Source organism: Microbacterium sp. CFBP 13617 (genome assembly GCF_014839445.1).
Taxonomy (GTDB): Bacteria; Actinomycetota; Actinomycetes; order Actinomycetales; family Microbacteriaceae; genus Microbacterium.
Map to the genome: position 1 here is coordinate 394770 of NZ_JACYNW010000004.1, position 112974 is coordinate 507743.

Annotated in this window: 106 protein-coding genes and 2 tRNA genes (2 of these 108 running past the window's edge); 65 read left to right on the forward strand and 43 right to left on the reverse strand. The window is 71.2% G+C overall.

Translation table 11 applies throughout. The features are described 5' to 3' along the window. From IFU40_RS13770 to IFU40_RS13785, 4 genes are all read left to right on the forward strand, one after another. A protein-coding gene (locus IFU40_RS13770) for a DNA polymerase Y family protein (protein WP_191915638.1) crosses the window boundary here: on the forward strand, nt 1-1166 show its 3' portion. It extends 379 nt beyond the left edge of the window; the window shows 1166 of its 1545 coding nt (coding positions 380-1545); the start codon falls outside the window, past its left edge; its stop codon occupies nt 1164-1166. A 135-nt stretch (nt 1167-1301) separates the two neighbouring features. Next, a complete protein-coding gene (locus IFU40_RS13775) occupies nt 1302-4715 on the forward strand; it encodes an error-prone DNA polymerase (protein ID WP_191926687.1) in 3414 nt (1137 codons plus the stop codon). Between the two features lie 66 nt (nt 4716-4781). Then, complete coding sequence (locus tag IFU40_RS16895) at nt 4782-5909, forward strand: DUF2510 domain-containing protein (RefSeq protein WP_249404229.1); 1128 nt, start codon at nt 4782-4784, stop codon at nt 5907-5909. Nucleotides 5910-6247: 338 nt separating this feature from the next. Beyond that, nucleotides 6248-6913, forward strand: a complete 666-nt coding sequence (locus IFU40_RS13785; RefSeq protein WP_191926688.1) for a peroxiredoxin-like family protein — start codon at nt 6248-6250, stop codon at nt 6911-6913. A gap of 63 nt (nt 6914-6976) precedes the next feature. Here the strand turns inward: IFU40_RS13785 and coaBC are convergent, their stop codons facing one another. Then, entirely contained in the window at nt 6977-8191 is a 1215-nt protein-coding gene (coaBC, locus tag IFU40_RS13790; RefSeq protein ID WP_191926689.1) for a bifunctional phosphopantothenoylcysteine decarboxylase/phosphopantothenate--cysteine ligase CoaBC, read from the reverse strand. 101 nt (nt 8192-8292) lie between these two features. Here coaBC and IFU40_RS13795 point away from each other — a divergent pair, with 101 nt between their 5' ends. The 15 genes from IFU40_RS13795 to IFU40_RS13865 all read left to right on the forward strand — a co-directional run bounded on the left by IFU40_RS13795 (nt 8293) and on the right by IFU40_RS13865 (nt 21937). Beyond that, nucleotides 8293-9057 carry an NRDE family protein gene (locus tag IFU40_RS13795; protein WP_191926690.1) on the forward strand — a complete coding sequence of 255 codons (765 nt, stop codon included), beginning with the start codon at nt 8293-8295 and terminating at the stop codon, nt 9055-9057. Between the two features lie 14 nt (nt 9058-9071). Beyond that, nucleotides 9072-9147, forward strand: a tRNA-Arg gene (locus tag IFU40_RS13800). A gap of 444 nt (nt 9148-9591) precedes the next feature. Beyond that, on the forward strand, nt 9592-10782 hold the full coding sequence (locus IFU40_RS13805; RefSeq protein ID WP_191926691.1) for a thiolase family protein: 1191 nt from the start codon (nt 9592-9594) through the stop codon (nt 10780-10782). Then, a complete protein-coding gene (locus tag IFU40_RS13810) occupies nt 10775-11584 on the forward strand; it encodes an enoyl-CoA hydratase/isomerase family protein (protein ID WP_249404230.1) in 810 nt (269 codons plus the stop codon). Before IFU40_RS13805 ends, IFU40_RS13810 begins: the two co-directional genes overlap by 8 nt. Continuing rightward, the gene (locus IFU40_RS13815) at nt 11581-12447 is read left to right on the forward strand and encodes a 3-hydroxyacyl-CoA dehydrogenase family protein (RefSeq protein WP_191926692.1); all 867 of its coding nucleotides are present in this window, start codon (nt 11581-11583) and stop codon (nt 12445-12447) included. The genes IFU40_RS13810 and IFU40_RS13815 overlap by 4 nt, the downstream gene beginning before the upstream one ends. Beyond that, nucleotides 12444-14510 (forward strand): phenylacetic acid degradation bifunctional protein PaaZ, encoded by a 2067-nt coding sequence (gene paaZ, locus IFU40_RS13820; protein WP_191926693.1) that lies wholly within the window; start codon nt 12444-12446, stop codon nt 14508-14510. Before IFU40_RS13815 ends, paaZ begins: the two co-directional genes overlap by 4 nt. Then, the gene (paaI, locus tag IFU40_RS13825; protein WP_342343535.1) at nt 14507-14977 is read left to right on the forward strand and encodes a hydroxyphenylacetyl-CoA thioesterase PaaI; all 471 of its coding nucleotides are present in this window, start codon (nt 14507-14509) and stop codon (nt 14975-14977) included. Before paaZ ends, paaI begins: the two co-directional genes overlap by 4 nt. Beyond that, nucleotides 14974-16284, forward strand: a complete 1311-nt coding sequence (locus IFU40_RS13830) for an AMP-binding protein (RefSeq protein WP_191926694.1) — start codon at nt 14974-14976, stop codon at nt 16282-16284. The genes paaI and IFU40_RS13830 overlap by 4 nt, the downstream gene beginning before the upstream one ends. A gap of 166 nt (nt 16285-16450) precedes the next feature. After that, nucleotides 16451-17410 carry a 1,2-phenylacetyl-CoA epoxidase subunit PaaA gene (gene paaA / locus IFU40_RS13835; protein WP_191926695.1) on the forward strand — a complete coding sequence of 320 codons (960 nt, stop codon included), beginning with the start codon at nt 16451-16453 and terminating at the stop codon, nt 17408-17410. Further along, nucleotides 17410-17715 carry a 1,2-phenylacetyl-CoA epoxidase subunit PaaB gene (gene paaB / locus IFU40_RS13840; RefSeq protein WP_055838158.1) on the forward strand — a complete coding sequence of 102 codons (306 nt, stop codon included), beginning with the start codon at nt 17410-17412 and terminating at the stop codon, nt 17713-17715. The genes paaA and paaB overlap by 1 nt, the downstream gene beginning before the upstream one ends. Nucleotides 17716-17807: 92 nt before the next feature. Next, nucleotides 17808-18650 carry a 1,2-phenylacetyl-CoA epoxidase subunit PaaC gene (paaC, locus tag IFU40_RS13845; protein WP_191926696.1) on the forward strand — a complete coding sequence of 281 codons (843 nt, stop codon included), beginning with the start codon at nt 17808-17810 and terminating at the stop codon, nt 18648-18650. After that, nucleotides 18644-19123: a 1,2-phenylacetyl-CoA epoxidase subunit PaaD gene (paaD, locus tag IFU40_RS13850; protein ID WP_055838153.1), complete on the forward strand. Its 480-nt coding sequence runs from the start codon at nt 18644-18646 to the stop codon at nt 19121-19123. Before paaC ends, paaD begins: the two co-directional genes overlap by 7 nt. Further along, nucleotides 19123-20268, forward strand: coding sequence for a 1,2-phenylacetyl-CoA epoxidase subunit PaaE (gene paaE, locus IFU40_RS13855; protein WP_191926697.1), 1146 nt, complete (start codon nt 19123-19125; stop codon nt 20266-20268). Before paaD ends, paaE begins: the two co-directional genes overlap by 1 nt. Before the next feature lie 10 nt (nt 20269-20278). Next, nucleotides 20279-21049 carry an enoyl-CoA hydratase-related protein gene (locus tag IFU40_RS13860; protein WP_191926698.1) on the forward strand — a complete coding sequence of 257 codons (771 nt, stop codon included), beginning with the start codon at nt 20279-20281 and terminating at the stop codon, nt 21047-21049. Nucleotides 21050-21193: 144 nt separating this feature from the next. After that, nucleotides 21194-21937, forward strand: a complete 744-nt coding sequence (locus IFU40_RS13865) for a hypothetical protein (RefSeq protein ID WP_191926699.1) — start codon at nt 21194-21196, stop codon at nt 21935-21937. Between the two features lie 71 nt (nt 21938-22008). Here IFU40_RS13865 and IFU40_RS13870 read toward each other — a convergent pair whose 3' ends face one another. Both IFU40_RS13870 and IFU40_RS13875 read right to left on the reverse strand, forming a co-directional pair. Beyond that, nucleotides 22009-22293: a Fe-S cluster assembly protein HesB gene (locus tag IFU40_RS13870; protein ID WP_191926700.1), complete on the reverse strand. Its 285-nt coding sequence runs from the start codon at nt 22291-22293 to the stop codon at nt 22009-22011. 111 nt (nt 22294-22404) lie between these two features. Next, on the reverse strand, nt 22405-23256 hold the full coding sequence (locus IFU40_RS13875; RefSeq protein WP_055838134.1) for a helix-turn-helix transcriptional regulator: 852 nt from the start codon (nt 23254-23256) through the stop codon (nt 22405-22407). A gap of 139 nt (nt 23257-23395) precedes the next feature. On the opposite strand from IFU40_RS13875, the gene IFU40_RS13880 reads away from it, so the two are divergent. Beyond that, on the forward strand, nt 23396-23749 hold the full coding sequence (locus tag IFU40_RS13880) for a DUF485 domain-containing protein (RefSeq protein ID WP_191926701.1): 354 nt from the start codon (nt 23396-23398) through the stop codon (nt 23747-23749). Continuing rightward, entirely contained in the window at nt 23746-25362 is a 1617-nt protein-coding gene (locus IFU40_RS13885; RefSeq protein WP_055838129.1) for a solute symporter family protein, read from the forward strand. The genes IFU40_RS13880 and IFU40_RS13885 overlap by 4 nt, the downstream gene beginning before the upstream one ends. Nucleotides 25363-25415: 53 nt before the next feature. Here the strand turns inward: IFU40_RS13885 and IFU40_RS13890 are convergent, their stop codons facing one another. Next, the gene (locus IFU40_RS13890) at nt 25416-25949 is read right to left on the reverse strand and encodes a methylated-DNA--[protein]-cysteine S-methyltransferase (protein WP_191926702.1); all 534 of its coding nucleotides are present in this window, start codon (nt 25947-25949) and stop codon (nt 25416-25418) included. A gap of 199 nt (nt 25950-26148) precedes the next feature. Here IFU40_RS13890 and IFU40_RS13895 point away from each other — a divergent pair, with 199 nt between their 5' ends. Both IFU40_RS13895 and IFU40_RS13900 read left to right on the forward strand, forming a co-directional pair. Beyond that, a complete protein-coding gene (locus IFU40_RS13895; protein WP_191926703.1) occupies nt 26149-29856 on the forward strand; it encodes an AAA family ATPase in 3708 nt (1235 codons plus the stop codon). A 7-nt stretch (nt 29857-29863) separates the two neighbouring features. Continuing rightward, nucleotides 29864-30184, forward strand: a complete 321-nt coding sequence (locus tag IFU40_RS13900; protein ID WP_070409572.1) for a hypothetical protein — start codon at nt 29864-29866, stop codon at nt 30182-30184. A gap of 90 nt (nt 30185-30274) precedes the next feature. Here the strand turns inward: IFU40_RS13900 and mscL are convergent, their stop codons facing one another. Genes mscL through IFU40_RS13915 form a run of 3 tightly spaced genes read right to left on the reverse strand, consistent with a single transcriptional unit; the run spans nt 30275 to nt 31678 of the window. Continuing rightward, nucleotides 30275-30697 (reverse strand): large conductance mechanosensitive channel protein MscL, encoded by a 423-nt coding sequence (mscL, locus tag IFU40_RS13905; protein ID WP_191926704.1) that lies wholly within the window; start codon nt 30695-30697, stop codon nt 30275-30277. A gap of 34 nt (nt 30698-30731) precedes the next feature. Further along, a complete protein-coding gene (locus IFU40_RS13910; RefSeq protein WP_191926705.1) occupies nt 30732-31061 on the reverse strand; it encodes an FmdB family zinc ribbon protein in 330 nt (109 codons plus the stop codon). A gap of 20 nt (nt 31062-31081) precedes the next feature. Continuing rightward, entirely contained in the window at nt 31082-31678 is a 597-nt protein-coding gene (locus tag IFU40_RS13915) for a 5-formyltetrahydrofolate cyclo-ligase (RefSeq protein ID WP_191926706.1), read from the reverse strand. 62 nt (nt 31679-31740) lie between these two features. Between IFU40_RS13915 and galU the strand changes: the two genes are divergently transcribed. The 4 genes from galU (at nt 31741) to IFU40_RS13935 (ending at nt 34635) form a co-directional block, all read left to right on the forward strand. After that, nucleotides 31741-32631, forward strand: coding sequence for a UTP--glucose-1-phosphate uridylyltransferase GalU (galU, locus tag IFU40_RS13920; protein ID WP_055939342.1), 891 nt, complete (start codon nt 31741-31743; stop codon nt 32629-32631). A gap of 14 nt (nt 32632-32645) precedes the next feature. Further along, entirely contained in the window at nt 32646-33269 is a 624-nt protein-coding gene (locus IFU40_RS13925; protein ID WP_055838111.1) for a GNAT family N-acetyltransferase, read from the forward strand. Between the two features lie 100 nt (nt 33270-33369). Beyond that, on the forward strand, nt 33370-34425 hold the full coding sequence (locus IFU40_RS13930; RefSeq protein WP_191926707.1) for a large exoprotein: 1056 nt from the start codon (nt 33370-33372) through the stop codon (nt 34423-34425). Between the two features lie 137 nt (nt 34426-34562). After that, nucleotides 34563-34635 (forward strand) — tRNA-Ala (locus IFU40_RS13935). A 123-nt stretch (nt 34636-34758) separates the two neighbouring features. On the opposite strand, the gene IFU40_RS13940 is transcribed toward IFU40_RS13935, so the two are convergent. The 9 genes from IFU40_RS13940 to IFU40_RS13980 form a co-directional block, all read right to left on the reverse strand. Further along, the gene (locus tag IFU40_RS13940) at nt 34759-35184 is read right to left on the reverse strand and encodes a nuclear transport factor 2 family protein (protein WP_191926708.1); all 426 of its coding nucleotides are present in this window, start codon (nt 35182-35184) and stop codon (nt 34759-34761) included. Beyond that, nucleotides 35175-35981 (reverse strand): MBL fold metallo-hydrolase, encoded by an 807-nt coding sequence (locus IFU40_RS13945; RefSeq protein ID WP_191926709.1) that lies wholly within the window; start codon nt 35979-35981, stop codon nt 35175-35177. Before IFU40_RS13945 ends, IFU40_RS13940 begins: the two co-directional genes overlap by 10 nt. A gap of 127 nt (nt 35982-36108) precedes the next feature. Then, entirely contained in the window at nt 36109-36603 is a 495-nt protein-coding gene (locus tag IFU40_RS13950) for a MarR family transcriptional regulator (protein WP_198424687.1), read from the reverse strand. Between the two features lie 94 nt (nt 36604-36697). Continuing rightward, nucleotides 36698-38251, reverse strand: a complete 1554-nt coding sequence (locus IFU40_RS13955; protein ID WP_191926710.1) for a hypothetical protein — start codon at nt 38249-38251, stop codon at nt 36698-36700. A 14-nt stretch (nt 38252-38265) separates the two neighbouring features. Next, on the reverse strand, nt 38266-39009 hold the full coding sequence (locus IFU40_RS13960) for an ABC transporter ATP-binding protein (RefSeq protein ID WP_249404268.1): 744 nt from the start codon (nt 39007-39009) through the stop codon (nt 38266-38268). 143 nt (nt 39010-39152) lie between these two features. Next, the gene (locus IFU40_RS13965) at nt 39153-40445 is read right to left on the reverse strand and encodes an ABC transporter permease (RefSeq protein ID WP_191926711.1); all 1293 of its coding nucleotides are present in this window, start codon (nt 40443-40445) and stop codon (nt 39153-39155) included. Beyond that, nucleotides 40445-41365: an ABC transporter ATP-binding protein gene (locus IFU40_RS13970; protein ID WP_191926712.1), complete on the reverse strand. Its 921-nt coding sequence runs from the start codon at nt 41363-41365 to the stop codon at nt 40445-40447. Before IFU40_RS13970 ends, IFU40_RS13965 begins: the two co-directional genes overlap by 1 nt. Continuing rightward, the gene (locus IFU40_RS13975; RefSeq protein WP_191926713.1) at nt 41362-42411 is read right to left on the reverse strand and encodes an efflux RND transporter periplasmic adaptor subunit; all 1050 of its coding nucleotides are present in this window, start codon (nt 42409-42411) and stop codon (nt 41362-41364) included. Before IFU40_RS13975 ends, IFU40_RS13970 begins: the two co-directional genes overlap by 4 nt. Nucleotides 42412-42573: 162 nt before the next feature. Next, nucleotides 42574-44073, reverse strand: a complete 1500-nt coding sequence (locus IFU40_RS13980) for an amino acid permease (RefSeq protein WP_191926714.1) — start codon at nt 44071-44073, stop codon at nt 42574-42576. A 3-nt stretch (nt 44074-44076) separates the two neighbouring features. On the opposite strand from IFU40_RS13980, the gene IFU40_RS13985 reads away from it, so the two are divergent. From IFU40_RS13985 to IFU40_RS13995, 3 genes are all read left to right on the forward strand, one after another. Next, nucleotides 44077-44589, forward strand: a complete 513-nt coding sequence (locus IFU40_RS13985; protein WP_327037595.1) for a histone-like nucleoid-structuring protein Lsr2 — start codon at nt 44077-44079, stop codon at nt 44587-44589. A gap of 1 nt (nt 44590) precedes the next feature. Continuing rightward, nucleotides 44591-45355: an acetolactate decarboxylase gene (locus tag IFU40_RS13990; RefSeq protein ID WP_055838085.1), complete on the forward strand. Its 765-nt coding sequence runs from the start codon at nt 44591-44593 to the stop codon at nt 45353-45355. Nucleotides 45356-45430: 75 nt separating this feature from the next. Next, a complete protein-coding gene (locus IFU40_RS13995; RefSeq protein ID WP_055838082.1) occupies nt 45431-45769 on the forward strand; it encodes a histone-like nucleoid-structuring protein Lsr2 in 339 nt (112 codons plus the stop codon). A gap of 57 nt (nt 45770-45826) precedes the next feature. Here IFU40_RS13995 and IFU40_RS14000 read toward each other — a convergent pair whose 3' ends face one another. After that, the gene (locus IFU40_RS14000; protein WP_191926715.1) at nt 45827-46900 is read right to left on the reverse strand and encodes a Glu/Leu/Phe/Val dehydrogenase family protein; all 1074 of its coding nucleotides are present in this window, start codon (nt 46898-46900) and stop codon (nt 45827-45829) included. Between the two features lie 223 nt (nt 46901-47123). Between IFU40_RS14000 and IFU40_RS14005 the strand changes: the two genes are divergently transcribed. Next, on the forward strand, nt 47124-47600 hold the full coding sequence (locus IFU40_RS14005; RefSeq protein WP_070409592.1) for a YbaK/EbsC family protein: 477 nt from the start codon (nt 47124-47126) through the stop codon (nt 47598-47600). A gap of 71 nt (nt 47601-47671) precedes the next feature. Here IFU40_RS14005 and IFU40_RS14010 read toward each other — a convergent pair whose 3' ends face one another. From IFU40_RS14010 to IFU40_RS14025, 4 genes are read right to left on the reverse strand one after another with little or no spacing between them, the layout of a single operon-like run. Next, complete coding sequence (locus IFU40_RS14010) at nt 47672-49636, reverse strand: glycogen debranching N-terminal domain-containing protein (RefSeq protein ID WP_191926716.1); 1965 nt, start codon at nt 49634-49636, stop codon at nt 47672-47674. Further along, complete coding sequence (locus IFU40_RS14015; protein WP_055838073.1) at nt 49633-50547, reverse strand: carbohydrate ABC transporter permease; 915 nt, start codon at nt 50545-50547, stop codon at nt 49633-49635. Before IFU40_RS14015 ends, IFU40_RS14010 begins: the two co-directional genes overlap by 4 nt. Continuing rightward, nucleotides 50544-51656, reverse strand: coding sequence for a carbohydrate ABC transporter permease (locus tag IFU40_RS14020; RefSeq protein ID WP_191926717.1), 1113 nt, complete (start codon nt 51654-51656; stop codon nt 50544-50546). The genes IFU40_RS14015 and IFU40_RS14020 overlap by 4 nt, the downstream gene beginning before the upstream one ends. Nucleotides 51657-51682: 26 nt before the next feature. Next, entirely contained in the window at nt 51683-52933 is a 1251-nt protein-coding gene (locus tag IFU40_RS14025; protein ID WP_055938000.1) for a sugar ABC transporter substrate-binding protein, read from the reverse strand. Between the two features lie 187 nt (nt 52934-53120). Here IFU40_RS14025 and IFU40_RS14030 point away from each other — a divergent pair, with 187 nt between their 5' ends. Next, nucleotides 53121-54131: a LacI family DNA-binding transcriptional regulator gene (locus IFU40_RS14030; RefSeq protein WP_191926718.1), complete on the forward strand. Its 1011-nt coding sequence runs from the start codon at nt 53121-53123 to the stop codon at nt 54129-54131. 576 nt (nt 54132-54707) lie between these two features. Here the strand turns inward: IFU40_RS14030 and IFU40_RS14035 are convergent. Then, nucleotides 54708-55481: an IclR family transcriptional regulator gene (locus IFU40_RS14035; protein WP_191926719.1), complete on the reverse strand. Its 774-nt coding sequence runs from the start codon at nt 55479-55481 to the stop codon at nt 54708-54710. A gap of 60 nt (nt 55482-55541) precedes the next feature. On the opposite strand from IFU40_RS14035, the gene hutH reads away from it, so the two are divergent. Continuing rightward, the gene (gene hutH, locus IFU40_RS14040) at nt 55542-57086 is read left to right on the forward strand and encodes a histidine ammonia-lyase (protein WP_191926720.1); all 1545 of its coding nucleotides are present in this window, start codon (nt 55542-55544) and stop codon (nt 57084-57086) included. 66 nt (nt 57087-57152) lie between these two features. Here the strand turns inward: hutH and IFU40_RS14045 are convergent, their stop codons facing one another. From IFU40_RS14045 to IFU40_RS14065, 5 genes are all read right to left on the reverse strand, one after another. Next, entirely contained in the window at nt 57153-57617 is a 465-nt protein-coding gene (locus IFU40_RS14045) for a SixA phosphatase family protein (RefSeq protein WP_191926721.1), read from the reverse strand. 190 nt (nt 57618-57807) lie between these two features. Continuing rightward, nucleotides 57808-58158 carry a gamma-glutamylcyclotransferase gene (locus IFU40_RS14050; protein ID WP_191926722.1) on the reverse strand — a complete coding sequence of 117 codons (351 nt, stop codon included), beginning with the start codon at nt 58156-58158 and terminating at the stop codon, nt 57808-57810. 211 nt (nt 58159-58369) lie between these two features. Beyond that, entirely contained in the window at nt 58370-59644 is a 1275-nt protein-coding gene (locus IFU40_RS14055) for a DUF445 domain-containing protein (protein WP_055937988.1), read from the reverse strand. Then, nucleotides 59644-60804, reverse strand: coding sequence for an acyl-CoA dehydrogenase family protein (locus IFU40_RS14060; protein ID WP_191926723.1), 1161 nt, complete (start codon nt 60802-60804; stop codon nt 59644-59646). The genes IFU40_RS14055 and IFU40_RS14060 overlap by 1 nt, the downstream gene beginning before the upstream one ends. 105 nt (nt 60805-60909) lie before the next feature. Beyond that, on the reverse strand, nt 60910-61662 hold the full coding sequence (locus tag IFU40_RS14065) for an alpha/beta fold hydrolase (protein ID WP_070410041.1): 753 nt from the start codon (nt 61660-61662) through the stop codon (nt 60910-60912). Nucleotides 61663-61789: 127 nt separating this feature from the next. On the opposite strand from IFU40_RS14065, the gene IFU40_RS14070 reads away from it, so the two are divergent. After that, nucleotides 61790-62194 carry a hypothetical protein gene (locus tag IFU40_RS14070; RefSeq protein WP_055838046.1) on the forward strand — a complete coding sequence of 135 codons (405 nt, stop codon included), beginning with the start codon at nt 61790-61792 and terminating at the stop codon, nt 62192-62194. 374 nt (nt 62195-62568) lie between these two features. Here IFU40_RS14070 and IFU40_RS14075 read toward each other — a convergent pair whose 3' ends face one another. Further along, nucleotides 62569-63774, reverse strand: coding sequence for an MFS transporter (locus IFU40_RS14075; RefSeq protein ID WP_055838043.1), 1206 nt, complete (start codon nt 63772-63774; stop codon nt 62569-62571). Between the two features lie 410 nt (nt 63775-64184). Here IFU40_RS14075 and nrdH point away from each other — a divergent pair, with 410 nt between their 5' ends. From nrdH to IFU40_RS14100, 5 genes are all read left to right on the forward strand, one after another. Continuing rightward, nucleotides 64185-64418: a glutaredoxin-like protein NrdH gene (gene nrdH / locus IFU40_RS14080; RefSeq protein WP_055838040.1), complete on the forward strand. Its 234-nt coding sequence runs from the start codon at nt 64185-64187 to the stop codon at nt 64416-64418. A gap of 28 nt (nt 64419-64446) precedes the next feature. Then, complete coding sequence (nrdI, locus tag IFU40_RS14085) at nt 64447-64887, forward strand: class Ib ribonucleoside-diphosphate reductase assembly flavoprotein NrdI (RefSeq protein WP_055838034.1); 441 nt, start codon at nt 64447-64449, stop codon at nt 64885-64887. Beyond that, the gene (nrdE, locus tag IFU40_RS14090; RefSeq protein ID WP_055838031.1) at nt 64869-67037 is read left to right on the forward strand and encodes a class 1b ribonucleoside-diphosphate reductase subunit alpha; all 2169 of its coding nucleotides are present in this window, start codon (nt 64869-64871) and stop codon (nt 67035-67037) included. Before nrdI ends, nrdE begins: the two co-directional genes overlap by 19 nt. 38 nt (nt 67038-67075) lie before the next feature. Beyond that, nucleotides 67076-68050, forward strand: a complete 975-nt coding sequence (gene nrdF / locus IFU40_RS14095) for a class 1b ribonucleoside-diphosphate reductase subunit beta (protein ID WP_055838028.1) — start codon at nt 67076-67078, stop codon at nt 68048-68050. Nucleotides 68051-68166: 116 nt separating this feature from the next. Then, complete coding sequence (locus tag IFU40_RS14100; protein WP_191926724.1) at nt 68167-68331, forward strand: hypothetical protein; 165 nt, start codon at nt 68167-68169, stop codon at nt 68329-68331. Between the two features lie 16 nt (nt 68332-68347). On the opposite strand, the gene IFU40_RS14105 is transcribed toward IFU40_RS14100, so the two are convergent. The 4 genes from IFU40_RS14105 to IFU40_RS14120 are packed head-to-tail and all read right to left on the reverse strand — an operon-like array spanning nt 68348 to nt 71703. Further along, a complete protein-coding gene (locus tag IFU40_RS14105) occupies nt 68348-69274 on the reverse strand; it encodes a nucleoside hydrolase (RefSeq protein ID WP_191926725.1) in 927 nt (308 codons plus the stop codon). Continuing rightward, the gene (locus IFU40_RS14110; RefSeq protein WP_342343536.1) at nt 69271-70116 is read right to left on the reverse strand and encodes a ribokinase; all 846 of its coding nucleotides are present in this window, start codon (nt 70114-70116) and stop codon (nt 69271-69273) included. The genes IFU40_RS14105 and IFU40_RS14110 overlap by 4 nt, the downstream gene beginning before the upstream one ends. A 55-nt stretch (nt 70117-70171) precedes the next feature. Continuing rightward, a complete protein-coding gene (locus tag IFU40_RS14115; RefSeq protein ID WP_191926727.1) occupies nt 70172-70669 on the reverse strand; it encodes a hypothetical protein in 498 nt (165 codons plus the stop codon). Between the two features lie 8 nt (nt 70670-70677). After that, a complete protein-coding gene (locus IFU40_RS14120) occupies nt 70678-71703 on the reverse strand; it encodes an FUSC family protein (RefSeq protein ID WP_055839840.1) in 1026 nt (341 codons plus the stop codon). A 298-nt stretch (nt 71704-72001) separates the two neighbouring features. On the opposite strand from IFU40_RS14120, the gene IFU40_RS14125 reads away from it, so the two are divergent. Beyond that, nucleotides 72002-72466: a DUF3817 domain-containing protein gene (locus tag IFU40_RS14125; RefSeq protein WP_055839837.1), complete on the forward strand. Its 465-nt coding sequence runs from the start codon at nt 72002-72004 to the stop codon at nt 72464-72466. Between the two features lie 70 nt (nt 72467-72536). On the opposite strand, the gene IFU40_RS14130 is transcribed toward IFU40_RS14125, so the two are convergent. From IFU40_RS14130 to IFU40_RS14150, 5 genes are read right to left on the reverse strand one after another with little or no spacing between them, the layout of a single operon-like run. Continuing rightward, complete coding sequence (locus tag IFU40_RS14130; RefSeq protein WP_191926728.1) at nt 72537-73091, reverse strand: hypothetical protein; 555 nt, start codon at nt 73089-73091, stop codon at nt 72537-72539. A 52-nt stretch (nt 73092-73143) separates the two neighbouring features. Further along, on the reverse strand, nt 73144-74247 hold the full coding sequence (locus IFU40_RS14135; RefSeq protein WP_191926729.1) for a methyltransferase: 1104 nt from the start codon (nt 74245-74247) through the stop codon (nt 73144-73146). Between the two features lie 28 nt (nt 74248-74275). Beyond that, nucleotides 74276-75940 (reverse strand): alpha-keto acid decarboxylase family protein, encoded by a 1665-nt coding sequence (locus tag IFU40_RS14140; RefSeq protein ID WP_191926730.1) that lies wholly within the window; start codon nt 75938-75940, stop codon nt 74276-74278. 42 nt (nt 75941-75982) lie between these two features. Continuing rightward, on the reverse strand, nt 75983-76132 hold the full coding sequence (locus tag IFU40_RS14145; RefSeq protein WP_013585971.1) for a hypothetical protein: 150 nt from the start codon (nt 76130-76132) through the stop codon (nt 75983-75985). A gap of 24 nt (nt 76133-76156) precedes the next feature. Then, nucleotides 76157-76942, reverse strand: a complete 786-nt coding sequence (locus tag IFU40_RS14150) for an EI24 domain-containing protein (RefSeq protein ID WP_191926731.1) — start codon at nt 76940-76942, stop codon at nt 76157-76159. A 143-nt stretch (nt 76943-77085) separates the two neighbouring features. On the opposite strand from IFU40_RS14150, the gene IFU40_RS14155 reads away from it, so the two are divergent. The 10 genes from IFU40_RS14155 (at nt 77086) to IFU40_RS14200 (ending at nt 88343) form a co-directional block, all read left to right on the forward strand. Further along, nucleotides 77086-77922 carry a hypothetical protein gene (locus tag IFU40_RS14155; protein ID WP_191926732.1) on the forward strand — a complete coding sequence of 279 codons (837 nt, stop codon included), beginning with the start codon at nt 77086-77088 and terminating at the stop codon, nt 77920-77922. A 94-nt stretch (nt 77923-78016) separates the two neighbouring features. Next, nucleotides 78017-80542, forward strand: coding sequence for an ATP-dependent Clp protease ATP-binding subunit (locus tag IFU40_RS14160; RefSeq protein WP_191926733.1), 2526 nt, complete (start codon nt 78017-78019; stop codon nt 80540-80542). A gap of 165 nt (nt 80543-80707) precedes the next feature. After that, nucleotides 80708-81589 (forward strand): LLM class flavin-dependent oxidoreductase, encoded by an 882-nt coding sequence (locus IFU40_RS14165; protein ID WP_191926734.1) that lies wholly within the window; start codon nt 80708-80710, stop codon nt 81587-81589. After that, a complete protein-coding gene (locus tag IFU40_RS14170) occupies nt 81586-82362 on the forward strand; it encodes an LLM class flavin-dependent oxidoreductase (RefSeq protein WP_191926735.1) in 777 nt (258 codons plus the stop codon). The genes IFU40_RS14165 and IFU40_RS14170 overlap by 4 nt, the downstream gene beginning before the upstream one ends. A gap of 183 nt (nt 82363-82545) precedes the next feature. Then, nucleotides 82546-83307 (forward strand): DUF1684 domain-containing protein, encoded by a 762-nt coding sequence (locus tag IFU40_RS14175; protein WP_249404232.1) that lies wholly within the window; start codon nt 82546-82548, stop codon nt 83305-83307. Nucleotides 83308-83409: 102 nt separating this feature from the next. Continuing rightward, entirely contained in the window at nt 83410-84942 is a 1533-nt protein-coding gene (locus IFU40_RS14180; RefSeq protein ID WP_191926737.1) for an ABC transporter substrate-binding protein, read from the forward strand. Nucleotides 84943-84974: 32 nt separating this feature from the next. After that, nucleotides 84975-85922 carry an ABC transporter permease gene (locus tag IFU40_RS14185; protein ID WP_249404233.1) on the forward strand — a complete coding sequence of 316 codons (948 nt, stop codon included), beginning with the start codon at nt 84975-84977 and terminating at the stop codon, nt 85920-85922. Continuing rightward, on the forward strand, nt 85919-86782 hold the full coding sequence (locus IFU40_RS14190) for an ABC transporter permease (protein ID WP_055937913.1): 864 nt from the start codon (nt 85919-85921) through the stop codon (nt 86780-86782). The genes IFU40_RS14185 and IFU40_RS14190 overlap by 4 nt, the downstream gene beginning before the upstream one ends. Next, entirely contained in the window at nt 86779-87591 is an 813-nt protein-coding gene (locus IFU40_RS14195; protein WP_191926738.1) for an ATP-binding cassette domain-containing protein, read from the forward strand. The genes IFU40_RS14190 and IFU40_RS14195 overlap by 4 nt, the downstream gene beginning before the upstream one ends. Further along, nucleotides 87588-88343, forward strand: coding sequence for an ABC transporter ATP-binding protein (locus tag IFU40_RS14200; protein WP_191926739.1), 756 nt, complete (start codon nt 87588-87590; stop codon nt 88341-88343). The genes IFU40_RS14195 and IFU40_RS14200 overlap by 4 nt, the downstream gene beginning before the upstream one ends. A 75-nt stretch (nt 88344-88418) precedes the next feature. On the opposite strand, the gene IFU40_RS14205 is transcribed toward IFU40_RS14200, so the two are convergent. Then, nucleotides 88419-89012, reverse strand: a complete 594-nt coding sequence (locus IFU40_RS14205; RefSeq protein WP_082509473.1) for a TetR/AcrR family transcriptional regulator — start codon at nt 89010-89012, stop codon at nt 88419-88421. 22 nt (nt 89013-89034) lie between these two features. Between IFU40_RS14205 and IFU40_RS14210 the strand changes: the two genes are divergently transcribed. The 3 genes from IFU40_RS14210 to IFU40_RS14220 are packed head-to-tail and all read left to right on the forward strand — an operon-like array spanning nt 89035 to nt 91315. Further along, complete coding sequence (locus tag IFU40_RS14210) at nt 89035-90249, forward strand: DUF418 domain-containing protein (RefSeq protein ID WP_342343537.1); 1215 nt, start codon at nt 89035-89037, stop codon at nt 90247-90249. Further along, nucleotides 90246-90854, forward strand: a complete 609-nt coding sequence (locus IFU40_RS14215) for a DUF1349 domain-containing protein (protein WP_191926741.1) — start codon at nt 90246-90248, stop codon at nt 90852-90854. Before IFU40_RS14210 ends, IFU40_RS14215 begins: the two co-directional genes overlap by 4 nt. Nucleotides 90855-90907: 53 nt before the next feature. After that, on the forward strand, nt 90908-91315 hold the full coding sequence (locus IFU40_RS14220) for a DoxX family protein (protein ID WP_191926742.1): 408 nt from the start codon (nt 90908-90910) through the stop codon (nt 91313-91315). 123 nt (nt 91316-91438) lie between these two features. Here the strand turns inward: IFU40_RS14220 and IFU40_RS17260 are convergent, their stop codons facing one another. Then, the gene (locus tag IFU40_RS17260; protein WP_191926743.1) at nt 91439-93088 is read right to left on the reverse strand and encodes a RecQ family ATP-dependent DNA helicase; all 1650 of its coding nucleotides are present in this window, start codon (nt 93086-93088) and stop codon (nt 91439-91441) included. Nucleotides 93089-93342: 254 nt separating this feature from the next. Here IFU40_RS17260 and IFU40_RS14230 point away from each other — a divergent pair, with 254 nt between their 5' ends. Further along, the gene (locus IFU40_RS14230; RefSeq protein ID WP_191926744.1) at nt 93343-94932 is read left to right on the forward strand and encodes an ATP-dependent DNA ligase; all 1590 of its coding nucleotides are present in this window, start codon (nt 93343-93345) and stop codon (nt 94930-94932) included. 111 nt (nt 94933-95043) lie between these two features. Then, nucleotides 95044-95670, forward strand: coding sequence for a hypothetical protein (locus tag IFU40_RS14235; RefSeq protein WP_070409618.1), 627 nt, complete (start codon nt 95044-95046; stop codon nt 95668-95670). A 144-nt stretch (nt 95671-95814) separates the two neighbouring features. Here IFU40_RS14235 and IFU40_RS14240 read toward each other — a convergent pair whose 3' ends face one another. Continuing rightward, a complete protein-coding gene (locus tag IFU40_RS14240; protein ID WP_055839786.1) occupies nt 95815-96681 on the reverse strand; it encodes an NYN domain-containing protein in 867 nt (288 codons plus the stop codon). Between the two features lie 104 nt (nt 96682-96785). After that, nucleotides 96786-97769 carry a Gfo/Idh/MocA family protein gene (locus IFU40_RS14245; protein WP_055839783.1) on the reverse strand — a complete coding sequence of 328 codons (984 nt, stop codon included), beginning with the start codon at nt 97767-97769 and terminating at the stop codon, nt 96786-96788. Between the two features lie 80 nt (nt 97770-97849). Here IFU40_RS14245 and IFU40_RS14250 point away from each other — a divergent pair, with 80 nt between their 5' ends. The 9 genes from IFU40_RS14250 (at nt 97850) to IFU40_RS14290 (ending at nt 108874) form a co-directional block, all read left to right on the forward strand. Then, nucleotides 97850-99172, forward strand: a complete 1323-nt coding sequence (locus IFU40_RS14250; RefSeq protein ID WP_191926745.1) for a M20/M25/M40 family metallo-hydrolase — start codon at nt 97850-97852, stop codon at nt 99170-99172. Between the two features lie 106 nt (nt 99173-99278). Continuing rightward, a complete protein-coding gene (locus IFU40_RS14255) occupies nt 99279-100304 on the forward strand; it encodes a LacI family DNA-binding transcriptional regulator (protein WP_070409621.1) in 1026 nt (341 codons plus the stop codon). A 317-nt stretch (nt 100305-100621) separates the two neighbouring features. Next, nucleotides 100622-101725 carry a multiple monosaccharide ABC transporter substrate-binding protein gene (chvE, locus tag IFU40_RS14260; protein WP_055839925.1) on the forward strand — a complete coding sequence of 368 codons (1104 nt, stop codon included), beginning with the start codon at nt 100622-100624 and terminating at the stop codon, nt 101723-101725. 160 nt (nt 101726-101885) lie between these two features. Further along, nucleotides 101886-103412 (forward strand): multiple monosaccharide ABC transporter ATP-binding protein, encoded by a 1527-nt coding sequence (gene mmsA, locus IFU40_RS14265; RefSeq protein ID WP_055839923.1) that lies wholly within the window; start codon nt 101886-101888, stop codon nt 103410-103412. A 76-nt stretch (nt 103413-103488) separates the two neighbouring features. Continuing rightward, nucleotides 103489-104664, forward strand: coding sequence for a multiple monosaccharide ABC transporter permease (mmsB, locus tag IFU40_RS14270; RefSeq protein ID WP_055839920.1), 1176 nt, complete (start codon nt 103489-103491; stop codon nt 104662-104664). A 74-nt stretch (nt 104665-104738) separates the two neighbouring features. Next, on the forward strand, nt 104739-105971 hold the full coding sequence (locus IFU40_RS14275; protein WP_191926746.1) for a substrate-binding domain-containing protein: 1233 nt from the start codon (nt 104739-104741) through the stop codon (nt 105969-105971). Between the two features lie 64 nt (nt 105972-106035). Next, on the forward strand, nt 106036-107391 hold the full coding sequence (locus IFU40_RS14280; RefSeq protein ID WP_055839772.1) for a sensor histidine kinase: 1356 nt from the start codon (nt 106036-106038) through the stop codon (nt 107389-107391). Further along, the gene (locus IFU40_RS14285; RefSeq protein WP_055839770.1) at nt 107379-108044 is read left to right on the forward strand and encodes a response regulator transcription factor; all 666 of its coding nucleotides are present in this window, start codon (nt 107379-107381) and stop codon (nt 108042-108044) included. The genes IFU40_RS14280 and IFU40_RS14285 overlap by 13 nt, the downstream gene beginning before the upstream one ends. Beyond that, complete coding sequence (locus tag IFU40_RS14290) at nt 108041-108874, forward strand: DUF2807 domain-containing protein (protein WP_191926747.1); 834 nt, start codon at nt 108041-108043, stop codon at nt 108872-108874. Before IFU40_RS14285 ends, IFU40_RS14290 begins: the two co-directional genes overlap by 4 nt. A gap of 61 nt (nt 108875-108935) precedes the next feature. Here the strand turns inward: IFU40_RS14290 and IFU40_RS14295 are convergent, their stop codons facing one another. Next, on the reverse strand, nt 108936-109790 hold the full coding sequence (locus IFU40_RS14295; protein ID WP_191926748.1) for a DMT family transporter: 855 nt from the start codon (nt 109788-109790) through the stop codon (nt 108936-108938). Between the two features lie 39 nt (nt 109791-109829). On the opposite strand from IFU40_RS14295, the gene IFU40_RS14300 reads away from it, so the two are divergent. After that, a complete protein-coding gene (locus tag IFU40_RS14300) occupies nt 109830-110321 on the forward strand; it encodes a MarR family winged helix-turn-helix transcriptional regulator (protein WP_191926749.1) in 492 nt (163 codons plus the stop codon). Nucleotides 110322-110366: 45 nt separating this feature from the next. On the opposite strand, the gene IFU40_RS14305 is transcribed toward IFU40_RS14300, so the two are convergent. After that, nucleotides 110367-112974: the 3' portion of a DUF3418 domain-containing protein gene (locus tag IFU40_RS14305; protein ID WP_191926750.1), read on the reverse strand. It continues 1601 nt past the right edge of the window; only the last 2608 of its 4209 coding nucleotides appear in the window; its start codon lies beyond the right edge, outside the window — the gene reads right to left on this strand; it ends in the stop codon at nt 110367-110369.

The following is a 112974-nucleotide window of genomic DNA, read 5'->3' on the forward strand; positions in this document are numbered from 1 at the left end:
TGATCCGCCTCCTCCACGACGACGGCTTCGGCGAGGTACGGGCGAGCGTCGCCGACGGTGTCTTCACCGCCGAGCACGCCGCCCGCTCGGCCACCGTCGAAGAGCCCGTGCGCATCGTGGCGCCCGGTGACGCCGCGGCGTTCCTCTCTCCGCTGTCGATCGCCACCCTCGACGACGAGGAGTTCGGCAGTCTGCTCTCTCGGTTGGGCGTGCACACCCTCGGTGATCTGGCCACTCTCGCGGCCGAACGGGTGCGGGAACGCTTCGGAGAACGGGGGGTGCGCCTGCATGCGCTGGCGGGAGGACTCGACTCGCAACCCGTGCAGCCGCGTACCCCTCCACCCGAGCTGCACCGCGACGTCGCCTTCGAGCCGCCCCTCGAACTCGCCGACCAGATTGCCTTCGGCATGCGCGTGGCGGCCGAGGAGTTCATCGCCCGGTTGGGGGCCCACGACCTGGTGTGCACCGAGCTGCGTGTCGTGCTGACGGGTGAGCGGGCCGAGCGCAGCGAACGCGTGTGGCTGCATCCCGGATCGTTCGACGCCGCCGCGGTGGTCGATCGGGTGCGCTGGCAGCTCGCCGAAGACGCCCAGGGCATCTTCGGCAGCGGCGTGGCGGGCGTGCACATCGAGCCCGAGGCCGTCGACGCCGCTGCCCACCACGCCAAGGGGCTGTTCGGTGCGGGGCCCGACGAACGCGTCCACCATGCCCTCTCGCGCGTGCAGGCCATGCTCGGCCACCGCGAAGTGGTCACTCCCGTGATCGGCGGGGGACGCTGGCTGGCCGAACGGCAAGTGCTCGTGCCCTGGGGAGACCGAGCCGTGACGGCGAAGGAACGCGCGCGCCCCTGGCCCGGCAGCCTGCCCGATCCGCTGCCGGCCACCGTCTACCCCGAACCACGGCCGGTCGGGGTCACCGACATCGCGGGAGCCCCGGTGACAGTGGGGGAGCGCGACGCGCTCAGCGCCCCACCGGCGGTGCTCGAGACGGCGGGACAACGGCGACGCATCAGCGAATGGGCGGGGCCCTGGCCGATCAGCGAACGCGGATGGGATCCCCTGCGACGGCGCAGGGCGCATCGGTTCCAAGTGATCGACGCCGAGGGGGGCGCCTGGTTGCTGGTGGTCGAAGAAGGGGAGTGGCGGGCGGAGGGACGCTATGACTGAGGTTCGGCTCCACCTTTCTCGACGAACAGCGGGCCGCGGCGGCAGCAGCACCGGTGATGCCCCCTCGGGCGGTGCGGGCCTCGCGCCCGACGTCGGCTCGCCATCGATGAACAGAACCCGGGCGGAGGTGCGCCGATGGGCTGGAACAATCCGCCGGTGAAATGGTCGGAACTCGAGCGCGTGCTCAGCGACGCCCGCCGCCCGACCGGTGCCCCGCCGAACGGTGACGGGGGCGACAGCCCCGCCTGGTCGCACAAACGCGGCGCCTACGTGCCGCCGACGATCGCGCGCCCGGCCGACACCGTGCCGTACGCCGAGTTGCACGCGCACTCGTCGTACTCGTTCCTCGACGGAGCCTCGTCGCCCGAAGAACTCGTCGAAGAAGCCGAACGTCTTGGCCTGCACGCCCTCGCCCTCACCGACCACGACGGGTTCTACGGCATCGTGCGCTTCGCCGAGGCCGCCGAGGCGCGCACGGTGAACACCGTCTTCGGCGCAGAACTGTCGCTGGGTCTCGCCGGGCCGCAGAACGGCGAGGCCGACCCGGGCGGATCGCATCTGCTCGTGCTCGCACGCCGCGAAGAGGGCTATCACCGCCTCGCCGCCGCGATCACCCACGCGCAGCTCAGCGGTGCCGAGAAGGGGCGTCCCGTCTACGACCTCGCCGACCTGGCCGAACGCGCGGGCGGGCCCGGCGATCCGCACTGGGCGGTGCTCACCGGATGCCGCAAGGGCACGGTGCGCCAAGCTCTGGCGTTCGAAGGGCCCACGGGGGCCGCGCGCGAACTCGACACCCTCGTCGACCTGTTCGGCCCCGAGGCCGTGTACGTCGAGCTGATGGATCACGGCAGTCCTCTCGACTCCAGACGCAACGACGTGCTGGCGGCGCTCGCCGCCGAGCGGGGGCTGCCGATCCTCGCGACGAACAACGTGCACTACGCCGCCCCGCAGAAAGAGCTCCTCGCCGCCGCCGTGGCCGCCGTGCGCGCCAATCGTGGTCTCGACGAACTCGACGGGTGGCTTCCCGCGCACGCCGGCGCGCACCTGCGCTCGGGGGTCGAGATGGCGGCGCGGTTCGCCCGATATCCCGGAGCGGTGGCGCGCACCGTGACGCTCGCCGACGAGGTCGCCTTCCCGTTGCGCCGCGCCAAGCCCGCGCTTCCGCGACAAGACGTCCCCGAGGGGCATACCCCCATGTCCTGGCTGCGGCATCTGGTGTGGGAGGCCGTCCCGCGCAAGTACCCCCGGCTCTCCGACGAGGATCGCAACCGCATCGAGCGCGAACTCGGTGTGATCGAGATGAAGGACTTCCCGGGGTACTTCCTCATCGTCTACGGCATCGTCGCCGAGGCCCGGCGGCGCGGCATCCTGTGCCAGGGGCGCGGGTCGGCGGCGAACAGCGCGGTGTGCTTCCTGCTCGACATCACCGCGGTCGACTCGATCTTCTACAAGCTGCCCTTTGAGCGTTTCCTGTCGAGCCTGCGCGACGAAGAGCCCGACATCGACGTCGACTTCGACTCCGATCGCCGCGAAGAGATCATCCAGTGGGTCTACAAGGAGTACGGGCGCGAGCGTGCGGCGCAGGTGGCGAATGTCATCCAGTACCGCCCCAAGAACGCCGTCCGTGACATGGCTCGGGCGCTCGGACACTCGCCGGGCCAGCAAGACGCCTGGTCGAAGCAGGTCGAACGGTGGGGAGCGACCCTCGAAACCGGTGCGGATCACGACATCCCCGACCAGGTCATCGAGTTCGCGTCGGAGCTGCTGAAAGCGCCACGCCACCTCGGCATCCACTCCGGAGGCATGGTGCTCACCGATCGACCGGTGGGTGAGGTCGTGCCGATCGAGCATGCGCGCATGGAGAACCGCACGGTCATCCAGTGGGACAAAGACGACGCCGCGTGGATGGGGCTGGTCAAGTTCGACCTGCTGGGACTCGGCATGCTCGCGGCGCTGCAGTACTGCTTCGACCTGATCCGCGATGCCACGGGCGAGGCGTGGGAGCTCTCCACGCTCCCGAAAGAAGAGAAGGCCGTCTACGACATGCTGTGCCGCGCCGACTCGATCGGGGTGTTCCAGGTGGAATCCCGCGCGCAGATGGGATTGCTGCCGCGTCTGCAGCCACGGAAGTTCTACGACCTGGTCGTGCAGATCGCTCTCATCCGCCCGGGACCCATCCAGGGCGGTGCCGTGCATCCGTTCGTTCGACGCAAGCTCGGCCAGGAGCCCATCACCTACGTGCATCCCAAGCTCGAGCCGGTGCTGGAGCGGACGATGGGGGTGCCGGTGTTCCAGGAGCAGCTCATGCAGATGGCCGTCGCCATCGGCAACTGCTCTGCCGAAGACGCCGACCTGCTGCGCCGGGCCATGGGGTCCAAGCGGGGGCTCGAGCGTATCGACTCCCTGCGCGAGAAGCTGTACGAGGGCATGGCGCAGAACGGTCTGGTCGGTCAGGTCGCCGACGATCTGTACGCGAAGATCCAGGCGTTCGCGAACTTCGGTTTCGCCGAATCGCATTCGCTGTCGTTCGCGCTGCTGGTGTACGCGAGCTCGTGGATCAAACTGCATTACCCGGCTGCGTTCCTCGCCGGCCTGCTGCGGGCCCAGCCCATGGGGTTCTACTCACCCGCCACCCTCACCGCCGATGCCCGCCGGCACGGGGTGACCGTACGGCGGCCCGACCTGCTGCGCTCGAGCGTCGAAGCGGGTCTCGAGCCGGTCGACGAGACGGGCGCCCGCGCCCCGACGGGTCTCGACGCCTGCACGCACGCGGAGCAGTCCCCCACGGGGGACTTCGATGCGTCGGAGCCCGACGAGACCCTCGCCCATCGCCGAGACGGCGGGTTTGTCGTGCGCCTGGGGCTCGCCGGAGTGACCGGGATCGGCAAGAAGGTCGCCGAGCGCATCGTCGCGGAACGAGAGAGGGGCGGCCCCTATCGAGATCAACGCGACCTCGTGCGGCGCACGGGACTTGTCACGGCGCAACTCGAGGCGCTCGCCACGGCGGGGGCCTTCGAGAGCCTGGGCCATACCCGACGCGAGGCGATCTGGCTGGCCGGGTCGGCGGCGCTCGATCGCGCCGAGTTCCTTCCCGACTCGCTCGTGGCCGTGCAGCCGCCGCTGTTCACCGACCCGTCGAGTTACGAGGTGCTCGCGGCCGATCTCTGGGCGACCGGGCTCTCGGCCGACGACCACCCGCTCACTCACTTCCGCTCGGCGCTCGACGCGCGCGGGGTGCTCACCTCGCGGGAGCTCCGCACCTTCGAAACCGATCGTCGCATCGAGGTGGCGGGGCTCGTCACCCATCGGCAGCGCCCGGCCACGGCATCCGGCATCACCTTCCTCAACCTCGAAGACGAGCACGGACTGATGAACATCATCTGCTCGGTGGGGGTGTGGAACAGATACCGGCGGGTCGCGCGGGAATCACCCGCCCTCATCGTGCGGGGCATGCTCGAACGATCCGTCGAGGGAGTGACCAATGTGGTCGCCGACGGCTTCACCGATCTGCAGGTCGGCGTCGCGCACGCGTCCCGGGACTTCCGGTGATGTCGGGCGCCCTCACTAGACTCGGGGCAATCTCGCCCGGTTCCGCACCACGACAGGGGAAACGACATGACCGACACACCCACTCCGCCCGAAGGCTGGTATCCCGACCCCGCAGGCGGCGACGGCCTGCGCCGGTGGGACGGCACCGCCTGGACCGATGAGGTGCGCCCCGTGCACGGCGACGGGGTTCCGCAGGTGGCCGCGCAGGACTCGGGTTCCGCGTCCGAGTCGGCTCCGGTGTCCGACGACGCCGACACCGCCGCCCCCGAGTCGACTCCGGCGCCCGCCGCCGCCGCGGAGGAGCCTGCCCTCTCCGATGAGGCGTCGAACGACCCCGCCGCGCCTGCATCGACGAGCGACCATGCCGCCACGGCCGCGCAGACCGACGCCCCGTCGGCGTCCCCGGCCGGAGCCTCCGCACCGGCAGCGCACAGCGAGATTCCCGCTCCTCCGGCACCCAGCGCGATCCCGGCGCCTCCGGCACCCAGCGCGAGCCCCGCGCCTCCGGCACCCAGTGCAATCCCGGCGCCTCCGGCACCCAGTGCGCCGTTCGCGTCCGCACCGCCCGCCGCGTACCCCGTCACTCCGCCCTCGGCCGCTCCCGCGTACTCGTCGGCGCCGGCGTACCCCGGAACGCCCGCCCCCGCCGGGTACGGCGGTTATCCCGCCGCGCCGTCGGTCGGCGCCCAGCCCGTGCTGCGTCGCGACATCCCCACGAACACCGTCTGGGTGTGGTTGGTCGTCTTCCTGCCGCTGGTGGGCGTGCTGTCGCTGTTCCTCTTCGACTGGTCGTCGTACATCCAAGAGTCCTTCTACGCCGGCCTGTACGGCGAACCCGGTGCGATGGGCACCGATGCCATCGTCTCGACGGTCGCCACTCTGGCGAGCGTCGTCCTGGGCGCCCTCGTCGTCTTGTTCTCGTTCCTCGACTGGCGCCAACTCCGAGCCCGTGGCGTCGAGAAGCCGTTCCACTGGGCGTGGAGCTTCCTGGTGCTCGTCATCGGCAGCGGCCTGGTCTACGTCATCGGCCGTGGCGTGGTGCTGCGGCGACGCACGGGCAGCGGGCTCGCCCCCGTCTGGGCGTCGATCGTCGTGACGATCGTCTCGATCGTCATCGCCGCAATCTGGTTCGTGATCATCCTGACGCAGGTTTTCACCCTCATCGAAGAGGCCCAGTACAACCTCGGTTATTGAGTGACGAGGTGGGGGCCCCGAGCGGCCCCCACCTGAGAACCGCCTCGTGCCCTGGAGGGCCCCCTGTCTGGGAGGCCCCGTTTCTGGAGGGCCCCCTGTCTGGGAGGCCCCGTGTCTGAGAGGCCCCTGTCTGGGAAGCCACGTCGGAGAGGGGCCGTCGGAGAAGGCCCGTGTTCGAGAAGTCCTGTGGCCGAGAGGGGGCGCGGGGATGAGGCGCACCCTTCGTGACGCCTCGTGACGTCGCGTCTCGTTGGATGACGAGAACAGCCCTGACCCCTGCGGGCGGACCTAGGTTTCTGGAGCCGGCGCGTGACGCCGATTCCGCCGGGAGGCGACGCATGTCCACACCGTCCATCGCGCAGCAGATCGACGACTTCACCGCCGGGTTCGAGGCGCAGATCGGAGACCGACTGTCGGCGGTCTTCTCCGACGAGCAGGCCGCCCTTCGCAGCGCCGGCGTCCCGGCGGGAGCGCTCGACGTGGGTGACGACGCCCCGGATGCCGAGCTCGTCACCGCGGAGGGGGCGGCGACGACGTTCTCCGAGGCCCGGGCCGGAGCTGCGTCGGTCGTCGTGTTCTACCGCGGTGCGTGGTGCCCGTACTGCAACATCACTCTGCGCACCTACCAGGAGCAACTACTGCCCGCGCTGCAGGAACGCGGAGTCCAGCTCATCGCGATCTCGCCGCAGACGCCCGACGGATCGGCCCAGAGTACGACGAACGGGTCGTTGGAGTTCACCGTGCTCTCGGACCCCGCGAACACGCTCGCCGAACGCTTCGGCATCGCCACCGAGCCGAGCGTCGACGCGCGCGCGGCGCACACGGAACTCGGCTTCGACGTCGCCGACAGCAATGCCGACGAGACCGCTCGCGTCCCGTTCCCCTCGGTGTACCTGATCGACGCCGCCGGTGTGGTGCGCTTCGCCGATGTCCACGTCGATTACACGACGCGTACGGAGCCGGGCAGGATCATCGACGCGGTCGACGGCGCTCGCAGCGAATGACCCGGGGAGGACGGGCGGCGGGCCGCTCGTCCTCCTGCACCCGTGCGACACGGTCCACCGGCGTCAGGCCTCGAGCGTCGACGCCCGCGTCGCGACGATCGCATCGAGCAGGGCGTGTGCGGTGTCGTCCTTCGAACCGGATGCCGTGGCCACGACCCCACCGTCGCGACCGACGATCGTGAGGGCATTGTCGGCGGTCTCGAACCCTCGCGACCACCCGACCGCGTTGGCGGCCAGCAGATCGACGCCCTTGCGCGCGGCCTTCGCGCGAGCGCGTTCGAGCAGCTCCTCGTCGCTGCCCGCCGTCTCAGCGGCGAAGGCGACGACCGTCTGCCCCGGCCGGCGGTGCTCGACCAGCCCGGCGACGATGTCGCGATTCTCGACGAGCTCGAGGGTCAGACCGCCGGGGGAGTCCTGCTTGCGGAGCTTGTGCTCGGCGACCATGGCCACCGAGTAGTCGGCGACCGCCGCGGCCATGACGATCACGTCAGCGTCGGGAGCCGCGGCATCCATCGCCCGTCCGAGTTGCTCGGCGGTACCCGCAGCGACCACCTCGACGCGTGGATCGGGGCGCACATCGGCGTCGAGGTGCGCGGCCACGAGGGTCACCCGCGCGCCACGGTCGGCGGCGGCGCGGGCGATCGCGACCCCCTGGCGTCCGCTCGAGCGATTGCCCAGGAAGCGCACGGGATCGATCGGCTCACGCGTGCCTCCGGCGCTCACGACGATCGACAGACCGTCGAGGTCGCGCGGGCGTTCGACGAGAGCGAGGGCCGCCGCCGCGATCTCCTCCGGCTCCGACATGCGTCCGGGTCCGGAATCGCCGCCGGTGAGGACTCCGTCGGCGGGACCCACGACGTGCACCCCGCGCGCGCGGAGCACGGTCATGTTGTACGTCGTCGCCGGGTGCCGCCACATCTCGGTGTGCATTGCCGGGGCCACCACGACCGGCGCGGTCGTGGCGAGCAGCGTCGTCCCGAGCAGGTCGGAGGCCAGGCCCGCCGTCATCGCGGCCAGGGTGTTGGCGGTCGCGGGGGCGACGATGACGAGGTCGGCCGCTTGACCGAGCGCGACGTGGCGCACGCGGGCGACGTCATCGTGCACCGACGTGGTGACGGGGTTGCGGCTCAAGGCCTCCCACGTCGGCAGGCCCACGAAGCGCAGCGCGTCGTCGGTCGGCACGACGTGCACGTCGTGCCCCGCTTTCACCAGCAGTCGCACGAGGCTGACGCTCTTGTAGGCGGCGATGCCCCCGGTCACTCCCACCACGACGAACATCGCCCCAGTCTTCCAGGTCGGCTCGGGTGGCGGGTGGCGCTCACCCGCCCGGAGGAGCGCATCGCGCCCCGTCCGCGCCCCGCCCGGGTAGCGTGGACGGAATGTGCACGGTCGTGATCGACGTTCCGGAGGCGCTCGGCGAACCGGTGCGTCTTCTCGCCGTCCGAGATGAAGACCGGGAGCGGCCGTGGCGCGGCCTCGGGCCGTGGTGGCCCGACCGGGGCGGCATCCTCGGCGTGCGCGACGACCGCGCCGGCGGTGCCTGGCTCGCCGTCGACCCCGACGCGGGTCGCCTCGCGGTGCTCCTCAACCGCGAAGACCTGTCCGACCGCGGCGACGACGAGGTCGTCACTCGTGGCGGTGTTCCCCTTGACGCGGTGGGGGACGGCATCCCGGATCGACCGCTCACGCGGGGCTTCAATCTCGTCGAGGTGGATGCCGCGGGCGCCCACCTCGTGGAGTGGGACGGCCTGGTCGCCCGCCGCACGCGCCTCGCACCGGGCACGCACATGATCGCCCACCACGCGGTCGACGACGAGGGCACGCCGCGCATCGCGCGATGGCTGGCGGGATTCCGCCGCGTGGGCCTCGCCGCGGGCGAGGAGTGGTGGATGCCGTGGCTCGGCGTCGTCGAGCAGTCCACCCACGACCCGGGCGCGGCGGTGCTGCGCCGCGACGACCATGACGGGCACGTGCTCGAGTCGCTGCTCGTCTGCGTCGCCAGCATCGGACCCGGCGGCGTCGACGTGCGTGAAGCCGCACTGCCGGAGCCCGGCCGCTGGGACGACGGACTCGCCGCGCGGTTGCGCCGAGGCATCCCCTCGGCGATGGTCCCGCGCGCCGAGACCGCCGAGAGGCCGCAGTAGGCTGGATCCATCCCGCCTTCGTAGCTCAGGGGATAGAGCGCCGCACTCCTAACGCGGGCGTCGCAGGTTCGAATCCTGTCGGGGGCACCACTTCCTGATCGCGGCCGTCGGTGCGCCGGTTCGTGGGCGGGGCCGGCTTCGCCGTCGACGTACGGGCTCCGGGGGGTCAGGCGTCCCAGTCGAGACGCCCGGTTCGGGCCCCGGGCCGTGGACATTCGCCTCCGAGGGGCCGCGCGCTCCCACCGAGGCGCCGCGCGCTCCGACCGAGGCGCAGCGCGCTCAGACCGAGGCACCTCCTCCGACTCGCGAGCGGAGGGCGTGCGCCGTGCGCGCACGCTCCGCGGAATCGCGCGTTCCGATCGACGCGCTTGCTCCGGGCCCGCGGGCCGTGGGTGTTCGCCGCGAGCGCGCGAGCCCGCGCACGCCCGTTGCCACTCCCACCCTCACCGTGACATGATTACTGAACGATCGGTCGGAAAACCTCGAAGTCGAGGATGAACGACCTCGCCAACGTCGGCGGGGGAGAGGATGGCGATGTCGGAGGCGTTTCTCATCGGCGGTGCGCGCACCCCGGTCGGGCGGTACGGCGGGGCTCTGGCATCCGTTCGTCCCGATGATCTGGCCGCCCTCGTCGTGGCCGAAGCCGTGACGCGCGCGGGCGTGCCCGTCGACGCGATCGACGAGGTCATCCTCGGGGCCGCGAACCAGGCCGGCGAGGACAACCGCAACGTCGCCCGCTTGGCCGTGCTGCTCGCGGGACTGCCGGATGCCATCCCCGGCCTCACCGTCAACCGACTCTGCGCGTCGGGGATGAGCGCCATCGCCCTCGCTTCGCAGGCGGTGCGGTCGGGCGATGCCGACATCGTCGTCGCCGGCGGCGTCGAGTCGATGACCCGCGCGCCCTGGGTTCAGGCGAAGCCCGAGCGCGCGTGGGCGAAGCCCGGCGCCTCCTTCGACACCTCGATCGGCTGGCGCTTCACCAACCCGCGCCTCGCCGCGCGCGACAAAGCCACCTTCTCGATGCCCGAGACGGCCGAGGAGGTCGCCCGTGTCGACGCGATCACCCGCGCGGACGCCGACGCTTTCGCCCTGCGGAGCCACGAGCGGGCCGTGGCGGCTCAGGATGCCGGACGCTTCGCGAGCGAGATCGTCGCCGTGGACACGGGCCGAGGGGTGGTCGACGCCGACGAGGGTCCGCGCCGTGACACCTCGCTCGAGGCGCTGGCCCGACTCCGCCCGGTGGTCCAGGGCGGTGAGGTCGTCACGGCGGGCAACTCCAGCTCGCTCAACGACGGGGCCTCGGCCGTCGTCGTCGCCAGTGCCAGAGCGGTCGAACGCTACGGACTGCGACCCCGCGCGCGCCTCGTCTCGCACGCGTCGGCCGCTCTCGCGCCCGAGATCATGGGCCTCGGTCCCGTGCCCGCGACCGAGAAGGCCCTCGCGAAGGCCGGGCTCTCGGCATCCGACCTCGGCGCGGTCGAACTCAACGAGGCGTTCGCGTCGCAGTCGCTGGCGTGCATGCGACGGCTGGGACTCGACCCCGAGATCGTCAACGCCGACGGCGGCGCGATCGCCCTCGGTCATCCGCTCGGATCGAGCGGCAGCCGCCTGCTCGTGACGCTGCTCGGACGCCTCGAGCGCGAGAACGCCCGGTACGGGCTCGCGACCATGTGCGTCGGCGTCGGGCAGGGGACCGCGATGATCGTGGAGCGGGTCGATGGCTGAGCCGACGCGCGGGGCCGCCGCCGGCGCGAGCCGGACCCCCGAGATTGTCGACGGGACCGAGAGCCACGCCTCCCGTCTGCGCGTCGACGCCTTCGACGACCGCGTCATCGCGACCCTCGACCGCCCCGATCGCCGCAACGCGATCGATCAGGCCATGGTCGACGAGCTGCACGCGCTGTGCACCGAGCTCGAGCAGCGACCGCGCACGCTGATCCTCACCGGCGCCGGCGGGATCTTCGCCGCGGGGGCCGACATCGCGCAGTTGCGCGAGCGCACCGGCGACGACGCCCGCCGCGGCATCAACGCCACGGTGTTCGACCGCATCCGCCACCTGCCGATGCCCGTCGTCGCGGCCGTCGACGGCTTCGCCCTCGGCGGGGGAGCGGAGCTCGCCTACGCGGCCGACATCCGCATCGGCACACCCCGCGTGCGCTTCGGCAACCCCGAGCCCGGCCTCGGCATCATCGCCGCCGCCGGCGCCGCCTGGCGCCTGCCCGAGATCGTCGGCCACGCGCGCGCCAGCGAACTGCTGCTCACCGCGCGGGTGATCGACGCCGATGAGGCGCTCGCGTGGGGCCTGCTGTCGAGCATCCACGAGCCCGACGACCTGCGGGGCGCCGCCCACGCGATCGTCGACCGCATCGCCGCGAACTCCGTGCGGGCGACCGTGCTCACCAAGCGCGCGCTGCTCGCCCCCCGCGCCGAGCACCCCGCGATCGACGGAGAACTGCAGGCCGAGCTGTTCGACAGCGGCGACAAGCGCGCCCGCATGACCGCGTTCCTCGAGAGGAAGAAGAGATGACCCTTCCCGATTCCGCCCCCGCGGCATCGCTGCCCCCCACCATCGGCGTGCTCGGCGGGGGCCGGATGGGCGCCGGCATCGCCCATGCGTTCCTGCTCGCCGGCTCCCGCGTGCACGTCGTCGAGCGCGACGCCGACGCGGCCGATGCCGCACGCGAACGCGTCGAGACGGCCCTGCAGCGCTCGGCCGTGCGGGGCATCGAGACGCCGGATGCCACGGCCCTCACCACCGGAACCGACGCCGCCGCGTTCGCCGACGCCGGCCTCGTCGTCGAAGCCGTCCCCGAGGACCGCGCGCTGAAGATCGACGCCCTGACCCGCCTCGAGGCGGTCGTGTCGGATCGTGCGGTCGTGGCATCCAACACCTCGTCCATCTCGATCGACGCGCTCGCCGCGTCGCTCGCACGCCCCGCGCGTTTCGTCGGGCTGCACTTCTTCAACCCGGTGCCCGCCTCGGCGCTCGTCGAGGTGGTGACGGGGGCTGCGACCGACCCCGAGGTGGTCGAGGCCGCGAGGGTGTGGATCGCCGCGATCGGCAAGACCGCGGTGGTCGTCCGAGATGCGCCCGGATTCGCGTCGAGCCGCCTCGGCGTCGCCCTCGGCCTCGAAGCGATCCGGATGCTCGAGGAGGGCGTCGCCTCGGCCCACGACATCGACACGGCCATGGAGCTGGGGTACCGGCATCCGATGGGCCCCCTGCGCACGACCGACATCGTCGGACTCGACGTGCGCCTCGGCATCGCCGAAGAACTGGAGCGCGCCTTCGGTGCGCGTTTCACCCCGCCGGCGTTGCTGAAGAAGCTCGTCGACGCGGGGCACCTGGGCCGCAAGACCGGCCGCGGATTCTACGAATGGAGCGAATGATGACGTTTCTCCCGAGCTACGTGAAGGGCGCCTGGTGGACGCCCGTCGAGGATCCCGACGCCGCGGTCGTCCGTGACGCGTCGACGGGCGACGAAGTCGTCCGCGTCAGCACCACGGGTCTCGACCTCGCGGGCGCCGTCGCCTTCGCGCGCCGGGAGGGCCAGCGGAGCCTCGGCGCCCTCACCTTCCACCAGCGCGCGATGGTGCTGAAGAACCTCGCGATCGCGCTGAACGAGCGCCGCGAAGAGCTGTACGCGCTGTCGATGCGTTCGGGATCGACCCGCCGCGACTCGCTGAGCGACATCGACGGCGGCATCGGCGTGCTGTTCACCTTCTCGTCGAAGGCCCGCCGTGAGCTGCCCGCCGGAACGGTCGTGCTCGACGGGCCGGTCGAACCGTTGTCGAAGGACGGATCGTTCCTCGGGCGCCACGTGTACACGCGCCTCCCCGGCGTCGCGGTGCAGATCAACGCCTTCAACTTCCCGATGTGGGGGTCGCTCGAGAAGTTCGCCCCCGCGTTCCTCGCCGGCCTCCCCACGATCGTCAAGCCCGCGACGCCCACGGCGTACATCGCCGAGGCCTGGGTGCGCATGGTCGTCGAGACCGGCCTGCTCCCCGAGGGCTCGCTGCAGCTGGTCAGCGGCAGCGTTCCCGGCCTCTTCGACCTGCTCGACCTCGGCGACACCGTCGGTTTCACCGGCAGCGCCTCCACCGCCGAGCGCCTACGCGCCCAGGCGAAGCCCGGCGTGCGCTTCACGAGCGAGACCGATTCGATCAACGCCTCGATCCTCGGCCCCGACGCCGTGCCCGGCACCCCCGAGTTCGACGCGTACGTGAAGCAGCTGCTCGTCGAACTCACCACCAAGGCGGGGCAGAAGTGCACCGCGATCCGCCGCGCGATCGTGCCGGCGGGGACCACGGATGCCGTGGCCGCGGCGCTGCGCGAGAAGATCGCCGAACGCGTCGTCGTCGGCGACCCGCGCGTCGAGGGCGTGACTATGGGACCGCTCGTCTCGCGCGAGCAGCGCGACGAGGTGCTGCGGCAGGTCGCCGTGCTGCAGGACGCGGGCGGGCGTTTCGTCGTCGGGTCGGCGGAGGCCCCCGACGCGCGCGTGGCCGACGGCGCGAGCCCGGCCGACGGCGCCTTCCTCGAGCCCATGCTCCTGGCCTTCGCCGATGCCGCGACCCCGGCCGTCAACGACATCGAGGCCTTCGGACCGGTCGCGAGCATCGTCGAGTACACCGACGTCGCGGAGGCGGCGACCATCGTCGGCCGGGGCGGCGGCTCGCTCGTGACGAGCGTCGCGACCCACGACCCCGGTGTCGCCACCGAGCTGCTCACGCGCATGGGCGCGATGAACGGCCGCGTGCTCTTCCTCGACCGCGACGACGCCCGCACCTCCACCGGTCACGGCGCCCCCGTGCCGCACCTCGTGCACGGCGGACCCGGCCGCGCCGGCGGCGGCGAGGAGCTCGGCGGCATCCGCTCGGTCCTGCATTCGATGCAGCGCACCGCGATCCAGGGTTCGCCGCGCATGCTGACCGCGTTGACGGGGGTGTGGCATCCGGGAGCCGAGACCGACACCGCGGGGCGGCATCCGTTCCGCAAGCCCCTCTCCGACCTGCGGATCGGCGATGCCGTGGAGTCGGCCGAGCGGGAAGTCACCCTCGACGACATCGAGGTGTTCGCCAACTTCACCGGCGACACGTTCTACGCGCACATGGACGAGGAATCCGCCGCGGCGAACCCCTTCTTCCCGGGACGCGTCGCGCACGGCTACCTGCTCGTGTCGTGGGCGGCCGGGTTGTTCGTCGATCCCGCACCGGGTCCGGTGCTGGCGAACTCGGGCCTCGAGAACCTGCGCTTCGTCACCCCCGTCTCACCCGGCGACCGCATCCGCGTCGCTCTGACGGCGAAGCAGATCACCCCGCGCGAGACCGACGAGTACGGCGAGGTGCGGTGGGATGCCGTCATCCACAACCAGGACGACGAGATCGTCGCGCAGTACGACGTACTGACGCTCGTGGCGAAGACGTGGCAGCCCGCCGAGGTGCTGGTGTGAGCGCGCTCCGACCGATGATGCAGCGCGATCAGGCGTCGGCGATGCTCGCCATGGTCGTCGAGCACGACGCGCCGGGGGAGTCCCGCGTGTCGATGGCCGTGCGCGACGACATGCTCAACGGTTTCGCCATCACCCACGGCGGGCTCGTCTTCACCCTCGCCGACACGGCGTTCGCGATCGCGTGCAACGAAGACGAGCGCGTGACCGTCGCGGGCGGCGCCGACATCGCGTTCCTGAAGTCCACGACCGCGGGGCAGACGCTGACGGCGACCGCCGCCCGCCGCGCCCGGAGCGGGCGGACGGGCCTGTACGACATCCGGGTGACCGACGAGACCGGCGACCTCGTCGCCGAGGTGCGCGGGCGCAGCATCACGACGGATCGGCGTCCGCCGGCCGACTCCCGACCCGCCGCCACACCCGACCCCGAGCGCGACGCCGTGCTCTCCACCACGGAGGTGTCCCGATGACCATGACCGTTCCCTCGCGCCCCGACTTCCTGGCATCCGTCGATCCCACCGGCATCCCGCTCGAGAGCCTGCGCGCTCTGCAGCTCGAGCGCCTGCAGTGGACCGTGCGGCACGCCTACGACAACGTCGAGATGTACCGCCGCAAATTCGACGCCGCGGGCGTGCGCCCCGACGACATCCGTACCCTCGACGACATTCGGCTGTTGCCGTTCGCGACCAAGGCCGACCTGCGCGAGACCTACCCCTTCGGCATGTTCGCCGTGCCGATGGCCGAGGTTCGTCGCATCCACGCCTCGTCGGGCACGACCGGGCGCCCCACCGTGGTGGGCTACACCGCGGGTGACCTCGATCGCTGGGCCGATCTCGTCGCGCGCTCGCTGAGCGCCGCGGGCATCCGCGCGGGCGATCGCGTGCACAACGCGTACGGGTACGGGCTGTTCACCGGAGGGCTGGGTGCCCACGCGGGAATCGAGCGCCTCGGGGCGACCGTCATCCCGATGTCGGGTGGGCAGACCGCGCGCCAGGCGCAGCTCATCCAGGATTTCGCGCCCGACGCCATCCTCTGCACGCCGAGCTACCTGCTCACCATCGCCGACGCGCTGGAGTCCGCCGGCGTCGACCCGCGGTCCACGTCGCTGCGCGTCGCCGTGCTCGGCGCCGAACCCTGGACCAACGAGATGCGCCGGGAGATCGAGCGGCGCCTCGACGTCGTCGCCGTCGACATCTACGGCCTGAGCGAGGTGATGGGCCCGGGGGTGGCCAGCGAGAGCGCGCTCACCAAAGACGGCCCCCACGTGTGGGAGGACCACTTCCTGCCCGAGACGATCGACGGCGAGAGCGGCGCACCGGTGGCCGACGGAGAGCTCGGCGAACTGGTGTTCACCTCGCTCACCAAAGAGGCGTTCCCGGTCATCCGCTACCGCACCCGCGACCTCACCCGCTTGAAGCCGGGCACGGCGTTCCCGTTGATGCGACGCATCGAGAAGATCACCGGTCGCAACGACGACATGATCATCCTGCGCGGGGTGAATCTCTTCCCGACCCAGATCGAGGAGATCGTGATGGGCATCGAGACGCTCACCCCGCACTTCGTGCTCGAGCTGCGTCGAGAAGGACGAATGGATGCCATGACCGTCCGCATCGAACGGCACCCCGCCCTGCAGCGAGAGGTCTGCGAGGCCGCCGGTGTCGTGCTGCAGCAGCGGATCAAGGTGCTCATCGGCACGAGCGTCGACGTGAACGTCGAGGAGCCCGGTGCCCTGCCGCGCAGTGAGGGCAAGTACAAGCGGGTGTACGACCTGCGGTGACGGGCGCCCGGGCGCCGGGCCGACGTGGAGACCGCGGACCATCGTGGGGTCGCACCGGTCGGGCGCTCCACGGGCCCGGGAAGACGGCGGGGATCACGCCCGTTGCGGGGCGGCTCGCCCGCGGTTACACTTTTACTGAACGATCGGTCTGTAAAGGGAGTCGACGATGACGACAGCACTCACGACGGACGCCGCACTCGACGGCGAGGCGATGTTCGACGCCCTCATCGAGGCCGACGGACGCATCGAGCCCCGCGACTGGATGCCGGAGGGTTACCGCCGCACGCTGATCCGTCAGATCTCGCAGCACGCGCACTCCGAGATCATCGGCATGCAGCCCGAGGGAGCGTGGATCACGCGGGCGCCGAGCCTGAAGCGCAAGGCGATCCTGCTGGCCAAGGTGCAGGACGAAGCCGGACACGGCCTCTACCTCTACTCGGCGGCGCAGACCCTCGGCATCACCCGCGACGAGATGACGCAGCAGCTCGTCGACGGCAAGGCGCGGTACTCGTCGATCTTCAACTACCCGACCCCGACGTGGGCCGACATGGGCGCCATCGGCTGGCTCGTCGACGGCGCCGCGATCTGCAACCAGGTGCCGCTGTGCCGCGCCTCGTACGGACCCTACGGTCGCGCGATGGTGCGCATCTGCAAAGAGGAGTCGTTCCACCAGCGCCAGGGATTCGAGATCCTCCTCACACTCATGCAGGGCACCGACGCGCAGCGAGAGATGGCGCAGGACGCCGTGAACCGCTGGTACTGGCCGAGCCTGATGATGTTCGGTCCCCCCGACGACGACTCGCCCAACTCGGCGCAATCGACGGCGTGGAACATCAAGCGCTTCAGCAACGACGTGCTGCGTCAGCGGTTCGTGTCGATGCTCGTCCCGCAGGCGGCGGTGCTCGGGGTGACCCTGCCCGACCCCGACCTGCGCTTCAACGACGAGACGGGCCAGTACGACATGGGTGAGATCGATTGGAGCGAGTTCCAGGAGGTTCTCGCCGGCCGAGGCCCCCTCAACACCACGCGGCGCCAGCACCGTCGCGACGCGCACGAAGAGGGTGCGTGGGTGCGCGAAGCCGCCGCCGCGTACGCCGCGAAGAAGAGCGCGAAGGCGGCCGCCTGATGGCGACTCCCGGGGGGAGCCCCGCCGAGACCTGGCCCCTGTGGGAGGTCTTCGTGCGCGCCAACCGCGGCCTCAGCCACGTGCACGTGGGCTCGCTGCACGCGCCCGACGCCGAACTCGCCGTCCGCAACGCCCGCGACCTCTACACGCGTCGCGGTGAGGGCGTGTCGGTCTGGGTCGTGCCCTCGGATGCCGTGACCACGAGCGATCCGGGAGCCAAGGGCGCGTTCTTCGAGTCGCCGGCGGGCAAGAACTACCGGCACGCGGTGTACTACACCGCGTCCGAGGGGGTGCCGCACCTGTGAGCACGACGACGGATGTGTCGCGGGCGGTGCGATCGGCTGAGGGGTCTCCGTCGAGCGAAGCGCCGGCGGATGAGCTCGTCGACCCGGCTGGCGTGGGACACGGCGCTGACCCGCACGGCGACGACCCGCACGGCGACGTCTCGCTCGATGCCCGCGAGCTCGCCGCCGAACTGGCCGGCGGAGACGACCGCGCCACCGACCCCGACGTCGCCGCCTACGCGCTCGGTCTCGCCGACGACGCCCTGATCCTCGCGCAGAACCTCTGCGGCTGGATCGCGCGCGCCCCCGAGATCGAAGAAGATGTCGCGCTCGGCAACATCGCCCTCGACCTGCTCGGTCACGCGCGCTCCCTGCTGCGCTACGCCGGCAGCTACGACGGCCGCAGCGAAGACGATCTCGCCTACGAGCGCGACGAGGCGGAGTTCCGCTCGATGTGGCTGTTCGAGCTGCCGAACGGCGACTTCGCGCACACGATCGCCCGGCAGCTGCTCGCCTCGACGTACCTTCTCGAGCTGTACCGCGACCTCACGGCATCCACCGATCCGGTGCTCGCCGCCGTCGCCGCCAAGGCCGAGAAAGAAGTCGACTACCACCGCGATCACGCCGTGCAGTGGACGCTGCGGCTCGCCGGCGGAACCGAGGAGTCGCGGCAGCGGTTCCTGGTCGCCCTCGACGACACCTGGCCGTACCTCGACGAGCTGTTCCGCGACGAGCCGCTGCACGACCGGCTCGCCGGTGTCGCCGTGCGTCCCTCGAGTCTGCGGGGCCGTGTCGACGCGGTGCTCGCCACCGTGCTCGACGACGAAGACGTGCCCGTCCCCGCGGTTCCGGGTTCGTCGGCGGGTGGGCGCCGTGGCATCCATCACCCCGCCTTCGGACCGCTGATCGCCGAGATGCAGGTGCTCGCCCGCAGGCACCCGGGAGCGACGTGGTGAGCGTCGAGCACGCCCGCGCCGTGGCCGCCGCCGTCGTCGACCCCGAGGTGCCCGTGCTCACCATCGACGACCTCGGCGTGCTCCGCGACGTGCGGGTCGACGGCGACACGGTCACCGTGACGATCACCCCCACCTACTCGGGATGCCCCGCGGTCGACGCGATCCGCGACGACATCGTGCTCGCGCTCACCTCGGCCGGTTTCGACCGCACGATCGTGAAGACGACGCTGAGCCCCGCGTGGACGACCGACTGGATGAGCGACGAGGGCCGCCGCAAGCTCACCGCCTACGGCATCGCCCCGCCGTCGGGAAGGGCGCCCGCGGGGCCCATCCGTCTGCGCCTGAGCGTGGCGTGCCCGCAGTGCGGCTCGCTCGACACGCGCGAACTCTCGCGATTCGGCTCCACCTCGTGCAAAGCGCTCTGGGAGTGCCGCGCCTGCCTCGAACCCTTCGACCACTTCAAGGCGCTCTGATGACGATGACGGATGCCACGACCCCGGCCGCGACGCGCGGGCCGGCAACGGGTCCCCGTGCGCGCGCCCGGTTCCACACGCTGCGTGTCGCCGACGTGCGGCCCCTCACCCCCACCGCGATCGAGGTGACCTTCGCCGTCCCCGACGATCTCGTCGATGCCTTCGACTACGCGCCCGGACAGTACGTGGCGCTGCGCGCCACGGTCGAGGGAGAGGAACTCCGCCGCTCGTACTCGCTGTGCCGTCCGCCGACCCGGGGCGCGGTCAGCGTCGGCATCAAGCGCGATCCCGACGGCCGCTTCTCGAGCTGGGCGCACGAGGGGCTGCGCCCGGGAGATGAGGTCGAGGTGATGAGCCCGCAGGGCACGTTCGTCTCGAAGGCCTCCGTCGCCACGGGCCACGTCGTCGCGATCGCCGCCGGCTCCGGCATCACGCCGATCATGGCGATCGCCGCCGATGTGCTCGAGCGCTCCGCCGACGCCCGCATGACGATCGTCTACGCCAACCGCTCCTCGACCGACGTCATGTTCGTCGACGAGCTCGCCGACCTGAAAGACCGCTACCCGGCCCGCCTCACGCTGCACCACGTGCTCTCGCGCGAGCAGCGTGCCGCTCCGGTCTTCTCGGGGCGCATCGACGAAGAGCGCCTGCGCCTCATCCTGTCGCGGCTCATCGACCCCGCCGCCGTCGACGAGTGGTTCCTCTGCGGACCGTTCGCGCTCGTGGAACTCTGCCGCGAGACCCTCGCCGAGGTGGGAGTGCCGCGCGAGCGCGTGCGCTTCGAGCTGTTCACCGCGGGCGACGGCGACGCCCCGGCGCAGACCGGGGGAGCGCGCCCCGTGCGCGTCCGTGCCGACGAGCCGGTGCGCTCGATCGATTTCACGCTCGACGGGCAGTCCGCTCACGTCGACAGTCCGGTCTCGGCGAACGAGACGATCCTCGCGGCAGCCCTGCGCGTGCGCCCCGACGTGCCCTTCGCCTGCGCGGGGGGCGTCTGCGGCACGTGCCGTGCGCGGGTGGTCGAGGGAGCCGTGTCGATGACCGAGAACTACGCGCTCGAACCCGACGAGATCGAGCGCGGGTACGTGCTGACGTGCCAGTCGCACCCGACGTCCGACACCGTGCGCGTCGACTACGACGGATGAGAGGGATGCCGTGATCGACGACGTCTTCGCCGATGGTGTGACCACCATCACCCTGAACGCTCCGTCGCGACGCAACGCGCTCGGCATCGACGACCTGCGCGCGCTCGCCGCGGCCTACGACCGCGCCGAGGCCGACGGTGCGCGCGCCGTGCTGCTGCGCGGGGAGGGCCCCGCGTTCTGCGCCGGCCGCGACATCGCCGGCGTCGACCCGGCGACCGACGACGTGTCGGGGTACCTCGACGACACGCTGGCGCCGCTGCTGCAGCGCATGGCGTCTTTCCCGGCGCCCACGTTCGCCGCCGCCCACGGGGCGTGCCTCGGCGTGGGCCTGGGCCTGCTCATCGCCACCGACGTCGTGTTCGTCGCCGACGACGCCAAGATCGGCTCTCCTTTCGCTGCCCTGGGCGCGACCCTCGACTCGGGGGGCCACGCGCTCTTCGTCGAGCGTCTCGGTACCCACGCCACGCTCGACCTCATCTACACGGGCCGCCTGCTGACGGGCGAGGAGGCCGTACGCGCGGGACTCTTCTCGCGGGTGGTTCCGGCATCCGAGATCCAGGATGCCGTCGCCCTCGCCGCCCGTCGCGCGGCGAGGGGGCCGACGGCGGCGTTCCTCGCCAGCAAGCGGATCGTGACCGCGATCCGCGACGAGCGACGGGGGCTGTGGGAGGCCATGACGCTCGAGAACCGTGCGCAGGCCTCCCTCGCTCGAACGGACGATTATCGCGAGGGTTTCGCGGCGTTCCGAGAGAAGCGTGCGCCGGAATTCGTCGGCCACTGATCCGGCGGCGACCGACGAGGTCACCGTGCGAGGGGCTGTCGCTGGGCGACGCATCGTGAGAGGGGAGCGGTGACCGCGGTGCGTTTCTCGGCCGGACGCGATGCGCAGCGCGTCGCTGCACGCCGGGATTGATTGAATCGGCTCATGTCGACCGATGAAGACGACGAACTCGCCCGCCTGCGCCGCCGCGCGTACTCGCCGACGGCGGACATCGCCTCCGACCCGGTGGCGCTCGCGCGGCTCGCGGAGCTCGAGCGGCGCGCCGCCGAACCCGCCGATCCTTCCTCTGCCGAGACCGATGAGGGCGGGGGCGCCTCGACCGACGACGTCGCCGATGCGGCGCCGTCCGACGCCGACTCGTCGGGCGCCCGCTGGATCACGTGGTCGCGCCCGCGTCGGTCGACGATCGTCCTGGCGATCGTCAGCGCCCTCGTGATCGTCGTGGTGGTGGTGGCGCTCGTGCTGGTGCAGCGGGTGCAGACGCACCCCCTGCAGGCCGATGCCGTCCAGGTGGCCCGCCTGAGCCCTGACCCGTCGTACGTCACGCCGGACTTCTTCACGGCGGGAGCCCCCGGGGGGACCGTGGCGTACACCGAGTTCCAGGGCTTCCGCGTCGTCGTCGCCGACCCGGCTCGCACCGACGGCCGCGGCGTGGCCTGCATCACGGTGTACCAGCCCGACCTGCTCACGGTCGAAGGGGGCGGGGCGTTCTCGTACGACGGCCAGTACGTTCCCCAGGCCTGCGCCGCCGGCACGTTCCCCGCGGCGACCACCATCCGCCTCTTCGACGACGCACCCGAGCGGGAGCGCACCGAGTACCCGGCGGACACCGCGCTGCAGTTCGTATACGACGAGCAGACCGATGAGGTCGTGGTCTTCCGGGGCTGATCCCGGCCGCACCCGCGCGCACACGACGATGCCCCGGCACGCGGCCGGGGCATCGATCGCGGGGCAGGACGTCAGGCGGCGGTGGTCACCGCGAACTGCACCGAGCCCTGCGGGTCGATCTGCGCGTCGAGCACGCGGTCGTCGAGGACGGCTGCGGCGTCGGCGTCGAGGAAGACGCGCGCTCCGGCGCTCTCGACCACGGCGTCGTTCGCTTCGGGGGCGTCGACCACCGACAGCGCGAACTGCGACTCGGGGGATCCCGCGCCCTCGATGCGGACGCCACCCTGCGGCGCGTCCGGGAACTGGGCGGTGATGGTCTTGACGGCGGTCGTGGCCTCATCGGTGAGTGTCAGCATGGTGACTCTCCTTCTTTGTCGACGACAGGAGCCAGCCACGATGCCGAGAATCGACGGCGTCCTCAACCTGGGGAAGCCATTTCCAGGCAATTCCCACCGGGCCGCCGGGGGTCAGGGGAGCAGCCCCGCGCGCCGCGCGCGGGTGACGGCGGCGTGGCGCGTCGAGGCGTCGAGCTTCGACATCGCCGAGGCGAGGTACGACTTCACGGTGGTCTCGCGGAGCTGCAGAGAGGCGGCGATCTCGCTGTTCGTCGAGCCCACGGCCGCGCACGCGAGCACGTCGATCTCGCGGGGCGAGAGATGCACGTCGGGGTCTTCGCATCTCGCGGGAGCGTCGCCGGTCAGGGCGGCCAAGCGTGCCTCGAGGTCTTCGAGGCGCCGGCGCACGTCATCGTCGCCGACGGTCGCCGCGATGCTCCGCAGTTGCGCGTAGCTCTCGCGGATCTCTTCGCGCGCGCCCGTGCTGAGGCCGCTCTCGGAGGCGGGGGAGGTGGCGAGGCGACGTTCGACCTCGGCGCGCACGCGCAGTTCGGTTCCGAGCTCGCCGGCGACGTCGAACGCGGGCCGCGCCTCGACCTCGCCGACCTGCGACTGGGCCCATGATCCGCAGTAGAGCACCCCGCGCGCGGTGCCGCCGACCAGCACGGGGACGGCGAACAGGGTGGCGATGCCCTCGCCGAGGATGGCGCGGTCGTAGTCGTGCGTGATCGTCCGCGACGTGCGGTAGTCGAGGGTCATGCGTGGCCGACGCTCGACGAGGGCGCGTCCGCCGAGGCCGCGGGACGCGTGGACCACGAGGCCCTCGATGCTGCGCGTGCGGGCTCCGACGATGGTCGAGACGTGCACGGCGCCGTCGTGCTCGAGCCCGCCGAAGGCGACGGGGAAGTGGGTGCGCCGGGCGAGTTCGGCCACGGCATGCGACACGAGCGTCGCATCGTCTCGAAGAGGGGACGGTGCTTTCACGCACTACCTACTTCCGGGGGTGACGGCTTCGTCGCCGCGTTTCGTAGCGTCGACAGTATCACCGGGAGCGTTTCCACGACCCCGGTCGTATCCCCCATCGGCGCAACGCTGCGCCGGTCCCATGAGGCAAGGAGGCCACATGACGGACAGAAGGATCGACCCTGCCCCCGGGGGCGGAGTCGACTACATCGCGGTCGAAGAATCGGCACCGTTCCAGGACCTGAAGAGGCGTCAACGCCGCTTCGTGTTCCCTCTCGCGGTGGCGTTCCTCGTCTGGTACTTCGCCTACGTCCTGCTGTCGTCGTTCGCTCCGGCGTTCATGGCGCAGCCGGTGTCGGGGGCGATCACGGTCGGACTCGTGCTCGGGCTGGGACAGTTCGTCACGACGTTCGCCATCACGATGGGCTACGTCGCCTACGCCAACCGTCGGCTCGACCCGCGCGCCGAGGCCCTGCGCGCTGAGATCGAGCGCACGGAACGGGGGGAGTCGTGAACGACGTCGTCGCCACCGTCACCGCCGCGGTCGACACCGTGGAGAACAACCCGGTCCTGAACATCTCGATCTTCGGCGCGTTCGTCGCCGTGACGCTGTTCATCGTCATCCGGGCCAGCCGCAACAGCAAGACCGCGGCCGACTACTACGCGGCCGGCCGCTCGTTCACCGGCCCGCAGAACGGCTTCGCCATCGCCGGCGACTATTTGTCGGCGGCGTCGTTCCTCGGCATCGTGGGCGCGATCGCCATCAACGGCTACGACGGCTTCCTCTACTCGATCGGCTTCCTCGTCGCGTGGTTGGTCGCGCTGCTGCTGGTGGCCGAGCTCATGCGCAACACCGGCAAGTTCACGATGGCCGACGTGCTGTCGTTCCGCCTCAAGGAGCGCCCCGTCCGCATGGCCGCGGCCCTCACCACCCTCGCGGTCTGCTTCTTCTACCTGCTGGCCCAGATGGCGGGCGCCGGTGGTCTGGTCTCGCTGCTGCTCGGCATCACCGAGCGCGTCGGGCAGTCGATCGTCGTCGCGGTCGTCGGCCTGCTCATGATCGTCTATGTGCTCATCGGCGGCATGAAGGGCACCACGTGGGTGCAGATCGTGAAGGCGTTCCTGCTCATCGGCGGGGCGCTGGTCATGACGATCTGGGTGCTCGCGATCAACGGCTTCAGCCTGAACACCCTGCTCGAAAGCGCGGTGGCCGCCTCTCCTAAGGGGGAGGCGATCCTCGGACCCGGCCTGCAGTACGGCGCGAACCCGTGGGACTTCATCTCGCTCGCCCTCGCCCTCGTGCTGGGCACCGCGGGGCTTCCGCACGTGCTCATGCGCTTCTACACCGTGCCGACCGCCAAAGAGGCGCGTCGTTCGGTGGTGTGGGCCATCTGGCTGATCGGGATGTTCTACCTCCTTACGCTGGTCCTGGGGTACGGCGCGGGCGCGCTCGTGGGCTCCGAGGCGATCCTCGCCGCTCCCGGCGGCGTGAATGCGGCGGCACCGCTGCTCGCTCTGGCGCTGGGCGGACCGCTGCTGCTGGGCTTCATCTCGGCGGTGGCGTTCGCGACCATCCTGGCGGTCGTGGCCGGTCTCACGATCACCGCGGCGGCCTCGTTCGCGCACGACATCTACGCCAACGTCGTGAAGAAGGGCGACGTTCCGCCTGACGGCGAGGTCAAGGTGGCCCGGCGCACGGTGATCGTCATCGGCGTGCTGGCGATCGTCGGAGGTATCGGCGTGCAGGGGCAGAACGTGGCGTTCCTGGTGGCGCTCGCTTTCGCCGTCGCCGCCTCGGCCAACCTGCCCACGATCCTGTTCTCGCTGTTCTGGCGTCGCTTCACCACGCGCGGCGCCGTGTGGAGCATGTACGGCGGTCTGGCTTCGGCTCTGCTGTTGATCTTCCTCTCGCCGGTGTTCTGGGGTGGGCCCACCAGCGTGTTCGCGAACACCGGGGTGGCCATCTGGCCGCTGAACAACCCCGGTGTCGTCTCGATCCCGCTCGGGTTCTTCCTGGGGTGGCTCGGCTCGGTCACCTCGCGCACGGCCGAGGACCGCGGCAAGGCCGCCGAGATGGAGGTGCGTTCGCTCACCGGTTTCGGGGCCGAGAAGGCCTCCGACCACTGACCGCTTCGACGCCCGGTTCCGCTCCGGCGGGCCGGGCGTCGTCGCGTCCGTCGTCAGACGGGTTCGCTCAACGACTCCGAGGCCACCGCCGCGCTCTCGAGCGAGAGCAGGTATTGCTTCACCTCGGGGTGACCGCCGTACTCGCCGATCGAGCCGTCGGCGCGCACCACGCGATGCACCGGGACCACGATCGAGAACGGGCTCGCCGCGCAGGCGGTACCCACCGCACGCGCGGCGCGGGCGACGCCGGCCATCATCGCCACCTCGCCGTAGGCGGCGACCTCGCCGTAGGGGATCTCGCGCGTCGCCTCGAGCGCGGCCCGCGTGAAGCCGCGCACGAAACGCCAGTCGAGGTCGACGTCGAACTCCCGACGGCGCCCGTCGAAGTACTCGTCGAGTTGAGCGACGAGGTCGGCGCCGGGGCCGGGATCGGGGTCGGGCACCACGCCCAGTCGCTGGGAGATGTCGGCTCGGGCTCGCTCGATGCCGCCGTGCGCCATGTCGAGTCGCACGAGGGCGTCGTCGACGAACGTCAGGAGGACGGGCCCGATCGGACTGTCGTACTCGGTGCTGGTGACTCTGTTCATGCGCCCATCTTCACGAGGCGGAGGTGGCGGTGCAGCGGCGTTCCCGCGAATGGTGGACGACGCCGCCATGTCGCCACCTGGGGAGGAACCGCCGGTGGTGCGGCGTGTCGCCGATTACGGCGAAACTCGGCCCCACTACAGGAGATCCTCGGATGCCCGGCTTAGTCTGGCAGGTGTGTGGCGAGCTGAGGAGGGTACCGTGATCGGTGCCGACGAAGACGGTCCGGCAGCGACCGTCGACCCGGCGGAGCTGCGGCTGTCGGAGCCCGGGATCGTGGTGCGGCACGTCGCCGACCCGGAACGCGATCGCATCCGCGCGGAAGCTGCCGCCCTGGGCGGGCGTTCGACTCTGCTGCGCTTCGACGACGCGCTCGACGCGGGCATCGACATCACCAAGGCGCACCCCGGTTCGCTCCCGCAGTTCATCACCGGGCGCGCCACCATGCTCTCGAACCTCTTCCGCGACGAGGTGGCGCTGCGCACCGCCCGCATGGCCGCGGAGCGCATCACCGCCAAGAACGTCGAGCTGCGCACCGCCCGCGGTCTCGAGCCCGTCCACCTGGCCGTCGGTCTCGCCGCCTGGAAGATCGGGGGAGTGGAGTGGTCGGCGCCCGTGCTGCTGCGTCCGCTCGCCATCCGTCGTCACCACGGCGACTTCGAACTCAAGCTCCACGGCGCCTTCGTGATGAACCCCGAGCTCGCGCGCGCCTTCCGCACGCACCTCGGCATCCAGATCGACAGCGCGGCCCTCGCCGGGCTCGCGTACGACCAGGGCGTGTTCAAGCCGCAGCCGGTCATCGACCACATCCGCCGGCTCACCACGCACGTGCCCACCTTCGTCGTCCACCCGCGCCTGGTGATCTCGTCGTTCGCCGATGTCAGCTCGGGCATGGTGCGCGACACGCAGCACCTCGACGACACCCTGCTGAACGCGCTCGCCGGTCACCCCGACGACCGGGCCCGCGTCACCGTCCGCCGCGACGAGCCGGTGATCGTCAGCCCCGACGAGCGCACCCCCGCGGCCGACACCCTGCTGCTCGACGCCGACGCCGAGCAGGAGCGCGTGCTCGCGCGCATCGCCGCGGGGCACTCGCTCGCGGTGCACACGCTGCCGGGCACCGGCGGCACGCAGACCGTGATCAACGCCATCGGCCAGCTCGTGCACGACAACAAGCGCGTGCTCGTGGTGAGCGCTCGGCGCTCGACCCTCGACGGCATCCGCCACCGCCTCGCCGGTGTCGGCCTGGCCGGTCTCGCCGTCTCACCGCACCACGTACGCCGCGACCTCATCCGCGCGATCGGTCGCAACGAGAAGGCCGAGCAGCCCAAGGTCGCCGAGATCGACGACGCCCTCGTGCGCCTTCGCACGGTGCTGCGCGACTACCGCTCGGCCGTGACCGAGCCGCACCTGGCGCTGGGCGTCTCGGCGCTCGATGTGCTGCGCGCGCTCACCTCGCTGGCATCCCAGTCCCCGGCGCCCTCGACCGAGGCGCGTTTCGACCTCACGACGCTCGAGCGTCTCGCCGGTCGCCGCGACGCCGCCGCGCGCGCCCTCGCGATGGCCGCCCGCCTGGGTGAGTTCCGCTTCGGTCCCGACGATTCGCCCTGGTACGGAGTGAGTTTCACGCGCACCGAAGACGCGCGCGCCGCGCACGAGCTGGCCGGCAAGCTCCACGCGCAGGACGTTCCCCGTCTGCTGGAGCGCGGCTACGAACTCATCGCCCAGACGCGCATGCGGCCGTTCCAGACGGTCTCCGAGCTCGGCGCCTACCTCAAGCTGCTGCACGGCATCCGCGAGTCGCTCGATCGCTTCAGCCCCAGCGTGTTCGAGCGTCCGCTCGGCGAACTCATCGACGCGCACTCCCCGCGCCGCGACGCCTCGGCCATGAGCGGTCCGAACCGCCGCCGGCTCAAGCGCCTGTCGAAGGAGTACGTGCGCCCCGGGGTGCATGTCACCGACATGTACGAGGCGCTCGTGCGCATTCAGCAGCAGCGCACCGAGTGGCAGCGCGTCGTCGAAGCGGGCGTCACCCCCGAGGTGCCGCTGGGCCTGGCCGACGTGCACGTCGCCTGGCAGCGCACCGACGCCCTGCTCGGCGAGCTCGACCAGATCCTCGGCCGTCAGGGCTCCGACCGCCTCGCGACCCTGCCCGTGCAGCGTCTCGTGCGGACGCTGGCGGGCCTCGCGGCCGAGTCCACCTTCTTCGACAACCTCGTCGAGCGCGCACAGCTGCGCTCCGAGCTGGCCCGTCTGGGCCTGGAGCAGCTGCTCGTCGAGCTGTCGGTGCGCCATGTTCCCGAGGAGCGCGTGGGCGCCGAACTCGAGTTCGCCTGGTGGCAGTCGGCGCTCGAGCACCTCCTGCGCACCGATCGCGCGCTGCTGGGGGCCAACACGAGCGTCGTCGACCGCCTCGAGCGCGACTTCCGCCTGGTCGACGAGGCGCACGCCGCCGCCGCCGGTCCGCTCCTGGCCGCCCAGCTCGCCACGCAGTGGCGCATCGGCATCGTCGATCACGCCGACGAGGCCGCCGCGCTGAAGCGTTCGCTGAAAGACGGCCTGCACACCGCTCAAGAGATCTCGGATGCCGCTCCCACCCTGCTGCGCACGCTCGCGCCGGTGTGGCTGGCGTCGCCGTACGAAGTGCCCGACGTGCCGTGGGACCTCGCGTTCGACGTCGTGATCGTGGCGGATGCCGCCGCCCTCTGCCTCACCGAGGCCACGCCGGCCCTGCGCCGGGCGCACCAGGTCGTGCTCTTCGGCGACCCCGTGGTGCAGAAGCCCACGCCGTTCCGCGTCAGCGCATCGGTGGCCCCCGTCCCCGATGAGGCCGACGAGGTGCCGTTCGATGAGATCTCGGTCTTCGAGCGCATCGCGGAGCTCTTCCCCGTCGAGACCCTCACGCGCAGCTACCGCGCGGGCGGCGAAGACCTCTCGCAGCTGGTGAACGACGCGTTCTACGGTGGCGAGATCGTGTCGCTGCCCTGGGCCGGGTCGTATCTCGGCCGCGGCAGCCTCAGCGTCGACTACGTCGAGGGCGGTGTCGGCGCCCCCGACCCCATCAGCGGTGCCGTCGAGAGCCCCGATGCCGAGGTCGCCCGCGTGGTGACCCTCGTGGTCGAGCACGCCGTCAACCGCGCGTCCGAGTCGCTCATGGTCGTCACGGCCAGCCGCACGCACGCCGAGCGCGTGCGCGCGTCGGTGGTGGCCGCTCTGGCCGGTCGCTCCGACGTCGCCGAGTTCGTCTCGCGCGACGCGGCAGAGCCCTTCTCGGTGCTGACCCTCGAAGAGTCGGTGGCCGAGAGTCGCGACCGCGTGATCTTCTCGCTGGGCTTCGGCCTGACCCGTCACGGTCGCGTGCTGAGCGACTTCGGCGACCTGTCGACCCCCGACGGTGAGCGTCTGCTCACGGTGGGCATGACGCGCGCGCGGCGTTCGATGGTGATCGTGTCGTCGATCCGCCCGTCGTCCTTCGATGACGGACGCCTCGAGCACGGGGCGGCGACGCTCATGGGCATTCTCGGAAACCTCGCGGCGCGTGGTCGCGAGAGCCGGCTCGAAGACCTCGCCGACCCGCTCACGCGGGCCCTCGCGCGCGAGCTCCGACGCTTCGGCGTCGAGGTCGACGTCGACTATCACGGACTCCTGCCGCTTGTGGCGCGATACCGGGGCAAGGCCGTCGTCGCCGAGAGCGATCCCGAGACGATCGGGGAGTCCCTGCGCGAGACGCTGCGTCTGCGCCCGCAGATCCTGCGTCGCCTGGGCTGGCATTACGTGCGCGTGCACGCGTTCGACCTGTACAGCGATCCCGCCGGTGTGGCGTCGCGCATCGCCGAGCTGCTGGGGGCCGCCCCCGCAGACGCCGCCACGCCCGACACGACCACCGAGCCGCTCGATCTTCCCGGTTGAGCCGGTGATGAGTGCGACCCCGGATGCCGCCGGGCCTGGCCCCGTCGTCGGATCGGACGACTCGTCGGCATCGATCGAGACCGCGGACGGGTCGGTGGAATCGGTCGCCGTCGACGTCGCTCCCGCGTCCGGGACGCCCACCCCGCATGCCGTTCGGCAGCCCGTGGTGCGCGTGCGCGGGTCGCGCCGCGCTCGGCTCATGCCGGCACCCGGAACGACCGCGGAACCCGCGCCCGCCGACGACCCCGCGCGGGGCGCGTCGGCCGGGCCCGTGGCATCCGGTCCCAACGACGAGCGCATGCTGCGCGACGTTCCCCCGCATTACTGAACGGGCCCGGCCCCTGCCGAGACGTGCACCGCGCCGGAAGTCCCCCGGTGGGGACTCACGGCGCGGTGCGCGGCTGTCAGAGAGTTGCGGTCACCGCGTGCTGTTCTGGCGCTCCAGCAGGTCGCGGATCTGAACGAGCAATTCCTGCTCGGTGGGCAGCTTGGGCTCGTCCGAGGCCGCGTCGGCCACACCGGCGCGTGCCGCGGCGCGGGCCTTCCAGTGGTTCATGGGGTAGACGAAGACGAAGTACACCACCAGTGCCACGGCGAGGAAGCTGATGATCGCCGTCAGCAGGCCGCCGAGGGGGAACACCACCTGTTGGCCGTAGATGCCCGTGATCGAGGGCCCGAACTCGCCGTTGTCGTTCGGCTGGTAGAACACCTCGATCAGCGGGTTGATGAGCGATGCGACGATCGCGTTGACGACCGCCGTGAAGGCCGCGCCGATGACGACGGCGACGGCGAGGTCGATGACGTTCCCGCGGAGAATGAACTCCTTGAATCCCTTGATCATGCGCTTGTTCCCCTCTGGCCGCGCCGACTCGGAGTCAGGATGCCGAGGACGGAGCGGACGGCTTCGATTCCGACTTCGATGATGTCGAAGAACCCGAGGCGCCGCCAGCGCTTGCGCCGGACGACGATCCACTGGATGACGAGCCGCTCGACGACGAGCTGCTCGACGACGAGCTGCTCGATGACGAGTTGCGGGAGTCGGTGCGGTAGAAGCCCGAGCCGTTGAAGGTGACGCCGATGGAGCCGTACTGCTTGCGCACCTCGCCGCCGCACTCGGGGCATTCGGTGAGTGCGGCATCCGTGAAGGACTGCACGGTCTCGAAACGGTGACCGCACTGCTTGCAGGCGTAGGAGTAGGTGGGCATCGTGCTGTTCCTTCGGGTGGTCAGGCGGTGTGAGCGGCGAGCGGCAGCGTGCGCGTGGGGGTGACCACACCCGTGACGGGCTGGTCGTGCACGTCGCGCGGCACGTCGTCGATGAGTTCGGAGTCGAAGATGACCGCGTAGACCGGCGGGCACTTCTCCATCGAACCGAGGGTCTTGTCGAAGTATCCGCGCCCCCATCCCAGGCGCATTCCGTGCGCGTCGACCGCGGCGGCCGGGATGACTAGCAGGTCGACGTCGTTGACGGCGATCGGACCGAGCACCTCGCCGACGGGTTCGGGAAGACCGAACAGGCCCTCGGCGATCTCGGCATCGGGTGTGGCGACGGTCCAATCGAGCAGACCGTCTTCGCGCGTGAGGGGAAGGAGCACCCGGATGCCGCGCGCCACGGCGCCGGCGACGAAGGCGTGGGTGCCGGGTTCGGTGGGCGTCGACAGGAAGCACGAGATGCTGCGCGCGCCGAGTCGGGCCACGAGCTCGTCGAGTTGACGGGTGATCCCGGCCTCGGCCTCTTCGCGTGCGTGAGCGGAGATGCCCTGGCGACGTTCGCGCAGGTCGGCGCGCAGTGCGCGCTTGGCCTGCTCGATGCGATCCGGCATGCCGTCAGTCTACGTGCGAGCGTCCTCCCGCCGGCGTCGTCGGACCCCGGTAAGGTATGGCCATGCCTCATAAGCCCTTCAAGGCCGTGATTCCGGCCGCCGGACTCGGTACGCGCTTCCTTCCCGCCACCAAGGCGATGCCGAAGGAGATGCTGCCGGTGGTCGACAAACCGGCGATCCAGTACGTCGTCGAAGAGGCCACCGCGGCCGGGATCGACGATGTCCTCATCATCATCGGCCGTAACAAGAACAACATCGCCAACCACTTCGACTCGATGCCCGAGCTCGAGGCGAAGCTGCGCGAGAAGGGCGACAGCGACAAGCTCGCCAAGGTCGAGCACTCGTCCGACCTCGCCGACGTGCACATGGTGCGCCAGGGCGAGCCAAAGGGCCTCGGCCACGCCGTGCTGCGTGCGCGCGCCCACGTGGGCGACCACCCCTTCGCCGTCCTGCTGGGCGACGACCTCATCGACGAGCGCGACCCCCTGCTCACCACGATGATGCAGGAGTACGACAAGCGCAACGCCACCATCATCGCCCTGATGGAGGTCGACCCCGAGCACATCCACCTCTACGGCGTCGCCGCCGTCGAGGCCACCGACGACGAGGGAGTGGTCAAGGTCACCCAGCTCGTCGAGAAGCCCAAGGCCGAAGACGCCCCCTCGAACCTCGCGATCATCGGTCGCTACGTGCTCGGCCCCGACGTGTTCGGCATCCTCGAGCACACCGAGCCCGGCAAGGGCGGCGAGATCCAGCTGACCGACGCGCTCGAAGAGCTCGCCACCGGTGGCGGCGACGGCGGTGGCGTGTACGGCGTCGTCTTCCGCGGCCGCCGTTACGACACGGGTGATCGCGTCGACTACATCAAGGCCATCGTGCAGCTCGCCGCCGACCGCGACGACCTCGGTCCGGCCCTGCGCCCGTGGTTCAAGGAGTTCGCAGCGGGTCTCTGACCCGGCGAGAAGCCATGGATCTGTCGGTTCCGAGGCGGCACGACGAGGTCTCGATCCGTCTCATCCGCAACCGCGATGCGCGGGTGCTCCAGCAGCAGCTGATCGACAACCGCTCGTGGTTGCGCCGGTGGGAGGCGACCAGCCCCGACGGGCCGGTCTCGTTCGACATGCGCCTCGGCATCCGTCGCCTTCTGCAGCAGTACCGTGACGGCCTCGGCGTCCCCTTCGTGATGGCGTGGGACGACGAGGTCGCCGGGCAGCTGAACGTGTGGGGGGTGTCGCGCGGGTCGCTCGCTTCGGCGACGATCGGGTACTGGGTCGCCGAGGAGTACGCGGGGCGCAACATCACCACCGTGAGCGTGGCCATGGCCACCGACGTGTGCTTCACCGAGCTCAACCTGCATCGCGTCGAGATCTGCATCCGGCCCGAGAACCACGCGAGTCTGCGCGTCGTCGAGAAGCTCGGCTTCCGCTACGAGGGACTCCGCCGCCGATACATCCATATCGACGGCGACTGGCGCGACCACTACGCCTTCGCCCTCGTGCGCGAAGAGGTGCCGCACGGTGTGCTCGACCGGTGGACGCGGGGTCAGGTGCCGCCCGATGCGGCGCGTATTCCGCCGTCCGATCGGCTGTGACCGGGTCTGTTCTCTCTTTGTGCGCCTGATCGGCGGAACTCTCGGCACGACACGCGGGAGGATGCCGAGGTGTGATCTCTCGGTGACCTACCTTTGAGCCATGGGTGGGCAGGTACTGAGCGGTGGCGTGATCGTCTTCGTCGCCGTCGCGCTCTGGATGGTGTACCTCTTGCCGTCGTGGCAGAGCCGGCACCGTTTCACCGCCGCCGAGCGTAACGCGGTGCGTCTGAACCAGGCGCTCCGGGTTCTCGCTGAGACGGCTGAGACCCCGCGTGAGGTGCGCCTCGAGCTCACCACCCGCACCGCCCACCAGCAGCAGAAGCTCGCTCGTCAGGTGCAGGCACACAAGGCGCAGACCGAGCTGGCCGCCGCGAAAGCCCGCCTCGAGGTGGCGCGCCTCGAGAACGCCCGCGATCTCGACGTCGTGAAAGAGCAGCGCGCCGCCGCCATCGAACTGGCCCGAGCCGAACGCGCCGCGGCGGTCGAGGTCGCCCGCGCCGAGCGCGCCGCGGCCCTCGAGACCACGCGCGCTGAACGCGCCGCCGCGGTCGAACGGGCGAACAGCGAGCGCGCTGCCGCCGTCGCGCGCCCCGAACTGCGTCGTGCCCGTGCGCGCCGCCGCTTCCGTCTCTCGGTGACGGTCGTCGCCTTGCTCGGCGCGATCGCGGCGGGTGTCGGAGTGATCCAGGTCGTCGCGGGCGCCGTTCCCGTGCTCCTCGTCGCCGGCGCCGTGGTGGTGCTTGCCTCTCTCGTCCTCTTGCGTCGCGTGTCGGTCATCGCCGCGCGCACAGGCGTGCGTCCCCTCGAGGTCGCCGCCCCGCGCGTCTCGGCCGTGGTGCAAGACGTCGCCCTCGTTCCCGAACCGCGTCCCACCTGGACCCCGCGCGAGCTTCCTCGTCCGCTGGTCGCCTCGGCCGGCTCTCGTGCCGCTGCGGTCGTCGACGAGCAGATCGCTCGCGAGGCGCTGCGCGCCGCCGCTCGTGAAGAAGCGGCCCGCGAGATCGCCGCGCAGCAGGCGCCCACCCCGATCGAGACGGCGCGCCCCGTGGCCGCGGCGGCTCCGGCTTCGCCCTACGCGTCGATGGGATACGTCGACGACAGCGAGATCGAGGACCACGTGCGTCAGCTGCTCGAGCGGCGCGCGGTCGGCGCCTGAGCCCACGCTTCTGCCGGCGCCCGATAAGAGGGAGCCGGCGGCATGCCCGAGTCGGAATGCGGTGTCGGGGACCCGAGCGGAGAGTGCGCCCGGGTTCGAGCCACGCCGCTCTGCGTGATAGTGTTGTCGAGGTTTCCGGGCCTGTGGCGCAGTTGGTAGCGCGCCTCGTTCGCATCGAGGAGGTCAGGGGTTCGAATCCCCTCAGGTCCACCGAGAAGACGGCCGATCGAACATGAGAAATCATGTCCGATCGGCCGTTTTGTTTCTGTATGCGCCCTCGCCTGTGGAGGAGTTCGCTCGAATCGTGCGTCGTGGGCGGTGCGGGTTCTCGTCTCAGACGGTGAGAGCTTCGGCGACTTTCGCCGTGTCCACGAACTGTTCGAAACGCACGATCAGTCCACCGCGCACCACGAAGTGGTTAGCGACACGCACGTCGAGGTCTTTGCCCGTGGCCTTGTTGGTGGCGGTGTAACGAGCCAGCACGACGACGTTTTCACCGTCGACGACATAGGTGTCGTCGTGGGCGGCCCAGCCGTCCCAGTCCCGGCCGAGGATCTCCATCACGTTCGAGGTGACGCCCTCGGGGGTGCGGTAGGTTCCGGCGAGCGGGAACCCCGCCATCTCGGTCCACTCGACGTCGGGGGCCATCGTGGCGCGGAGCGCCGTGAGGTCGCCCGCCGCCGACGCGAGATACTGACGACGCACGACGTCGCGAGGCGCCGGCGAGGTGTCGAAATCGGATTCGGTGTTCAGCCCCATGTCATTTCACCCTTCGCAACCTTCGGCCCGATCTGAGCCGCGATCAGCATGCCCGAGTCAGGGTAGTGCTCGACGAGCGCCGCGGTGACCGCCGCTCCGTCCGGAGACTGTGCGACGAGGCGTTCGAACGTCGCGAGGTAGTCATGCGTGTACTCGATCGCGCTGATGTCGTTCGGCGTCTCGGGGAGCCGGTGGCCGGCGACGACGACCGCCGGATCGAGGGCCTTCATCTCGTCGAGGAGGGAGACCCAGGCGCTGCGGAGCTCAGGGGTGGCGGTGTCGGCTGTCCAGACGTGTTCCTGCTGGAACACCAGGACACCGCCGAGGATGGTGCGGCTCTCCGCATGCCACAGGTAGTGCCGGTCGGGAAGCAGGGCGGATCCTCCGCGCAGCTCGAGGCGCTGACCCTCGATGTCGATGCCATCGCCGGCGAGCGGAGTGATGGGCGTCAGACGCGTGGGGAGGTTCGCGCCGAGTGCCGCCCACGCGCCGAGCTTGCCCTCGAACGACGCCTGGATGTGCTCGATCACGATCGGGGTCGCGACCAGCTCGGCATTCGGGAAGGCGTCAGCGATGATCTCCAGACCGAAGGAGAAGTCGGGGTCGGCGTGGCTGACGAACACCGTCGTGAGCTTCTTGCCGGAGTCGAGGATGGCGGCGACGAGGCGGTGGCCGTCCGCCAACGTGAATCCGGCATCGATCAGAACGGCTTCGGTCTCGCCCGTGACGAGCACAGCGGACTTGTTCTTCGACCCGACCGGGAAGTCCAGATCGAGTACCTCGAAAGTGAGTGGCATGGCAGCGAATGATCCTTCCTGAGGGAGGCCCGGAGGCATCCGGGTCGTGCACACGTGTGTGATGCACGATCAGGACAACAAAAGCTGACTGCTCAGCTATTCCCGCACCCTCGGTCCGGATCCGACGTCACGGCATCGGAGGCAGAGCCCGCGCAGCGTTGACGCTGAGGGTGCGGAGGGAACGGGCGAAGATCGCCGCGTCGTCGGCGCCGAGGACGTCGACGATATACCGCTCGATGTTGCGGGTATGGATCGCGCTCGCTCGCAGCAAGAGGTCGCGTCCCGCGTCTGTCAGCGTGATCAGCTGCACGCGTGCGTCCGTCTCCGACGGGGTACGGGCGACGAGTCCTTGGTCCACCCCACGCTGGACGAGGCGGGTTGCGCCGCCGGAGGTCAGAACCCTGCCCTGTGCGATGTCACGCACCGGAAGACCGCCGTCCCCACTGCGCCCCACCATGAGCAGGAGTTCGAACAGGGTGTGGCTGAGACCCGTGTGGGATTCGAGATCGCGACCCAGGATGTACTCGAGTCGGTTCGCCGCACCTATCAGCCGGCCGAAGATCAGGATTCGCGGATCGTTGGCCGCTTCCTGCGGGGTGTGGAACATGTGGTCGGCGGTCACCCCCTGATGATATGGCGGTCCCGCAATTCAGCGCCCTCCGACGCCCGTCGACCGGCCCTCGGACACGTGCGGCACCGGGTATCGCCGCGTCGGTTCACGCCCCCTGATACGTCCGCAGCTGTGCGAGCAGCGCCGGAGCGCCCGCGTCGAAACGACGTCCGCCCACCACGATGCCGATCGCGAACACGACGACTCCGAGCACGGGCCCGACCGCGAGGGCGATCCATCCGGCCACGGCCGAACCGCCGAACGCGGCGATCAGCGCGGGGATGACGGCGGGCAACGACAGTGCGGCGACGAGCACCCAGCACGCGAAGAACGTCAGGAACATCGCGAACGTCGACCCCGGCACGCGTTTGAACGGCGAATCGCCGGGCGCCGGCGTCGGGATGACGAGGAACGCCGAGCTCACGGCGCTCACCCCGAGACCCACCAGGGTGAGGGCGAGAGAGGCGCCGAGCACGGCCGGGAGCAGGTCCCAGCGCGCGGCGATGCCGAGGGTGACGAGGTCGGCGAGGATGACCAGGGGAACGCTGACGGTCGCCGCGCCGAGCATGCGTCCGAGGCGGTCGTCGCGTCCCCGGATGCCGGTCTGCATGACCGTGGCGAAGGCGGTGCCGTCGTACGAGACATCGGTGTACGCGAGGATCCCGGCGAAGAAGCCCACGAGCAGCCCCGACAGGGCGAAGAACGGGGACGACAGGTTCCACTGCGAGTACAGCAGGACGAGCACCGGCGCGAACGGGATCAACAGCAGCTGCTTGATGTAGCGCATGTCCCGCGTCCACGACGTGAGCGAGCGCGCCCAGGTCGCGCCCACGGGACTCGACGGCATGACCCCGAACCAGCCCAGCGAGCCCGAGCGACGGCGAGCCGCGGAGCGGGCCGGGGGAGCGACGACCGAGGCCGCCAGACTGCGGTTCCACAGCAGCCAGAGCACCGACAGCGTGGCGGCGGCGATGACGAACCTCACCACCGCGGGAAGCCACGCGCCGGCGGCGAGGTCGCCCGGTACGGCCCAGGCCGCACCGATCGGCGTCCACGCGACACCGTCGACGATCGACTGCATCTGCACGCCCTGGTCGGTCGCCGCACGGACGCCGTTGAGGATGCCGACCAACAGGGGGCTGGCGAAGATGAGCACCGCGAAGCCGATGAGGCCGATGAGTTCGCGCGTGCGTCGTCCGCCGCCGAGGCCGCCCGCCAGGGCCGCCACCGCCCGCGAGGCGACCACGCAGATGAGCACGCCCAGGGGCACGCAGACGAGTGCGGCGATCGCCGCGACGGGCTCGCGCAGCCACACGAGGAAGGTCAACAGGGCGCCGAGGCTCGTGGCGATCCCGGGGATGCCGGTGAGCCCGCCGGCGGTGATGGCCACCATCATCTGCCGCGTCGTCATGGGGAACGGCGCGAGCTTGGCGGGGTCGAGGGTGGTGTCGATTCCCGCGGCGAACACCGGGCCGATCACCCATCCGAGCGTCAGCACGGCGCCGCCGGCCGTGACCGCCGCCCGCGCGACGTCGAAGTCGAGGGTGCCGATGAAGAAGAGGCCGACCCCGGCCAGCAGCAGCATCCAGAGGGCGCCGAGCACACCGAAGATGAAGCCGACCAGCTGCATGGGGCTCCGCGTGAGGGTGTTGCCCAGCACGCGGAACCGGATTCTCAGGACTGTCGCAACCACTGGGGCCCCTCCGTGTGGTGGCGTCCGCCGACGAGGTCGACGAAGCGGTCCTGCAGGGTCGCGCCCGCGCGCACCTCGTCGACGGTTCCGGATGCCAGCAGCCGGCCCTGCGCGATGACGGCGACGTGGTCGCACATGCGCTGCACGAGGTCCATCGAGTGGCTCGACACGATGACCGTGCCGCCCGACGCGGTGTAGCCGCGCAGGATGTCCTCGATGTTCGCCGCCGAGACCGGGTCGACCGACTCGAAGGGCTCGTCGAGCACGAGTAGGCGCGGCGCGTGCACGAGGGCGCACGCGAGGGCCACCTTCTTGGTCATGCCGGCGGAGTAGTCGACGACGGGAGTGCCGGCCGCCTCGCCCAGGTCCATGATGCGCAGCAGATCGGCGGTGCGCGCGGCGACCTCGTCGCGCGCGAGGCCGAACATCATGCCCGTGTAGGTGACCAACTGCTCGCCGGTGAGGCGGTCGAAAAGGCGGACGCCGTCGGCGAGGTTGCCGATGAGCTTCTTGGCCTCGACCGGCTGCGCCCAGACGTCGACGCCGTGGATGCGCGCGACGCCCGCATCGGGGCGCAGCAGACCCGTCGCCATCGACAGGGTCGTGGTCTTCCCCGCGCCGTTCGGTCCGACGAGGCCGTAGAACGACCCCGCGGGCACGGTGAGGTCGAGCCCCGCGACCGCCGTCTTCTCGCCGAACCGCTTCATCAGACCGGTGAGCTCCATGGCGGGCAGTGAGTCGGTCGACGTCGGCGGTGCGACGGCGTCGGGGAGGGCGGACGGCGGCGGTACGTCACGGGGAATGTCGGTCACCCTCCGAACCTATCGGCGGGCCCGGTCCGACCGCAGCATTCGGTTCGACCGTGCGGTCAGTAGCGGATCGCGTCGATCACCCGCACCCGCACCGCCACCAGCGCGGGCAGCAGCCCCGCGAGGGCCCCCACGGCGGTGGCGGCGATGAGGCCGGTGATCGCGGCATCCACGGGGAACGGCGGGAAATCGCTGACCATGCCCTGTCCGATGAGATCGCGCATCGCGGGGGACTGCACGGCGATGATCGACACCGCGACCCCCACGGCGCCGGCGACCACGGTGGCGACGACGCTCTCCATCATGACCGCGAAGAACACGCGACTGGCCGTCGCACCGAAGCTGCGTCGGATGCCGATCTCGCGCACGCGCTGCTTCACCGTGACGAGCGCGATGTTCACCAGGCCCAGGGCGCCGAGCAGCAGCACGAGCACCGCGATGCCGATGACGACCATCTTGGTCACGAGGAACGGATCGTCACCGTACTGCGCCCAGTCCTGACGGTTGGCGTCGACCTCGACTCCCTCACCCAGGGAGCCCGCGAGGTCGCGCTTGATGAGGCTCGTCAGCTGGTCGGCGAGCTCCGGGGGGATCCACATCTCGTACTGCGTCTGCGGGGCCCCGCCGCCGTACGGATCGACGGCGACGGCCGACGATCCGCGCTCGCCGGTCGCGGCGTCCTGCATCGCCTGCAGTTGCCCGGCGAGCATGAACATCGAGGGCTCCAGCTCGTAGTCCGCCGCCGGGGTGACGCCGACGACGACGGCGGTCACACCGCCCGCGGGGATCCCGGATGCGGCGTTCGGCACGCCTTGACCGCCCAGCGCCACGAGGGGGTGGCTCTCGAGGGGCGGGCGTCCCATGCGGTCCCAGAAGACCTCGTTGACGATGAGCTGCGGGGCCAGCTGTGCGGCATCCGCCGACGTGAACCACTCGCCCTCGAGCATGCGCACGCGGTGCATCTCGCCGTAGGGCTGATCGACGGCTTGCGTCGCGACCTGCGCGGCACCGGTCGAGAAGGGAACGAGCTGCTGGATGCTCTGCACGCGGCTGGCGTACGACACCTGGTAGCGGTCGACGACCTTGGACCAGGCGGTGTCCATCGCCGCCGCGTCGAGGGCGGACCCGTCGGTGCGATACGCCTGGACGTACAGGGTGGCCGGCCGGCCGCTCGAGCGCTCGCTGAGCTCTTGGTTGGCCTGCTGCACGATGGCGCCGAGGGCCACTACCGTGGTGAGCGAGCAGACGGCGACGGCGACGCCGATGAGCGACAGCAGCACGCGCGTGCGGTGGACCCGCACCTCTTGCCAGGCTTCGAGCAGGGCGCCCACGAGGGCGGTCAGCGCGCGCATCAGGCGTCTTCCTGCTCGGACGCGTCACCGGATGCCGTGGCGACGGGCGGGGCGGAGGGCTCGAGGCGGAGGGGCGCATCGGGCGCGAACCCCAGGTCGGCGAGGGCGTCGGAGTCGGTCGGGGCCGCCCCGTCGCCGGCGTGCGCGACCGCAGGGTCGGCGACGACGAGGGCCGCGGCACCCGCACCGGGCGCCATCTCTTTGCGGTCGCGGCGCGTCAGCGGCTCGAGAGTCGGGTCGTCGACGGGGGTGAGGATGCCGCGATCGAGGCGGAAGTGCCGACGGGCGCGCCGCGCGATCATCGGGTCGTGGGTGATGACGACCTGCGCGGCGCCCGTCCGGGTGGCGACGTCGTCGATGAGTTCCATCACGCTCTGCCCGGTGTCGAGGTCGAGAGCCCCGGTAGGTTCGTCCGCAAGGATGAGGCGCGGCCCGCGCACGAGCGAGCGTGCGATCGCGACGCGCTGCTGTTCTCCGCCCGACAGGCGGTCGGGCATGCTGTTGAGCCGGTGCTCGAGCCCGACGAGCTCGAGCATCTCGGCGGCGATCCTCTTGCGACGCCAGAACGTGCGGCCGGTCGAGTACAGCAGCGGCATGGTTACGTTCTCGAGCGCCGTGCGGCCGGGCAGCAGGTTGAACTGCTGGAAGACGAAGCCGATCGCGGCCCCGCGCAGTCGGTCGCGTCGCGCCGCCGATAGAGCGCGGACGGGCTTGTCGTCGAAGGTGATCTCACCGCTGGTGGGCTGGTCGAGCAGACCGAGCAGGTTCAGGAGCGTCGACTTGCCCGACCCGGAGCGCCCGACGATCGACACGTGGTCGCCGGGCTCGATGGTCAGATCGACGCCCGACAGGATCGTCAGGGCGGGCTGATCCTGCGGGATCACCGTGCGGGTGACCTCGCGCAGCGCGAGCAGGCTCATCCGGCCGGCGCCGGTTCGCAGAACATCGAGCCGTCGGGGTAGGTGGTGCACCCCTCGCTCCCGGCGGCGAGGGCACCGGGGGCGAACTCGAGGATCTCCTCGCCCTCGGCGAGTCCCTGGGTGATCTGCACCTGGGTGCCGTCGGTAAGACCGAGGGCGACGGCGCGTTCCTCGGTGCTGCCGTCGGCCGCACTGACCCAGACCGTGCCGCTCTGCGCCGCACCCCGCACGGCGGTCGTGGGCACCAGCAGCACGTTCTCGGCGCGGCCGCCCGCGATGGTCATCTCGGCCGCGAGCCCCGAGAACACCGTCACCTCGCCCGGAACCCCGCAGGTCGCGGTCGTCGAGGCGCCCGAGGCGCCCGTGCCGGCCGCCGCGCCCTCGGTCCCCGACGTCGAGGACTCGCCGCCGCCGCTGCCGGCGAGCGGGGTCGTGATGCGCAGGTTGCCGCACGTGAAGGCGGCGGGCCCCCCGGTGATCGTGACGGTGGCCTCGGTGGGACGGTTGAGCAGTCGGTACTGCTGGGCGGGCTCCAGGGTGCCCGACACCGAGTAGCTCGGCGGTGCGACGTTGCCCGCGACCGCGCCGATCGTCACCTCTTGGCCCGAGATGACGCTGAGGGCGCTGAGGGTGCCGCCGGCGGGCGCCGTGACGTTCTCCCACCGGAAGATGGCCGGCTTGGGCTTGCCCTCGGCGTCCACGCTGTCGGCGGGGTCGCGCTCGATCGGCACCTTGACGTCGAAGACCACGTCGCCGGCGTTGACCTGCGACCCCTGGGCGATGAAGATCTTGTTCACCGTTCCGGCGGCAGTGGACTTCAGCGGCACGGCCGCGTCGGCTGAGACGGTCGCCTTCATGACGACGTCGTTCGTGATCGTGCCGAGGGCGGCGACCACGCGGGGCTCGACGATCGCGCCGGTCGGTTCGGCCGGGGCCGCGTCGGCGGGCCGATCCGGGAAGAACGCCAGCTTCACGAGGGCGACCGCGAGGATCGCCACGAGAAGGATGCGCAGAATCGGAAAGACCCACGTGCGTGCGATCCCCATGAAGCCCCCCGGATGTCGGAACCGTCGTCGACGACGCGATTTCTCTCACCCTAGGGGTGCGCGTGTTTCGTCGATGTATGGCTCCGACCGGGTGAACGACGGATGCCACGACCCCGGCCGTGCAAGGACGGCGGGGTCGTGGCATCCGGTGTCGCGAGGGGATTACTCCTTCGGCGGCGAGACCACGCGGGGCTTCGACGGGTCGAGGGGAGCGCCCGTCGCCAGGCGCGAATGACGGCGCGAGTACGCGAAGTAGATCGCGAACCCGATGGCCAGCCAGATGAGGAAGCGCAGCCAGGTCTCGACCGAGAGGTTGAGCATGAGGTACGTGCAGATGAGCGCCGAGAGGATCGGGAGCACGGGGTTGAACGGCACACGGAAACCGCGCTTGAGGTCGGGACGGTTGCGGCGCAGCACGATGACGCCGACCGACACGAGCACGAACGCCGACAGGGTGCCGATGTTCACCATCTCTTCGAGGACGCCGATGGGAGTGAACCCGGCGACCACGGCGACGATGGCCGTGACGATGAGGGAAATCACCCACGGCGTACGGAAGCGGGGGTGAACCTTCGCCAGTGTGCCGGGCAGCAGGCGGTCGCGCGACATCGCGAAGATGATGCGGGTGGCACCGATCATCAGGGTCAGCACCACGGTGGTGAGACCCGCGACGGCTCCCGCAGCGATCACGGTGGCCATCCACGTCTGTCCGTGGAACGCGAAGGCGTTGGCCAGGGCCGCCGCCGGGTTGAGCTGGTCGTAGGGGACCATGCCGGTGACGACGATCGCGACGGCGCAGTAGAGGATCGTGCAGATCACCAGCGACGCGATGATGCCGATCGGCAGGTCGCGCTGGGGCCGCTTGGTCTCTTCGGCGGTGGTGGCGACGACGTCGAAGCCGATGTAGGCGAAGAACACCAGGGCCGCACCCGCCAAGATGCCGCCGACGCCGAACGTGGCGGGCTCCAGACCCGACAGGAACTGCAGCAGCGGCTGCGTGAGGCCCGACGCCGACTCGGTCGGGACCGACTCCGGGACGAAGGGGCTGTAGTTGGCGGGGTTGATGAACATGATGCCCGCGATGATCACGAACAGCACGATGAACAGCTTGACCGCGACCAGCACCATGTTGACGCGGAGCGACTCCTTGATGCCGAGGGTCATCAAGCCGCCCAAGACGATGACGAGCAGGATCGCGGGCAGGTCGACGACACCGCCGTACGAGAGCTCCGCCGGCAGCGTGATGCCGATCTGCTGCAGGAAGGTGCCGAGGTAGGCGCTCCAGCCCTGCGCGACGACGCTCGCTCCGAGGAACATCTCGAGGATGAGGTCCCAACCGATGATCCAGGCGAACAGCTCGCCCAGCGAGGCGTACGAGAAGGTGTAGGCCGATCCCGAGACCGGCACCGTCGAGGCGAACTCGGCGTAGCACATGGCCGCCAGGCCGCAGGCGATCGCGGCGACGATGAAGCTGATGACCACGGCGGGGCCGGCGACGTCGTGCGCGACGCGACCGGTGAGGGTGAAGATGCCGGCACCGATCACGACGCCCACGCCGAACACGGTGAGGTCGACCGCGGTCAGGGACTTCTTCAGCCGGAACTCGGGCTCGTCGGTATCGGCGATGGACTGCTCCACCGATTTCGTACGGAAAAGGCTCACGCGGTGCTTCCTCTGTCTCGGGTGGTGCTCGGGGAGCGAACACCACCCACGGAGAGTAGTACCGTCTTCGCCGTTGCGCCTAGCGTCCCCGCGGGAACGCCGGAGGGTGTAGCACGTCGCGCACGCGGTGAGGAATACAGGGAATGCGGGTGTAAAGTTTTTCGTATTATGGCTCTCAAGCACATCACGCACCTCGTCGACGATCTCGACGGTTCCGTCCTCGAAGAAGGACAGGGAAAGCAGATCACTTTCTCTCTCGAAGGTCGTACGTACGAAATCGACCTCTCCGACCGCAATGCCGACAAGTTCTATTCGGCGATCGCTCCTTTCGTCGACGCCGCGCGTTCGGCATCGCGAGGCGCGTCGACCACGCGTCGCACGCGTCCGGCCCGCCGCGCGAACGACGTCGATCTCGGTGCCGTTCGTGAATGGGCGCGCGCGAACGGACACACCGTGAGCGACCGCGGCCGTGTTCCCGCGACGGTTCTCGACGCCTACACGGAAGCCCATTCCTGAATTGACCTCGGCCGGATCCGCCTCGAGGACGGCGCCGATCGCGTCGACGTCGGTCACGCAATTCGCCGTTCTCGATGCGCTTCTGGGCGGCGTCTATTCGTCGGGCATCGCCGTTCCCGACGTGCGCCTTCTCGGCGACACCGGGATCGGCTGCTGCGAAGGCCTCGGCGGTGAGGTCGTCGTTCTCGACGGACAGCTCTTCGAGTGCACGACCGACGGCCCGCCCCGGCTGATGGACGACAGTGAGGTGCTGCCATTCGTCGACGTCTGCACCCTGGCGGACGCGGCGACCGCGGAGGTCGAGGGCCTCGATCTCGACGGGATCGGCGACGCGGTCGACGCACGGCTCGCGAGCCGCAACCTGTTCCACGTCGTTCGCCTCGACGGAGTCGTCTCCCGCGTGAAGACGCGCGTCACGCGGCGGCAGGAGGCGCCCTTCCGGCCGCTCGCCGAGGTGGCGGCGGAGCAGATCGAGACCGTGACCGTGGACCGCGCCGGCTCGCTCGTGGGCTTCTGGATGCCCCGCATCTATCAGGGCATCACGGTGGCGGGTCTGCACCTGCATTTCCTCAGCGACGACCGGCTCGTCGGCGGCCACGTTCTCGAGGTGCAGCTGGATTCGGCCCGTCTGCGCGTGGCCGCGTTCGCCCGATTCACGTTGCAGTTGCCGCAGGACGCGCAATTCCTCGGTACCGAGCTGACGCACGACGACGACCATCGCATCGTGGCCGTCGAGGGTGGTCCGCTCACTTCATCGACCCGATGAAAGCGGATGATTCGGCGGGTGAATCTGCAATAGCAGACACCGGATCACCCGGGAATCCCGACTTAGGATGACGGCATGGCTAAAAAGCAGATCACCCAGTTGATCGACGATCTCGACGGCACGGTTCTCGACGACGGGGACACGGTTCGTTTCTCCCTCGACGGCCGGGCTTACGAACTCGACCTTTCCGCTGAAAACGCACAGACCCTCCGTGACGCTTTTGCGCCTTTCATCGCCGCGGGTCGTTCCGTCGGGTCGCCGTCGCCGAGTGGCCGCCGTGTTACCCGCGGACGGGCGACATCGTCACGGGATCTCGTCGACGTGCGCACCTGGGCCGCAAAGAACGGCCACGACATCAATGCGCGCGGGCGCATCTCGACGACAATTCTCGAGGCCTACGACGCCGCGCACTGACCTTTTCCGAAAAGAATCCGGATGCCGCGAGACCGCGGCATCCGGATTCTTTTTCGTTCACACGGGGGTGACGGCGCCCGCTCCGACGGAAAGTCGTTCGGCGGCCAGACCCTCGGCGGCGGCCAGAGGGGTCACCCCGCGGGTCTCGGCCTCGTCGAAGACGCGGCGGAGGGTGTCGCCGATGCCGGCGACGCGCCCCATGATCTCGTCGAGGGTGCCGCGTCGCTTGGCCACGAGGTCGAGGTAGATCACGCCGCCCGCGTTCACGACGAAGTCGGGGGCGTAGAGGATCCCGCGGCGGGACAACCGCTCCGCCCCCGCGCGCTCGGCCTGCGGGTTGTTCGCCGGACCGCACACCGCGCGCGCGTCGAGCGCGTCGATGACGTCGTCGGTGAGCACTCCACCGATGCCGGCCGGCACGAACACGTCGGCCGGAACCAGGTGCGCCTCGCCCGGCTCGACCCAGGCGGCACCGAGCTCGGCTGCCCGGGCGCGCTTGGCGGGATCGACGTCGGTGACGGTCAGGGCGGCGTGCTCCGACGCCAGGCGTTGGGCCAGTCGGCCGCCGACCTGGCCGAGGCCGGCGATCGTGATGCGGCGTCCCGCGACGTCGCCGGTGCCCACCGCACGCTCCAGGGTGGCGATGAGCGAGGCGTAGACGCCCGAGCTCGTGGGGCCGGCGGGTTCGCCGGAGCCTCCGACGGAGTCGGGGAGACCCACCACGTGCGCGGTGCGCTCGCTGACGGTGAGCATGTCTTCGGTCGTGGATCCCACGTCCTCGGCGGTGCGGTACAGCCCGTCGAAGCTCTCGACGGCGTCACCCAGGTCGAGGAAGGCGGCACGGCGCCGGTCGGTGTCGAGCACCGTCCCCTCGGGAAGGCCGATCACCGACTTACCCCCGCCGGCGTCGAGACCGGCGGCCGCGTTCTTCAGTGTCATGGCGGCCGACAGGCGCAGCGCGTCGCCGACCGCGTCGGTCCACGACGGGTAGGTCCACAGTCGCGCGCCGCCGAGGGCGGAGCCGAGAACCGAGGAGTGCAGGGCGACGGCGACGAGCAGACCGCTGCGCCGCCCCGTGATCACCTCCACGCGTTCGTGCGTGAAATCGGGCAGGGGGAGGGCGTGGGTCATCGCGTTCCTTGTCGTCGACCGCCTTGTGGGCGGTGCTCAGCGGGTGCCGCGGCGTTGCGGCATCCACCCTCCATTGTGACCCGGGGCCGCGGCGTGCGCGAGTGCGGCGTGCAGCGGATGTCGTGAGCACACGATCGGCGCGAGAGCACCCGCGAGGAGGTGCGACCTCGCGCGGACCGTGTGCTCTCGCGAGGGAGCGAGGGGGAACACCTAGGCTGACGCCATGAACCACGCCCTTCCCGCTCGCAGCCGTCTCGTCGCCGCCTCGCTCGAGGCCGCGGGCATCGAGGGGGCGATCATCGTGCTTCCGGATGCCGCCTCCACAGCCGCGCTCGCGGCGGCGGCGCTCGACATCGAGGTGGGGGCGATCGCCAACAGCCTCGTGTTCTGGAGCGACGACGAGCCGCTGCTGGTGATGACGAGCGGCGCGCACCGCGTGGACACGTCGGCGCTGGCGGAGCGGCTCGGGCGCGGGAGCATCCGCCGGGCGACGCCCGATCAGGTGCTCGCGGCCACGGGGCAGCCCATCGGGGGCGTCGCCCCCACCGGGCACCCGGCCCCGCTGACGACGATCGTCGATGAGGCGCTCGCGGAGTTCGCCGAGATCTGGGCGGCGGGCGGCACCCCGCACACGGTGTTCCCCCTGACGTTCGACGAGCTGGTTCGACTCACCGGCGGCACGGTGACGCGGGTCGCCTGAGAACATCGGGTCGCGCGACGTGTCGAAAGGCCGGACGACGGCGGTCGGGGGAGGCCGCCGCCGCCCGGCGGCTACGCTCCGGGCGAGGTCGTGAGCGCGGTCAGGCACACCACCGCGGCGGCGGCCGACCAGGCCTGGGGGCGGCACGCCGCGGGGTACGGCGTCGGCACCGATGAATGGGTGCGCGGGTCGCCGGAGTGCAGCTCGGGCACGCGGTAGGCGAAGCCCTCGGCCGCGTCGAGCAGCCCCTCGACGACCGCCCGCGCGTCGGCGCGGAGCCCGGCGCGCAGCATGCCGTGGGCGGCGATCGCGGTGTCGTGCACCCACACGCTGCCCCCGTGGTACGACAGCGGCCAGTAGCCCGCGGCCGCGGTCGACATCGTGCGGATGCCGTACCCGCTCGACAGGCTCTCGCCGCGGAGCAGCCCCGCGACGTGCGCCTCATCGTCGGGTGAGAGGATGCCGGTCCCCAGCAGATGCCCGATGTTGCTGGTGAGGGTGTCGACGGGCTTCTTGTCGCGGTCGAGCGCGACGGCGGGGTACCGGCCCTCGGGAGTCTCGACCCAGTAGCTTTCGGCGAACCGCGCCTTCAGATCGGCCGCCCATCCGCGCCAGAACGCCGCCTCGGTGGCATCCGACTCGCTCCCGAGCGTGTCGAGCAGGTCGGCACCGGCGAGAGCCGCCTCGTAGGCATAGGCCTGCACCTCGCAGAGCGCGATCGGCCCCTCGGCGAGTCGACCGTCACGCCACTGGATCGAGTCGCCGGAGTCCTTCCACCCCTGGTTCGACAGGCCCGTGCCCAGGCGGTCGATGTAGTCGAGGAAGCCGTCGCCGTCGCTGTCGCCGCTGTCGCGGATCCAGCCGAGCGCGGCGCGCAGCGTCGGGAGCAGCTCCCGCACCTCGGCGTCGGGCATGCCGGCGCGCCAGGTGTCGGCGAGGAGGCAGATCCACAGCGGCGTGGAGTCGACGCTGCCGTAGTACTTCGGCGGCAGCACGATGCCCTCGCCGGGCATCTCGAGCGCCGAGGCGCGCAGCTCGTGCAGGATCTTGCCCGGCTCCTGCGCGGTCGACGCGTCGTCGTCGGCGCCCTGCAGCCGCGCGAGCACGCGCAGCGTGGACTCCGCGATCGCCCGGTCCAGCGGCAGCGTCAGACGCGCGGCCCAGATCGAGTCGCGGCCGAAGAGCGTGAAGAACCACGGCGCTCCGGCGGCGAAGAACTCGTCGTCGGGGTGCTCGGGCAGCACGAGGCGCAGGGCGTCGAGATCGTCGAGCGCGGTGTGCAGCCACCGTCCGAGCCGCGGGTCGGTGGTCGTCTGCGCGACGGCGCCGGCGTTCCACCGCGCGGGCGCCGCGGCCGAGCCGACGACGAGGGTGTCGTCGCGCAGGGTGAGGGTCCACGCGACCTCGACCGATCCGAGAGCGGGGATCTCGACGTCCCAGCGGGCGGTGAGCTCGCCGGCCCCGGATGCCACACGTGCCCCCGGCGCGATCAGCTCGAGTCCCTGCGGGCCGGCGTCGACGATCGCGCTATCACCGGCGAGCTCGATGGCGGCGGGACGCGGGTGCGCGTGGCCCGACTTGACCTCGTGCAGTTGCGCGAACTCGGGACGGAGCGCGAGGTGCAGGGTCGTCACGACGGGGTGATCGACGCGCGAGCGCAGGGTCCAGGTTTCGCTGAGGTGCCCGTCGGACACCCGGCGATCGCGCAGCAGTCGCACCTTGGGATCCGGGGTCGCGTCGTCGAGCGCGCGCAGCAGACCGCCGAACACGATGCGCGACGCGCCGTCGGGAGCCGTCGAGATCCACTCGACGGGGGAGTCGTCGCAGCTCGCGGTCAGCGACCGCACGTGCCGCACATCGCCGTGATAGACCCCGTGCACGGCGGCGGAGCCCATGTCGCCGGTCGAATCGGACCACACCTGCGTGGGAGCGCGGAGCGCGATGACGGCGTCGTTCAACAGGGGCTGCACAGGAGTCGGGGTGGCCGTCGTCCCGGACACGCGCGAGGCGGGCGAGGTGGTGGGGGCGGTGGTCATTCTTTGACGGCTCCTTCACTGGCGTTCATGATGCGGCGCTGGAAGACGAAGAACACCACGGCGACGGGGATCGTCATGATGGCCGCGGCCGCGAGTTTGAGGGGGAACTGGCTGCCCTGGCTGAGCTGACCGCTCGCGAGGGCGGCGACGCCCTTGGTGAGGGTGGTCAGCTCGGGGGACTGGGTCGAGACGACGAAGTGGCTCAGCTCGTTCCACGATCCCTGGAACGACAGGATGACGATCGTGATGAGCGCGGGGCGCGCCATGGGCAGCACGACCGACCAGAAGATGCGGAAGGTGCCGGCGCCGTCGACGCGCGCCTGCTCCTCGACGGACGGGGGGATCGACTCGAAGAAGTTCTTCATGATGAACACGCCCGCGGCATCCACGAGGAGCGGGAGGATCATGCCGGCGTACGAGTCGTAGATGCCGAGTTGGTTGATCACGAGGAACTTCGGGATCAGCAGCACCACCGTGGGCACCGCCATGACCCCGACGAGTCCGGCGAACACGAGCCCGCGTCCGCGGAACTGCAGGCGGGCGAGCGCGTATCCGGCGAGGGAGTTGAAGAACACGCGGCCCAGGGTGACGAAGACGGTCACGATGGCGGAGTTGCCGAACCACACGGGGAAGTCGGAGTTCAGGAACAGGCGCTCGTACGCCGCCCACGTGAAGGGCTGCGGCGCGAGCGAGATCGGATCGGCCGCCGCCGCGGCATCCGTCTTGAACGAGGTCGCCACCTGCACCAGGAACGGATAGATGTAGATGACGGCGAGCACGATGAGCAGGACGTAGAGGCCGATCTGCCAGCGCAGGGCTTTGCCCGACAGGCGGTGCCGGCGGGGGCGTCGCGGCCCCTCGATCCGCTGCTCCGCGAGGACGGTGGTCGCGGGGGATGCCGTGGCGGTCATCGCGTGCCTCCCTTGGCGCCGGTGCGTACCTCGTACTGCCGGATGCGTCGCCGCGAGACGGGACGGTCGCGCAGCACGAAGCGCTGCAGGATCGTCAGCGCGACGATGATGACGAACAGCACGAAGGCGATCGCGGCTCCCTGGCCCCACTGCTGCGACAGGAAGGCCGACGAGTAGCTGAGGTACGCGGGCGTCAGCGTCGTCTTGCCCGGGCCTCCCTGCGTGCCGGTGTAGATCTGATCGAACACCTGCCACGTGCCGATGAGGCCCAGGGTCAGCACCGTGAACAGCACGGGTTTGAGCTGGGGGAGGGTGACGCGCCAGAACCGCTGCCACCCGGTCGCGCCGTCCATCATGGCGGCCTCCTGCACGTCGCCGCCGATGTTCTGCAGTCCCGCGATGAACAGGAGCATGAAGGTTCCCGAGGTCGTGAACACGGCCATGACGATGAACGCCGACATCGCCACCGAGGGACCCGCGAGCCAGTCCCACCACGACACCCCGAGCAGGGTGTTGCCGGTGAGGAAGGCGGGACCATTCGTGATGCCGACGGCGCCGAGCAGGTTGTGCACGACACCCGACGGGTCGCTGAACCAGTTGGGGCCGTTGATGCCGAGCCACGACAGCACCTCGTTGACGGCGCCCGAGGCCGAGAAGAGGAACAGCCACAGCACGGTGATGGCCACCGAGCTCGTGACCGAGGGGAAGTAGAAGGCGGTGCGGAACAGCCCGCGACCGCGCAGGACCGCGCGGTTGACCAGCACGGCGAGGAAGAGCGAGAGCGCGGTCTGCAGGGGCACGACCAGCAGCACGTACCAGCCGTTGTTGCGCAGGGCCGTTCCGAAGTCGCGTTCGGCCAAACCCCCGCCGGTGGTGACGGCGGCGTAGTTGTCGACGCCGACGAAGTCGACGTTCGACGAGAAGGGGCTGCCGCGCCCGGTCCAGTCCGAGAAGCTCACCCACAGCGCCATCAGCACGGGGACGAGCAGGAAGACGCCGAGGATGATCAGCACGGGGGCGGTGAACAGCCAGCCGGCGGCGGCCTCGCCGCGCCGGATCCCCGAGGAGGGGGACCCGGCGCGGCGGGACGCGGTGGTGAGAGCACTCATGAGGGGTTCGCGTTTCGTGGGCGCGATTACTTGACGATGGCCTCGAGGTTGGACTGCGCCGTCTGCAGCAGCGCCTGCGGGTCGCCGGTCTTCAGCGACTCGAGCTGGGCGTTGAAGTCGGTGATGACGTCGGCCGCGCCCGCCATGTTCGGCGGGAACTGGGCGTACTCGGCGCCGGCGAGGAACGCCGTCAGCGTCGGGTTCGCGCTCGTCCACGCGTCGGCGGCGGACTGGATCGAGGGCATCGGGCCGAAGGCCTGCGAGAACGCCAGCTGCTGGTCGGTGCCGGTGAGGTACTCCACGAGCGACCGGGCCTGCTCCTGATTGCCGCCGTCGGCGGCCATGCCCCAGCAGTTGGTGAACTGCAGGGTGCCCTTGCCGCCGGGGCCGGCGGGAAGCTCGGCGACGGTGTAGTTCACGTCGGGGTAGTCGGCCGACATCGCGCCGGTGATCCAGTTGCCCTCGATGACCATCGCGGCCTTCTGGGTGCCGAGCGCCTCGCCGCCCCAGCCCGCGCCCACGTCGGACGCGAACGCGAAGGTGCCGTCGTTCAGGTGCGTCTTGACGTAGGTCAATGCCTCGACGTTCTCGGGGCTGTCGGCCGTGGCCTGCCCGTCGGTGACGAGGCCGCCGCCCGCTTGCGCCATGAAGGCGCCGACGCGCTGGTACTCGGCGCCGAACGCGAGTCCGACGCGGCCGTCGACCGTGAGGCGCTGCGCGACGGATGCCAATTCGTCCCACGTCGTGGGGATGTCGGCATCCGTGAGTCCGGCGGCCGACCACAGATCGGCGTTGATGATCAGCGCGAGCGTCGAGAAGTCCTTGGGTGCGCAGTAGAAGGTGCCGTCGACGGTGAAGTTGTCGACCAGCGAGGGGTAGAAGTCGTCTTTGTTCGCCAGGTCGTCGCCGTAGGCCGCGATCGATCCGTTGGCGGCGTAGCCCGCGAGGGCCTCGGGCGCGAGGTAGAAGAGGTCGGGCGGGGAACCGGCGGCGAAGCCCTGCGACAGCTGCTGGGGCAGGTCGTTCGCGGTCTGCACCTCGGCCTCGACGCCGGACTGCTCGCTCCAGGCGGCGACGGCATCGGTGACGGCCTTCGTCTCGGCGTCGCCCGAGGAGCCGATGAGCAGGCTGAGCTTTCCGCTGCCGGACGCCTGGTTCTCGCCGGGGGTGTCGGAAAAGCCCGAGCCGCAGGCGGTCAGCGCGAGGGCGCCGGTGGCCAGCAGGGCGCCGGCGCCGAGCCAGGTGCGCGCGCGGCGGATGGGAGTGTGCCGTGTCATGTGTCTCTCTCCTTCGATGAGGCATGCGACCCCTCCGCGGTGCTCGGAGGGCCAGAGTTTGAACGTTCCAACTGTGGTGCGACTACGGTAAGGAGGGGGAGCGGCGTCTGTCAAGCGGTTGTCGCGCGGCTTAGGCTGACGGTCTGGACGGCGTCGGTTCGCCCGAATCGACGAGCGAGGGGGTCGCATGGCGAAGGCGCCCACCGTCGACGACGTCGCCCGTGTCGCGGGCGTCTCGCGCCAGACCGTCTCGAACGTCGTGAACACCCCCGACATCGTGCGCGAGTCGACGCGGCTACGCGTCGAGGCCGCGATCGCCGAGCTCGGCTACCGGCCGCACGCCGCGGCCCGGCGTCTGCGCACGCGCCGCAGCTCGACCATCGGCATCCACCTCGATCCCTATGCCGGGGGGATCTCGGGTGTCGTGCTCGACCGTTTCGTGCACGCCCTCACCGAACGGGCGGGAGAGCGCGACATGCGCGTCCTGCTCTACGCCGCGCGCACCCCGGAAGAAGAGATGGCGCGCCTCGGCGACCTGCTCGAAGGTGGCGAGGTCGACGCCGTCGTGGTGACCGGAACGTTCCACGGCGACCCCCGCACCGGGTGGCTGACGGCGCGGAACCTCCCCTTCGTCTCATTCGGTCGACCCTGGGGAGAAGACGACGTCGAAGCCCCCGCGCACCTGTGGGTCGACGTCGACGGCGCGGCGGGCACCCGCGCCGCCACGCGACACGCCCTGCAGCACGGAGCGGGACCGGTGGCGTTCCTCGGCTGGCCCCGCGGGTCGGGCACCGGCGACGAACGCGAGCGAGGCTGGCGCGAGGCCGTCGCCGACGCCGGGCGCCAGCCGGTGCGCTGGACGGTCGAAGAGAACGTCGCCGCAGCCCGCGACACCGTCGCCGCGGGGCTGGCGGACACCCCCGGCATCGGCGCGATCGTCTGCGCGAGCGACTCCCTGGCGATCGGCGCCCATCTCGCCGCCAGCGTCGCCGGGCGCGACGACATCGTCATCGTCGGCTTCGACAACACCCCGGCGGTCGAGGCTCTCGGGCTGTCGAGCGTCGAGCAGCTCCCCGAGCGGGTGGCATCCGGAGCCCTCGACCTGCTCATGGGCGAGAACGGCACCATCGTCGCCCCCCGCGCGGCCGTCGCCGGCGCCGCGCACGTGCTGGTGGAGCCGCGGCTCGTCGCGCGCTGAGACGCGGGGCGGGTTCTGCGGCGCGGGTGCCCGGGCTGCGGTGGCGCGGGCGCGTCCGCCCGGTCCGCGGCGGTGCGGACGCCCGGCCCGGCCCGCGGCGGCGCAGACGCTCAGACCGTTGAGTGTCCGAGACACGCCGTTCGGGAGGGACTGGGTGCGGCGTGTCTTGGACACTCGGCAGGGTTTGAGGCGGGCGAGGCGGGGCGGTGGGCGGGGCGCGCTTCGGCGGACTGTGGCGTGACGGGCGCGTCCGCCCGGTCCGCGGCGGCGCGGACGCCTAGACCGTTGAGTGTCCGAGACACGCCGTTCGGGAGGCGCGGGGTGCGGCGTGTCTTGGACACTCGACGGGGCTTGCGTCGGCCGGGCGGGCGGGACGGCGCGCGGCGGCGTGCCTCGCTTCGCCCGCGCTGCGGCGTGACCGCTGCGGACACGAGCCCGTTGAGTGTCCGAGACATGCCGCACGGGAGGGGTTGGATGCGGCGTGTCTTGGACACTCAACAGCGTTTGCGGCGTGGGCGGGACGGCGGGTGGCGGCCGGACTCGCGCGGGCCGGGCCGGGAGGCGGGGCGACGTGCCTCAGCCGGGGTGGCCGATCCGGCGGGACAGCTCCGCCGCCGTCGCAGAAGCGGCCTCGGCGAGGGCGGTGGCGTCGCGCTCCACGCCCTCGGCCGGCCAGGTGAGCGCCACGGCAGCGGCGGGCCACCCGGTGTGATCCCGCACGGCCGCGGCCACCGAACGGAACCCGGGGGTGACCTCGCCGTCTTCGCTCGCGAACCCGGCGGCGCGCACGTCGCGCAGCATCTCGCGCAGCGCGCGCGGAGTCGCGGGACCGAGACCATGCCGCTGCGTGAGGGCCGTGGCATCCGGGAACGACGCCCTCACCTGCTCGCGCGGGAGGGCTGCGAGCATCGCGCGTCCCGTCGCGGTGAGGTGCGCGGGCAGGCGCACCCCGACGTCGGTCACCAGCGCGGGGCGGCGCGGGGCGCGCTCCTCGACGATGTACAGCACGTCGCGCCCGGTGAGCACGGCAAGGTGTGCGCTCTCGCCGACGCGGTCCGACAGGGCGGCGAGCAGCGGGCGCCCGAGGCGGGCGAGCGGCTGCTGCCGGGCGTAGCCGCCGCCGAGTTCGAAGGCCGCGGTGCCGAGCCCCCAGCGCCGGTCGCCGGGCAGGTGCACGACGTACCCGTGCTGCTCGAGGGTGGCGAGCAGGTGGTACGTGCTCGATCGGGGGATGCCGAGCGTCGTCGCGATCGTCTGCGCGGCGACCGGCCCGGGCTGGCGCGCGAGCAGCGAGAGGATCCGCAGCGTCTGGTCGGCGGCGGGAACCTGCGGGGCGGGAATGTCTGGCATGACAGACACAGGATGCCAGATCCCCGCCACACGGGGCCTTCGCCGCGATGGAATCAGGGCATGAACTCGCGCGTCACCGTCGGATCCACCCCCCTCGCCCCCCGCGACGTCGTCGCCGTCGCCCGCCACGATGCCCGCGTCGAGGTGGCCGCCGAGGCGTTGCGCCGGGTCGCCGACACCCGCTCACTCATCGAGGCGCTCGCCGACGACCCGCAGCCGCACTACGGCATCTCGACGGGCTTCGGCGCCCTCGCGACGACCTTCATCGCCGAGAATCGGCGCGCGCAGCTGCAGGCCAGCCTCATCCGCTCGCACGCCGCCGGCACCGGCGCCGAGGTCGAACGCGAGGTCGTGCGCGCCCTGATGCTGCTGCGCTTGCAGACCCTCGCGACAGGGCGCACGGGCGTGCGTCCCGCCGTGGTCGAGACGTACGCGGCGCTGCTGAACGCCGGCATCACCCCGGTGGTGCGCGAGTACGGCTCGCTCGGTTGCTCGGGAGACCTGGCCCCGCTGTCGCACGTGGCGCTCGCGGTCATGGGCGAGGGCGAGGTGCGCGACGGCGAAGGACGCGCCACGACGGCCGCCGAGGCGCTCGCCGCTGCCGGCATCGCCCCGCTCGCCCTGCGCGAGAAAGAGGGGCTCGCCCTCATCAACGGCACCGACGGCATGCTGGGCATGCTGCTGCTCGCCCTGCACGACATCGACATGCTGTTGACGACCGCCGACGTGTCGGCCGCGATCTCGATCGAGTCGCAGTTGGGCACCGACGCCGTCTTCGCCGCCGACCTGATGGCTCTTCGTCCCCAGCTCGGTCAGGCCGCGTCGGCGGCGAACCTGCGGGCGTTCCTCGCCGGCTCGCCGATCGTCGCGAGCCACCGGGGCCCGCAGTGCACGCGCGTGCAGGACGCCTACTCGCTGCGCTGCGCGCCCCAGGTGCACGGCGCCGCCCGCGACACGGTGGCGCACGCGGCGGCCGTCGCTGACCGCGAGCTGCTCTCGGCCGTCGACAACCCGGTCGTCACCGTCGATGGGCGCGTCGAGTCGAACGGCAACTTCCACGGCGCCCCGGTGGCCCACGTGCTGGACTTCCTCGCCATCGCGGTCGCCGATGTGGCATCCATGTCGGAGCGACGCACCGACCGCGCGCTCGACGTGGCCCGCAGCAACGGTCTGCCGCCGTTCCTCGCCGACGAGGTGGGCGTCGACAGCGGCCTGATGATCGCGCAGTACGCCGCCGCGGGCATCGTCTCGGAGCTCAAGCGCCTGGCCGTGCCGGCGTCGGTCGATTCGATCCCCTCGAGCGCGATGCAGGAGGACCACGTGTCGATGGGCTGGGCCGGTGCCCGCAAGCTCCGTCGCGCCGTCGACGGGCTCGCCCGTGTGCTCGCCATCGAGGTGATGACCGGATGCCGTGCCCTCGACCTCCGCGCCCCGCTCGCGCCCGCGGCCGCCACCGGCGCCGTGCGCGACCTCGTGCGCACGCGGGTCGCGGGCCCCGGACCCGACCGGTTCGTCTCCCCTGAGATCGAGGCCGTCACCGACCTCGTGCTCTCGGGTGCCGTCGCGGGGGCCGCCCTCGCGCGAATCGAATCAGATCGCGCCTGACCGATACGACGGCAGGTGCCCCGCGCGAAGGGCGGGTGGGTACGCGGGTGCGGCCGACCGCGGCTCTCAGGGCGTCAGCAGCTCGAACTCGTCGGGCGGGGTGGCATCCACGTCGTCCCAAGTTCCTTCGTGCCAGGTGAACACGGCCACGGCGCACGTGACCATGCGCTCGTCGCGATCAGCCAGGCGCGACACCAGCGCGCTCATGCCCGGGTCGTGGGCGACCACCATGACCTCGTCGACGCCGGCGGCGCGCGCGGCGGCCAGCAGATGGTCGGGGTCGGCGAGGTACAGGTCGGCCTGCTCGACGACGTCGACCTCGAACGCCCGGCCGAAGGCCTCGGCGGTCTGGCGGGCGCGCAGGGCCGTGCTCGACAGCAGCACCTCGGGGCGTACGCCCCGACGCACCACGCGGCGCGCCATGGCCGGCGCGTCCCGGCGCCCCCGGTCGTTGAGCGGGCGGTCATGATCGTCGAGGCCCTCGTCGGCCCAGTCCGATTTCGCGTGTCGCGCGAGGATGAGTTGGATCATCGTCTTTCCGCCAATCGGGGCAGGAGTTCGAGGGTGCACGGCGCGGCGAGCCGCACGGTGCGGGCGTGGTCGGTGTCGGCGCTGGCGGCACCGGGGTGTGAGGCGGGGGAGCGTCGTCGCCCCGCGGTGCGGCCGGCGCGTACGGACACGTCGCCGGCGCGCGGCCGGAGCGGACCCAGGGACGGAGCGCTCATGCGGCCACGTACACCCATGCTCGGATGCCGCTCGCCAGGGTGACCGAGGCACGGCGATACAGCGACACCTCGTATTCATCGGCCGCGTCGAGCTCCTCGGCGGTCAACGTCAGGACGCGACCGAACACGCGGTCGTGCGCGTCGCCCGTGTGCCGCAGGATCGGGTGCTTGTCGAGGCCCGAGAGCTCCGCGACGCGCTCGTCGTCGATGTCGGTCCACTCGAGGCGGTATCCGGGAAGCGCGTCGGCGTCGCCGCCGACGAGGCGGCCGAACGTGTCGAGCTGTACGTCGGGCAGCTGCAGCGTGCCGTAGGTGAAGAGGACCTCGAGCCCCGAACCGTCGCTCACGCGCCCCAGGCTACCCACCCGGTGACCCCGACGGGCGGTGCGACGCGATCGCCGTCACGGCACGGTTGTCTGAGCTGTGCGCCGCGCCGCCGGAGGACGGCCGTCGCGGCCCCGCTCCCGGACCTTCGCGCCGGGCCGCCTCGCGTCGACGGCCCTCTCTGCCCCGCCGCCGGAGCCTCACGCCGGGCTGCCGGGCGACGACACGAAACGCTCACGAGCCCCATGCGAAGTGCGCGATCGTGAAGATCGCGAGGCCCGCGAGGGCGCCGACGATCGTGCCGTTCAAGCGGATGTACTGCAGGTCGCGACCGACCATGAGCTCGATCTTCTCGGTCGTCTCTTCGGCGTCCCACCGTTCGACGGTGTCGGTGATGATCGAGGCGATGTCGTGCCGGTAGCGTCCGACGACGAACACGGCGGCGTCGGTCACCCACCCGTCCACCCGCTTCTGCAGGGTCTCGTCGTGCTGCAGGCGGCTCCCGACCTCGGCGAGGGCGGCCGAGGCCCGGCGGCGCAGGGCGCTCTCGGGGTCGGCGAGGGCGCGCAGCAGTCCGCTCTTCGCGGTGTTCCAGGCATCGGCGGCGAGTTGACGCACGCGCGGGCTGTCGAACACCGAGGCCTTGGCCTCTTCGAGGCGCACCATGGTGGCGGGGTCGTGCTGCAGGTTGTCGGCGAGGCGGCGGAGGTAGCCGTCGATCGCCCCGCGAGCCTGGTGCCGCGGGTCGGCGCGCACGGCGTCGACGAATTGCACGGCCTCGCGGTAGACGGTGTCGTCGACGAGTCGCGTGGCCATGCTCGGCACCCACGCCGGCATGCGGCGCGAGACGAGGCCGTCGAAGACCTCGCGGTTGTTGCCGAGCCACACGGCGATGTTGTCGAGAGCGAGGTCGACCGCGCCGTGGTGGGCGCCCGACCCGACGACGCGTTCGAGCCATCCGCCGATCGAGGGGCCCCAGTCGGGCGAGAGCAGGTGCTCGCGGGCGAGGTCTTCGATGAGCGTCTGGACGTCGTCGTCGCTCAGCGCCGTGAGCACGCTGGTCGCGAGCGTCGCGCCCTCGGCGGCGAGGCGGTCGGCGTGCGCGGGCTCGGCGAGCCAGGCTCCCGCGCGGGCGGCGAGCGGCGTGGACTCGAGCTTCGTGCGCACGACGTCGCCCTCGAGGAAATTGGTCTCGACGAACTCGCCGAGCTGCTTGCCGATCTCGTCCTTACGTCGGGGGATGATCGCGGTGTGGGGGATGGGAAGGCCCAGCGGATGCCGGAACAGCGCCGTGACGGCGAACCAGTCGGCCAGCGCACCGACCATTCCGCCCTCGGCCGCGGCGCGGACGTACTGCATCCACTCGATCTCGCGCTGCAGCGAGAACGAGATCGCGAAGATGACCGCCATGCCCAGCAGCGCGCCGAGGGCGACGCCCTTCATCACGCGTAGCGCGCGGCGGCGTTCCTGGTCGGCCGGGCTGAGCAGGGTCGACGGGGTGCGGGCCATCACGCGGTCACCGGCCCGAGCCAGGCCGAGGCGGCGGTGGAGTGCGCCGATTCGGGATCGGAGGGATGGAACATGCCGGCGAGGACGTCTCGGTAGAGGCGGCTCAGCTCGCTGCGCGAGAAGTACGCCGATCCGCCGGCGACGAGGACCGCATCGTCGACGACCGACTTGGCCATGGTGACGGCGCGGTGCTTGACGCCCGCCAGCAGCGAGAACCACCGGGCGCCGTGGTCGACCACCGCGTCGACGTCGGCGCTCAGGGCGGCGAGCTGCGGGGGCAGCGCCTCGTAGGCGATCGCCATTCCGGCGACGCGTCGACGGATGTCGGGGTCGTTCGCGTACGTCGTGCCCGTCTTCTTCGATCGCTTCGACGTCGCCGCCTCGACCGCGAGGTCGAGCGCGCGCCGGGCGATGCCCGTGTAGACCGACGCGAGCAGGATCTCGAACACGGCGAAGATGCCGAACACGAGGGCGTCGGGCTGCGGTCCGGGATCGATGCGCCGCACGACCCGATCGGCCGAGGCGCGGGCGTGGCGCAGGTCGGTGGTGCGGCTCTGCGTTCCGCGCATGCCGAGGGTGTCCCAGTCGTCGCGGGTGACGACGGCCTCGTCACGGTCGAGGAAGGCGAACACCATCTTCGGCGCGTCGGGCGACGTGGTGTCGAGCCCGTGGACGCCCAGATGGGTCCACACCGGCGAGAGCGAGGTGAAGATCTTCGTGCCGGTGAAGGCATACCCACCGTCGCCGTCGGGGACGGCATCGGTGTCGCTGCCGAAGAGCACCAGGTCGTTGCCGGCCTCGCTGATGCCGAAAGCGAACACCTCGCCCGCGGCGGCCCCGCGCTGGACGAACTCGAGGTCGTCAATCCCCCGATCGCGCAGCACCTTCGCCACCCCGGTCCACACGAGGTGCATGTTGATCGCGAGCGCGGTCGCCGGGGCGGCCCCCGCCAGGCGCTGCTGCAGCACCGACGCGTCGGCCAGGGTCAGTCCCGCGCCGCCGAGCTCCGCCGGCACCAGGATGCCGAGATACCCGGCCGCGCGCAGCTCGTCGAGGTCGTCGTGCGGAAAGGTGTTGTCGCGGTCGTGCACCACGGCCCGCTCGCGGATGCGCGCGAGGAGGTCATCGGGCAGGTACTGCGCCGGATCGAACGGGGTCATGGCATCCATTCTGCTCGGGTGCGCCGACATCGCGGGCGGGGTGGCAGCGGGTGCCGAAAGCTGCAGCACGATCCGACGCCGCTCCGGCCGTCGTCGCCGGGGGTGTCACGCCAGCGCGGCGAGAAGGGCGGCGATCGCGGCCTCGGGGCGATCGCGGTGAGGCGAGTGCCCCGCCCCCGCGACGACCTCGAGGGTGATGACGGGGTTCTGCAGGACCTCGGCGGCCAGGTCGCCGGTGAAGATCGAGTGCACGGCGGGGTCGGCGCCGATGATGCGCGTCGGCACCACGAGGGCGGCGGCCTGCGCCCGTACGTCCCAGATGTCGTTCTGCGTGCTCGTCTGCTCGACGGCCCACCGGCTCGCGCGCCGCGTCGCCCGCGCCTTCAGCTCCACGTCGATCGGGTGCCAGGTGGGATGCGCCGCGCGCACGGCCTCTTCGCTCGGGTCGGCGAACGATTGCTCCTGACTCGCTCTGACGATCGCGCGGTCGTCGTCGGACAACCGGATCGCGGGGTCGACGAGCACGAGTCGACGCGTCCACGAACGGTCGTTCGCGGCGGCGACCGTAGCGGCCGCCCCGCCGAGGGAATGCCCGACCACCGCGTCCCACGCGCCCCCGCCCGCCGGCACCGTGCCCGACAGGTCGGCCGCGTACGCGTCGATGCGGTAGTCGAGGGTGCGCGGGGCGTCACCGTGTCCGCGCAGATCGACGGCCACGGCGTGCCATCCCGCGTCGGCCAGCGCCGAGGCGTACCGCCACATCAGCGCGCCGTCGGAGCCGAGACCGTGCGCGAGCAGCACCCGCGGTCCGCGGGGATCGCCCCACGACAGGCGGGGCAGGGTGACGGGGGAGGTCATGGCATCCATTCTGCTCGTCGCTCGCGCTCGCCGGAGCGCGCGGAGACGCATGGCGTCAGGGGGAACCGATCGCGTCCGCGTGCACGCTTCGGCCCGGCATCGCGCGACGGCCCCCAGAATGGATGCCATGATCTCGACCGAGATGGCCCTGGCCCTGCGCGAGGCGGGATTGGTGTGGCATCCCCGCTCCGGCGACCGTTTCCAGCTCGACGAGCCCGAGTTCGAGGCCGACGTCTTCACGGTCAGCGAGATGACCGTCGAACCCCGCGACTATCCGACCGGGCGCATCCTCGCCTTCAACGGCACGACGGAGTGGGCGCTGGACTCCGTCGCCACCGAGGAAGCGCTGTGGCTGCCGTCGGAGTCGCAGCTGCGCGAGCTGCTGAGGGCGACCTTCCGGTCGCTTCGCCGGCTGTCGGACACCTACGAGGTCGAGATCTCGGTCGCGGGCGCCTCGCTCGTCTTCGACCACCCCGAGCCGGCCGACGCGTACGCGCTCGCCGTGTTGGAGCTGCTGCGGCGGACGCAGTGACGTCGGCGTAGCGGCGTCTACGCGGGGTGTGTGGGGCGCGGGCGTTCGCGTGCGGGGCGAGCGGAGGGCGAGGGATAAGCGGAGGGCGGGATGCCGGTGTCTCGCCCTCCCTTCGTCCCTCGCCCTCCCTTCATCCCGCGCCGGGGGCGGAGTCCGCACCGGGCGTGGGGGCTGCCCCGGCGGTGGGGCTGCTCGGCGGTGGGCTGCCCCGGCTGTCAGCTCAGCCGAGGCTGGGGACCTGCGCAGGCCGAGGACTCACCGTGGGTCCAGGAGCCTGCTTCGGCCGGGGAGCCCGCGCCGGATGCGTGGCCCGCGCGGGCAGGGTGAACGTGCGCCGGTGAGGGGGACGGATGCCGGGGATGCGGCATCCGGGCTCAGGTGATGGTCTCTACGGGCTCGGTGTCGGGGATGGGGCTCGAGTCGCGGTGGCGCAGGTCGGGGAAGCCGCGCACGAACACCGCCGCGACGATGAACCCGGCGACGGCGAACGCGGCCGCGGCGACGTAGGCCCCCTGCGGGCCGATGCCGTCGACGAGGAAGCCGGCGACGGCCGAGCCCGCGGCGGCTCCGATGAGCTGCCCCGTGCTGATCCAGCCGTACGCCTCGGCGGTCTCGCTGAACCGCACGCTCGCCGAGGTCATCGCGAACATCACCGCGAGCGCCGGGGCGATGCCCGCGCCGGCGACGAGGAGCGTCGCGCCGATCCACCACGCATTGAGCGAGAAGACGGTGAGCGAGAGTCCGAGCGCGACGATCGCGAAGCGACGGGCCATGGCCCAGGGACCGATGGGGATGTGGCCGAACGAGAGCCCGCCCGCGAGGCTGCCGACGGCGAAGACGGCGAGGATGAGTCCCGCCTCGAGGCCGCCGTGGTCGAACGTCGCCACGACACCCGCCTCGACCGCGGCGCAGGCGCCGATGAGCAGGAACCCCGTCGCCGTCGCGAGAACGACGGGCGGCTTGCCGAGCACCCGGCCGAGGCCGCGGCGGCTGCGCGGGATGCGCACGCGCCCGACCTCGGGGCTGAGTATGAACCAAGCACCGCCACCGAGCAGGATGACGACGACGAGCAGCAGACCGGGGACGGTGCCGACCTGGGTCGCCACGAGGGTGATGAGCACGGGCGCGAGCACCCAGATGATCTCTTGCAGGGAGGCGTCGAGCGAGTACAGGGGAGTGAGCTGCTTCGACGGGACCATCTTGGGGTAGATGGTGCGGACGGCCGACTGCACCGGCGGAGTCGACAGGCCGGCGACCAGGCCCAGGACCATGTACAGGGGCAGGGGCATCTCGATCAGGGCGAGCGTGGCGATGGCGGCGGCGCACACGAGGAGCGTCACCGAGAGCACCCGGCGCATGCCCCAGATGCCCATCCAGCGGCTCGTGACGGGACCGGCGACGGCCTGCCCGATGCTGGTCGCGGCGAGGACCAGGCCCGCGGCCCCATAGGAGCCGGTGACGTGCTCGATGTGCAGAAGGACGGCGAGGCTCGTCATGCCGTTGGGGAAACGCGCCGTCAACTGTGCGGCGATGATGCGACCCACGCCGGGGGTCTGGAGGAGTTCGCGGTAGCCGGCCACCGCACAACGCTATCTCCCCCCTCCGACATCGGGGAACGGAGGTGTTCCGACCCCGGGCGACGAGGGGGAGGGGCCCACCGGGGCGACACGCCCGCGACACGCCGGAGGGTGGATCGGCCGACCTGTGCAATGTCGGAACCCCTCGCTAGCGTCCGATCTGTGGACAAGTCGGCGCGCCGCTGTTAACAACCGCGGAATCGCGCCGGTCGAACGGCTTCGGAGAGGAGTGGGATCTGTGGATGAAATCGTGGACAACCTGTGTTGTACATGGGGAGAGACGGTGGAAAATCACACGGATGTAACTACTACCCCTTGTGGTGACTTCCGATGTCGGTCCCCATATGTAGTATTGAGGTCCCGGCTAGCCCTGCTTGCTCGGACGAAGAATTTCCAGGGGAGAGAGAGACAACATGGCGATCACGGTCTACACCAAGCCGTCCTGCGTCCAGTGCACCGCGACCTACCGTGCGCTCGACTCGAAGGGCATCGAATACAACGTGCTCGACCTGTCGGAAGACCCGTCGGCACTCGAGCAGGTCAAGTCGCTCGGCTACCTGCAGGCCCCCGTCGTCATCACCGACGAGGACCACTGGTCGGGCTTCCGTCCCGACAAGATCGATGAGCTCGCCTCGCGCCTCGCTTGATCCCTCGACAGCCTCGACGACTCCCGTCATGAGCGCTGTCCTGTCGGCGACCGAGGCTCCGCTGCTGGTCTACTTCTCGAGCGTGTCGGGCAACACCGCACGTTTCATCGAGAAGCTCGGCAAGCGGGCCGTGCGCATTCCGATGCGACCGATCGATCCGCCCCTCCACGTCGACGAACCCTTCGTGCTGGTCACCCCCACCTATGGCGGGGGTGCCGGCCGGGGCGTCGAGAAGGGCGCGGTCCCCAAGCAGGTCATCCGCTTCCTCAACGAGGAGCGGAACCGACGCAACATCCGCGGCGTCATCTCCGCGGGGAACACGAACTTCGGCGACGCATTCTGCCTCGCCGGCGACATCATCAGCCGCAAGTGCACCGTGCCGCACCTGTACCGGCTGGAAGTATTCGGCACGCCAGACGACGTCGAGCGCGTCACCCAGGGATTGGAACGATGGTGGAAGCTGAACTGACCGACGTGCACTTCAAGGCGGAATTCAAGACCGAGGCGCGTTTCGAGGGGCTGGATTACCACGCCCTGAACGCGATGCTGAACCTGTACGACGCCGACGGCAACATCCAGTTCGACGCCGACAAGCGGGCGGCGCGCGAGTACTTCCTGCAGCACGTCAACCAGAACACCGTGTTCTTCCACTCGCTCAAGGAGCGCCTCGACTACCTCGTCGAGAAGGAGTACTACGAGCCGACCGTGCTCGCGAAGTACTCGATGGACTTCATCCAGGAGCTCAACGACCGCGCCTACGGCGCCAAGTTCCGCTTCGAGACCTTCCTCGGCGCGTTCAAGTACTACACGAGCTACACGCTCAAGACCTTCGACGGAAAGCGCTACCTCGAGCGCTTCGAGGACCGCGTCGTCATGACCGCCCTCGCCCTCGCCGACGGCGACCCGCGTCTCGCGGTGCAGTTGGTCGACGAGATCATCTCGGGACGCTTCCAGCCCGCCACCCCCACGTTCCTCAACGCCGGCAAGGCGCAGCGTGGCGAACTCGTCTCGTGCTTCCTGCTGCGCATCGAAGACAACATGGAGTCGATCGCCCGCGGCATCAACTCCGCCCTGCAGCTGTCGAAGCGCGGCGGCGGCGTGGCCCTGCTGCTGTCGAACATCCGCGAGTCGGGTGCGCCGATCAAGCAGATCGAGAACCAGTCCTCGGGCATCATCCCCGTGATGAAGCTCCTCGAAGACAGCTTCAGCTACGCCAACCAGCTCGGCGCCCGCCAGGGTGCCGGTGCGGTGTACCTCAACGCCCACCACCCCGACATCCTGCGCTTCCTCGACACCAAGCGTGAGAACGCCGACGAGAAGATCCGTATCAAGACGCTCTCGCTGGGTGTCGTCATCCCCGACATCACGTTCGAGCTCGCCAAGAACGGCGAAGACATGTACCTCTTCTCGCCGTACGACGTCGAGAAGGTCTACGGCAAGCCGTTCGGCGACATCTCGGTCACCGACAAGTACCGCGAGATGGTCGACGACCCGCGCATCAAGAAGACGAAGATCAACGCGCGCGAGTTCTTCCAGACCCTCGCCGAGATCCAGTTCGAGTCGGGCTACCCGTACATCATGTTCGAAGACACGGTGAACAAGGCGAACCCCATCGCCGGCCGCATCAACATGTCGAACCTGTGCTCCGAGATCCTGCAGGTCAACACCCCGACGACGTACAACGAAGACCTCTCGTACGACACCATCGGCAAGGACATCTCCTGCAACCTGGGCTCGATGAACATCGCCCTGGCGATGGACGGCGGCGACCTGGGCCTCACGGTCGAGACCGCGATCCGCGCCCTCACCGCCGTGAGCGTGCAGAGCCACATCGCCTCGGTGCGCTCGATCGAAGACGGGAACGACCGCTCGCACGCCATCGGCCTCGGCCAGATGAACCTGCACGGTTACCTCGCTCGTGAGCACGTGTACTACGGCTCCGAAGAGGGCATCGACTTCACGAACATCTACTTCTACACGGTGCTGTTCCACGCGTTGCGGGCGTCGAACCGCCTCGCCATCGAGCGTGGCGCGGCCTTCGACGGCTTCGAGAACTCGACGTACGCGTCGGGGGAGTTCTTCGACAAGTACACCGACCAGGTGTGGGTGCCGCAGACGGCGAAGGCGACCGAGCTGTTCGCGGGCGTGCAGATCCCCACGCAGGACGACTGGCGTGAGCTGAAGGCCTCGGTGCAGGCCCACGGCATCTACAACCAGAACCTGCAGGCCGTGCCGCCGACCGGGTCGATCTCGTACATCAACAACTCCACGAGCTCGATCCACCCGATCGCCTCGAAGATCGAGATCCGCAAGGAAGGCAAGCTCGGTCGCGTCTACTACCCGGCTCCGTTCATGACGAACGAGAACCTGGAGTACTACCAGGACGCCTACGAGATCGGCTACGAGAAGGTCATCGACACGTACGCCGCGGCCACGCAGCACGTCGACCAGGGCCTGTCGCTGACGCTGTTCTTCAAGGACACCGTCACCACCCGCGACATCAACAAGGCCCAGATCTACGCGTGGCGCAAGGGCATCAAGACCATCTACTACATCCGTCTGCGTCAGCTGGCGCTCGAGGGCACCGACATGACCGAGTGCGTCTCGTGCATGCTCTGAGCCGCTGACCATCCACCGATAGAGGACGCAGGAACGCCATGGCTGAAAAGCTGCAGCTGCTGAACCACGTGCAGGCCATCAACTGGAACCGCATCCAAGACGACAAGGACCTCGAGGTCTGGAACCGTCTGGTGAACAACTTCTGGCTCCCCGAGAAGGTGCCGCTGTCGAACGACATCCAGTCGTGGAACACGCTCACCCCCGAGGAGCAGACGCTCACCATGCGCGTGTTCACGGGGCTCACGCTCCTCGACACGATCCAGGGCACGGTCGGCGCGGTCTCGCTCATCCCCGATGCGCTCACCCCGCACGAGGAAGCCGTCTACACGAACATCGCGTTCATGGAGTCGGTGCACGCCAAGAGCTACTCGTCGATCTTCTCGACGCTGTGCTCGACGAAAGAGATCGACGAGGCGTTCCGCTGGTCGACCGAGAACGAGTTCCTTCAGAAGAAGGCGCGCATCGTCATGGATTACTACCGTGGCGACGATCCGCTCAAGCGCAAGGTCGCCTCGACCCTGCTCGAGTCGTTCCTGTTCTACTCGGGCTTCTACCTGCCGATGCACTGGTCGAGCCGGGCGAAGCTCACGAACACGGCCGACCTGATCCGTCTCATCATCCGCGACGAGGCCGTGCACGGGTACTACATCGGCTACAAGTTCCAGCGCGGACTCGAGACGGTCGACGAGGCACGTCGTCAGGACCTCAAGGACTACACCTTCTCGCTCATGTACGAGCTCTACGACAACGAGGTGCAGTACACGCAGAGCCTGTACGACTCGGTCGGACTCAGCGAAGACGTGAAGAAGTTCCTGCACTACAACGCCAACAAGGCGCTGATGAACCTCGGCTACGAGGCGATGTTCCCGTCGTCGGTGACGAACGTGAACCCCGCGATCCTGTCGGCCCTCTCGCCCAACGCCGACGAGAACCACGACTTCTTCAGCGGGTCGGGTTCGTCGTACGTCATCGGCAAGGCCGAGGCGACGGAAGACGACGACTGGGACTTCTGAGTCCCGGCACACCCCGCATCACCACGAAGCCCGCCCCGCGTCTCGCGAGGCGGGCTTCGTCGTTCTCACCGCAACGACCGACGCCCCGACCTCCCGACGCTCGTACGCTGGACACCATGGCCCACGACGACGAACAGGAACGACGCGCACTGCGGTCGATCGAGGCCATCAACGCCGGCGCGAACATCGGCGACGAGGCGTTCCAGCTCGCGAACGAGTTCACCGACCGTCACACCGGTCGCATGACGGCCTGGTTGAAGCGCCGCTTGCACCGCTCCTGAACCGACGGCCGCAGCCTCAGCCCGGCCACTCCCGCGATTCCAGCCGTTCCAGCAGCACCTCGACCGCGGACCCCTCCATGCCGCGCACCCACCGCTGCGTCGACGAACCGCGCGACGACACCGTGCGCCCGCGCTCGCCGCGTTCGAGCCGCACCTCGACCTGTCCCGACGAGACGCTGACCCCGCGCAGCACCCCCGCGGCCACCATCGCGGCGAGCGGGTCGTGTAACGCGCAGCGACGGTCGGGGAACACGCGGCCCGCGTAGAAGTCGAGGTACAGCGGCAGCATCGCGGCCAACGCCTGAGGCAGAGCGCCGGGGATCGCTTCGAGGCGCACGAGGTCGGTGGCATCCAGGGTCTGCGTCATCGTGACGTCGAGGGGGACGAGCGTGGTGTCCCAGTCCTGCGCGAGAACGACGGCGGCCGCTTCGGGGTCGTTGTGGATGTTCGCCTCGGCCCACGCGGTGACGTTGCCCGAGTGGGCGAACGCGCCGCCCATGACGACGAGACGGTCGAACCGGGCGACGCCGGGGGCCTCGGCGTACGCGGCGAGGTTCGTCAGCGGCCCGAGGGCGAGCACGGTGAGATCCGGATGCCGGGTGGCCGCGTGGTCGATCAGCTCGACGGCGGCGCGGGCATCGTGCGCCCGGGCGGCGGCGGTCAGTGCGATGCCGCCGAGCCCGTCGTCGCCGTGCACGTGGGGCGCGCCGCCGGCGTAGGCGCGGCCGCGGAAGTCGTGGGCGCCGATGGCCACGGGGATGTCGTTCTCGCCGGCGAGCTCGAAGAGCGAGAGGGTGTTGGCGGCGGCGCGGGCGGCATCCGTGTTGCCGGAGACCGTCGTCACCCCGACGATCTCGACGCTCGGTTCGGCCAGCAGGTACGCCAGGGCGAGGGCGTCGTCGATGCCGGTGTCGCAGTCGACGAGGATCGGGCGGCGGGTCATGCGGACGCTCCGTACGTGTCGAGGGGGCCGAGCGCCGGCTGCGAGGCCTCGTCGGCGACGGCCGCCGACCCCACCGTGCAGGCGCGCGCCAGGGCGTCGGCCTCGGCGTCTCCCCGGAGCAGCCCGATGACGAGAGCCGCGCAGAACGCGTCGCCCGCGCCGACGGTGTTGCGGACGGTCGTGGCGACACCGGCGGCTGCGGCCACGAGCTCGCCGTGACGGAGGAGCCGCGCGCCGTCGGCGCCGAGCGTCACGCACAGCAGGGGAGCGTCGTGCACCTCGGGCAGTTGCGCGTACTCAGTCTCGTTGACGATCACGAGGTCGCATCGCTCGAGCACTCCGGCGGGGAGCGAGCGGGCGGGGGCGGCGTTCAGGGCGAAGAAGCCGGCGCCGGTCGCGGCGGCCGAGACGACGGCATCCGACACCTCGAGCTGCATCAGCACCGCGGCGCCCGGCTCGATCCCGAGCGTCGTCGCGTCGATGGCGGCGTTCGCGCCGGCGCACACGACGATCGAATTCTCACCCGTCGCGTCCACCACGATGAGCGCGGTGCCGGTCGCGGCCTCGGCGGTCTGCACGCCCGATGCGTCGACGCCGACCGCGGTGAGCTGATCCCGGATGCCACGACCGTCGGTGTCGTCGCCCACCGCGCCGATCAGCCGCACGACGGCGCCCAGCCGGGCGGCCGCGACCGCCTGGTTGGCGCCCTTGCCGCCGGGGCCGCGCTGCAGCACGCCGTCGGCGACCGTCTCTCCGGCAGCGGGAGCGCGCTCGACGCGGGCGGTGAGGTCGACGTTGATGGCGCCGACGACGGTGAGGGGCGGGGAGGAACCGGGGGTCACGAGAACCCACCCTCGCACGACCCGCCGACAATCGGGGTGACGCGGCCGGACGGCCTCAGTGCAATAGCAGCTTCGCCACGATCAGCAGTCCCGAGATGACCACGGATCCGATCGCTGTGAGCACCACGGCGACGGCGGGGTAGCCGCGCAGCCGCGCTCCGGCGGTGGCGACGACGACGAGGTAGGCCATGGCCACGCCGACGCCCCAGAGCAGCGCCGTCTGCAGGTCGGCCCCCGCGGCGGACAGCACGACGACAACCAGCAGCGGCAGGAAGGTCACCGAGACCATCGGCGCACCGACCGCGAGGTGGTGCCGGACGATCTGCCACGGACGCTTCGACGACACGTCGCCCAGCGAGTACGCGAAGACGTGGGTGGCGAAGTACACGACGTTGGTGAGCGCGACCACGGCGATGACGTCGCTGAGTTCGGCGTTGCCGAGACCGATGAGAGTGGATGCCGAGACGAGGGCGCCGTAGCATCCCGCGCTGATGCGTTCGGCGGCGTCGTGTCCGAGGGCGCGGCGCGCGGGCGACTCGTGATGGTCGTTCATGTCGGGGGTCACCCTAGCGAGGAACGGCGGCGGAGCACCGCCGACACGATCGCGACGATCGTTCCCACCGCGACGCCGATGATCGTCTCGATCACCCGGTCGCGCAGCAGCAGGTCGGGGCCCACCGGCGACGCGAGCGACACCATGAGCAGCGCGAGCGGGGTGATGAAGATCATCGCGATGCCGTAGTTGCGGCCGACGAACAGCTCGGCCCCGGCCTGCAGGGCGACGGCGATCACGATGACGAGCCACGGCGGCAGGTGCAGGGCGAGCAGTCCCGCCGCGATTAGCACGCCGAGCAGTGTGCCGACCAGTCGCTGCACCCCGCGGATGAGGCGCGCGGTCACGTGCGCCCCGCCGACGGCGGCGACGGCGCCGACCATGGCCCAGTACCAGTGGGTGCCGACCAGCAGTGCGCCGGCGATGCCCGCGAGCAGCGCGGCGACGCCGACCGTGGCGGTCATCTCCCACGCGACGGCGCCGATCGGCGGGCGCGGGCGGGCGGGACGCTGCCACGATCCGCGACGTACCACCACGGACACCGCCGAGACGAGCAGGCTCCACAGCACGCTCGCACCGCCGACGACCAGCACCGTGACGAACGTCGAGGCCGTGGCGGGGAAGCTCGCGGTCGCACCCGCGGCGAACACCGCGAACAGCGCTCCGGGCGGGTGCCACTGCTTGCGGTAGGCGAACAGCGTCACGGCCGCCGCGAGCACGGCGACGACCGCCACGCTCCCCAGCGCCGGGGTGGACAGGAACGACACGGCGGTGCCCACCAGCATCGACGCCAACAGCATGCCGCCGGCGGTCGCCTGCATGCGCAGGCGCACCCGCGGCACGTCGTTGCGGCCGTACAGCGCGGCGAAGGCGCCGAAGCTCGCGTAGACGCTGAGGTCGAGGCGACCGAGCAGCAGGAGCACGAGCAGCGGGACGCCGACGCTGATCACGGCACGCACAGCGACGCGATGATCGCCCTGTCGCGGTCCCACCCGGATGACTCCGGTCCACACGCGCCCCCGGGATTCCGCCATTGCTTCAGCCTACGCGCCGCGCGACGGGCGATCGGGGGACGGCGTCAAGGGTGTGGCATCCCTCTCACTTTCTGATGGTGTGGAGGAATGGATGCCGAACGCGAGAAGCCCCCGATCGAACCCGGCCCCGAGCCCGACACCTCGACCGCCGCCGAGGGGGAGAAGTCGGATCCCTCACTCGACGGCGAGGACCAGCCCATCGAGTGAGTCCTCGTCGTCGTTCGACGTCGAACGGTCGGCGGGCATCGCCGCCGCGCAGTCCGTAGGGTGGGAGGCCCCGACCCGAACGAGGAGAGACGTGTTCCGCACGCCCCTGACCCTGTTTCGCACGCTCGCGATCGCCGAGGCGATCTCGTGGACGCTGCTGATCGCGGGACTGATCCTGCGTGCCACGGCCGATCTGCCCATCGCGGTGTCGATCGGGGGCGGCATCCACGGTTTCGTGTTCCTCGCCTACGGCGCGACCGCGGTGCTCGTCGCCCTGAACCAGCGGTGGGGCCTCGGGCCCGCAGCGGTCGCGGTCGTGAGCGCCGTCATCCCCTACGCGACGATCCCCACCGAGATCTGGCTGCAGCGCAGCGGCCGCCTGCGCGGAGCCTGGCGTCGCGACGCGGGCGACGACCCGCGGGATCGCCGGCCGATCGACCGGCTGCTGCGCTTCTTCCTGCGTCGACCCTGGGTGCTGGCGGCGGTGCTGATCGCCGTGGTCGCCGTGGTGTTCGTGGTGCTGCTGGTCGTGGGCCCCCCGGGCGGTAAGGGCTGACACTCGTCGCGTGCGCGGGGTCGTGCGACGCACGGTCGTCCGTCGGCGACTCCTCCTGCGGCTCCCGCACTCAGCGGACGAACGTGCGGGCGCTCGCCGAGGCGACCGTGCAGGTCGTGGTGAAGGTCTCGACCGTTCCCGACAGCGTGACCCGGGCGTTGCCGACCCCCGCGGGAACGACCACCCCGTCCGACGCGAGCGGGCTGCCGACCGCGGTCGCGAAGTGGTGCACGGTGTCACCCGCGCGTCCCGAGACCGTCAGGTCGAGCTCCATCCCCAGGATCGGACCGGTACGCGAGGCCACCCTCCACTCCACGGCGACGAGCCCCGCGCCGCGCCCGGTCGTCGTGAGGGTCAGCGATCCGCATTCCTCGCCGCCCACGGCCTCGGTCGGCAGTGGCCGGTCTTCGGGGGTGTCCTGCACGCCGCAGAGGTCGAGGTCGTGCATCTCGGCGTAATCGCGGCCGTTCGGCGTCACTCGCGAGCAGTCCGCCAGCAGGGCGACCGTGTCGCTCGCGCTCAGCGGGTCGAAGCGCGCCACGGCAGAGGCCGGGGCGGGGGAGCCGGTCGCCAGCGCGGCGCTCAAGACGCTCACGGCGACCGCGTACGCGAGGCAATGGCGCATGACAGATCCTTCCCGGGCCTGAGGCTATCCGCCGTTCGCGGCGGCGGCGCACTCACGGTTTCGTCGACACCGTCACCGTGAACTTGCGATCGCGGGCGACCTGACGCGTGGGGCCCACCAGTCGGGTCAACGCCGGTCGGTACTGCAGGGCCGAGTTCCACACCGTCCACAGCTCGCCGCCGGAGCGCAGCACCCGGGCCGCGTCCGAGAACATGCGGGGGGCGACTCCCTCGTGGATGGCGGCGCCCACGTGGAACGGCGGGTTCAGCGCGATGAACGAGGCGGAAGCCTCGGGCTGCGAGCGCAGAAGGTCGTCGCGCACGACCTCGATTCGGTCGGCGACGCCGTTCGCGTCGGCGGTCGCCCGCGCCGAGGCGACGGCGATCGCCGACTGGTCGCTCGCGATCACGCGAAGGGAGGGATGCCGGACGGCGAGGGCTGCGGCGACCGCGCCGGTGCCGCAGGCCAGGTCGATGGCGTCGTCGCCGCTCGGTGCCGGCAGGTGCGCCAGCAGCAGGCGGGTGCCGATGTCGATCGAGGCGCCGGCGAAGGCACCGCCGAAGGCGCGGATCTCGAGACCGTCGACCGTGGCACGCTCGGGCTGGGGCTCGGCGCCGTCACGGGGGCCGCGGGCGAGGAGCACACGGGACTTCTGTCGGGCGTGAGAGACGTCGACCCGGTCGAAGTACTCGCGCAGCACCTCGTTCATGGTGACCGTCATGTGCTTGAGGCGGCCGCCCGCGAACACGACGACGTCGGGGTGGGCGTGCAGCGCGATCAGCCCGGCGATGTCACGGAGCTCGCGCAGCGAGCGGGGGAGGCGCAGCAGCACGACGCGCGCGTCGGCGAGCAGGGCGGCATCCCGGTCCCGCGAGACGAACGTGTCGGACAGGCCCGCGGTCTCGGCGTTCGCCGCCAGGGCCTTCTCGCCGATGACGCCGTCCTGGTGCACGCGGATGCCACGGGCGCCGGCGTCGGCCGCGGCGAGCGTGAGCGCGCCGTAGTCGTCGCCGATCACCACCAGCTGACCGTCGACGGCGGCGGCGCGGGCCTCGGCCGATTCGTCGAGGATCAGTCGATCGGCCGCGTCGGCGGCGTACAGCTCGGGCCCTTCGAGATCGGGCCAGCGGCGGAGGGATTCGAAGGAGAAGGGCACCGTGCCACGGTACCCGCTGCTCCTGGCCTCAGGCGCGGCGGTTGGCCGCCGCCGCCGCGGAGGCCAGGTCGGCGAGCACGGGCGGCACGTCGTCGGACGGCACCACGGCCTGCACCAGCGTCAGGCCCGTCGCCGAGCGCGCCGTTGCCAGGGCCTCGGTCAGCGCGCCGACGGTGTCGACGCGCACGCCGACACTCGTGCCGGTGGGGTCCATGGCGGCGAGGAGGGCCGTCCAGTCCCACGTGGCGATGTCGTTGTACCGCTCGTGCAGCCCGTGGATCACCCGTTCGACGGTGTACCCGGCGTTGTCGACGACCACGATCACGGCGGGGATGCCCTGGCGCACGAGCGTGCCGAGCTCGCCGACCGTGAGCTGAGCGGCGCCGTCGCCGATGAGCAGCACGGGACGCCGTTCGGGGCGGGCGAGGGCCGCGCCGAGGATCGCGGGAAGGGTGAAGCCGATGGCCGCCCACAGCGGCTGGCCGCCGAAGACCACGCCGTGAGGGAGGCGTTCGCCGGCCATGCCGTAGAACGACGTGCCCTGGTCGGCGAGCACGGTGTCGCCGTCGCGCAGGAAACCGGCGATCTCGCGCCACAGCGCCGTCTGGCTCAGCGTGGCCGAGGGGTCGAGGGGCTCGCGTGCGGCCGGCACCACGTCGACCGCGGGGGCGCGGAAGCGATCGCCCTGTGCGGCGAGGGCGTCGGCGACGGCGTCGAGCGCGTCGCGCATCGCGAGCGGGCGGAAGTCATCGTCTCCGACGCGCGTGTGCTCGCCGCGGATCTCGACCGTGCGTGCCGGATCGATGCGCTGCGAGAAGAACCCGCTGGTGAGGTCGGTGAACTGCACACCCGCCATGACGAGCAGATCGGCGGTCTCGATCCCGTCGCGCACGGCGGGGGCACTGGCTGCGCCGAGGTACGACCCCAGGTAAGCCGGAGCCGACTCGTCGACGACTCGGCGCCCCCACAGCAGCGAGGCGTGCGGCACGCCCTGCGCGAGCACGCGGTGCAGGGACGGTTCGGCCGACAGACGCGCGACGAGGATGTCGGCGAGCACCGAGACCGAGTCGGCCACCTCGAGGCGGGCACCCAGCGCATCGCGGAACCGGGCCAGCACGGCGGGGTCGGTGACGACGTCGGGGGCGGGAAGCGCCGCGGCCGGGGGAGAAGCCGGAGCCTCGCTCACATCGGCCGGGATGAGCAGATACCCCGGCAGGCGCCGATGGCGCACCTCGGCGAGCACACGGTCGATCTGGGTCGTGGCATCGGTCGCCGACAGCACCTCGTGCGCCGCGGTGACCTCGGCGGTCATGCGGGCGAAGTGGCCGAAGTCGCCGTCGCCGAGCGAGTGGTGGCTCGCACGGCCCGCCGCCTGGACGGCGGTGGTCGGTGCGCCGACGACGTGGAGCACGGGAACGTGCTCGGCGAAGCTGCCCGCCACCGCGCTGATGGCCGAGAGCTCACCCACGCCGAAGGTCGTGCTGAGGGCACCGAGACCGTGCAGGCGGGCATAACCGTCGGCGGCGTACCCGGCACCGAGCTCGTTCGCGCACCCCACCCACTCGATCAGCGGATGCCGCTCGACATGGTCGAGGAACGCGAGGGTGAAGTCACCGGGAACGCCGAACAGATGACGGACGCCCGACTCGGCGAGCCGATCGAGCAGGTAATCGGCCACCGTGTACGTCGACATCGTCGCCCGCGCTCTCTGCCGTGTGCCGTGCCGCCGAGCGGCTTACCGGGTGCCGAAGTGGAAGGGGAGAGCCAACGACGCCGAGACCAGGATGATGCCCAGGGCGAAGAACAGCGCGGGGGCTGCGAGCGAGAACGAGAGGCCGGTGAGCAGCATGCCCCCGACGAACAGGATGAGCGAGACGATGAACATGAAGATCCCTTCGGTCGGTCCAGGCTATCGCGCCGGGTCGGCCGGCGGGACCGCGACGGGGCGCGGCGCGGCGGGTCGACGGGGCATCTCGTCGAGAGCGGCGTGCGCCCAGAGGGTGCTGCCCGCGACGGCGGCGGGCATGACCGCGACGGCACCGAGGGGCACCAGGAAGCACAGCTGCGTGGCGACCCCGAAACCGAGGGCGCGAGCGCGATGGGCGCGCAGGATGTCGCGGCGCGCGCGGCGATCGAGACCCCGCGCCGACAGGGCGCGCGAGGTGAGCTCGTCGGCGAGCAGCCAGCCGGTCAGCACCACTCCGGTGACGAAGCCCAGGACGCCGCCGACGAAGGGGATGAGCCCGAGCAGCCAGGCCGCCGCTGCGGCGAGGATGCCGCGGGAGATCAATCGGACGCTGTCGCCCACGGCGCGCCAGAACCCGTAGTCGGTGTCGGGGACGCGACCCGTGTGACTGCGTTCCGTGGCGCGCCAGATGCGGTCGTAGAACGGCTCGCCGACCAGCAGCGTGACGGCGGTGAACGACACGACGACGAGCAGCAGGGCCGCGCCGAACGACGCGAGGCCCAGGGCGGTGCGGGCCGCGTCGGCCCAGAACGGCACCCAGTCGTCGGCGAACGGCGTCCAGCCCACGACGAGGCCGGGCAGAGCGAAACCCCACGCGACGAGAGCTGCGGCGAAGACCAGGCCGACCACCGTTCCCGGGATGAGTCCGAGGGCCATCGCGCCGGGCGTGCGGCGCCACTGACCGAGGCCGCGGGCCAGGAGCCCGGCGCCGGAGAGGAATTCGCGCATGCCGACGAGTGTGGCAGAACCCCCCGACATCACAGGCGACCCTTGCGCGTCTCCGCCCCTCGCGGTGCCTCCGGTCCTCACGCGCTTCTCCGGGGCCCGGGCGCCTCGGTGACGATGTCGGAAGCCGCTGCCACGATGTCGGTATGCGCCTTCGCACGACGTCCACGCAGCGCACGTACCGGTACGTGCGCCTGGCGCTGATCGGCGCGACGGTCTTCCTCGCCCTCTCGGTCGGTATCGAGATCGCGGGCGGCGACCCGCTGCCGTCGATCAGCTCGGCGTACTACACGCCCGCCGGACCGGTGTTCGTCGGGGCGCTGAGCGCCATCGCCCTCGCGCTGCTGGCGCTGTCGGGGCGAAGCCTCGAGCAGGCTCTGCTCGACGTCGCCGCGGTCCTCGCCCTCGCGATCGCCTACCTGCCCACGGCGGTCGCGGGGCCCGGCTCGGGCTGCCCCGGGGCGACGGCGTGCGTTCCCGACGCGGTGATGCCGACCGTGGTCAACAACGCCGTGGCCGTGGCATCCGTCGTGCTGCTCGGGGTCATCGCCGCACTGATCCTCGCCCGGGTGCAGGGCACGACGAGTCGCGGGGTGACGCTGACGGCGGCGACGGTCGCGGCGCTGGTGGTCGCCGGTGCGGTCTGGGCGGGGGTGTCGCCGACGTCGTTCCTCGTGATCGTGCACGAGGCGGCCGCCGTGGGGTTCTTCCTCCTCATCGCCGCTGTCGCCGCCCTCGCCGCGTGGCGCCCGCATCCGCGCTCGTCGCGCGGGCGGGGTGTTCGCCTCGCGTACGGCGCGGTCGCCGTGGCCATCGTTCTGACGCTGGCGGCTCTCGTGGGGGCGCTTCTCGCGGGCGTCGACACGGCGGCCGTTCCGGTGATCCTGTGGGGGGAGGCCGTCTCAGTAGCGCTGTTCGCCGTGTTCTGGCTGGTGCAGACGATCGAGCTATGGAACGAGGTCGATCCGACGTTGCGCTTGTGACCGGGAATACGCCGCGAGCAGCGGCGTTACCTTGATACGTCGACGCTCAAGTATCAAACTTGAGTCCGTTGCACTCACGTATCAGGAGACGGAATTGCCCGAGAATGTCACCCCCGGCGCCGCAGACGACGGCGCCCAGTCGTTCGATGAGTTCCTCGCGCGCTACCTGGCGGGCGAGCAGGCGCGCGCCGAACGCTCGATCGATCTGAGCCGCTTCCTCAGCGCCCGCACCCAGGACGCCCTGCAGGCCGCCGGCCGCTTCGCGCTCGGCCGCGGCCAGCGCGAGCTCGACGCTCTGCACGTGCTGCACGTCCTAGTGGGACGATCCCCCGCGAACGAGGCCGTCGCGCGCCTGGGAGCCGACCCCGCCGCCATCGCCCGCGCGGCCGAGAGCCGTCTGCCGGCGGCCGGTCCTGCCGCCGACGTCGACGGTGCGGTCGTCGCGGGTTCGGTGCAGCGCGCGCTGTTCCACGCCTTCCAGGTCGCCCGCGCGGCCGGATCGACCTACGTCGACCCCGACCACCTCTTCTTCGCCCTCGTCCTCGCTCAAGACGCCCCCGCCGGCCAGATCCTCGCCCAGGCCGGAGTCACCGCCGAAGCCCTGACCCAGGGCGTGCGTGAGACCGTCGTCGGCGGCGACGAGGTCGACGCGCCCGCCGAGTCGGCATCCGTCACCCCGAACCTCGACCGCTTCGGCACCGATCTCACGGCGCGCGCGGCCGCGGGCGCACTCGACCCGGTGATCGGGCGCTCCGACGAGATCGAGCAGACCCTCGAGATCCTCAGCCGTCGCACGAAGAACAACCCCGTGCTCATCGGCGAGGCCGGCGTGGGAAAGACCGCCGTCGTCGAGGGACTCGCGCGGGCGATCGTCGCCGGTGACGTGCCCGAGCAGCTGCGCGACACGCGTGTGGTCTCGATCGATCTCGCCGCCATGCTCGCCGGAGCGCGGTACCGCGGCGACTTCGAAGAGCGCCTCACCCAGACGCTCGACGAGATCGCGGCATCCGACAAGCTCGTGGTCTTCATCGACGAGGTGCACACACTCGTCGGTGCGGGCGGCAGCGGCGACGGGTCGATGGATGCCGGCAACATCCTCAAGCCCCGCCTGGCCCGCGGCGACGTGCACCTGATCGGCGCCACCACCCTGCGCGAGTACCGCACGATCGAGAAGGACCCCGCACTCGAGCGCCGTCTGCAGCCCGTGCGCGTGGGGGAGCCGTCGATCCCGGATGCCGTGGAGATCCTGCACGGGCTCCGCGCGGCCTACGAGCAGCACCACGCCGTGTCCTACACCGACGACGCCCTCCGGGCCGCCGTCGAGTTGAGCGACCGGTACCTGCCCGACCGCGTGCTGCCCGACAAGGCGATCGACCTCATCGACCAGGCGGGCGCCCGTCTGCGGCTGAAGCTGGGCGTGCGCGTCGACACCACGGATCTGCTCGCCCGACTCGCGACCCTCGAGGCCGACAAGAACGCCGCCGTGTCGGCCGAGCACTACGAGGAAGCCTCACGTCTGCGAGACGAGATGGCCGATGTGCAGGCGCGGCTCGACGCGGCCACCACCCGGCCGCGATCGGCTGCGGTGGTCGACGAGCCCGAGATCGCCGCGGTGATCAGCCGGTCCACCGGGATTCCCGTCGCTCGCCTCACGGCCACCGAGCGCGGCCGCCTGTCGCAGTTGGAGGACGAACTGCACGCCCGGGTCATCGGGCAGGCCGATGCCGTCGCGGCCGTCGCCAAGGCCGTGCGCCGCAACCGCACGGGCATGGGGGATGAGAGCCGTCCCGTCGGATCGTTCCTGTTCCTCGGCCCCACCGGCGTCGGGAAGACCGAACTGGCGAAGGCCCTGGCGGGCTCGCTCTTCGACGACGACGCCGCCGTGATCCGATTCGACATGAGCGAGTTCGGCGAACGTCACACGGTGTCGCGGCTGATCGGTGCCCCTCCCGGATACGTCGGCTACGACGAGGCCGGCCAGCTCACCGAGCGCGTGCGTCGCGCTCCCTACTCGGTGGTGCTGTTCGACGAGATCGAGAAGGCCCACCCCGACGTCTTCACCCTGCTGCTGCAGGTGCTCGACGACGGTCGTCTCACCGACGGCCAGGGGCGCACGGTCGACTTCCGCAACACCGTGATCGTGATGACCTCCAACCTGGGCGCCGAGGTGCTGGCATCCCGTTCCGGGGCGATCGGTTTCACCACGACCGGCCGCGAGTTCGCCGACGACGATCTGCGCGATCGCGTGATGGGAAAGCTCCGCGAGGCCATGCGGCCCGAGTTCCTCAACCGCATCGACGACATCGTGCTGTTCCGCAAGCTCGAGAAGACGCAGCTGCGCCGGATCGTGCGCCTGCTGCTCGACGCGACCTCGCGCCGACTCTCGGCACGGGGCGTCGCGCTCGACGTCACCGACGCGGCCGTCGACCGGCTGGCCGAGGTGGGCTACGAGCCCGAGTACGGAGCCCGGCCCCTGCGCCGCGTCATCCAGCGCGAGGTCGACGATCGCGTCGCCGACCTGTTCGTGTCGGGAGACCTGGTCGACGGCGGAGCGGTGACGGTGGATGCCACCCCCACGGGTTTCGTGGTCGGGGCGGCCGCACAGGCGCTCGCGGCGTAAGACAGGACGAACGCCCCGGGACCTCGGTCCCGGGGCGTTCGTCGTCTGTGGGCGCGCCGCAATGGTGGTCCCTCGGATGGCCCGGCCCGTGAAGGACCCAGCTGGATCGGCACGACTCGCGCCACCCCCTCGCCCGATGTCGGAGGGGCCCGGCAGAGTAGACGCATGAGTCGTATCGGCACGATCTTCAGCCCGTACCCGCACCCGCCCGAGAAGCTGCGTGACGCTGCGCGCGCGGCCGAAGACGCGGGGGTCGACGAGCTGTGGCTCTGGGAGGACTGCTTCCGCTCGTCGGCGTGGGCGGCCGCCGCTGCGGCGCTCGCCGTCACCGATCACCTGCGCATCGGCATCGGGATCGCCCCCCTTCCGTTGCGAAACGTCGCCGCGTCGGCGATGGAGGTCGCCACGATCGAGCGCATGTTCCCCGGGCGTCTGCTGCCCGGCTTCGGCCACGGGGTGCAGGACTGGATGCGACAGGTCGGGGCGAAGGCCGCCTCGCCCCTGACGCTCATGCAGGAGCACCTGCCGGCCCTGCGGTCTCTGCTTGCGGGCGAGACGGTGAGCACCGAGGGACGCTACGTGAAGCTGCGCGACGTCGCTCTCGACTGGCCGCCCGCTCAGGCGCCGCTCGTGTACGCCGCGGCCGAGGGGCCCAAGACGCTGGCGCTCGCGGGTGCCGTGGCCGACGGGGTGGTGCTCGACAGCAGGCACACCGTCGCCGAGATCGCCTCCGCGGTCGCGACCGTGCAGGCGGGGCGGGCCGAGGCCGGCCGCGAGGGTCGGGCCGACATCGTGGCCTACGTGCTCACCGCCTTCGGTCCCGACGCGCGCGCTCGTGCCACCGCGGTGCTCGCCGATCGCGACGATGCCGCCGACCGGGTCCTCGCCGGCTCGGTGTCCGAGGTCGCTGAGGGGGTCGCGCGCTTCCAAGCGGCCGGCGTCGACGACGTCGTGCTCCTGCCGACCGACGACGTCGACCTGGCGGCGTTCTTCTCGGCGGTGGGCCAGGTCGCGGTGGCCGTTCCCCACGCCGGAGGCGTCTCGTGACACGGGGTGCCGTCTCTCTCGGTCTCGCCGGCTCGCTGGGCCCCGAGGCCATCGCCGAGATCGCTCCGGCGGTCGAGAGCGCCGGCTTCGACACGCTCTGGATCAACGACACCCCCGACGGCGATGCCCTCGCCGCCCTCGCGGCCGCGGGCCGCGTGACCGAACGCCTGCGTCTGGCCACGGGCGTCGTTCCCGTCGACCGGCGCCCCGCCGACGAGATCGCCGCCGCGGTGGCATCGCTCGGTCTTCCGCTGGACCGCCTGACCCTCGGCATCGGCTCGGGAATGGCGAAGCAGGGCGCGCTCGCGCGGGTGCGCGGGGCCATCGAGGTGCTGCACGCCGCGGATATCCCACGGGTGCTCGTCGGGGCGCTGGGCCCGAAAATGCGTCGCACGGGCGCCGAGCACGCCGAGGGCGTGCTGTTGAACTGGGTGCCGCCCACCGAGGCGCACGCGCAGTCCGAGGCGCTGCACACGGTCGCTCCCTCCGCGCACGTCGCGGTCTACGTGCGCACGGCGATCGACTCGGCCGCGCGCGAGCGTCTCGACGCCGAGACGGCCCGTTACGCCTCGTTCCCGAACTACGCGGCCAACTTCGCACGGATGGGGGTGGATGCCGTCGACACGACGATCCGCGATGCCGCCGAGCTGGGTGACGCGCTCGCGGCGTACACGGCGGCCGCCGACGAGGTCGTGCTGCGCGCGATCGTGCCCGAAGACACCGTCGAGGCGTACGTCGACTTCGCCCGGCGCGTGGCTCCCGCGCCCGGCTGAGCGATCCGGCGCGCCGGAGGGCGGGCAGGTGCCACCGCGTGTTGCCGGCGGGCGCCGCCGTCACGGTGCGTACTTCGGCTGTCGCACCGGACCGTGCGGGAGGGGCACCTTCCGGGCTCCCGAACGGAAACAGTCCGTCACGGAATTTCTCGCGACGGGCGCGGCGTTGTGAGACTGATGATGATGTCCTCCTCGCCCCCCACCGCCTCGAACGACACGGCTCCGGCCGCCCACGCCCAGTGGATCGCCGCGCGCCATGCCGCCGTCACCGCCCCGCAGGGGCCGCTCGCTCTCGTCCTGACTCACTGGTCGCCCGCCGGCACCCCGGCCGTCGACGACGCCGCCGCCCGCGCGGGTCATCCCGACGACGCGCTGCTCACCCGCCTGCAGCGCGCCGACATCGACTCGGGCGAGACGCAGCAGGGGTACCGCATCTGGCGGCGCGATTCCCCCGCCAACCAGGCGTTCGAGGCGATCGAGACCTACGACTACGACCCGTCGTGGGTTCTGCGGGGACGCTTCGAGCTCGTCGACGAAGAGCGCGTGGTTCCGTTCGAGCACATTCGCGATGACGGTGCGACGCGCGCCCTCCCCGTCTCGGGCGATCTGGTCTTCGAGGTCGACGGTCGCGAGTTCCGCCTGGCCGCCTTCGACACGACCTACGCGGGCACGGCCAAGCTGCAGCTGGTGTTCGGCGATGCGACCAACGGCGTGGAGAGCTACGGCGCCGGGCGTTTCCTCTTCCTCGACCGCCCGGCATCCGACCGCCCCCTGGCCGCGGGAGAGAGCGTCGAGATCGACGTCGACTTCAACCGCGCCATCGTCCCGCCGTGCGGCTTCTCGAGCCAGATGAACTGCCCGCTTCCGCCCCCGCAGAACCGTCTGCCGTTCCCCGTTCGCGCGGGCGAGAAGCGCGTGCGCTTCGAGGGCGACTTCCACCCCTGACCCGATCCGGATGCCGCCAGCCCCCTGGCATCCCTCACCCCGCTCCACCCGCGCCCACAGCACTCGGCGCGTCCCCGCCCCTCACCACCAGAAGGAATCGACGTGTCCTCACGCTTCCGCTCCACCCGCCTCGGCGCCGCCATCGCGGTCGCCACCGCCGGACTGCTCGTTCTCGCCGGATGCGCCGCCGGAGGCGGCTCCGCCACGGGCGACGGCTCCGCCTCGGGCGGTGCGTCCGACCCGCAGGCCGAGATCGTCGTCGGCTCGCAGAACGAGCCCACCAACCTCGACCAGATCTTCGGCGGGTCGTCGGGCGTCACCGAGGTGTTCACCGGCAACGTCTACGAGGGTCTGTTCAAGATCACCGACGACGCCGAGGTCGAGCCCCTGCTCGCGGCCGAGACCGCGGTGTCGGACGACGGCCTGACCTACACGTTCACGCTGCGCGACGCCACCTTCCACTCGGGCAAGGCCCTCACCGCCGCCGACGTGGTCTACAGCCTGGAGCGCTTCATCGGCGACGACTCCATCGCCGCGCGCAAGCGTCAGCTGAGCGTCATCGACACCGCGACCGCGGTGGACGATTCGACGGTCGAGGTGACGCTGAAGCAGCCGTCGATCAGCTTCACCTACAACCTCGGCTACGTCTGGATCGTCAACTCCGAGGCGGGCGACCTCACCGCCACCGCCGACGGCACCGGCCCCTACGAGCTGGCCGACTACCGCAAGGGCGACTCGATCAGCCTCGACGTGTTCCCCGACTACTGGGCGGACGCGCCCGCCAACGGAGGCGTCGTCTACCAGTACTACGCCGACCCCACCGCGCTGAACAACGCGCTGCTCACCGGCGCCGTCGACCTCGTCACCAGCCAGGCCAACCCCGACAGCCTGGCCGAGTTCGAGGCGGCGGGCTTCCAGATCATCGAGGGCACCTCCACCACCAAGGAGCTGCTCGCGTTCAACGACCGCATCGAGCCGTTCAACGACGTGAAGGTGCGCAAGGCGATCTACTCGGCGATCGACCGGCAGAAGCTGCTGGATGCCATCTGGGACGGCCGCGGCCAGCTCATCGGCTCGATGGTCCCGCCGTCGGAGCCGTGGTACATCGACCTCGCCGACAACAACCCCTACGACCCGGCCCTCAGCGCGCAGCTGCTCACCGAGGCGGGGTACGCGGGCGGGTTCACGTTCTCGATCAAGACGCCCGACTCGGGCGTGCACTCCACGGTCGCCGAGTTCCTGAAGTCGGAGCTGGCCAAGGTCGGCATCACGGTCGACATCGAGATCATCACCGACGACCAGTGGTACCAGCAGGTCTACACCGACAAGGACTTCCAGGCGACGCTCCAGGGCCACGTCAACGACCGCGACATCAACTTTTACGGCAACCCCGACTTCTACTGGGGCTACGACAACGCCGATGTGCAGCGGTGGCTGGCGGAGTCCGAGGCGGCCGGCAGCGTCGAGGAGCAGACCGCGCTCATCCGTCAGGTCAACCAGCAGATCTCCGACGACGCCGCGAGCGTCTGGCTGTACCTCAACCCGCAGCTGCGCGTGGCCGCGCCCGGCGTGACGGGCGTGCCCGAGAACGGCCTGAACTCGTTGTTCTACGTCTACGGCATCCAGAAGGCCTGATCATCGGGCGATATCTGATTCGACGGACAGGATTGCTGCTGCTGGCGTTCTCGCTGGCCGTGGTGATCCTGTTCGTCGTGCTGCGTGTGCTCGGCAATCCCGTCTTCGCTCTCATCTCGGTGGGGGCGACGGATGCCGAGATCCAGGCGGCGGCAGCCCGGTTGGGCGTCGACCGGCCGATCTGGGAGCAGTTCGTCGACTACGTCGGCCAGCTCGCGACACTCGATCTGGGGCAGAGCTTCACCAACCGACTGTCGGTGGGCGACGAGATCCTCCGTCGACTGAACGTCACCCTGCCGTTGACGCTGCTGTCGTTCGCGCTGTCGGTCATCATCGCGGTGCCGGTCGGGTTCCTCGCGGCGTGGAAGTCGCGCACCTGGTACGGCACCACCTTCTCGGCGTTGTCGCAGCTGGGCGGAGCCGTGCCGGTCTTCTGGGTCGGCATCCTGCTCGTGGGCGTGCTCTCGCTGAACTGGCGGTTGTTCCCCGCCGGTGGCTTCCCCCGTCGCGACTGGGAGGATCCGGGCGCCGCTCTGTTCGCCCTGACCCTCCCCGTGCTGACCATCGCCATCGTCGCCGGCAGCGACCTGGCCCGCTACGTGCGCAGCGCGACGCTCGACGTGCTCGGCCAGCAGTACCTGCGCGCCGCCCGGGCCACGGGGCAGAGCTTCTCGACGGCGCTGTGGCGACACGGCATCCGCAACGGGGTCGTGCCGGTGATCTCGATCCTCGCCATCCAACTGTCGACGACGTTCGTCGGCGCGGTCATCATCGAGCGCGTGTTCGCCCTCCCCGGACTCGGGGACATGCTCCTCGTCGCCATTCGCGAGCAGGACTTCCCCAGCGTGCAGGGAGTGATCCTGTTCTCCACCGCCCTCGTGCTGCTGCTCGGCTTCGTCGCCGACGTCGCTCAACGTCTCATCGACCCGCGCCTGCGGGGGACGCTGTCGGGCAACCGCCGGGCGAAGGCCGTCGCATGAGCGCCGTTCCCCCCGTCGTCATCGTGGCGCAGCGCCCCGCCCCCCGGCGTCGCCGCTCGCTGAACCTGACGATCGGCGCGGTCTTGTTCGGCGCGATCGCGGTCATCGCGATCGTCTCGTCGTTCTGGACGCCGTTCGCCCCCGAAGACACCGGCGGTGGCCGTCTGCTCCCACCGGGCGCGGAGCACTGGGCGGGCACCGACCGGCTCGGTCGCGACCTCTTCTCTCAGCTGATGATCGGGGCGCGCCTGGCGATGCTCGTGGGCGTCGGGTCCGTCGTGATCGCCGCGGTCGTCGGTATCGTCGTCGGCCTCGTCGCCGCGGTGACAGGTCGCGTGATCGACGACGCGATCTCGAGCCTTCTCGACATCGCGATCGCCTTCCCCACGCTGCTGCTGGCCATGCTCATCGTCGCGTGGCGCGGAGCGTCGGTGGAGTCGGCGATCCTCGCGATCGGCCTCGCCGGATCCGCCGTGATCGCGCGGCTGACCCGCGTCACGGCCGTTCGGGTGCTCGGGCGGGATTTCGTCACGGCAGCCCGCACGTCCGGCACCGGCACCTTCGGCATCGTCTGGCGGCACGTGCTTCCGAACGTCTGGCCGACGCTGATCGTGCCGCTGGCCCTCCAGTTCGGCGGCGCCGTGATCGCCGAGGCGTCCCTGTCGTACCTCGGCCTGGGCTCGCCGCCGCCGAACGCGTCCTGGGGCCGCATGCTGCAGGAGGCCCAGAGCACCGTGACGATCGCTCCGACGGCGGCGCTGCTCCCCGGCATCCTGCTCGTCGCCACGATCGTCGGCATCAACCTGCTCGCCGACGGCGTGCGCGACGTGGCCGACCCCGCCTCGAGGAGCATCCGATGACCGCGCCCCTGCTCGAGTTCGATGACCTCGGCGTCGATCTCGACGACCGCGCCCTCGTCGAATCCGTCTCGCTCTCGGTCGCCCCGGGCGAGCGGGTCGGCATCATCGGCGAGTCCGGGTCGGGCAAGTCGCTCACCGCCCTCGCCGCGCTGGGCCTGCTCGCCCATCCGCTCCGTGCCCGCGGAGCGGTTCGCGTCCGCTCGTCGGAGGGCGTCGTGGATGCCGTGGCGGCATCGCAGCGCACGCTCGACGGCGTCCGGGGCACGGTCCTCGGCGCGGTGTTCCAGGAGCCGTTGGCCTCGCTCGATCCGCTCATGCGCGTGGGCGGACAGCTCGCCTGGCCCCTGCGCCGGCACCGGGGACTGCGCGGTGATGAGCTGAAGCGCGCCGTCCTCGACGCGCTCGCCGACGTGAAGCTCGCCGAGCCCGAGCGCGTCGCGCGGTCGTACGTCCACGAGATCTCGGGCGGCCAACGCCAGCGCGTCGCGATCGCCCTCGCCCTCGCGGGCTCTCCCGACCTGCTCATCGCCGACGAGCCGACGACCGCCCTCGACGTGACGGTGCAGGCCGGCGTCCTCGATCTGCTGCAGCGCGAGGTCACCGAACGCGGCATGGCGCTGTTGTTCATCAGCCACGACCTCCCCGTGGTCACCAGGATGACCGACCGGGTGCTCGTGATGAAGGGCGGGCGACAGATCGAGGTCGCCGACACCGCGACGCTCGTCTCGGCGCCGGTCGAGCCCTACACGCGCGAGCTCGTCGCCGCATCCCGCGCCCTCGACGATCTGCTGCCGAAGGAGACGCGATGACGGTCCCGATCCTGTCGCTCGATCACGTCGACTTCGCGTACCGGGCCGACCGCCCCGTGCTGACAGACGTGTCGTTGGCGATCGCCCCCGGCGAGAGCGTCGGCCTGGTGGGGGAGTCGGGAGCCGGCAAATCGTCGCTGCTGCAGCTCGCGCTCGGACTCCGCGCGCCCACGAGAGGCACCGTCCACTTCGAGGGCGCGCCGCTGCCCGCTCGCCGCGTGGCGCTGCGGGCCTTCCGCCGGGCCGTGCAACCGATCTACCAAGACCCCTTCTCGTCGCTCGACCCGCGCATGAAGGTCGGCGACGCCATCGCCGAACCGCTGCGATCGCTCGGCATCGAGGGCGACCGGCGCGCCCGGGTGGCGGGCCTGCTCGCCGACGTGGGGCTGCCCGCCGACGCGGCCGAGCGCTACCCCGACGCGTTCTCGGGCGGCCAGCGACAGCGGATCGCCATCGCCCGCGCGCTCGCCCCGTCGCCGCGGTTGCTGCTGGCCGACGAGCCCGTCAGCGCCCTCGACACGAGCGTGCGCATGCAGGTGATCGACCTGCTCCGCTCGCTCGCCCGCGAGCGCGGCATCGGCATGCTGCTCGTCTCGCACGACCTCACGATCGTGTCGGCCCTGTGCGCGCGGATCGCCGTGCTCGAGGGCGGCCGGATCGTCGAGGTGGGCGAGACGGCCGAGGTGCTCTCGCGCCCGCAGCATCCCTATACGACCCGACTGCTGGCCTCGGTACCGAGGCTTCCCCTCTGAGCTGAACGGCCCGGAGCGGCAGCGTCGGGCGCGCGCGTCCTACGGCGACGGGCGTCACGGCGACAGGGGCGGCCGTCACCGCCGGTCGGCGAACGGGGCCAGTACGGCGGCGATGATCCGCCGCGCGCGGTCGCGCGCCATGCGGTCGTCGCCCTCCGCGCCCCGCGCGACGGCGATGCCGTCGAGGGTGGCCAGCAGCAATGCGGCGTCGTCGGGCGTGATGCCGGCGTCGGGATAGGCCTCCGTCAACAGGGTCTGGACGAAACCCTCGGCCGCTCGCCAGCCCTGCACGTGGATGTCGCGCACCCGGGGGTCCGTTCCGGCGCGCGAGGCGAAGGCCGTCCAGACGATGGCGTCGCGCGGACCGGCGTCGCCGAGGCAGGCCAGCTCCTCGCACACGGTGGAGAGGCGTTCCCGCGCGGTGGCCGCCTCGGCCAGTGCGGAGCGGATACGCGCGCGGAACAGGGCGTTCACGGCATCCATCGCCCCGATGATCAGCGCGGCGCGCGTGGGGAAGTGGTGCTGCACCGCCCCGACCGAGACGCCCGCCTCGGCGGCGACCTTGCGCACGCTCAGGTCGTCGGCCCCGCCCGTCGAGAGCACGCGCAGCACCGCCTCGGCGATGGCGTCTTTTCCTCCGCGCGCAGAAGAGGGGGCTGATTCATCCACCGTCGTAGGCTACGGTGAAGCCGTGAACAATACGAACGTATTGCCGGATCGGGGCCGTCTCGCCGCCCTCGACGTCGTGCGCGGAATCGCCATCGTCGGCACGCTCGCCACCAACGTCTGGGTCTTCTCGCACCCCTGGGGCCTGCTCGGCATGCTCAGTGCGCCGGTGCTGTCGAGCGAATCCTCCGCGGCGGCGACGACGCAGTTGGCCCTCATGGCGTTGGCGCAGGGCAAGTTCCTCGCCCTGCTCTCGCTGACCTTCGGGGTCGGACTCGCGATCCAGCACCGCTCGGCCGTGCGGCAGCAGCGACGGTGGCCCGGGCGCTATCTGTGGCGCGCCGCCCTGCTCTTCGTCGACGGCGTCGTGAACTACATCCTCATCGCCGAGTTCGACGTGCTGATGGGGTACGCCGTCACCGCCGCGGTCGTGTCGTTCCTGCTCCTGACGCGCCCGCGGGCCCAACGAGCCCTCATCGTCGTCTTCGGCGGCATCCACCTCGCGGTCATGTCGCTCCTCGTCCTGGTGCTGACCGTTCTTCCCGGGGCGGATGCCGACCTCCCGCTGCCGTCCGAGCCCAGCCCCTACGCCGACGCATCGTTCCTGGGTCTCGCCGCGTTCCGCCTCGACAACGCGGCGGTCTTCCGCGCCGAACCCGTGCTCATCGGCTTCCTCTCGCTCGCGATGTTCCTCGCCGGCGCTGCACTTCTGCGGGCGGGGGTGTTCTCGGCCGAGGGCGCTCGACTGCGTCGCCGACTCATGATCGCCGGGCTCTGCGCGGCTCCCGTCGACCTCGTCCTCGCGCTGTCGGCGACCTCCGCCGGGCTGCTGCTCGAGCGGTACGTGGTCGCCCCGGTCGTGGCTCTCGGCATCCTGGGGCTCGTGGTCGAGCTCTGCGTGCGTCGGGGCACCGGCGGGTGGTTCGCCCGCCGCGCCACCGAGATCGGCCGGGTCGCGCTCAGCGCCTACCTGCTGCAGAACCTCCTCGGCGGGGCGCTCTTCTACGGCTGGGGCTTCGGGCTCGCGTCCACCCTCGCGCCCTGGCGCGTGCCGGTGACGGTGGCGGCCTTCCTCGTGATCACCGCGGTCGTCGCCGCCGCGGCGCACCTGTGGCTTCGGCGGTTCTCGGCCGGTCCGGTCGAGTGGCTGTGGCGCGCGGCGGCCGACCTCGGCACGCGACCCCGCCGCGGCGGAGCATCCGCAACGCCGAGCGACCGCACCGATAGGGTGCCGTCGTGACCCTCTCTCTCCCCGGCCTTCCCGCCCTGCACTGGACCGGCGTCGACGGCGACGCCGAGTACGACGAGACCGCGCGCGCGCTCACCCTGCGGTCGGCCGGTGGCGTCGATTGGACCAACGACTCGGCGGGCGGTGCGGCCCAGCATGCCGCGACGGCGCTCGCCTTCGCCGCACCGGAGACCGACTTCGTCCTCTCGGCGCGTGTGCGCGTCGTCGGCGCGCGTTCGACCTTCGACGCGGGAGCACTCGCGCTCTGGTCCGATCCCGACCGGTGGGCGAAGCTCTGCAACGAGTACTCCCCGCAGGGGGAGGCCATGGTCGTCAGCGTCGTGACCGACGGGTTCTCCGACGATGCGAACGGGCCGGTCTTCACGACCGACGCGGTGTGGCTGCGTGTCGCGCGCACCGGCCCGGCCTTCGTCTTCCACTTCTCGCTCGACGGGGTGTCGTGGCACTTCGTGCGGGTGTTCCGCCTGGGTGCCGAGTCGACGGCGGTCGCGGTGGGCTTTCTCGCGCAGGCGCCGATGGGGCCCGACGCGACGGCGGTGTTCGACGAGATCGCCTTCGCGTCTCGCTCGCTGACCGACCTGCGCAACCTGAGCTGAGTCGCGACCCGCGCGGCGACCCCGCGCCCCGGCACGGATGGCAGACTGACCCGATGGCACGACATCGAGGTCTCACCATCCGCTCCGTCGCCCGCGGCGGCCTGGCTCTGCTGCTCGTCGGCGCCGGCGTCAGCCACGTGACGTGGGGGCGCCGGGGCTATCGCATCGTCGTGCCGGGGTGGGCCACCCGCCTGCTGCACCTCGACAAGGATGCCATCGTCGTGGCATCCGGGGCTGTCGAAGTGCTGCTCGGCACCGCACTGGTCGCCCTGCCTGGCGAGCGCGGCCGCATCGGAGCCGCGATCGCCGCGTTCTTCGTCGCCGTGTTCCCGGGGAACGTGCACCAGTGGCGCACCGGGCGCTCGGCGCCGGGTCTGAACACCGAGCGTGCCCGCTTCGCGCGGCTGTTCCTGCAGGTACCGCTCGTGGCGTGGGCGTGGTGGTCGACGCGGGCTCGATGACCCCGCGCCGCGCCCGGACCCTGTCTTCGCCGCGGTGACGACCCCTGCGCTGCACCCAGGGCGGGTGTCACCGACGCGGTCGATCCTGCGCGCGGTCCCGCCGCGAAGAAGGATCCGCCGCGACTACGCCGCCTCGCCGAGTTCGAGGATGCCGCGCTCGAACGCCGCGCGAGCGAGAACCTTGTAGCCGTGGTCGGCGAAGAACACCGTCAGCCGGTCGTCTTCGATCGCCATGACCGTGCCCACGCCGAACTCGCCGTGTTCGACCGTGGAGTCGATGCGGATGCCGTCGGTGTCGTCCGCGGCGGCCGGTTCGTCGATCGGCGCGGCGGCTCCGGTGTCGCAGCGGTCGCACGATCCGCAGTGGCTCGGGGTCTCGACGCCGAAGTACTCGAGCAGGGCCCGGCGTCGGCAGTGGACCGTCTCGGCGTAGCCGCGCATGATCTCGATGCGCGACGCGCGGATGCGTTCCTCGGCCTCGTCGCGCTCACGCACGGCGCTCACCGCGTCGCCGGCCGACACCTCCGCCAGGATCGAGACGCCCTCGGCTCCCGATACGGCCAGATCGCAGGCGACCAGGTGGTTCAGCACGCGGCCGATGGCGCGCACGGAACGACCGCCCTCGTCGGCGATGTCCTTCGCGCGCATCGGCCTCTCGGCCCGCTGCAGCACGTCCCAGACGCCCGCGATGTCGGCGCGCTTGGTGTGGCCGCCCGCGAAGAACGACCGGAGCGAGAAGTCCTCGGCGCGGTAGTGCAGGATCGCCCGCGCCGGCTGACCGTCGCGCGCCGCCCGGCCGATCTCTTGCGCGTACGAGTCGAGCGACTCGGTGACGTCGGCGTGCACGACCAGGCGCACGTCGCTCTTGTCGACGCCCATGCCGAACGCCGAGGTCGCCACGACCACGTCGAGCTCGCCCGCGCTCCACGCCGTGTGCACCTCGTCGCGCCGCTTCTGCGCCATGGCCCCGTGGTAGGCCGCCGCCCGCAGGCCCAGCGCGCCCAGCTCGTCGGCGTAGGTCTCGGTTCCCTTTCGGGTCGCCACGTACAGCAGCGCAGGGCCGCCGGCATCCTGCACGTCAGCGAGGACGGCGCGACGCTTGTCGGCGTCGTGCTCGTGTCGCCGCACGGCCATGTGGATCTCGGGGCGGTCCATGCCCCGCACCTCGAGGTGAGGCTCGCGCATGCGCAGGCTGGCGACGATGTCGTCGCGGACGGGGGCGGATGCCGTGGCCGTCAACGCCAGCACGGGAGGGTGGCCGAGTGCGTCGACGACGTCGCCGATCCGCGCGTAGTCGGGGCGGAAGTCGTGCCCCCACGCCGAGACGCAGTGCGCCTCGTCGACGACGATGAGCCGCACGTCGGTGTGCGCGAGGCGGTCGAACACCTCGGGGTTCGCGAGCTGCTCGGGGGCCAGGAAGGCGTAGACCGCGTCGTCGCCCTCGATGGCCGCCCACGCCGCGGCGCGCGCGGCGGCACCGGCCCGGGAGTTCAGGGCGACGGCGGCGGGGGCGTCGGGAGCCGCGTCGATGGAGTCGATCTGGTCGCGCTGGAGGGCCAGCAGGGGCGAGATGACGACCGTGACTCCGCCGAGCTCGCACCCGGCGATCTGGTACACGGCCGACTTGCCGGCACCGGTGGGGAAGACCACCAGGGTGTCGCGGCCGCTCACGACCGCGTCGATCGCCTCGGCCTGGCCCGGCAGCAGGTCGTCCCAGCCGAAGACGTCGCGGGCGGTGCGGGCGGACTGTTCGAGGGTGGCGGGAGCGTTCACGGGGCCTCATTCCTGGGGGAGGCGTCCAGCACACCCCGAACCTCCGACATCGAGTCGGGGGTTGCGAGCCGAGGCAACGTGTGATGAGCGGTGTCGCGGGGCTCGCTCACCAGGGCGGGCGTGCGGGGGCGGCACGATCGGCCGGGCTCACGACGCAGCCGTGCGACCTGGCGCCCCGGTCACCCCCGATGCCACGACCGTCCCGCCCGCGCAAGCCGACGGGCGATGTCGGAGGGGGATGCCAGGATGCCGACATGCTCCTCGGCGATATCGACACGGCCCTCACGACGGTCACGGGTACCCGATCCCGCCTGGCCAAGGTCGACGCGCTCGCCGCGGTGCTGCGCGCGCTCGCCCCCGACGAGATCGAGCCCGCCGTGGGACTGCTGACCGCGTCTCCGCGCCAGGGCCGCCTGGGCGTCGGGTGGCGCACGCTCTCGGCACGCGGCGGCGAGCACGCCGACACCTCGACGCTCACCGTCGGCGACGTCGACGACGCCTTCTCGCGCCTGGTCGAGGTCGGGGGAGCGGGGTCGGCGGCGGTCCGCACGGGGCTGCTCGACGATCTCGCCTCGCGGGCCACCGCGAACGAGTGGCACCTGCTCATCCGCATCATGACGGGCGAGCTGCGCACCGGAGCGCTCGAGGGCGTGCTGGTGGATGCCATCGCCCGGGCCGGTGACCGCGACGGCGCGCTCGTGCGTCGGGCCGCCATGCTGTCGGGCGATCTCGGCGAGACGGCTCGCGTCGCGCTCACCGGGTCGGTCGACGATCTCAGCGCCGTGGGCCTGGTCGTCGGTCGCGGCGTGCAGCCCATGCTCGCCTCGACCGCGGCGACCGTGGCCGAGGCGCTGCAGACGGCCGGTCGCGCCTCGGTGGAGTACAAGCTCGACGGTGCGCGGGTGCAGGTGCACCGACACGGCGACGAGGTCACGGTCTACACGCGCACGCTGGCCGACGTCACGCACCGCGTGCCCGAGATCGTCGAGGTCGCGCGCGCGCTGCCGGTCGACGACGTGATCCTCGACGGCGAGACGCTGTCGCTCGACGACGACGGTGCCCCGCGCCCGTTCCAAGACACGATGGCGCGTTTCGGGGCCGAGACGGCACGCGAGATCGCCCTGCGCCCCTGGTTCTTCGACATCCTGCACGTCGACGGGCGCGACCTGATCGACGACCCCCTCGAGGCCCGCCTCGACGAGCTGGAGCGCGTGGCCGGCGTCTACCGCATCCCCGCCCTGCTCACCGATGACGTCGACGCGGCAGACTCCTTCGCCCGCGCCGCTCTCGACGCGGGGCACGAGGGCGTGATGGTGAAAGGCCTCGACGCGAGCTATTCCGCGGGTCGACGCGGCAAGAGCTGGCTCAAGGTCAAACCCGTGCACACGTTCGACCTGGTCGTGCTGGGCGTCGAACGCGGTTCGGGGCGTCGCGCGGAGTGGTTTTCGAACCTGCACCTGGGGGCGCGCGATCCCGAGGGTCGTTTCGGCGAACCCGGCGGTTTCGTCATGGTCGGCAAGACCTTCAAGGGCCTGACCGACGAGACCCTGCGGTGGCAGACCGCGCACTTCGCCGAGCGCGAGACGGGAGCGGTGCCGGGCGGCATCCGGGTCGTCGCCGATACGGTCGTCGAGATCGCGATCGACGGGGTGCAGCGATCGGTGCGGTATCCGGGCGGCGTGGCGCTGCGCTTCGCCCGGGTGAAGGCATACCGTCCCGACAAGACGGCGGTCGACGCCGACACGATCGACACCCTGCGGGCGATGCTCCCCGCGGGCGCGGGCGGTAGTGACGGCGTGGGCGCGGGCAGCAGTGGGAGCGCCGCCGACGCGACCGTCGAGTGACGATGCTCGACCCACGATGCTCGGCCGACGGCCGGATGACCGACGAGCCGACCGCCCCGATGACTCCTCCCCGCCGGGGACGACACGACAGCACGACGAAAGGACCCCTCGATGAGTCTGGCCCCCTGGCTCGACGGTGAGCTCGGCTACCGCAGCTTCGGCACTCCCGGAGCTCCGCGCGCGGTGTTCGTGCTGCGCACCGGCGATGTGTCCACGACCGACCCCGACTCTCGGGTGACCTCGGGCTACGACGTGCGCATCATCGCGGTCGGTCTCGACGCCCCCGAATTGGAAGACCCGCCGGTGTTCGGCGGGCAGACCCCCGCCGCGCTCACCGTCGACGCCCTGCGTGAGCTTGTCGAGCGCGAGGCCCCGGGAGTCCCCGTCGGCCTGGTGGGGGAGCGGTCGGCGGGAGCGATCGCGATCTACCTGGCCGCGGCGATGGGTCCCGTCGTCGATCGCCTGGCGATCGTGGGGGTCGAGAGCCCGTCCGACCCGCTCAGCCGCGATCTGCGCACGCCCCTGCTCGACCATCTCGACGCGGAGGCGCTCGTGATCGTCGGCGGCGACGGTCCCGCGGCGACCGGCGATGCCGAGTGGTACGTCGAGCGGATGCGGTCGGCCGAGATGCAGATCGTGCCCGACGACGAGATCGGATCGGTCAACGGCCACGTGACGCTGACGTCGGTCTGGGACCGCGTGCTCGCCCACGTCGCCCCGGGCGCCGAGAGGCGCTGAGGCCCCCGCGCGCGGAGCCCGGCGTCGGCGCATCGGGCGCGCCGTCGCCGCGATCCCCGTCGCCGGGCTTCCCGTCGACGGGGTCCCGGTCGCGGGAATCCCCGCCTCCGGAACCTCGGCCGACGGGATCCCCCGTCGCCCGGGTCAGCTCCGCGTGACGGCCTTCACCTGCACGACGTTCGACTCCTCGTCGACCTCGACGTGGGCGGTCTGCGCCTTCAAGAAGTCCGAGAAGCTGCGGAACCCGAGGGCCTTCTCGCTGAACGAGGGGTCGAGACGCTTCATGAGGTCCTTCACCGCCGACGCGTGCAGCCACTCGCCGTCGGCGCGCTCGGCTTCGAGCTGCATGGCGCGCTCGAGCAGGTCGACCGCGGGATCCTTCGAACGACTCCGGGTGCGCGGCCGCGAGGGAGCGGCATCCTTGTCCTTCTTCGTCTCGGCCAGCTTCGGAATGCCGGGCAGCGAGTCGTAGGCGTCGAAGCGATCGCACGCGGCCGCGAGCGACTTCGCGGTCGACCCCGCCACGCCGACGCCGACGACGTACCGTCCGAGCCGCTTGCAGCGCTGGGCGAGGGGAACGTAGTCGCTGTCACCGGCGACGATGACGACGTGGGTCAGGTCGGGGAGGCGGAACATGTCCTCCACGGCATCCACCGCGAGACGGATGTCGGCGCCGTTCTTGGCGTACGCCGCGGCGGGGAACAGCTGCACGAGGTCGACCGCGCGCGCGACCAGCTGCGAGCGGTACTCGGCGTTCACGGGCGCCGACCAGTCGGCGTAGGCGCGCGTGAGCACGAGGGTGCCGAACGACGCCGCGTAGTCGATGACCGCGCCCACGTCGATCGTCGCCTTGGTGAGACGCTCGGCGATCTCGGGATCCATGGGGTTCTCGGCGATCTTCTGCCGATCACGCGAGTAGGCGTTGCGCCCGTGCACGCGGTCGTACCAGGACATCACGATGTTGTCGAAGTCGAGGTAGACGGCGACGCGGGCGGTCTGCGTATCGGGCATACCGTCCAGTCTGACCCGTCCCCGCGGTCCATGGGTAGTCGACACCCCTGCCGGCGTGCCGCCCGCGTGTGCCGCCCCGCGCGTGCGGGGACCGTGAGGCGGGCTCAGCGCTCCCCGGGGTAGACGACGCCGATCTGCCGGCGCACCTCGTCGAGCACGCCCATGATCGCCACGGTCTCATCGATCGGCTGCACGTCGCTCGACGTGGCTCCCGCGGCGATCAGACGCTCGGCCGCGAGGGCCTGATACTGCATGCCGCGTCCCTCGACCTCACTCGTGAACTGCTCGGCCACCGCGTTGTCGGGCGTGACGACGCGGAACGACGTCGGGGTGTACCAGACCCGATCGATCTCGATGCGGGCCTCGGTGCCGACGATCTGCGCCGAGTTGGTGCCGGCGCCCCGTGACGACGACACGGTGGTCGACACCGCGCCGCCGGCGTGGGCGAACACCGTGGCGACCTCGGCGTCGCTCCCGGCATCCGACAGGCGCGCCAGCGCGGTGATGCGCTCGGGAAGGCCGAGCACGTCGACGGCGAACGAGATCGGGTAGATGCCGAGGTCGAGCAGCGCACCGCCGCCGAGCTCGAGCGCGTTGAGGCGGTGCGCGGGGTCGGTGGAGATCTTCTGCGTGTGATCGGCCGACACCACGCGGATCTCGCCGAGCGTTCCCGCGGCGAGGATCTCGCGGATGCGCACCATGTGCGGCAGGTAGCGCGTCCACATCGCCTCCATGGCGAGCAGACCCTTCTCGGCGGCCTTGTCGCGGATGGCGGCGGCTTCGACCTCGTTGAGCGTGAACGGCTTCTCGACCAGCACGTGCTTGCCGTGGTCGAGGGCGAGCAGCGCCGTGTCGACGTGGCCGGGGTGCGGGGTGGCGATGTACACGATGTCGACCGTGGGGTCGGCGACGAGGTCGTCGTACGAGCCGTGCGCGTTCGGGATGCCGTAGGTCTCGGCGAACTCTCGAGCGCTCTCGATGCGGCGTGAGCCGACGGCGGCGACGTGGAGACCCGCGGTACGCAGGTCGGAGGTGAAGGCGTGCGCAATGCCGCCCGTGGCGAGGATGCCCCAGTGCAGTCCGGTCATACCCCCACCGTATCGGCGCGCAACCCTCCGGGGGCCCGCCGGGCCGCACGGCGACAGGAGCGGCCGTCTAGGCTCGTCGCATGACGCCCGTCGAGCGCTTCCGCGAGCTCCTGGCCATCGCGACGGTGTCGCGGTTCGACCCCGCCGACGTCGACGACGAGGCCTTCGCCGCGTTCCACGCCGCCCTCGAACGTCTCTACCCGCTCGTCCACAGCCGGCTCGAGCGCGAGGTCGTCGCGGGGCGGTCGCTGCTCTACCGCTGGGCGGGAACGACCGACGCCGCGCCCCTGGTGCTCCTCGCGCACCAGGACGTCGTCCCCGTCGAGGGGCAGCAGTGGCGGCATCCGCCGTTCTCGGCCGAGATCGTGGGCGAGGGAGCCGACCGCACGATCCACGCCCGGGGGGCGATCGACGATAAGGGCGCCCTCGTCGCCATCTTCGAGGCCGTCGAGCAGGCCCTGGCCGACGGGGTCGTCCCTCGCACCGACATCTGGCTCGCCCTCGGCCACGACGAAGAGACCCGCGGCACGGGGGCCCAGGCGATGGCCGCGCTGCTCGCCGAGCGGGGCGTGCGTCCGGCCCTGGTGCTCGACGAGGGGGGAGCGGTGGTGGAGGGAGCCGTCCCCGGCGTCGCCGCGCCCACCGCCATGATCGGCGTCGCCGAACGCGGAGTCGCGACGTTCGACCTCGTGACGCGCGAGGCCGGCGGACACGCCTCGACGCCGCCCGCCATGCCCGCGACGGCCCGTCTCGCCCGGGCCGTCGATCGCCTGCGTCGCCGCCCGTTCCCGCTGCGCCTCGCCCCACCCGTGCGGGCCATGCTCGCGACGGCGGCGGCCCACGCCGCGCCCCCGCTGGGCACGGTGTTCCGGCACGGCCGTGTCACGGCGCCCCTGCTGACGAGGGCGCTGGCGCGGGTCGGCCCCGAGACGAACGCGCTCGTGCGCACCACCGCCGTCGTCACCCGTCTCGAGGGAGCGGCGGGCGACAACGTGCTGGCCACGGTCGCCCGCGCCGGGGTCAACGTCCGCCTGCTCACCGGCGACACCCTCGCCGACGTGGCGATCCACCTTCGCCGCGCCGTGGCCGACCCGCTCGTCGACATCGAGCTGCGCCACGGCGGGGAACCCTCGCCCGTGTCGCCGTGGCGGGGCGAGGCCTGGCGGCGGCTGTCGGCGACGGTGTCGGCGACCCTCGGCCACGACGTGGTCGCGCTGCCGTATCTGCAGCTCGGCGCCAGCGACAGTCGCTTCTACACCGGTCTCACCGACGCCGTGTACCGCTTCGCGCCGTTCCACCTCACCCGCGCGGAGCGTGACGCGCTGCACGCTCCGAACGAGCGCATCCGCGTGGACGTGTGGCTCCGCGGCATCCGGTTCTACCGCGCTCTGCTGGAGTCCTGACGCCCCGTGGACGGGGGGAAACCTCGGCCGACGGGGGAGGCGGGCGCGTCGGTTAGTCTCGTGTGACCGGTCACGCAACAGCGCGCGACCCGCGACGAGGCGGACCATGAGCGATACCGACATCCCGGAAGCACCGGGCCGCGCCCCGAGCATCCGCGACGTCGCCCGTCTGGCGGGGGTGTCCTATCAGACGGTCTCGCGTGTCATCAACAACAGCCCGCAGCTGCGACCCGAGACGGCCGCGAAGGTGCGCTCCGCGATCGCCGAGCTGAAGTTCGTGCCGAACCAGGCGGCCCGCGCCCTCGCCACCAGTCGCTCCCGGTTGATCGGCGTCCTCGGCCCGCGCACCACGACGTTCGGCGTCGCGACCATGATCCAGGCCGTGGAGTCGGCCGCGCGCGCGGCCGGATACCGCCTGACGGTGACCAACCTCGCCACCAGCGCGCCCGACGACGTGCGCGCCTCGATCGACCACCTCATGCAGCAGTCGGTGGAGGGGCTCATCGCCGTCGCCCCCCAGACGCGGGTGCTGCCGATCCTCGACGAGCTGCAGCTCCCGGTGCCCGTGCAGATCGTGTCGTCGACGGGCACGACCTCGTCGCACAACCACCAGACCGCCGGCGCGCGGGCGGCGGTGCGTCATCTCATCGAGTTGGGGCACACCCGCATCCTGCACATCGCCGGGCCCCGCGACTGGGTCGAGGCCGACCATCGGATGCGCGGGTACCTCGCCGAGATGGACGCCCACGATCTCTCCCCCCGGCCGCCGGTGCTGGGGGACTGGAGCGCGCAGTTCGGCTTCGAGGCGGGGCTCGAGCTGTTGCGCACCGAGGATGCCACCGCGGTCTTCGCCGGCAACGACCATATGGCCCTGGGGTTCATGCATGCCGTTCGCGCCATAGGTCGCTCGGTGCCCGAGGACATCTCGGTGGTCGGTTTCGACGACGTTCCCGAATCGGCGCACCTGTGGCCGCCGTTGACAACGGTGCGGCAGGACTTCGCCGGCATCGGCACGCGCGCCGTGATCGATCTGCTCACCGCCCTCGGGGTCGACGTGGAGGACATCGCCGCGGGCGAGCCCGATCACCTGCGGTTGATCGTGCGCTCGTCGACGGCTCCGCCGTCGTGGTGACTTTCGTCACGTTTCGGCAACGGCTGGACCGCGAACGCATCGGGACTTGACAGCCACTGCTCAGCGCGAGGTAGCATCACTCACACAATGTGAACGGTCACATGACCGGGTCACACGGCCGACGGGACTCGCTGCGGAGCGGATCCGTCGAGACGAAGACGTTTCGAACGACGCGGGTGACCCGCCTCATCGACCGCCTCCGTTTCGCCCCGCCGACCGTGCGCCCGACGTGCGTCGTCAGCACTGCCCGCGATGGGCTCCTCGGGAGACATCGCGACAAACACCCAACGGAGGGAACCAGAGTGAAGAAGCACAGCATGCTCAAGGCGATCGCAGGAGCGGGCGTCCTCGCGCTCGGCATCGGCCTGGCCGGTTGCGCGGGAGACCGCACCGGCGCCGGCAGCGGCGACTCGGCAGAAGCCGGCGGCATCATCGGCGTCGCCATGCCGACCCAGCAGTCGGAGCGTTGGATCGCCGACGGCAACAACGTCAAGTCGCAGCTCGAAGAGCTCGGCTACCAGGTCGACCTGCAGTACGCCAACGACGACATCCCCACGCAGGTCTCGCAGATCGAGAACATGATCACCTCGGGCGCCAAGGCGCTCATCGTCGCCTCGATCGACGGCACCACGCTCACCGACGTGCTGCAGCAGGCCAAGGACGCCGACATCCCCGTCATCGCGTACGACCGCCTGATCAACGGCACCGAGAACGTCGACTACTACACGACGTTCGACAACTACAAGGTCGGCGTCCAGCAGGCCACGTCGCTCCTGACCGGCCTCGGCGTGCTCGACGCGTCGGGCGCCGAGACCGGCGCCGCCGGCCCGTTCAACGTGGAGCTGTTCGCCGGTAGCCCCGACGACAACAACGCGACGTACTTCTGGAACGGCGCCATGGACACCCTCAAGCCCTACATGGACAAGGGTGTGCTGACGGTTCCCTCCGGCCAGACCGAGTTCGGCCAGGCGGCCATCCTCCGCTGGCTGCCCGAGACGGCGCAGAAGCGCATGGAGAACATCCTCACCGTCATCGGCGGCACCAAGCTCGACGGCGTGCTCTCGCCCTACGACGGCCTGTCGATCGGCATCATCTCGGCCCTCACCTCGGGCGGCTACGCGGCGAACGCGCTGCCGGTCATCACGGGTCAGGACGCGGAGGCCGGCTCGATCAAGTCGATCATCGCCGGTGAGCAGTACTCGACGATCTTCAAGGACACGCGCGAGCTCGCGAAGCAGGCCGTGACCATGGTCGACGACATCCGCAAGGGCGAGACCCCCGAGGTCAACGACGAGAAGACCTACGACAACGGCAAGAAGGTCGTCCCCTCGTACCTCCTCGAGTCGACGATCGTCACGAAGGACAACTACAAGGAACTCCTGATCGACAGCGGTTACTACACCGAGGCCGACCTGGGTTGATCCCCCGGGAGGGTTCCGACCCTCCCACCCCGCCTCCGCCGCGGCCCGACCGGGTCGCGGCGGAGGCTCCTGCGGGTCGGCGCGCAGCGCCCCCGCCCCATCATCCCGACCGGCCACGAGCCGGTTCTGCAAGGAGGACCTCGTGAGCACCATCCTCGAGATGCGCTCGATCACCAAGGAGTTCCCCGGCGTCATCGCGCTCGCCGACGTGTCGTTGACCGTCGCGCGCGGGACGGTTCACGCCATCTGCGGCGAGAACGGCGCCGGCAAATCGACCCTCATGAAGGTGCTCAGCGGTGTGTACCCCGCGGGCGACTACCGCGGCGAGATCGTCTTCGACGGCAACACCGTCGAGTTCAAGGACATCCGCGACAGCGAGGCCGCCGGCATCGTCATCATCCACCAGGAGCTGGCCCTCAGCCCCTACCTGTCCATCGCCGAGAACATCTTCCTCGGCAACGAGATCACGCACCGCGGTCTCATCGACTGGGATGCCACGAACCGCGAGGCCTCGAAGCTCCTCGCCCGCGTGGGCCTGGGCGACAGCCCCGACGTGCCCGTCAACGAGATCGGTGTCGGCAAGCAGCAGCTCGTCGAGATCGCGAAGGCGCTGTCGAAGGACGTCAAGCTCCTCATCCTCGACGAGCCCACCGCCGCCCTCAACGACGACGACTCCGAGCACCTGCTCGACCTGATCCGTCACCTGCGCGGGCAGGGCATCACCTGCATCATCATCAGCCACAAGCTCAACGAGATCCGCGCGATCGCCGACGAGGTCACGATCATCCGCGACGGTCGCACGATCGAGACGCTGGATGTCGCCACCGGCGGCACGAGCGAGGACCGGATCATCCGCGGGATGGTCGGCCGCGAGCTCGAGAACCGCTACCCCGACCGCGACGTCGAGATCGGCGACGAGGTGCTGCGCATCGAGGACTGGAACGTCAGTCACCCCACCGACGCCAACCGCGTCGTCATCCACGAGGCCAACCTGACGGTGCGCGCCGGCGAGGTCGTCGGTATCGCGGGCTTGATGGGCGCCGGTCGCACGGAGCTGGCGATGAGCGTGTTCGGCAAGAGCTTCGGTTCGCGCATCTCGGGCACCGTCTACATCAACGGCAAGAAGGCCGACACCTCCACGGTTCCCGCCGCCATCCGCAGCGGGCTCGCGTACGTCACGGAAGACCGCAAGGGCGCCGGCCTCAACCTCATCGACACCATCAAGCGCAACATCTCGCTCGCCGGGATGCGCAAGCTGGTGAAGGGCGGGTTCGTGGACGGCGACGAGGAGTACCTGGTCGCGAACCGCTACCGCAAGTCGATGAACATCAAGGCGCCCAGCGTCGACGTGGTGGTCGGAAAGCTCTCCGGCGGCAACCAGCAGAAGGTCGTGCTGTCGCAGTGGCTGTTCTCCGACCCCGAGGTGCTCATCCTCGACGAGCCCACCCGCGGCATCGACGTGGGCGCGAAGTACGAGATCTACACGATCATCAACTCCCTCGCGGCGCAGGGGAAGGGGGTGCTCGTCATCTCTTCGGAGCTGCCCGAGCTCCTCGGCATCTGCGACCGCATCTACACCCTCAGCGAAGGCCACATCACCGGCCAGCTGCCCATCGAAGAGGCCACTCCCGAGGCCCTCATGGTGCTCATGACCAAGGAAAAGGAAGCCGACCATGTCAGCGCTTGACAACACCGTGACCCCCCAGGGTCCCGCCACGCCGAAGGGTCCCGTCGGCGGCGGCACCGGCAGCGGTGCCGGCGGCATGCTGCAGTTCTTCACCTCTCGGCTGCGCGAGATCGGCATCTTCATCGCGCTGATCGTCATCGTCCTGCTATTCCAGGCGTTGACCGGCGGTCGTCTGCTCACCGCGGGCAACGTGTCGAACATCATCGTCCAGAACAGCTACATCCTGATCCTCGCGATCGGCATGGTGATGATCATCATCGCCGGGCACATCGACCTGTCGGTCGGTTCCGTCGCGGCCTTCGTCGGTGCCGTCTCGGGTGTGCTCATCGTGCAGTGGGGCCTGCCCTGGTGGCTCGGCATCCTGCTGTCGCTGCTCCTGGGTGCCGTGGTCGGCATGTGGCAGGGCTTCTGGGTGGCGTATATCGGCATCCCAGCGTTCATCGTGACCTTGGCGGGCATGTTGCTGTTCCGAGGCCTCACGCAGATGACGCTGGGCAACACGCAGATCACGCCCTTCCCGACCGAGTACCGCCAGCTCGGCGGTGGCTATCTCTTCCCCGACCTGTTCCCGGCCGCCAGCTCGCCCGCCGAGTGGATCACCGTCGCCCTCGGCGTGCTGACCCTGGTCATGTTCGTCGTGTCGCAGGTGCGCCAGCGCGCCAAGCGCGCCGCGCTCGAGCTGCAGAACGAGCCGCAGCTGTGGTTCATCCTCAAGATCGTCGGTGGCGGCGCGCTCATCGCGTACCTGACCTACCTGCTGGGTGTCGCTCCCGGCTCGCGCGGGACCCCGATCGTCCTCGTCGTGCTCGCCGTGCTGGTCATCGGCTACTCGACGGTCATGAGCCGGAGCGTCTTCGGTCGCCACATCTACGCGATCGGCGGCAACCGCACCGCGGCGAAGCTGTCGGGCATCAACACCCGTCGCGTCGATTTCATGCTGTTCGTGAACATGGGCGTGCTCGCGGCCCTCGCCGGCATCGTCTTCACGGGTCGCCTGAACTCGGCCGGCCCCGGCGCCGGAAACCTGTTCGAGCTGGATGCCATCGCCGCATCGTTCATCGGTGGCGCCGCCGTTCAGGGTGGTGTCGGCCGCGTGGTCGGCGCGATCGCCGGTGGTCTCGTCATGGGTGTGCTCAACAACGGCATGTCGCTCATGGGTATCTCGACCGACGTGCAGCAGTTCATCAAGGGTCTCGTGCTGCTGCTGGCCGTGGCCTTCGACGTGTGGAACAAGAACCGCACCCGCGGGTGATCCATGCTCGTCCCGAAACGCCCCGTCGCCTCGCGCGACGGGGCGTTTCCCGTGTGTGGGGCAGGATGGAGCGGGTGACCCCCCGCACGCCTCTCCGTGCCGCCGCCGCCCTCGTGGCCGTCCTCGCCCTGGGCCTGGCCGGCTGCACGTCCACGACCGCGCGCACCACGGGGACGAGCGACGGTGCCGGGGTGATCGGCATCGCTCTTCCCTCGACCGCCGACGCCGAGTGGGTGCGGGCCGGCGACGCCCTGTCCGCGGCTCTGCGCGACCGCGGCTATCGCGTCGACCTGCAGTTCGCGGCCGATGACGCCCGCACGCAGGGCGCGCAGGTGCAGAACATGCGCACGAAGGGTGCGGATGCCGTGATCGTGGCGCCCCTGCCGGGCGACGTCTCCGCGGCGGCGCCCCCGTCCGAGGGGGCCGACCCCGTCGTGCTCTTCGGGCGGACCTCCACCGCCTACGCCGTCGCCTTCACCGCGGTCGTCGAGCCGGAGGAGCTGGGTCGCGCGCAGGCTGAGGCTCTGCTCGCGGAGCTGCCCGAGGTGACCCCGGATGCCGTCGACCCGGGCGACGGCCCCTCCGACGCCGGGTCCGACGCCGGGGCGACGATCGAGCCCGACGCCGGCTCCGACCCGGACGAGAGCACCGGGCCCGACGCCGGGACGAGCCCCGACGATTCCGCTCCGGTCGTCGCGCCCGCCCGTGTCGCGGTGCTCGCGGCGACGGCCGACGACGCGTGGGAACGGCGTCGGTACGACGCTGCCGTGGCGACCCTTGCTCCGGCCGCCGTCGACGGGCGTCTCACCCTCGTGGCGGGAGCGACGTGGGACGAGGCGGCGGTCGCCGACGATCCCCTCGACGTCGCCGACGCGGCCGAGGACCGTGCTCGCGCGCTCGGCCGCTCCGACCCGGCCCCCACCGCGCTGCTGGCCCTGGGCGACGCCGTCACGCGCGGCGTCGTGACCGCGGTGACCACCGACCCGCCGGCCGACGACGACGCCTCGCCGTCTCCCACCCCCGTTCCCTCGTCGACGGCTGCTCCTGCGCCGGCCCCGCTCGTGGTCGGTTCGGGCGCCGACACCGTCACGGCGCGGGCGCTCCACGACGGCGCGATCGCCGCGACCGTCTTCGCCGACCCGCGGGCCCTGGTACCGGCGACCGTCGATGCGATCGACGCGCTCCTCGCCCGCCGCGCGCCGGAGGCCGACGTGACGAGCGGGTCGCCCGAGATCCTCCGGCCCGACGACGTCGACACGGCCCTGGTCGATACCGGCTGGCTGCGCACCGACGACCTTTCGGGATAACCCGAACGCGCACGGGGGCTGGCCGGGCGGTGCCCCCGCGGGGCTCACCCCTAGCGTGGAACCCATGACCACGGCATCCGTCCTTCCGCCTCCTCCGCCGGCGCCCTCGGGCACCGACCCCGCCGCGAGCACGACCGCGCCCGCGTCGGCACCCGCGGCCGTCACGGCTGCGCCGACCCCGCCGCGCATCCGCGTCGCCTCTCCCGGCCGGGTCGCCGGTGCCGCCGCGCACCTCGCCGCGCTCGGCCTCATCGGTCCCGCCGTCTTCAGCGCCCTGTTCGGCATGCTGGGCGCCGGTCTCGGACTGCTCGCCGCCCTCTTCGTCGGCGTCATCGTGCTCGTCGCCTTCGTCTACGTCCTCTTCGCCATCGCCTGGTTCGAGCGCGCGCGTCTCGACGGCCTCTACGGCTTCGGGCTGCCGCCGCTGCGTCCACGGCGGAGCCCCCGCCCCGGATTCGTCGGCGTCCTCGACACGATCTGGCTGCAGGCGAAAGACCCCGGGCAGTGGCGCGCGGTGGCCTCGTTCACCATCGCGACGCTGCTGGGAATCATCACGCTCGCCGTCGCCGGCCTCGCCGCCTGGGGCCTGGCGTTGATGATCAGCCCGATCTTCGGGTGGTCGAACACGCGGCTGCTCGGCTTCGTCCCCCTCGAGGGGGTCGCCGCCCCGCTCGTGGGACTCCTCGTCTTCGTGGCGTCGCTCGCCGCGATCGTCGGCCTGGCGGTGCTCCACGGGGTCATCGCCCGAGCCATCCTCGTCCCCTCCCGCGAGGCACAGCTCGAGGAGCAGGCACGGACGTCCGACACCCGCCGCGCCGGAGCCGTCCGCGCCGCCGAGGTGGAGCGCACGCGCATCGAACGCGACCTGCACGACGGCGTCCAGCCGCGCCTCGTCTCGATCGGCATGACGCTGGGCCTGGCCCAGACCAAAATCGACGACGACCCCGAGGCCGCGAAGGCTCTCGTCGCCGAAGCGCACGCCTCGACCAAGTCGGCCATCACCGAACTGCGCCAGCTCGCCCGCGGCATCCACGCCTCGGTGCTCGACGATCGCGGACTGGATGCCGCCCTCTCGGCGCTCGCCTCGCGCTCGCACATCCCGGTCACCCTCGACGTGCGTCTGTCGCGCCGCTGCAGCCGTCCGGCCGAGGCGGCCGTGTATTTCTCGATCGCCGAGGCGCTGACCAACGCCGCCAAGCACTCCCGGGCGACCGGATGCCGCGTGCACGTGCGCCTCCGCGAAGACGGGACCCTGTGGGCCCGTGTCGAGGACGACGGGCTGGGCGGTGCGCGCATCGTCCCCGGCGGGGGCCTGGACGGCATCGTCAACCGCGTCACCGCCGCCGGCGGCACGGCCCGCATCGACAGCCCCCAGGGCGGTCCGACGACGGTGGAGGTGAACGTACCGTGCGCATCCTGATCTGCGAAGACAGCGTGCTGCTGCGCGAGGGGCTCGTGCGCGTGCTCGCCGACGACGGCCACGAGGTGGTCGCCGCCCTCGCCGACGCCGACGGCCTCGAGGCCGCGGTCGCCGAGACCGCGCCCGAACTCTGCATCCTCGACGTGCGGCTGCCGCCGACCTGGACCGACGAGGGCATCCGCGCCGCGATCGCGCTGAGGTCGCGGCATCCGGGACTCCCCGTGCTGGTGCTGTCGCAGTACGTCGAGGAGCAGTACGCCAGTGACCTCATCGCCGACGGGCAGGGGGCGCTCGGCTACCTGCTGAAGGACCGGGTCGCCGACGTGCGGGACTTCCTCGACGCGCTCGTCCGCATCGCCGGCGGGGCGACGGTGCTCGACCCCGAGGTCGTGGGGCAGCTGCTGGCGCGGCGTCGCCGCGACGAGCGCCTGCAGAGTCTCACCGAGCGCGAGCGTTCCGTGCTCGCCCTGATCGCCGAGGGGCGCTCGAACCAGTCGATCGCGCAGGCGCTGTTCGTCTCGGAGGCCAGCGTCGAGAAGTACATCACCGCCATCTTCACCAAGCTGGGCCTCGAGCAGGGCGAGACGGGCAACCGCCGCGTCATCGCCGCCCTCGTCCACCTGGGCCACGACCACACTGGAGCTTCCTCATGACCGTTCAGCCCCCGCTCGATCCCACCCCGCCGGCCCCTCCCCGCCGGCGCGGCGCGGCCCTCGCCGTCTCGATCGCGACCATCGTCGTGGGCGGATGCGTGCTCCTCGGCGCGGTCGTCGGCACGGGCGTGTCTGCGGCGGCGACCTTCCGCGACAGCGGCACCGCCGTCGACGCGGGCGAGACCTCGACGAACGGTCTCACCGACCTCGACGTGGAGGTGGCCGGTGGGGCGCTCACCATCGAGTACGGAGACGTCGCCGACGCCCGGCTCGACACGAACGGGCGCGACTCGAGCGGGTGGACGTTCGAGCGCGACGGCGACACGCTGCGGGTGAGCTCGCCCCGGGCGGGACTCGTCGGATGGGCCGGCGACGCCACCTCGGCCACCCTCACCCTGCCCCGCACGTCGGCGACCACCGATCTCGACGCTCGCATCGACGTGGCCGGCGGTGCGCTCGATCTCGACATCGACCTGGCGTCGCTGACCGTGGAACTGGCCGGAGGCACGGTCGATCTGTCGGGCAGCGCGCGCACCCTCGACGTCTCGGTGGCGGGGGGTGCCGCGTCGACGACGCTCACCGGGGTCGACACCGCGACGTTCGAGGTGGCCGGGGGAAACCTGTCGGCCACCCTCGACGGGGTCGCGCCCGCCCGCACCACGGTGAAGGTCACCGCGGGCTCGGCCGACGTCACCCTGCCCGACGACGCGTACGACGTGACGATCGACGGCGGCCTCGGCAACGTCGACAACCGCCTGCGCACCTCACCGTCGGCGACGTCGGTCGTCGACGTCGAGGCCGAGCTGGGGCAGGTGTCCCTGACGTCCTGAACCGTGTGAGTCGCCGGTATTCGTCGCCCCGCTCGGCTCGCGGGCGACGAACACCGGCGACTCACGTGCGGGTGCGGGCGGGGCGCGAGGCGGCGATGGCGGCCAGCACGAGGACGATCCCGGCGATCTGCGCGACCGCGAGCGACTCGCCACCGACCATGACACCGAGCAGTACCCCGGTCACGGGATTGAGCAGTCCGATCAGTCCCACCGTGCCGGCGGGCAGGTGGCGCAGGCCCGTGAAGTAGCAGACGAAGGCGAGCGCGGTCGCGACGACGGCGATGCCCGCGTAGGCGGCGATCCCCGCGGCATCCACCCGGGGCGGTGCGCCTTCGACGGCGACGGCCGCCACCGTCAGGGCCAGTCCGCCCGCGATCAGCTGCCACGAGGTGGTCGCGAGCAGCGGCACCTCGTCGCTCCAGCGCGTGGCCAGGATGCCGCCGAGCGAGAACACCAGCAGTGCGGTGGCCGAGATCACCACCCCGAGCGCCGGCACCACTCCGGTGCTCCAGCCCACCACGAGCACGACACCCACGACGCCGAGCAGGGTTCCCGCGGCCCAGCGCAGGGTCGGGCGCTGGCCGAGCAGGGGCCAGGCGAGACCCGCCAGGGTGAGCGGCGAGAGCGCCATCACTGACGAGGCGATCGAGGAGGGCAGCAGCTGCGCGGCGAGGTAGACGAGGACGAAGAACGCGCCGAAGTTGAGCAGCCCCAGCACCGGCGCCTTCCACCACCAGCTGCCGCGCGGCCGGCGGCGGGCGAGGGCCCACAGCAGCAGGCCCGCGGGGAGGGCGCGGAGCGCCGCGCCCCAGAGCGGGGCATCGGCCGGCAGAAGATGTCGCGTGACCACGTAGGTCGCTCCCCAGGCGATGGGGGCGACCGCGGTGACGGCGACGACACGCCATTTATCTTCCATGGAAGGCACTATAGCTTCCGCGGAAGATATAGTGGGGGCATGGATGCCGACCACGTCGACCGGATCGTCGAGCAATGGGCCGCCGAACGGCCCGACGTCGACGCCTCACCGATGCAGATCTTCGGGCGCCTCAGCCGCATCACCGATCACCTCGAGGCCGAGTTGCTCCGCGTCTTCCGGCGCTTCGGTCTGGGCGAGGGCGAGTTCGACATCCTGGCCGCCCTGCGTCGCGGCGGCGAGCCCTACGCCTGCGCCCCGGGTGAGCTCGCGCGCCACACGATGGTGACCACCGGCGCGGTGACGAAACGCGTCGATCGGCTCGTGGCATCCGGTCTCGTCTCGCGCAGCGCGAGCGACGGCGACGGTCGCGGTCGCGTGGTCTCGCTCACCGCCGAGGGCCGCCGGGTGATCGACGAGGCCGTGGTCGCGCACGCGGCGAACGAGCAGCGCCTGCTCGCGTCGTTGACTCCCGCCCAGCGCCGCGCCCTGGAGTCGCTGCTGCGCGAGTGGGGGAGCGCTCTGGGCGTCTGAGCCCCCGTCCCTCCCGCGCCGCGGGCCGGGTCGGGTCGGCGGGGACTAGGACTTCAGGGCTTTGGCGATGCGCTGGGGCGACACGGGCTCGGCCGTGCCGAGGCGCTGGGCGAAGAGGCTCACGCGCAGCTCCTCGAGCAGCCAGCGGGTCTGCACGAGGTTCGCCGGCGCGTCCGCCGGGAGGGGCATGACACCCCCCGCCTCGACGAAACCGGCGGCGGTCCGTTCGTACTCGGTCATGCGCTGGCGGTCGCGGCCGGGGTTGTCCGACAGGGTCTTCACCCGGTCGAGAGCACCCGCGAGGTAACGCGGGTAGTGCTGCAGCCGGGGCAGGCCCGCGCGCGAGAGGAACCCCGAGAACAGCAGGCCCTTCAGCTGCCCCCGCACGTCGTTGAGGGCTCCGAGCAGGGTGATGGACGCGGCATCCTTCATCGCCCGCTCCACCTCGCGCTGGCCGAGCAGGATCTTCGCCGCGAGCGACACGGTCTGGAACGTACGGTCCACCGATGCCGCCGAGAACGCGTCGCGCACCCGCTCGAAGTCGGCCCGGGTGCGCACCAGGCCCGAGGGGGTCTCGCGCAGCAGGATGTCGTCGGCCAGGGCCACGCGCGCATCCTCGATCAGCGCTTTCGCGTTCTGGTACGGGGATGCCGCGAGCGCGAGCTTCTCGTTCGCGGTGAGGTGATCGAGAACGTACGTCGCGGGGGAGGGCACGGCGAGCAGCATCAACCGGCGGATGCCGGCGCGGGTGTTCCGCGCGGCGTCCTCGGGGGTCGCCTCGACGCGGAGCGCCACGCTGTCGCCCTCGTCGACGAGAGTCGGGTAGCCGCGCACGACGCCGCCGGCGACCGGGGTGTCGACGACCTCGGTCAGCTCGTCGAGGTCCCAGGTCGTGAGCTTCGCGCGCGAGGCGAACGCGGGCGAGGCCTCGGCGACGCGCGCTGACGCGCGGGTCGAGGGGCGCGCGATGGTCGACTCGACGCTCGAGCGAGCCTTGTCGGCCAGGCGGCGCTGCAGGGCGCCGAGGTCCCGGTCGCTGCCGATCGCGCGGCCGCGGGTGTCGACCGCGCGGAACGACACCATCAGGTGACCGGGGACGCGCTCGAGCTCGAAGTCGGCGGCGCTCACGCGTTGGTTGGCGACGCGCTGCACGAGCGCGGCCAGCGAGTCGACGAGCGTGGTGCGCGGCAGGCCGTTGGCCTGCTCGGGCCCCTTCTCCGCCAGCTCGGCGCTGAACTTCTCGGCCCAGTCGGCGGCGGGCACGACGTTGCGGCGGATGGTCTTGGGCAGGGCGCGCAGCAACGCCGTCACGAGCTCGTCGCGCATGCCCGGCACCTGCCAGTCGAAGCCGTCGGGCCGCAGCTGCGCGAGCAACGGCAGGGGGACGACGACCGTCACGCCGTCGTCGGGGGCGCCGGGTTCGAAACGGTAGGCGAGGTTCAGCGTCTGGTCGCCCTGCTGCCACCGGGCGGGGAAGGCCCGGTCATCGCCCTGCGCGCGGTCGCCGGTGAGGTCGGATTCGCGCAGGTCGAGCAGGTGCGGCGTGCGGTTCGAGGCGTCTTTCCACCAGGCCTCGAACGAGCGCACGTCGCTGACGTCGGCGGGGATCCGCGAGTTGTAGAACGCGAAGACCGCCTCGTCGCCGATGAGGATGTCGCGGCGGCGCTCCCGCTCCTCGATCTTCTCGAGCAGGCGGCGTTGTTCCTGGTTGCGACGCAGGAATGCGGTGAGCCGCTTGTCGAGCACCGAGGGGTCCCACTCGCCCTCGACGAGGGCGTGCCGCACGAACATCTCGCGCGCGAGCGGACGATCGAAGCGCGCGAGCTGCACCCGGCGCCGGCCGACGAGCTCGACCCCGAAGAGCGTCACCTTCTCGTAGGCCGCGGCGGCCCCGGCATCCTTCGACCAGTGCGGCTCGCTCAGCGACCGCTTCACCAAGTCCGGGGCGAGGTCCTCCGCCCACGCCGGGTCGACGGCGGCGACCGTGCGCGCGAACAGCCGCGAGGTCTCGACGAGCTCGGCGGCCATGACCGCCGACGGACGCCGCTTCTTCAGCCCGGAGCCCGGGAAGACCGCGAATCGCGCACCGCGCGCGCCGATGTACTCGCCCTTGGTCGGGCGGGTCTCTCCCGGTGCCTTGCGATCCTTGGCCTGCGCGACGGTGCGCGGATCCAGGATGCCGAGATGCGACAGCAGCCCCGACAGGATGGCGCGGTGGATGGCATCGCCGGCGGCGTGACCTTCGGGGGCGGAGGCGTCGTGCTGGGGGCCGCGGTGCGAACCTCGTCCCGATTCATGCGAGCCGTGTCCCGAATCATGCGGCCTGGAGGGGTCTGAGACCGCCGAAAGTGGGACATGGTTCCGACCGCCGCGCCCGCGCCCGCCGTCGCCGGGGCCGCGCCCGCCCTCGCCACCGCGCCCGCCGTCGTCGGAGCCGCGCTCGCCGCCCAACGATCGCAGCTGCCGGTGCACGTCGACCCACTCCCGCACGCGCACGTAGTTGAGGTGCTCGCTGCGGCAGAGGCGTCGGAAGGCGCTGGAGCCGAGCTCGGCCTGCTTCTCCTGCAGGTACTCCCACAGGTTCAGCAGCGAGAGGAAGTCGCTGGTGGGGTCGGTGAAACGTGCGTGGAACCGGTCGGCCTCGTCGCGGCGC

Bases quoted from the DNA above. Each gene is read 5' to 3' on its own strand.
- IFU40_RS13775 (WP_191926687.1), top strand. From the start codon at position 1,302: ATGGGCTGGAACAATCCGCCGGTGAAATGGTCGGAACTCGAGCGCGTG.
- IFU40_RS16895 (WP_249404229.1), top strand. From the start codon at position 4,782: ATGACCGACACACCCACTCCGCCCGAAGGCTGGTATCCCGACCCCGCA.
- IFU40_RS13785 (WP_191926688.1), top strand. From the start codon at position 6,248: ATGTCCACACCGTCCATCGCGCAGCAGATCGACGACTTCACCGCCGGG.
- coaBC (WP_191926689.1), bottom strand. From the start codon at position 8,191: ATGTTCGTCGTGGTGGGAGTGACCGGGGGCATCGCCGCCTACAAGAGC.
- IFU40_RS13795 (WP_191926690.1), top strand. From the start codon at position 8,293: ATGTGCACGGTCGTGATCGACGTTCCGGAGGCGCTCGGCGAACCGGTG.
- IFU40_RS13805 (WP_191926691.1), top strand. From the start codon at position 9,592: ATGTCGGAGGCGTTTCTCATCGGCGGTGCGCGCACCCCGGTCGGGCGG.
- IFU40_RS13810 (WP_249404230.1), top strand. From the start codon at position 10,775: ATGGCTGAGCCGACGCGCGGGGCCGCCGCCGGCGCGAGCCGGACCCCC.
- IFU40_RS13815 (WP_191926692.1), top strand. From the start codon at position 11,581: ATGACCCTTCCCGATTCCGCCCCCGCGGCATCGCTGCCCCCCACCATC.
- paaZ (WP_191926693.1), top strand. From the start codon at position 12,444: ATGATGACGTTTCTCCCGAGCTACGTGAAGGGCGCCTGGTGGACGCCC.
- IFU40_RS13830 (WP_191926694.1), top strand. From the start codon at position 14,974: ATGACCATGACCGTTCCCTCGCGCCCCGACTTCCTGGCATCCGTCGAT.
- paaA (WP_191926695.1), top strand. From the start codon at position 16,451: ATGACGACAGCACTCACGACGGACGCCGCACTCGACGGCGAGGCGATG.
- paaB (WP_055838158.1), top strand. From the start codon at position 17,410: ATGGCGACTCCCGGGGGGAGCCCCGCCGAGACCTGGCCCCTGTGGGAG.
- paaE (WP_191926697.1), top strand. From the start codon at position 19,123: ATGACGATGACGGATGCCACGACCCCGGCCGCGACGCGCGGGCCGGCA.
- IFU40_RS13865 (WP_191926699.1), top strand. From the start codon at position 21,194: ATGTCGACCGATGAAGACGACGAACTCGCCCGCCTGCGCCGCCGCGCG.
- IFU40_RS13870 (WP_191926700.1), bottom strand. From the start codon at position 22,293: ATGCTGACACTCACCGATGAGGCCACGACCGCCGTCAAGACCATCACC.
- IFU40_RS13880 (WP_191926701.1), top strand. From the start codon at position 23,396: ATGACGGACAGAAGGATCGACCCTGCCCCCGGGGGCGGAGTCGACTAC.
- IFU40_RS13890 (WP_191926702.1), bottom strand. From the start codon at position 25,949: ATGAACAGAGTCACCAGCACCGAGTACGACAGTCCGATCGGGCCCGTC.
- IFU40_RS13900 (WP_070409572.1), top strand. From the start codon at position 29,864: ATGAGTGCGACCCCGGATGCCGCCGGGCCTGGCCCCGTCGTCGGATCG.
- mscL (WP_191926704.1), bottom strand. From the start codon at position 30,697: ATGATCAAGGGATTCAAGGAGTTCATTCTCCGCGGGAACGTCATCGAC.
- IFU40_RS13910 (WP_191926705.1), bottom strand. From the start codon at position 31,061: ATGCCCACCTACTCCTACGCCTGCAAGCAGTGCGGTCACCGTTTCGAG.
- IFU40_RS13915 (WP_191926706.1), bottom strand. From the start codon at position 31,678: ATGCCGGATCGCATCGAGCAGGCCAAGCGCGCACTGCGCGCCGACCTG.
- galU (WP_055939342.1), top strand. From the start codon at position 31,741: ATGCCTCATAAGCCCTTCAAGGCCGTGATTCCGGCCGCCGGACTCGGT.
- IFU40_RS13925 (WP_055838111.1), top strand. From the start codon at position 32,646: ATGGATCTGTCGGTTCCGAGGCGGCACGACGAGGTCTCGATCCGTCTC.
- IFU40_RS13930 (WP_191926707.1), top strand. From the start codon at position 33,370: ATGGGTGGGCAGGTACTGAGCGGTGGCGTGATCGTCTTCGTCGCCGTC.
- IFU40_RS13940 (WP_191926708.1), bottom strand. From the start codon at position 35,184: ATGGGGCTGAACACCGAATCCGATTTCGACACCTCGCCGGCGCCTCGC.
- IFU40_RS13945 (WP_191926709.1), bottom strand. From the start codon at position 35,981: ATGCCACTCACTTTCGAGGTACTCGATCTGGACTTCCCGGTCGGGTCG.
- IFU40_RS13960 (WP_249404268.1), bottom strand. From the start codon at position 39,009: ATGGAGCTCACCGGTCTGATGAAGCGGTTCGGCGAGAAGACGGCGGTC.
- IFU40_RS13965 (WP_191926711.1), bottom strand. From the start codon at position 40,445: ATGCGCGCGCTGACCGCCCTCGTGGGCGCCCTGCTCGAAGCCTGGCAA.
- IFU40_RS13970 (WP_191926712.1), bottom strand. From the start codon at position 41,365: ATGAGCCTGCTCGCGCTGCGCGAGGTCACCCGCACGGTGATCCCGCAG.
- IFU40_RS13975 (WP_191926713.1), bottom strand. From the start codon at position 42,411: ATGGGGATCGCACGCACGTGGGTCTTTCCGATTCTGCGCATCCTTCTC.
- IFU40_RS13995 (WP_055838082.1), top strand. From the start codon at position 45,431: ATGGCTAAAAAGCAGATCACCCAGTTGATCGACGATCTCGACGGCACG.
- IFU40_RS14000 (WP_191926715.1), bottom strand. From the start codon at position 46,900: ATGACCCACGCCCTCCCCCTGCCCGATTTCACGCACGAACGCGTGGAG.
- IFU40_RS14005 (WP_070409592.1), top strand. From the start codon at position 47,124: ATGAACCACGCCCTTCCCGCTCGCAGCCGTCTCGTCGCCGCCTCGCTC.
- IFU40_RS14010 (WP_191926716.1), bottom strand. From the start codon at position 49,636: ATGACCACCGCCCCCACCACCTCGCCCGCCTCGCGCGTGTCCGGGACG.
- IFU40_RS14015 (WP_055838073.1), bottom strand. From the start codon at position 50,547: ATGACCGCCACGGCATCCCCCGCGACCACCGTCCTCGCGGAGCAGCGG.
- IFU40_RS14020 (WP_191926717.1), bottom strand. From the start codon at position 51,656: ATGAGTGCTCTCACCACCGCGTCCCGCCGCGCCGGGTCCCCCTCCTCG.
- IFU40_RS14025 (WP_055938000.1), bottom strand. From the start codon at position 52,933: ATGACACGGCACACTCCCATCCGCCGCGCGCGCACCTGGCTCGGCGCC.
- IFU40_RS14030 (WP_191926718.1), top strand. From the start codon at position 53,121: ATGGCGAAGGCGCCCACCGTCGACGACGTCGCCCGTGTCGCGGGCGTC.
- IFU40_RS14035 (WP_191926719.1), bottom strand. From the start codon at position 55,481: ATGCCAGACATTCCCGCCCCGCAGGTTCCCGCCGCCGACCAGACGCTG.
- hutH (WP_191926720.1), top strand. From the start codon at position 55,542: ATGAACTCGCGCGTCACCGTCGGATCCACCCCCCTCGCCCCCCGCGAC.
- IFU40_RS14045 (WP_191926721.1), bottom strand. From the start codon at position 57,617: ATGATCCAACTCATCCTCGCGCGACACGCGAAATCGGACTGGGCCGAC.
- IFU40_RS14055 (WP_055937988.1), bottom strand. From the start codon at position 59,644: ATGGCCCGCACCCCGTCGACCCTGCTCAGCCCGGCCGACCAGGAACGC.
- IFU40_RS14060 (WP_191926723.1), bottom strand. From the start codon at position 60,804: ATGACCCCGTTCGATCCGGCGCAGTACCTGCCCGATGACCTCCTCGCG.
- IFU40_RS14065 (WP_070410041.1), bottom strand. From the start codon at position 61,662: ATGACCTCCCCCGTCACCCTGCCCCGCCTGTCGTGGGGCGATCCCCGC.
- IFU40_RS14070 (WP_055838046.1), top strand. From the start codon at position 61,790: ATGATCTCGACCGAGATGGCCCTGGCCCTGCGCGAGGCGGGATTGGTG.
- nrdH (WP_055838040.1), top strand. From the start codon at position 64,185: ATGGCGATCACGGTCTACACCAAGCCGTCCTGCGTCCAGTGCACCGCG.
- nrdI (WP_055838034.1), top strand. From the start codon at position 64,447: ATGAGCGCTGTCCTGTCGGCGACCGAGGCTCCGCTGCTGGTCTACTTC.
- nrdE (WP_055838031.1), top strand. From the start codon at position 64,869: ATGGTGGAAGCTGAACTGACCGACGTGCACTTCAAGGCGGAATTCAAG.
- nrdF (WP_055838028.1), top strand. From the start codon at position 67,076: ATGGCTGAAAAGCTGCAGCTGCTGAACCACGTGCAGGCCATCAACTGG.
- IFU40_RS14100 (WP_191926724.1), top strand. From the start codon at position 68,167: ATGGCCCACGACGACGAACAGGAACGACGCGCACTGCGGTCGATCGAG.
- IFU40_RS14105 (WP_191926725.1), bottom strand. From the start codon at position 69,274: ATGACCCGCCGCCCGATCCTCGTCGACTGCGACACCGGCATCGACGAC.
- IFU40_RS14115 (WP_191926727.1), bottom strand. From the start codon at position 70,669: ATGAACGACCATCACGAGTCGCCCGCGCGCCGCGCCCTCGGACACGAC.
- IFU40_RS14120 (WP_055839840.1), bottom strand. From the start codon at position 71,703: ATGGCGGAATCCCGGGGGCGCGTGTGGACCGGAGTCATCCGGGTGGGA.
- IFU40_RS14130 (WP_191926728.1), bottom strand. From the start codon at position 73,091: ATGCGCCATTGCCTCGCGTACGCGGTCGCCGTGAGCGTCTTGAGCGCC.
- IFU40_RS14140 (WP_191926730.1), bottom strand. From the start codon at position 75,940: ATGTCGACGTACACGGTGGCCGATTACCTGCTCGATCGGCTCGCCGAG.
- IFU40_RS14145 (WP_013585971.1), bottom strand. From the start codon at position 76,132: ATGTTCATCGTCTCGCTCATCCTGTTCGTCGGGGGCATGCTGCTCACC.
- IFU40_RS14150 (WP_191926731.1), bottom strand. From the start codon at position 76,942: ATGCGCGAATTCCTCTCCGGCGCCGGGCTCCTGGCCCGCGGCCTCGGT.
- IFU40_RS14155 (WP_191926732.1), top strand. From the start codon at position 77,086: ATGCGCCTTCGCACGACGTCCACGCAGCGCACGTACCGGTACGTGCGC.
- IFU40_RS14165 (WP_191926734.1), top strand. From the start codon at position 80,708: ATGAGTCGTATCGGCACGATCTTCAGCCCGTACCCGCACCCGCCCGAG.
- IFU40_RS14175 (WP_249404232.1), top strand. From the start codon at position 82,546: ATGTCCTCCTCGCCCCCCACCGCCTCGAACGACACGGCTCCGGCCGCC.
- IFU40_RS14190 (WP_055937913.1), top strand. From the start codon at position 85,919: ATGAGCGCCGTTCCCCCCGTCGTCATCGTGGCGCAGCGCCCCGCCCCC.
- IFU40_RS14195 (WP_191926738.1), top strand. From the start codon at position 86,779: ATGACCGCGCCCCTGCTCGAGTTCGATGACCTCGGCGTCGATCTCGAC.
- IFU40_RS14200 (WP_191926739.1), top strand. From the start codon at position 87,588: ATGACGGTCCCGATCCTGTCGCTCGATCACGTCGACTTCGCGTACCGG.
- IFU40_RS14220 (WP_191926742.1), top strand. From the start codon at position 90,908: ATGGCACGACATCGAGGTCTCACCATCCGCTCCGTCGCCCGCGGCGGC.
- IFU40_RS14230 (WP_191926744.1), top strand. From the start codon at position 93,343: ATGCTCCTCGGCGATATCGACACGGCCCTCACGACGGTCACGGGTACC.
- IFU40_RS14235 (WP_070409618.1), top strand. From the start codon at position 95,044: ATGAGTCTGGCCCCCTGGCTCGACGGTGAGCTCGGCTACCGCAGCTTC.
- IFU40_RS14240 (WP_055839786.1), bottom strand. From the start codon at position 96,681: ATGCCCGATACGCAGACCGCCCGCGTCGCCGTCTACCTCGACTTCGAC.
- IFU40_RS14245 (WP_055839783.1), bottom strand. From the start codon at position 97,769: ATGACCGGACTGCACTGGGGCATCCTCGCCACGGGCGGCATTGCGCAC.
- IFU40_RS14250 (WP_191926745.1), top strand. From the start codon at position 97,850: ATGACGCCCGTCGAGCGCTTCCGCGAGCTCCTGGCCATCGCGACGGTG.
- IFU40_RS14255 (WP_070409621.1), top strand. From the start codon at position 99,279: ATGAGCGATACCGACATCCCGGAAGCACCGGGCCGCGCCCCGAGCATC.
- chvE (WP_055839925.1), top strand. From the start codon at position 100,622: ATGCTCAAGGCGATCGCAGGAGCGGGCGTCCTCGCGCTCGGCATCGGC.
- mmsA (WP_055839923.1), top strand. From the start codon at position 101,886: ATGCGCTCGATCACCAAGGAGTTCCCCGGCGTCATCGCGCTCGCCGAC.
- mmsB (WP_055839920.1), top strand. From the start codon at position 103,489: ATGCTGCAGTTCTTCACCTCTCGGCTGCGCGAGATCGGCATCTTCATC.
- IFU40_RS14280 (WP_055839772.1), top strand. From the start codon at position 106,036: ATGACCACGGCATCCGTCCTTCCGCCTCCTCCGCCGGCGCCCTCGGGC.
- IFU40_RS14290 (WP_191926747.1), top strand. From the start codon at position 108,041: ATGACCGTTCAGCCCCCGCTCGATCCCACCCCGCCGGCCCCTCCCCGC.
- IFU40_RS14295 (WP_191926748.1), bottom strand. From the start codon at position 109,790: ATGGAAGATAAATGGCGTGTCGTCGCCGTCACCGCGGTCGCCCCCATC.
- IFU40_RS14300 (WP_191926749.1), top strand. From the start codon at position 109,830: ATGGATGCCGACCACGTCGACCGGATCGTCGAGCAATGGGCCGCCGAA.